Annotated in this window: 90 protein-coding genes and 1 pseudogene (1 of these 91 only partly in view); 39 read left to right on the plus strand and 52 right to left on the minus strand. The window is 48.1% G+C overall.

Features of this window, described 5'->3' with window-relative positions:
• From codB to EQP46_RS10885, 6 genes are all read right to left on the minus strand, one after another.
• Window positions 1-1074: the 5' portion of a cytosine permease gene (codB, locus tag EQP46_RS10860; protein ID WP_129493657.1), read on the minus strand. The gene continues 165 nt to the left of window position 1, outside the view; 1074 of the gene's 1239 nt are visible here — the first part of the coding sequence; it begins with the start codon at window positions 1072-1074; the stop codon falls past the left edge of the window.
• Window positions 1075-1522: 448 nt separating this feature from the next.
• The gene (locus EQP46_RS10865; protein WP_129493658.1) at window positions 1523-2056 is read right to left on the minus strand and encodes a DUF4136 domain-containing protein; all 534 of its coding nucleotides are present in this window, start codon (window positions 2054-2056) and stop codon (window positions 1523-1525) included.
• Between the two features lie 192 nt (window positions 2057-2248).
• On the minus strand, window positions 2249-2917 hold the full coding sequence (locus EQP46_RS10870) for a hypothetical protein (RefSeq protein ID WP_129493659.1): 669 nt from the start codon (window positions 2915-2917) through the stop codon (window positions 2249-2251).
• A 161-nt stretch (window positions 2918-3078) separates the two neighbouring features.
• Window positions 3079-3828, minus strand: a complete 750-nt coding sequence (locus tag EQP46_RS10875) for a LytR/AlgR family response regulator transcription factor (protein ID WP_129493660.1) — start codon at window positions 3826-3828, stop codon at window positions 3079-3081.
• Entirely contained in the window at window positions 3816-4733 is a 918-nt protein-coding gene (locus tag EQP46_RS10880) for a sensor histidine kinase (protein WP_240671706.1), read from the minus strand. The genes EQP46_RS10875 and EQP46_RS10880 overlap by 13 nt, the downstream gene beginning before the upstream one ends.
• Window positions 4734-5264: 531 nt before the next feature.
• Window positions 5265-7088 carry a GGDEF domain-containing protein gene (locus tag EQP46_RS10885; RefSeq protein WP_129493662.1) on the minus strand — a complete coding sequence of 608 codons (1824 nt, stop codon included), beginning with the start codon at window positions 7086-7088 and terminating at the stop codon, window positions 5265-5267.
• A 373-nt stretch (window positions 7089-7461) separates the two neighbouring features.
• On the opposite strand from EQP46_RS10885, the gene EQP46_RS10890 reads away from it, so the two are divergent.
• Window positions 7462-8097: a DUF3047 domain-containing protein gene (locus tag EQP46_RS10890; protein ID WP_240671707.1), complete on the plus strand. Its 636-nt coding sequence runs from the start codon at window positions 7462-7464 to the stop codon at window positions 8095-8097.
• 313 nt (window positions 8098-8410) lie between these two features.
• Window positions 8411-10003 (plus strand): ABC-F family ATPase, encoded by a 1593-nt coding sequence (locus EQP46_RS10895; protein ID WP_129493664.1) that lies wholly within the window; start codon window positions 8411-8413, stop codon window positions 10001-10003.
• A gap of 73 nt (window positions 10004-10076) precedes the next feature.
• Here the strand turns inward: EQP46_RS10895 and EQP46_RS10900 are convergent, their stop codons facing one another.
• Both EQP46_RS10900 and EQP46_RS10905 read right to left on the minus strand, forming a co-directional pair.
• On the minus strand, window positions 10077-11891 hold the full coding sequence (locus tag EQP46_RS10900; RefSeq protein ID WP_129493665.1) for a M3 family oligoendopeptidase: 1815 nt from the start codon (window positions 11889-11891) through the stop codon (window positions 10077-10079).
• A 192-nt stretch (window positions 11892-12083) separates the two neighbouring features.
• Window positions 12084-12320 (minus strand): DUF2986 domain-containing protein, encoded by a 237-nt coding sequence (locus tag EQP46_RS10905; protein ID WP_129493666.1) that lies wholly within the window; start codon window positions 12318-12320, stop codon window positions 12084-12086.
• Between the two features lie 349 nt (window positions 12321-12669).
• Here EQP46_RS10905 and EQP46_RS10910 point away from each other — a divergent pair, with 349 nt between their 5' ends.
• Together EQP46_RS10910 and EQP46_RS10915 are read left to right on the plus strand one after the other, a co-directional pair.
• Entirely contained in the window at window positions 12670-13191 is a 522-nt protein-coding gene (locus tag EQP46_RS10910) for a DUF3332 domain-containing protein (protein WP_129493667.1), read from the plus strand.
• Between the two features lie 272 nt (window positions 13192-13463).
• Complete coding sequence (locus EQP46_RS10915) at window positions 13464-13793, plus strand: DMT family transporter (protein WP_420841375.1); 330 nt, start codon at window positions 13464-13466, stop codon at window positions 13791-13793.
• Window positions 13794-13896: 103 nt separating this feature from the next.
• On the opposite strand, the gene EQP46_RS10920 is transcribed toward EQP46_RS10915, so the two are convergent.
• Both EQP46_RS10920 and EQP46_RS10925 read right to left on the minus strand, forming a co-directional pair.
• Window positions 13897-14844: a sensor domain-containing diguanylate cyclase gene (locus tag EQP46_RS10920; RefSeq protein WP_129493669.1), complete on the minus strand. Its 948-nt coding sequence runs from the start codon at window positions 14842-14844 to the stop codon at window positions 13897-13899.
• 103 nt (window positions 14845-14947) lie between these two features.
• Window positions 14948-16933, minus strand: a complete 1986-nt coding sequence (locus EQP46_RS10925) for a methyl-accepting chemotaxis protein (RefSeq protein ID WP_129493670.1) — start codon at window positions 16931-16933, stop codon at window positions 14948-14950.
• A 365-nt stretch (window positions 16934-17298) separates the two neighbouring features.
• Here EQP46_RS10925 and EQP46_RS10930 point away from each other — a divergent pair, with 365 nt between their 5' ends.
• The 3 genes from EQP46_RS10930 (at window position 17299) to EQP46_RS10940 (ending at window position 19039) form a co-directional block, all read left to right on the plus strand.
• Window positions 17299-17619: a hypothetical protein gene (locus tag EQP46_RS10930; RefSeq protein ID WP_129493671.1), complete on the plus strand. Its 321-nt coding sequence runs from the start codon at window positions 17299-17301 to the stop codon at window positions 17617-17619.
• Between the two features lie 191 nt (window positions 17620-17810).
• Window positions 17811-18638: an alpha/beta fold hydrolase gene (locus tag EQP46_RS10935; protein ID WP_240671708.1), complete on the plus strand. Its 828-nt coding sequence runs from the start codon at window positions 17811-17813 to the stop codon at window positions 18636-18638.
• A 134-nt stretch (window positions 18639-18772) separates the two neighbouring features.
• The gene (locus tag EQP46_RS10940) at window positions 18773-19039 is read left to right on the plus strand and encodes a hypothetical protein (protein WP_129493672.1); all 267 of its coding nucleotides are present in this window, start codon (window positions 18773-18775) and stop codon (window positions 19037-19039) included.
• An 87-nt stretch (window positions 19040-19126) separates the two neighbouring features.
• On the opposite strand, the gene EQP46_RS10945 is transcribed toward EQP46_RS10940, so the two are convergent.
• The 5 genes from EQP46_RS10945 to EQP46_RS10965 form a co-directional block, all read right to left on the minus strand.
• Window positions 19127-19873: a substrate-binding periplasmic protein gene (locus EQP46_RS10945; RefSeq protein ID WP_129493673.1), complete on the minus strand. Its 747-nt coding sequence runs from the start codon at window positions 19871-19873 to the stop codon at window positions 19127-19129.
• 191 nt (window positions 19874-20064) lie between these two features.
• Entirely contained in the window at window positions 20065-21039 is a 975-nt protein-coding gene (locus EQP46_RS10950; protein WP_206688287.1) for an endonuclease/exonuclease/phosphatase family protein, read from the minus strand.
• Between the two features lie 259 nt (window positions 21040-21298).
• Window positions 21299-22561 (minus strand): quaternary amine ABC transporter ATP-binding protein, encoded by a 1263-nt coding sequence (locus tag EQP46_RS10955; protein ID WP_129493675.1) that lies wholly within the window; start codon window positions 22559-22561, stop codon window positions 21299-21301.
• Window positions 22554-23453, minus strand: coding sequence for an ABC transporter permease (locus EQP46_RS10960; RefSeq protein ID WP_129493676.1), 900 nt, complete (start codon window positions 23451-23453; stop codon window positions 22554-22556). The genes EQP46_RS10955 and EQP46_RS10960 overlap by 8 nt, the downstream gene beginning before the upstream one ends.
• 122 nt (window positions 23454-23575) lie before the next feature.
• Window positions 23576-24568, minus strand: a complete 993-nt coding sequence (locus tag EQP46_RS10965) for an ABC transporter substrate-binding protein (protein ID WP_129493677.1) — start codon at window positions 24566-24568, stop codon at window positions 23576-23578.
• A gap of 424 nt (window positions 24569-24992) precedes the next feature.
• Here EQP46_RS10965 and EQP46_RS10975 point away from each other — a divergent pair, with 424 nt between their 5' ends.
• Together EQP46_RS10975 and EQP46_RS10980 are read left to right on the plus strand one after the other, a co-directional pair.
• Window positions 24993-25781 (plus strand): response regulator transcription factor, encoded by a 789-nt coding sequence (locus EQP46_RS10975; RefSeq protein ID WP_192545498.1) that lies wholly within the window; start codon window positions 24993-24995, stop codon window positions 25779-25781.
• 43 nt (window positions 25782-25824) lie between these two features.
• Window positions 25825-27582: a sensor histidine kinase gene (locus EQP46_RS10980; protein WP_129493679.1), complete on the plus strand. Its 1758-nt coding sequence runs from the start codon at window positions 25825-25827 to the stop codon at window positions 27580-27582.
• Window positions 27583-27599: 17 nt separating this feature from the next.
• On the opposite strand, the gene EQP46_RS10985 is transcribed toward EQP46_RS10980, so the two are convergent.
• The 7 genes from EQP46_RS10985 to EQP46_RS11015 form a co-directional block, all read right to left on the minus strand.
• The gene (locus EQP46_RS10985) at window positions 27600-28718 is read right to left on the minus strand and encodes an HlyD family secretion protein (RefSeq protein WP_129493680.1); all 1119 of its coding nucleotides are present in this window, start codon (window positions 28716-28718) and stop codon (window positions 27600-27602) included.
• A 321-nt stretch (window positions 28719-29039) separates the two neighbouring features.
• On the minus strand, window positions 29040-29804 hold the full coding sequence (locus tag EQP46_RS10990; RefSeq protein WP_129493681.1) for an enoyl-CoA hydratase-related protein: 765 nt from the start codon (window positions 29802-29804) through the stop codon (window positions 29040-29042).
• 47 nt (window positions 29805-29851) lie between these two features.
• Window positions 29852-31189 (minus strand): ferredoxin reductase domain-containing protein, encoded by a 1338-nt coding sequence (locus tag EQP46_RS10995; RefSeq protein WP_129493682.1) that lies wholly within the window; start codon window positions 31187-31189, stop codon window positions 29852-29854.
• Between the two features lie 14 nt (window positions 31190-31203).
• Complete coding sequence (locus EQP46_RS11000; protein WP_129493683.1) at window positions 31204-32865, minus strand: AMP-binding protein; 1662 nt, start codon at window positions 32863-32865, stop codon at window positions 31204-31206.
• A 317-nt stretch (window positions 32866-33182) separates the two neighbouring features.
• A complete protein-coding gene (gene nhaC / locus EQP46_RS11005; protein ID WP_129493684.1) occupies window positions 33183-34613 on the minus strand; it encodes a Na+/H+ antiporter NhaC in 1431 nt (476 codons plus the stop codon).
• Between the two features lie 773 nt (window positions 34614-35386).
• On the minus strand, window positions 35387-35818 hold the full coding sequence (locus tag EQP46_RS11010; protein ID WP_129493685.1) for a hypothetical protein: 432 nt from the start codon (window positions 35816-35818) through the stop codon (window positions 35387-35389).
• A 191-nt stretch (window positions 35819-36009) separates the two neighbouring features.
• On the minus strand, window positions 36010-36924 hold the full coding sequence (locus tag EQP46_RS11015; protein ID WP_129493686.1) for a LysR family transcriptional regulator: 915 nt from the start codon (window positions 36922-36924) through the stop codon (window positions 36010-36012).
• 239 nt (window positions 36925-37163) lie between these two features.
• Between EQP46_RS11015 and EQP46_RS11020 the strand changes: the two genes are divergently transcribed.
• Window positions 37164-37967 carry an SDR family NAD(P)-dependent oxidoreductase gene (locus EQP46_RS11020; RefSeq protein WP_129493687.1) on the plus strand — a complete coding sequence of 268 codons (804 nt, stop codon included), beginning with the start codon at window positions 37164-37166 and terminating at the stop codon, window positions 37965-37967.
• A gap of 104 nt (window positions 37968-38071) precedes the next feature.
• Here the strand turns inward: EQP46_RS11020 and EQP46_RS11025 are convergent, their stop codons facing one another.
• The 3 genes from EQP46_RS11025 to EQP46_RS11035 all read right to left on the minus strand — a co-directional run bounded on the left by EQP46_RS11025 (window position 38072) and on the right by EQP46_RS11035 (window position 41240).
• Complete coding sequence (locus tag EQP46_RS11025; protein WP_129493688.1) at window positions 38072-39820, minus strand: carbamoyltransferase family protein; 1749 nt, start codon at window positions 39818-39820, stop codon at window positions 38072-38074.
• Between the two features lie 271 nt (window positions 39821-40091).
• Window positions 40092-40442 carry a hypothetical protein gene (locus EQP46_RS11030; protein ID WP_102258913.1) on the minus strand — a complete coding sequence of 117 codons (351 nt, stop codon included), beginning with the start codon at window positions 40440-40442 and terminating at the stop codon, window positions 40092-40094.
• 75 nt (window positions 40443-40517) lie between these two features.
• A complete protein-coding gene (locus tag EQP46_RS11035; protein WP_129493689.1) occupies window positions 40518-41240 on the minus strand; it encodes a YebC/PmpR family DNA-binding transcriptional regulator in 723 nt (240 codons plus the stop codon).
• 858 nt (window positions 41241-42098) lie between these two features.
• Here EQP46_RS11035 and EQP46_RS11040 point away from each other — a divergent pair.
• The 6 genes from EQP46_RS11040 (at window position 42099) to EQP46_RS11065 (ending at window position 51295) form a co-directional block, all read left to right on the plus strand.
• Window positions 42099-43733, plus strand: coding sequence for an ABC transporter substrate-binding protein (locus EQP46_RS11040; RefSeq protein WP_129493690.1), 1635 nt, complete (start codon window positions 42099-42101; stop codon window positions 43731-43733).
• A 72-nt stretch (window positions 43734-43805) separates the two neighbouring features.
• Window positions 43806-44780 carry an ABC transporter permease gene (locus tag EQP46_RS11045; protein ID WP_026025142.1) on the plus strand — a complete coding sequence of 325 codons (975 nt, stop codon included), beginning with the start codon at window positions 43806-43808 and terminating at the stop codon, window positions 44778-44780.
• Between the two features lie 10 nt (window positions 44781-44790).
• A complete protein-coding gene (locus EQP46_RS11050) occupies window positions 44791-45798 on the plus strand; it encodes an ABC transporter permease (RefSeq protein WP_129493691.1) in 1008 nt (335 codons plus the stop codon).
• Window positions 45798-46784, plus strand: coding sequence for an ABC transporter ATP-binding protein (locus EQP46_RS11055; protein ID WP_129493692.1), 987 nt, complete (start codon window positions 45798-45800; stop codon window positions 46782-46784). The genes EQP46_RS11050 and EQP46_RS11055 overlap by 1 nt, the downstream gene beginning before the upstream one ends.
• An 18-nt stretch (window positions 46785-46802) precedes the next feature.
• Complete coding sequence (locus EQP46_RS11060; RefSeq protein WP_181955866.1) at window positions 46803-47792, plus strand: ABC transporter ATP-binding protein; 990 nt, start codon at window positions 46803-46805, stop codon at window positions 47790-47792.
• 47 nt (window positions 47793-47839) lie between these two features.
• On the plus strand, window positions 47840-51295 hold the full coding sequence (locus EQP46_RS11065; RefSeq protein WP_129493693.1) for a hypothetical protein: 3456 nt from the start codon (window positions 47840-47842) through the stop codon (window positions 51293-51295).
• Between the two features lie 82 nt (window positions 51296-51377).
• Here EQP46_RS11065 and EQP46_RS11070 read toward each other — a convergent pair whose 3' ends face one another.
• Both EQP46_RS11070 and EQP46_RS11075 read right to left on the minus strand, forming a co-directional pair.
• On the minus strand, window positions 51378-52418 hold the full coding sequence (locus EQP46_RS11070) for a LacI family DNA-binding transcriptional regulator (protein ID WP_129493694.1): 1041 nt from the start codon (window positions 52416-52418) through the stop codon (window positions 51378-51380).
• Between the two features lie 559 nt (window positions 52419-52977).
• Window positions 52978-53460, minus strand: a complete 483-nt coding sequence (locus EQP46_RS11075) for a 2-thiouracil desulfurase family protein (RefSeq protein WP_194956770.1) — start codon at window positions 53458-53460, stop codon at window positions 52978-52980.
• 250 nt (window positions 53461-53710) lie between these two features.
• On the opposite strand from EQP46_RS11075, the gene EQP46_RS11080 reads away from it, so the two are divergent.
• Entirely contained in the window at window positions 53711-54598 is an 888-nt protein-coding gene (locus EQP46_RS11080) for an alpha/beta fold hydrolase (protein ID WP_129493695.1), read from the plus strand.
• A gap of 111 nt (window positions 54599-54709) precedes the next feature.
• Here the strand turns inward: EQP46_RS11080 and speB are convergent, their stop codons facing one another.
• Window positions 54710-55630 carry an agmatinase gene (speB, locus tag EQP46_RS11085; RefSeq protein ID WP_129493696.1) on the minus strand — a complete coding sequence of 307 codons (921 nt, stop codon included), beginning with the start codon at window positions 55628-55630 and terminating at the stop codon, window positions 54710-54712.
• Between the two features lie 355 nt (window positions 55631-55985).
• Between speB and EQP46_RS11090 the strand changes: the two genes are divergently transcribed.
• Window positions 55986-57125, plus strand: a complete 1140-nt coding sequence (locus EQP46_RS11090; RefSeq protein WP_129493697.1) for a patatin-like phospholipase family protein — start codon at window positions 55986-55988, stop codon at window positions 57123-57125.
• Between the two features lie 62 nt (window positions 57126-57187).
• On the opposite strand, the gene EQP46_RS11095 is transcribed toward EQP46_RS11090, so the two are convergent.
• Both EQP46_RS11095 and EQP46_RS11100 read right to left on the minus strand, forming a co-directional pair.
• Window positions 57188-57763 carry an outer membrane protein gene (locus tag EQP46_RS11095; protein ID WP_129493698.1) on the minus strand — a complete coding sequence of 192 codons (576 nt, stop codon included), beginning with the start codon at window positions 57761-57763 and terminating at the stop codon, window positions 57188-57190.
• A gap of 233 nt (window positions 57764-57996) precedes the next feature.
• Window positions 57997-59631, minus strand: a complete 1635-nt coding sequence (locus tag EQP46_RS11100; RefSeq protein ID WP_192545493.1) for a methyl-accepting chemotaxis protein — start codon at window positions 59629-59631, stop codon at window positions 57997-57999.
• 215 nt (window positions 59632-59846) lie between these two features.
• Here EQP46_RS11100 and EQP46_RS11105 point away from each other — a divergent pair, with 215 nt between their 5' ends.
• The gene (locus EQP46_RS11105) at window positions 59847-60113 is read left to right on the plus strand and encodes a putative hemolysin (RefSeq protein WP_129493699.1); all 267 of its coding nucleotides are present in this window, start codon (window positions 59847-59849) and stop codon (window positions 60111-60113) included.
• Between the two features lie 209 nt (window positions 60114-60322).
• A complete protein-coding gene (locus tag EQP46_RS11110) occupies window positions 60323-60658 on the plus strand; it encodes a zinc ribbon domain-containing protein YjdM (RefSeq protein WP_017014763.1) in 336 nt (111 codons plus the stop codon).
• A 96-nt stretch (window positions 60659-60754) separates the two neighbouring features.
• Here the strand turns inward: EQP46_RS11110 and EQP46_RS11115 are convergent, their stop codons facing one another.
• On the minus strand, window positions 60755-61567 hold the full coding sequence (locus EQP46_RS11115; RefSeq protein ID WP_129493700.1) for a sulfite exporter TauE/SafE family protein: 813 nt from the start codon (window positions 61565-61567) through the stop codon (window positions 60755-60757).
• A 348-nt stretch (window positions 61568-61915) separates the two neighbouring features.
• On the opposite strand from EQP46_RS11115, the gene EQP46_RS11120 reads away from it, so the two are divergent.
• Complete coding sequence (locus tag EQP46_RS11120; RefSeq protein WP_129493701.1) at window positions 61916-62893, plus strand: DUF1852 domain-containing protein; 978 nt, start codon at window positions 61916-61918, stop codon at window positions 62891-62893.
• Between the two features lie 27 nt (window positions 62894-62920).
• Window positions 62921-63949: a methionine synthase gene (locus EQP46_RS11125; protein WP_192545499.1), complete on the plus strand. Its 1029-nt coding sequence runs from the start codon at window positions 62921-62923 to the stop codon at window positions 63947-63949.
• 325 nt (window positions 63950-64274) lie between these two features.
• Here EQP46_RS11125 and EQP46_RS11130 read toward each other — a convergent pair whose 3' ends face one another.
• From EQP46_RS11130 to EQP46_RS24305, 3 genes are all read right to left on the minus strand, one after another.
• On the minus strand, window positions 64275-64742 hold the full coding sequence (locus EQP46_RS11130) for a hypothetical protein (RefSeq protein WP_129493703.1): 468 nt from the start codon (window positions 64740-64742) through the stop codon (window positions 64275-64277).
• A 392-nt stretch (window positions 64743-65134) separates the two neighbouring features.
• Window positions 65135-65524: a hypothetical protein gene (locus EQP46_RS11135; protein WP_129493704.1), complete on the minus strand. Its 390-nt coding sequence runs from the start codon at window positions 65522-65524 to the stop codon at window positions 65135-65137.
• A 116-nt stretch (window positions 65525-65640) separates the two neighbouring features.
• On the minus strand, window positions 65641-66114 hold the full coding sequence (locus tag EQP46_RS24305; RefSeq protein WP_205685928.1) for a hypothetical protein: 474 nt from the start codon (window positions 66112-66114) through the stop codon (window positions 65641-65643).
• Window positions 66115-66443: 329 nt separating this feature from the next.
• Between EQP46_RS24305 and EQP46_RS11145 the strand changes: the two genes are divergently transcribed.
• Together EQP46_RS11145 and EQP46_RS11150 are read left to right on the plus strand one after the other, a co-directional pair.
• Entirely contained in the window at window positions 66444-67799 is a 1356-nt protein-coding gene (locus EQP46_RS11145; protein WP_129493706.1) for an ABC1 kinase family protein, read from the plus strand.
• A 159-nt stretch (window positions 67800-67958) separates the two neighbouring features.
• Window positions 67959-68600 carry a YdcF family protein gene (locus tag EQP46_RS11150; RefSeq protein WP_129493707.1) on the plus strand — a complete coding sequence of 214 codons (642 nt, stop codon included), beginning with the start codon at window positions 67959-67961 and terminating at the stop codon, window positions 68598-68600.
• A gap of 167 nt (window positions 68601-68767) precedes the next feature.
• Here the strand turns inward: EQP46_RS11150 and EQP46_RS11155 are convergent, their stop codons facing one another.
• Both EQP46_RS11155 and EQP46_RS11160 read right to left on the minus strand, forming a co-directional pair.
• Window positions 68768-69709, minus strand: a complete 942-nt coding sequence (locus tag EQP46_RS11155) for a 2OG-Fe(II) oxygenase family protein (protein ID WP_129493708.1) — start codon at window positions 69707-69709, stop codon at window positions 68768-68770.
• 297 nt (window positions 69710-70006) lie between these two features.
• Window positions 70007-70237: a hexameric tyrosine-coordinated heme protein gene (locus tag EQP46_RS11160; RefSeq protein WP_129493709.1), complete on the minus strand. Its 231-nt coding sequence runs from the start codon at window positions 70235-70237 to the stop codon at window positions 70007-70009.
• Window positions 70238-70360: 123 nt separating this feature from the next.
• Here EQP46_RS11160 and EQP46_RS11165 point away from each other — a divergent pair, with 123 nt between their 5' ends.
• Entirely contained in the window at window positions 70361-70783 is a 423-nt protein-coding gene (locus tag EQP46_RS11165) for a MarR family winged helix-turn-helix transcriptional regulator (RefSeq protein ID WP_129493710.1), read from the plus strand.
• A 25-nt stretch (window positions 70784-70808) separates the two neighbouring features.
• Here the strand turns inward: EQP46_RS11165 and EQP46_RS11170 are convergent, their stop codons facing one another.
• Window positions 70809-71084, minus strand: a complete 276-nt coding sequence (locus EQP46_RS11170) for a nitrogenase-stabilizing/protective protein NifW (RefSeq protein ID WP_129493711.1) — start codon at window positions 71082-71084, stop codon at window positions 70809-70811.
• A gap of 187 nt (window positions 71085-71271) precedes the next feature.
• On the minus strand, window positions 71272-74280 hold the full coding sequence (locus EQP46_RS24540) for a methyl-accepting chemotaxis protein (protein ID WP_129493712.1): 3009 nt from the start codon (window positions 74278-74280) through the stop codon (window positions 71272-71274).
• Between the two features lie 455 nt (window positions 74281-74735).
• On the opposite strand from EQP46_RS24540, the gene EQP46_RS11180 reads away from it, so the two are divergent.
• From EQP46_RS11180 to EQP46_RS11235, 12 genes are all read left to right on the plus strand, one after another.
• Window positions 74736-75572, plus strand: coding sequence for a DUF1266 domain-containing protein (locus EQP46_RS11180; RefSeq protein ID WP_129493713.1), 837 nt, complete (start codon window positions 74736-74738; stop codon window positions 75570-75572).
• The gene (locus EQP46_RS11185) at window positions 75569-78517 is read left to right on the plus strand and encodes a DnaJ domain-containing protein (RefSeq protein ID WP_129493714.1); all 2949 of its coding nucleotides are present in this window, start codon (window positions 75569-75571) and stop codon (window positions 78515-78517) included. Before EQP46_RS11180 ends, EQP46_RS11185 begins: the two co-directional genes overlap by 4 nt.
• A complete protein-coding gene (locus tag EQP46_RS11190; RefSeq protein ID WP_129493715.1) occupies window positions 78504-79130 on the plus strand; it encodes a LysE family translocator in 627 nt (208 codons plus the stop codon). The genes EQP46_RS11185 and EQP46_RS11190 overlap by 14 nt, the downstream gene beginning before the upstream one ends.
• Window positions 79131-79462: 332 nt before the next feature.
• Complete coding sequence (locus EQP46_RS11195; RefSeq protein WP_167482762.1) at window positions 79463-80578, plus strand: TRAP transporter substrate-binding protein; 1116 nt, start codon at window positions 79463-79465, stop codon at window positions 80576-80578.
• A gap of 125 nt (window positions 80579-80703) precedes the next feature.
• Complete coding sequence (locus EQP46_RS11200; protein ID WP_129493716.1) at window positions 80704-81384, plus strand: TRAP transporter small permease subunit; 681 nt, start codon at window positions 80704-80706, stop codon at window positions 81382-81384.
• Window positions 81374-82729 carry a TRAP transporter large permease gene (locus tag EQP46_RS11205; protein ID WP_129493717.1) on the plus strand — a complete coding sequence of 452 codons (1356 nt, stop codon included), beginning with the start codon at window positions 81374-81376 and terminating at the stop codon, window positions 82727-82729. The genes EQP46_RS11200 and EQP46_RS11205 overlap by 11 nt, the downstream gene beginning before the upstream one ends.
• A 173-nt stretch (window positions 82730-82902) precedes the next feature.
• On the plus strand, window positions 82903-84072 hold the full coding sequence (locus tag EQP46_RS11210; protein WP_129493718.1) for an iron-containing alcohol dehydrogenase: 1170 nt from the start codon (window positions 82903-82905) through the stop codon (window positions 84070-84072).
• Between the two features lie 122 nt (window positions 84073-84194).
• Window positions 84195-85691, plus strand: a complete 1497-nt coding sequence (locus tag EQP46_RS11215) for a CoA-acylating methylmalonate-semialdehyde dehydrogenase (protein WP_129493719.1) — start codon at window positions 84195-84197, stop codon at window positions 85689-85691.
• Between the two features lie 125 nt (window positions 85692-85816).
• Window positions 85817-86587: an IclR family transcriptional regulator gene (locus EQP46_RS11220; RefSeq protein WP_129493720.1), complete on the plus strand. Its 771-nt coding sequence runs from the start codon at window positions 85817-85819 to the stop codon at window positions 86585-86587.
• A gap of 368 nt (window positions 86588-86955) precedes the next feature.
• On the plus strand, window positions 86956-88005 hold the full coding sequence (locus tag EQP46_RS11225; protein ID WP_129493721.1) for a hypothetical protein: 1050 nt from the start codon (window positions 86956-86958) through the stop codon (window positions 88003-88005).
• A gap of 113 nt (window positions 88006-88118) precedes the next feature.
• Window positions 88119-89225: a hypothetical protein gene (locus tag EQP46_RS11230; RefSeq protein ID WP_129493722.1), complete on the plus strand. Its 1107-nt coding sequence runs from the start codon at window positions 88119-88121 to the stop codon at window positions 89223-89225.
• Between the two features lie 142 nt (window positions 89226-89367).
• A complete protein-coding gene (locus EQP46_RS11235; RefSeq protein WP_129493723.1) occupies window positions 89368-89793 on the plus strand; it encodes a hypothetical protein in 426 nt (141 codons plus the stop codon).
• A 61-nt stretch (window positions 89794-89854) separates the two neighbouring features.
• Here the strand turns inward: EQP46_RS11235 and EQP46_RS11240 are convergent, their stop codons facing one another.
• Together EQP46_RS11240 and EQP46_RS11245 are read right to left on the minus strand one after the other, a co-directional pair.
• The gene (locus tag EQP46_RS11240; RefSeq protein ID WP_129493724.1) at window positions 89855-90412 is read right to left on the minus strand and encodes a cytochrome b; all 558 of its coding nucleotides are present in this window, start codon (window positions 90410-90412) and stop codon (window positions 89855-89857) included.
• Between the two features lie 159 nt (window positions 90413-90571).
• Window positions 90572-92251: an Hsp70 family protein gene (locus EQP46_RS11245; protein WP_129493725.1), complete on the minus strand. Its 1680-nt coding sequence runs from the start codon at window positions 92249-92251 to the stop codon at window positions 90572-90574.
• A 416-nt stretch (window positions 92252-92667) separates the two neighbouring features.
• Here EQP46_RS11245 and EQP46_RS11250 point away from each other — a divergent pair, with 416 nt between their 5' ends.
• Complete coding sequence (locus EQP46_RS11250) at window positions 92668-94686, plus strand: EAL domain-containing protein (RefSeq protein ID WP_129493726.1); 2019 nt, start codon at window positions 92668-92670, stop codon at window positions 94684-94686.
• 67 nt (window positions 94687-94753) lie between these two features.
• On the opposite strand, the gene EQP46_RS11255 is transcribed toward EQP46_RS11250, so the two are convergent.
• The 11 genes from EQP46_RS11255 to EQP46_RS11305 all read right to left on the minus strand — a co-directional run bounded on the left by EQP46_RS11255 (window position 94754) and on the right by EQP46_RS11305 (window position 105325).
• The gene (locus EQP46_RS11255) at window positions 94754-95785 is read right to left on the minus strand and encodes a YeiH family protein (RefSeq protein ID WP_129493727.1); all 1032 of its coding nucleotides are present in this window, start codon (window positions 95783-95785) and stop codon (window positions 94754-94756) included.
• A 22-nt stretch (window positions 95786-95807) separates the two neighbouring features.
• Window positions 95808-96824, minus strand: a complete 1017-nt coding sequence (locus EQP46_RS11260; RefSeq protein ID WP_129493728.1) for an Ldh family oxidoreductase — start codon at window positions 96822-96824, stop codon at window positions 95808-95810.
• Window positions 96825-97112: 288 nt separating this feature from the next.
• Window positions 97113-98282: a UxaA family hydrolase gene (locus EQP46_RS11265; RefSeq protein ID WP_129493729.1), complete on the minus strand. Its 1170-nt coding sequence runs from the start codon at window positions 98280-98282 to the stop codon at window positions 97113-97115.
• A 3-nt stretch (window positions 98283-98285) separates the two neighbouring features.
• The gene (locus EQP46_RS11270; RefSeq protein ID WP_078753842.1) at window positions 98286-98573 is read right to left on the minus strand and encodes a UxaA family hydrolase; all 288 of its coding nucleotides are present in this window, start codon (window positions 98571-98573) and stop codon (window positions 98286-98288) included.
• A 42-nt stretch (window positions 98574-98615) separates the two neighbouring features.
• Entirely contained in the window at window positions 98616-99638 is a 1023-nt protein-coding gene (locus EQP46_RS11275) for an alcohol dehydrogenase catalytic domain-containing protein (protein WP_129493730.1), read from the minus strand.
• A gap of 70 nt (window positions 99639-99708) precedes the next feature.
• Complete coding sequence (locus EQP46_RS11280; protein WP_129493731.1) at window positions 99709-100485, minus strand: SDR family NAD(P)-dependent oxidoreductase; 777 nt, start codon at window positions 100483-100485, stop codon at window positions 99709-99711.
• Window positions 100486-100532: 47 nt separating this feature from the next.
• The gene (gene hisD / locus EQP46_RS11285) at window positions 100533-101837 is read right to left on the minus strand and encodes a histidinol dehydrogenase (RefSeq protein ID WP_129493732.1); all 1305 of its coding nucleotides are present in this window, start codon (window positions 101835-101837) and stop codon (window positions 100533-100535) included.
• Window positions 101838-101958: 121 nt separating this feature from the next.
• A complete protein-coding gene (locus EQP46_RS11290) occupies window positions 101959-103269 on the minus strand; it encodes a TRAP transporter large permease (protein ID WP_129493733.1) in 1311 nt (436 codons plus the stop codon).
• Window positions 103270-103278: 9 nt separating this feature from the next.
• Window positions 103279-103794 carry a TRAP transporter small permease gene (locus EQP46_RS11295; protein WP_129493734.1) on the minus strand — a complete coding sequence of 172 codons (516 nt, stop codon included), beginning with the start codon at window positions 103792-103794 and terminating at the stop codon, window positions 103279-103281.
• 79 nt (window positions 103795-103873) lie between these two features.
• The gene (locus EQP46_RS11300; protein WP_129493735.1) at window positions 103874-105028 is read right to left on the minus strand and encodes a TRAP transporter substrate-binding protein; all 1155 of its coding nucleotides are present in this window, start codon (window positions 105026-105028) and stop codon (window positions 103874-103876) included.
• Window positions 105029-105097: 69 nt separating this feature from the next.
• Window positions 105098-105325, minus strand: a complete 228-nt coding sequence (locus EQP46_RS11305) for a hypothetical protein (RefSeq protein WP_129493736.1) — start codon at window positions 105323-105325, stop codon at window positions 105098-105100.
• A 220-nt stretch (window positions 105326-105545) separates the two neighbouring features.
• Here EQP46_RS11305 and EQP46_RS11310 point away from each other — a divergent pair, with 220 nt between their 5' ends.
• A complete protein-coding gene (locus EQP46_RS11310; protein ID WP_129493737.1) occupies window positions 105546-106610 on the plus strand; it encodes a LacI family DNA-binding transcriptional regulator in 1065 nt (354 codons plus the stop codon).
• A gap of 118 nt (window positions 106611-106728) precedes the next feature.
• Here EQP46_RS11310 and EQP46_RS11315 read toward each other — a convergent pair.
• Window positions 106729-106996 (minus strand): annotated as a pseudogene (locus EQP46_RS11315) (hypothetical protein); the annotation flags it as partial.

The raw sequence follows: 106996 nt of genomic DNA on the forward strand, positions 1-106996 counted from the left end.
GAACTCTGCATTGGCAAAGTCTTTGTAGCGTTCACGATTCTTGATGAAATCGGCGATGATGATACCACCGATTGGCGGAATCGCTGCTGAAAGGAAGGTCAGCCAGCCCACGAAATTGTTGTACAACCACAGTGCGCAAAGCGTACCGATAATGCCATTGGCAACCGACAGGTATTTGCTTGGCAGCCCCGTGATGTTTGAGAAGCCAAGGCCAGAGGCATAAAGGGCATTGTCGTTCGTCGTCCAAATGTTCAATCCCAGGACGATAACTGCAGGAATCAACAATCCTTGCATCATCATTACTTCTGAAATATCGGCTTGGCCCGTTGCGGCGCCGCCCGCTGCGCCGAAGATAAACATCAAGCTGTTACCGATAAAAAAGGCAACCATAGTAACAACCACTGCGGTGCGTGGGCTTTTGCCGAAGCGTACAAAATCTGCGGTGAGTGTGCCTGCGGAAATGAATGAACCGACAACAAGCGCGAGTGCCGTGGAGAAGTTGATTGGGTTTTCAGGGGAAAGGGCTTGGAGTTGTTCAATACCGCCAACGCTGTCGATGGCTTCGAGAACAGAGTAACCACCGAGAAGGGCGATGGCTGGAACTGCGATGGCAGATAAAATCATGAGGGCGGCAATGCCGAAGTAAACTGTGGCTGTCATGGCCAGCCCTGCCACAGCGATAAGTATGTTGGTATCAATCCCTGTTGCTTTTTGAACGGGGAGGGCAAACATTGCGACGCCAACACCGAACCAGCCGACCTGTGTACCACCAAGTATGAGAGAAGGAAGCCAGGAGCCTTTAGCGCCGAAGGAGAAACGTGCGAGAAGGTGAGTAGAAAGACCAGAAGAAGCGCCGATGTAGCCAAGAATAGAAGTGTAAATACCGAGGAGAAGGTTGCCGAGAAGTACTGCGAGGAAGAAATCGTTGAATGAGAGGCCAGTGCCTAACGTTCCTCCTGTCCACATACTTGCTGAAAAGAAGGTTAAACCTAACATAACCATTGTCAGCGAAAGCACACCCTTGCGTGCTGCCATTGGAACTGGCCCTAAACTGTAGTTATTATCCGTCGCCATTTTCACACCTATATAACAAAAACAAAATCGCACATGGATCACGATGTGTGGGTAAACGGCGCGGTATTTTATAGGGCAAAAAGGGGATGTCAATCTAACTTGTCATTAAAGTCGCAATAATCAAATTTAATCAACCTAACCAACTGTAAATATGGGAAATTAAATTTCATTTTGAATAGTGGTTTTGGCGTGTTAGCGGGGGCGCAAACCGTTGCGTTCAAGCGATGAATGTTAATTTCCTTACCTGTTCAATTAATTGACGTGAAATTCTTATTATCAGTGGGTTCTCGTTAGGGCTTTCATCTCTAACGCGCCGTTTCAGGACATTTTTTGTGTTGCGGGCATTTTGCTGTGTGATTATTCATCACTGATGTGGGTAAAAGGCGAGGTTAAACAAACTTCGCCTTGAAGTGCGTAAAAGTGATGGTTAACGCTGGGTAGGATGAGGTTAAGCGCCAGGTTTAGGTGGGTACTGCTCAAACATATCGACAATCTGCTCTTGAATAAAGGTGCGGCGGTTTTCCGGTGTCATCGACTCTGTGAGCTTTCTTTTAGACGATGCTTTCCAAACTACTTCGTCGGTCTTTGTATTAATCATTTCTATGACCAACTGCCCGTAAGATCTTTCTTCGTAGCGAACGGGTGTGCTGGCCGCGACGCCCACGTGTCGGAAGCCATAGCCAAAGCTAAATGATGAGCCGTAAGCGACGTTTTCTGTTTTTGGCACGATGGCATATTGCACAGTGACATCCGCAGAGTCTGCTTCGGAAGAAGGTGTTAATCCTTTGGCGACAAGCTCTGTAGTGAGGGCCTTTTGAATGCGATTGTCATCTAACGAAATCGCGGATGTCGAAGACTGGCGCGCTAGCTCAAACGAAGAAATGGCATTGAAATTAAACTGTGAGCTGTAATCGGTATATACGCTGCTTGCGCATCCGGTGAGCACGACTGAAAACATCAAAAGAGTAAGCCTAGACAACATGAGAGATTCCTATAGGCCAAGGGTATGCCCGAGATAATATGAATGAAACCCAAACGACGAGACGACTATTGTGGCGCGTTTGAGCATATACGTGTGGCTTGGGAAAGTAATAACAATCCTCGAAAATATAGACCACAAAAGTATGCACAAAGTTGCGAAAAATTGAAAAATGAAACGGAGAAAATCGTGTGCTCAGCGCGTGATATGCCGCGTGATACGTAATGCTTCTATCGTCATTGGGTGGGTAGGGGCAAGTTGAAACATCTCCTGCGCCCACTGAGAGGCATCCGCAGTCTTGTTCATTTCCAAGGCGGCTTGCACTGCCCCAAAGTGGATCCATGCTCGTGGTTCAAAGGGGTAATATTGGAAGCTTTCTGATGACATGATGTCTTTCAGTAAGGCATACCCACGAGAAGACTGATGAAAGTAAGGTGGCATGTTGATAAAGGTCATCGCCGCCAACGACTGAATATAAATACCTTCATCTAGGCCATAGTAGGGCGTGGAATAGCTTCTTTTGGAGATCCGTGACAACGCCTTATTAAGGTTTTCAATCCCTTGTTGTGTGAAGTCTGTTCGATGCCACGGAAGCCAAGTGTCTCTCGCTTTTAACGCCATTGCGCTGCCGTAGTATGCGGTGAGTAAAGGATCGTCGGGATATTGGTGTAGCAAGCTTTCAACGGCTTTGAGGACTTGTTCACTCGCTTTACGATTACCCTCAACGGCAACCATGTAAGTGTCTTGCAGTGATTCCGTGAGGGGGTCTGCGTTCACTTTGGTGAACTGCAACGAATAGCCAATGATGCCAATAATCATAACGCTGGCGAGCAATGAGTAAAGTGATCGAGAAGCGCAAATCATTGGATTTTCCTTCTTGTAATCTCATTGGTTAATTCGATGGAGCCACTCTAATTGAATTTGCGGATTTGGACAGACCAGTGCGATAAAAAGTGAATAGGTGAGATAAAGAATCAGACTCATTGAGTGAATTGTTATTGAGCTCGATGAGGCTGATCCTTTTGCTACATTTGCTTAAACAAACTTTGTGCATTTCGGCTGACAGGGAGTCGTGTTGCGCCGGATGTTGTTTCAACAAACATCTTACCTGTGATGTCTCTTGAAACACGGGCGATGGTTGCAACACGCACGATGGCTGAACGGTGGATTTGCCAGAAAGTGTCATGACATAAACGCTGGTACAGCACCCGCAACGGTGTGCGAATAAGGTATTCCGAATCAGCTGTGACCACAGTGACGTACTTATCTTCCGCCTTGAACAACAATACATCATCAACGTGAATCAAGTGTATGTCTTCGCCCTTTGCAGCTTTCAACCATAACAACGGAGGCTCTTTGTGCTCATTGGTGCTTTCTAAGAGCTTGAGCAGTTCTTCTCGCTGATCGTGGTCTTTATGTTGACTGACTAATCGCTCACAGGTTTTTTGAAGTCGCCCTTCATCAATCGGCTTGACGAGGTAATCAATCGCGCCTTTTTCGAAGGCTTCAATGGCGTAGTTATCGTAAGCGGTAACGAAAACCACGTGGGGAAACGTCTCTAGATCGTTGATCGCGCTTGCAACCGCTAATCCATCGAGGCCGGGCATACGAATATCGAGAAACACCACATCCGGCTGCAGCTCTTTGATTTTTTCAACGGCTTGAAGACCATCGCTCACGCTTGCAATGACCTCGATATCACTCGTGACTTCGCCGAGCAGTTTACTTAAATGATGACGAAGCAGGGGCTCATCATCTGCTATTAAAGCGCGCATACCAAAGATATCCTTGTTGTAAAGCCGCCATCTTTATGAGGAATCAAATCAAGCTTTCCGTTTTGTCCGTAAAGCGCGGCGAGCCGCTCTCGCACGTTTTTCATGCTTAGGCCATGGCCCTTTGAGGCGTCGTTAAATCCAATACCGTTATCTGTCACTTCAATGATGAGCTGTTGGCCTTCTTGTTTGAAGTGCAACCGAATGAAACCGCCTTTTACCGAAGGCTCTATGCCATGTACCACTGCATTTTCGACGGCAGGTTGGATCAGGAATGGCGGGAACTTTGTTTGAGCGGTTATATTTTCATCAATCACTATTTCATATGACATACGTTCGGATAAGCGTATTTGCTGAATAGATAAATAACTGTCCAGCAATTTAACTTCGTCTCCGATGAAAATGGCATCTTGTCGCTGTTGTTTGAGACTGGCTCTTAATAAATCAGTGATCTTCTCAAGGAGTTTTTTTGCTTTGCTGGCATCACTGTCAATAAGTACTTGGATATTTGCGAGGGTATTAAATAAAAAATGGGGTTCCATCTGGCCTTGCAGGTTTCTGAGTTGGCTATTAATTAATGCCTTTTCCTGCTCAGCTTGTCGGAGTTGGATATCTTTGAGCTCAGACTCTGCTCGCCCCGCGCGTTCCCTCGCGAAGAAGAAGAACAGCATAAAGAGTGCAATACAGGCTGAGGCCAGTAAAACGGGAAGCAAGAGATCCAACTTCCACACGCCTCGACGAATATATATCCAAATCAACATGTTGGCAGCGCCAAAGACCAAACCAAACGAGATGGTGGCAACTATCTTTTTATTGTCTGACCAGTGAGGAAATGCATTGGAAAACGAGGTGTTAAAGAAGACGAAAGTCGCACCATACCCAAAAGAAATGGCGAGATGAAAAACCAATGCGCCTTCGAATATGTATTGTGTGCATAACGCAATGATAATGCAGACAATGGACGTTAGAGCGAGTTGTGTTTGATCGATATATCTTCGGAGATTCAACATTTTAAGCTACCTGAAAACGTAGCAGTGATAATAGATTTTATTTCTGCTAACTGAAATACCAACCTGGTTAAACTTGATGTGATAACCGTCGAGAATTAACACTATTGGTCGTGGCTTTTTATTATTGTGATGTCATTACGCACGTGCTTTAAACAATCCATGAGATAGACATGATTTTCATGTTTGGATGCGAAGCAAAAAAAAGAGGCGATATGTTTGCGTTGATCGCCTTTGATAAGGGTATTGGATGCTTGTTGGGTGTATTTCTTCTAAAAATGTGCGGAAACAATGGCCAACGCGAACGACTTTATCTAAAAATTGTCATTCTGCTAGCGGGGTGAGATAAATGGAATGTTTTGCGGATAAATGGCGAGTATTTGGGTTAAGCGAGAAACGGATTTTTCACGCCTAACCCATTACTGTGACCTCTTACTCAGAATTACTGGGTGCGAGATTTTTGCTTACCAAGGATGACCGCGTGACGTTCCCACCATACTTTTGAGCTTCCTCGCACATCGCCTCACTGAGCGACAACATATGGTGTGGGAAGACATTTTTTTCATCACCCTCCATAGACGAAACGCCAATGCTGATGGTCATCATGCCCGTCTGCGATTGACCAAAAGGAAGGGCTTCTTTCTTTAGCTGGTCATGCAATTTCTCACACACGATGAGCGCGTTGTCGCAGGTTGTATGTGGGAGAATAATGGCAAAACTTCCCTGACCACGATAGGCCAATAAATCAGAGGAGCGCTGACAACTTGTCGCGATCATTTTCCCCATTCTGGCAAGTTGCTTCTCAGCATTGCTTTCGCCATACACATTCATAAAGTTGTCATAGTTATCGAACGTTAACATGAGCAAGCTTAAGGCGGTTTGATAGCGTGTAGCGCGCTTCAGTTCTTTATCGAGCATGTTAGTGAAGTGCTTGGCATTACTTAGTCCCGTCAGGCTATCGACGGTGGTGGCGGCTTCCAATTTGTGCTCAACGATATCCAATGTTTCTTTGTTTACATCCAGTGCATGGCTCAACTCGGAGTTTTCATCACTGATATGGTGAATGGTGTCACTCTGTCGGCGCGTAAGCAGGAAGAACCCTAACACGGCGGAAATAAGCGCAAACACAGCGATAAGTGTCAGCAAAGCTTCGGTTTTATATTCCTGCCATATGGGCGTTTGTTGATTAATGATCCTTGCGTCATTGGGTAAATTCGATGCTGAAATACCGTGTTTTTCAGATACTTCAGCATCGATAAAGGGGGCATCAGGTGCGGGGCTAAATGGGATAGGTGACACCAGATTTCTCCCGTCCATCACTTGCTCTTCAAGCGCGATAACGGCGATTTGTGCTGCAGCTTTGCCTTGGCTGTACCCCGTCGCGAATTTGCCGCCCACAATGCCATGCCCTAAATGCGCATACCAGAAGCTATAGACAGGGTGAGAAGACATTGATGAGAGCGTTCGGGCTGTTTCTGCAGGGCTAAGGCTTGTGAAAGTCTCGCTATCAAAAAGGGTATCACTCAAAAGGAAGACCAACGTCTTTGACGGCATCTTGTCTAGCTCAGTCTGGATAGATGCTAACGGTGCATCGGCAAGAGTTTTAATGGTGTATTGACTGAGGTTGGGAATGACGTCGACTTTTATCGTGTTTAACAAACGCTGATTGTGGTGGGCGTGCGTCGAACCCACAAATAGGATCGCTTGCGTGTCAGGGTGTAATGACAGCGCAAACTCTACCGATGCCAAATAATCGGTGTATGACGAAATCCCTGTGATGTAGGGGTTCAGTGTCTGCTCTATGCGCGGAATATCGATGGTCGACGTGACAACAATCGTTTGGTTTTGGAAGAGTTCAGGTTGCAGCTTTTCTACAAACTGGATGGCTGGCGCATCCGATGCAATGACAACATCGATCAATTTCTCGTTTTGCTTTAACCGCAGGGTTTCAGCAACACGTTGAATCAGAATTTCTTGATCGTAGCGCTCGGTATCTAGATGAACCGTTGATACTTCAATCTGCATGCTGGTGGCCGCCAATGTTTCGCGCACCCCCTTTTCGATACCATCACTCCATGCATAGCCTTGATGATATGAATTGATGTACAGCACATGCTTCGAATCGGGAAGTAGTGATGAATTTGCGGACGCATTAAAAGCAGAGAAAACAACGGCGGTGAGGAGCAACCCTAGTGCGTTGTTAGCGCGGAAAAAGTGAGGACGACATTTCACCCACTTTTTAAACAATGTCTTCATAAACAACCTAGCTACTGTTTGTCTCTAATTGGAAGTAAGTGATCAGTTATTGAAACAAATCATTGTCTAAGTGTAGTTACAATGCGGGTGTTTAAGTTACGGAAAATGAGGCGTTTTCGCCGGAATTGTGGCAGGTAGCGAAATTTTAGATATGCATCGAAACGAAAAGCTGCTGTGAATTCAAGGTGCTTTGTTATCGCGACGGTGTGTTTATCCCTTGTGCAATCTCTTCACCTTGATGTTGACCGTGCGTTAAGCTTTTAAAGATAGGGATGACGTGAAGGGCATTGTGATGGCGAAACCAGGTTTTCAGCACCGAATACACCTCGGAAGGTTAACACGATGGCCTCGCGTTGGATTGGTGTTCGCCTGTATGTTGGTGTCGCCCACGTTGTTTGCTGCGCAATCATTCTCTATCGATTATTCCACGTTCTCTGAGTGGGGGCGGAAATCCTTCAAGGGTGAAACGCTCTATGCGCTCTTTCAGCAAGAACCGGACAGCGGCGCGCCGTATTACCTGCTGAATGCGAAAAGCGAAAAGTCGGCATCCGCCGTGATGATGGAGCAAGACATTGATATAGGCACAATGCCTTGGATGTCTTGGCGCTGGAAAGTCGCGCAGTTTCCGCAGGTGGATAACGAGAAATCTAAGCAGGGCGATGACTTTGCCATTCGTATTTCTGTGGTCGTTCAACCGGGCTTCACAGTCATGAGCAGTCAAACCATTGTGTACGTGTGGTCTCAACAGTCGCCAGAAGGGACGAGTTGGCCGAATCCCTACTCTCCTGACCACTTTATGATGCTGGCCGCCAGCAGCGGCACAGTGCGTGATACATGGCACTTTGCGCAACGCAATGTGCAGGAAGACTTTGCCCGTATTTATGGGGAAACTTATAACACGGTCAATGCTGTGGCGATAATGTCAGACAGTGACAATTCGCTGAGCCAAACCCGCGCAACCTTGTCACCCATTGTGTTTTCTGCCGAGCGCCAAGAAGAGCCTGAGTGAGAAGGCATGCCTATTTCAACGCGTGAGTTCAGCCTGTTGACGCGATAGAAACGTTGAGCGGACACTGATTCGCTTTCTCGCTTTCTCGCTTTCTCGCTTTCTCGCTTCTTCATTTGTCTTGCTTGAACCACGAGATATTGCGCGAAAAAACCTCGCTAAACGCCAAAAATAGGCGCTTGTGGTTCTGCATTTTCTTACTCGCTAGCATGGTGACAAAAAAGATATCGTGAACTCGATCCCGTGTTTGCTTGAAGTAAGAGGGGGAACTCTGTACTCTTTCGGCGATTTTTACTCACTGTTCAGGATAATCGCATTGATTAGTACAGCTAACATTACCCAGCAATTTGGCGCAAAACCTCTTTTCGAAAACATCTCGGTGAAGTTCGGCGAAGGAAACCGTTATGGCTTGATTGGCGCAAATGGTTGCGGCAAGTCGACGTTTATGAAGATCTTGAGCGGTGAGCTAGAGCCTTCACAGGGTAACGTTAGTGTTGATCCTAACGAACGTGTGGCAAAACTGAACCAGGATCAGTTCGCGTATGAAGAATTCACGGTTATCGACACCGTTATCATGGGCCATGCTGAGCTTTGGGCGGTAAAACAAGAGCGTGACCGCATTTATTCGCTGCCAGAAATGACAGAAGAAGACGGCATGCGCGTTGCTGACCTTGAAGTTGAATTCGCAGAGATGGACGGCTACACCGCAGAATCTCGCGCGGGTGAATTGCTGTTGTCGGTAGGCATTCCGCTAGAGCAACACTTTGGTTTGATGAGCAGCGTTGCGCCAGGTTGGAAACTACGTGTGCTATTGGCGCAGGTGCTGTTTGCAGACCCAGACATCATGCTTCTTGACGAACCAACGAACAACTTGGATATCGATACCATCCGTTGGTTGGAGCAGACGCTGAATGAGCGTAACTGTACCATGATCATCATCTCGCACGACCGTCACTTCCTAAACTCTGTGTGTACACACATGGCTGACTTGGATTACGGTGAACTTCGCGTTTACTTCGGTAACTACGACGAATACATGTCTGCAGCATCTCAAGCGCGTGAGCGTCTGCTGTCTGACAACGCGAAGAAAAAAGCACAGATTGCTGAACTGCAAACCTTCGTAGCGCGTTTCTCTGCAAACGCCTCTAAAGCGAAGCAAGCGACGTCTCGTGCGAAGCAAATGGACAAAATCAAGCTTGATGAAGTGAAAGCATCGAGCCGTCAAAACCCATTCATCCGCTTCGAGCAATCAAAAGAGTTGTTCCGTAACGCGTTGGAAGTTGAAAACCTCTCTCAAGGCTTCGATGACTTGCTGTTCTCTGGTCTGAACGGTATTTTCGAAGTGGGTGAGCGTGTTGCCATCATTGGTCAGAATGGTGTGGGTAAAACAACGCTACTTAACACGCTTGCTGGTCGCTTAGCGCCGAAATCGGGCGAGTTTAAGTGGTCTGAAAACGCAAACATTGGTTACTACGCGCAAGATCATGCTGAAGATTTCGCGGAAGACATGAACCTGTTTGAGTGGATGTCTCAGTGGAAAAACGAAGGTGATGACGAGCAAGTGGTGCGTGGTTACCTCGGTCGTCTATTGTTCTCACAAGATGACATTAAGAAGTCTGTTAAAGTGATTTCTGGTGGTGAACAAGGCCGCATGTTGCTTGGTAAGCTAATGATGCACAAGCCAAACATGTTGCTAATGGATGAACCAACCAACCACATGGACATGGAATCGATTGAATCTTTGAACACTGCGCTTGAACAGTACAAAGGTACTTTGTTCTTCGTTTCGCATGACCGTGTGTTTGTTGACTCTATCGCAACACGCATCATCGAAATCCGCGACGGTAAAATCACCGACTTCAAGGGCACTTACCAAGAGTTCCTGAGCTCTCGCGGTGTGGTTGAATAAGCCTCGCTTCGATTGCTGAGATAAAAAACACCCGCTTTCGCGGGTGTTTTTGTATGTGGCCTTGTATTTCGCGTTAGCGTTTTCGTCTGGCGAGCACTTCCTCGAATGCAGAAATACGTTTCTCCGCAATCGCGATGCTTTCCAGCCAAAATGCGCTGTCTTGAATGTCTACGCCCAAATGCTTTTTCGCCACGTCCTCGGCGGTCATTCTTCCCGTGTCTTTCAACAGGGCTTTGTAGTCTTCATAGAATGCACTCCCTTTGGCTTCACGACGCGCGTAAACGCCTGTGCTGAACAGATAGCCGAAAAGGTAGGGGTAATTGTAGAAACTGATTTCAGCGATGCTGAAGTGCAGTTTAGTGGCCCAGAAGAGGTCATTCGGTTCAGACATCGCATCGCCATACCAGGCTTTCCACGTATCTGCCATTAAGGTACGCAGTTGTGAAGGCGTCAATTCTCCCTCTTGGCGCTTTTCGTAGAATGCCCGCTCGAATTCAAAGCGCACGGGAATATTGAGCAGCAGTGCCACGGCGGTTTGCGCTTCTTCCCAAAGCATCAGCAGTGTGTCTTGCTCGCTTTTGGCTTCTTCAAGCAACGCATCTCTCACCACATTCTCGGCAAATATTGATGCGGTTTCAGCGAGCGTCATCGGGTATTGGGTTTCCACAAAAGGCATGTCTTTCATCACCCAATTGTGGAAGGCGTGGCCGAGTTCGTGCGCCAGCGTGAGCACGTCTGACATGCTGTTGCCCCATGTCATGAACACCAGCGGCGTGCGGGTTTTCGGAATTTTGGTGCAGTATGCGCCCATGCTTTTGTTGGGCTGTGCGGCAGCGTCAATCAGGTTCTCGCGCACCATCATGTCCACGAAATCTGCCATTTCCGGGTTTACCGCCGAAAAAGCGCGTCGAATAATGACGATGGCTTCTTCGAAGCTGTATGTCGCAGAAGGGGTGTTCTCTTCGCCGTTTTTGAGTGCTGGCATGGCAGCCAATTCATCCCACGGCATGAGTGTAGGCGTGCCAAAGAGGGTCGCCATGGCGTTTGCTGCACGTCTGCCGAGTGCTTGGCTTTGTTTCGCCACAAGCATCATGGTATCAAGGGTTTTCTGCTCGATACGGCTGCCTTCAAGGGCAGGAGCGAGGAAGTGCAACGGCTGGGTGTGGCTGCGCTTTTCGTATTCGGTGAGTCGGTTGCCCGCAATGGCGTTTAAGATCGCCGCGAAGGTGATTTCTTGCTGCCCCATGGCATGACGAATCGCGCGCCATGCTGGCTCTCTGCGTTCGCTGTCATTGCCATACAGCAGGCTAGCGGCCTGTGATAGTCCCATGACTTCTTCATCACCATTTGCCAACACTAAGGTCACTTTCAATGTGCCCGTGATGTCGTCGTACAAGCGTCCCCATGCATTTTTGCCATCGACTTGCATGGCTGACAGCAATTGTTCTTCAGGCACTGAAAGGCGGTATGTTTGCTGGTGGCGTAGACGTGAGAGACGAAACCCGTGGCGTTGGTAAGTGCCAGATTCATCGGCACCTGCGAGCACGGATTCGAAGAACGTATTATCGCTGGCAGCAAGTAGGCTCTCGAACGGACTAAAGGCTTGGCTTAACGATGAAAACAAAACATCGCATTTAATCACCAGTGCTTTGGCTTGTTCGTCAGTGGCATCGACGCTTGAAAGGCATGAGGCATAGTTGGCGACAGAGAGCAGCAGATTTGTTATTTGGTCATACAGCGACAGGGCGCGCTGACAATCTTCAATGGATGATGCAGGGTGATTTTTTAATGTGTTGAGGAGGTGTTGGCTTTGCGTGAGATCTGCGGTGATCGCTTGGTCTGAGAGACCTTGATATACAAATGAGAAGTCCCAACTTGGCGCAGTCATTTCCGTTCCCTTTATCTAGGCCCAAACAGCCTCTTAATGGGCAATCTATGTTGATGCCAGCATCTTGAGGGTGTTTGAGTATCAGTGCGTTTGTTTAACGCAGTGTAGCGGATTTCAAAGGGTAGGTCGTTACGAATGCGCCGTATTGGCAATCACTTTTAAAGCGTTTTATATCAGACAAGTAGTGAGTGATTAAGTGTTGCTTACTGCTTCTTCAACCGCAGTGTCTTGCTGAGCGTCGTTTACGTTTTCAACATAAACCGAAGCCACGTCAGTGTTTTCCGCGTTGATGCCTTGCTCTGCTTCCAATGCCATTTTTGCACGATCGGCTTTAGAAATGTATTTAGGCTTGTTGCTTGTCTTCAGCTTCGCGCTTTTCTTCTTTGCGCGGCTTTTTAGGATCTGATTTACTTTTTTCTTTCTGTTCATTGGGTCATTACCTCTTCGAAGGGAGAGGGATTCTAAGGAGAACCCGTGAGGAACTCAAGTGCGACAGCATTACTGTGGCTGAATGTGTCAAAAACAGCCAATTTTCTTTTCTTCTTTTGTGTTTCAAGTTTGACCAAGAAATGTAAATAACATGCGTTAATGAATGCTTGGTAGCGATTGTTATGTAAAGTGCTTATTAACAGCGCTCTAACAACGTTGAAAATACACCCAAATGGGTTTGTTAATGCGCTGTTTATTTTTGCGGTATGCCTATTTTTATTGGCCTCTTCCATACAAAAATTTTGTCTGTATACTTCGCGAACTTTTTTTACTAATGTTGTGTTAAATCATGAAAAAATTCGCGATTAAAGCTGTTGCTACAGCGATGTTAACTGTTTCTCTAACAGGTTGTATCGGTCAGATGGCAACATCAGGCATGGTGATGAAGTTGAACCTTACTGCCGTAGACAACCGCTATGCACGTGCCGGCCTTTATCTTCTGATGAGCCCAGTTTACGGTATTGCTGCAACGGCTGACTTGTTCATCTTCAACTCTATTGAATTCTGGACAGGTACTAACCCTATTTCTGGTAAATCTCCAGCAGTTGCAGACATGCCTGCAAATGCGATTTTCCGCATCAACCAGAAACTAGATAAAGATCTAACCACTGCGCCTATTAAAATCTCTTCTGCTGACGTTAAGCAGATCGATGACAAGACGCTAGAGATGGCAGTAAGCTACGCAGACGGCACTCAGCAGACGCTGCGCGGCGAAAAAGAAGACGAGATGGTAAACTTCTACCTAGACGGTGAATTTATCTCTGCGGTTTCTGTTGAAGAGCTGAACAACTACGCGGCTAATCGCGTATAATTCAGTGCAAGAAACATAACACCTATGCTGCGTTAAGCTGCTTGGGTTGAAGGCCCTGCCATCACTTGGTAGGGCTTTATTGTTTCTGCTGTTTTAAGGCGCGTATACCGTAACGTTCTGACATGACGTATCTATTTATCGACAGCGTTATATCGATAAATGCGTGATGATTGGGCGTTCACTGGGTGTAAGGGCAAGCGTGAAAATTTGAAAGGATGCACGAATCTTCTTGTCGAGAGGAAGAGGTTCTGATGATCAAACTAATTACTACATTGCCACCCTACGTTTCATTGTCGGTGGCGATTCTTTTCGAAATCATTGCCACATCTATGATGCCGAAAACCAATTCATTCACTCAGCCTGTGGTCACTGCCGCCGTGTTGATGTGTTATGGCATTTCTTTCTATTTGCTGTCGTTAACCGTAAAAGTGATGCCGTTGGGCATTGCCTATGCGATCTGGAGTGCGGCAGGGATTGTGCTTGTGTCGATGGTGGCATGGCTATGGCATGGACAACAACTTGATCTACCGGCAATGCTTGGCATGTCGATGATCATCGCCGGCGTGGTGATCATTAACCTTTTTTCTTCAGTTGTTCACTGAGTCTGCTGTTTTTCTCTAAACCTATAGCTTGTTCTTCGAGCCTGTTGTTTATTGAACCTATAGTGTGTTTTAGCGGCGTGGTGCCAATGTGGCATCACCACGCTTATTTTGACGCTAATACCTCTGAACGTGCCGCGTTGAGCAGGGTGTCGAGGTCATAATGCCCTTGGTCATCCACCCAAGATAATCCCACGCTGTACTCTACCTGATAGTTGAGGTTTCTCTCCTTGCCAGAGCGTTCCACGCGCTCTTTGAAACGTCGTAACGTATCATGCGTGCTTTCCAGTGACGTGTTAGTCATTAACACCACAAATTTGTCGCTGGCGAGTCTGCCGAGTACGTCAGAATTCCTAAACCCGAACTGTAACAACTCCCCAAAAAATGCCAGCGCACGATCGCCTTCTTTGTTGCCATGTTCTTGATTGATCGCGGCTACGCTTTTTAAATCGAAATAGGCGAGGCTGACAGGCAATTCCATTCGGTCACACATATTGAGGCTGTTTTGTGCCAACACGGTAAACCCAGCGTCATTGAGAAGGCCTGTGAGGTAATCTTGCGTGGACATTTCCATCGCGGCCAGTTCGTGCTCTACAAGATCCGCAATGTCTTTCAAGCTGCTGATGTCTTCAGCGGGAAAATCGCGAGGGGCACTGTCCCAAATGCTGATACTGCCGATAACGGTGCCATTGCTGTGTCGTAAAGGTACTGCCGCGTAGAAGCGCACATGATGCTCGCCGAGTACCCAAGGGTTGTTGGCAAATCTTGGGTCTTGGGTTGCATCGTTAACGATTACAGGGTCATTGGACAATATTGTGTGGGCGCAGAATGATACCTCGCGCGGGGTTTCTTCGGGGAATTGCCCGACATGGGATTTTACCCATTGGCGTTTTGAATCAATGAAGCTGATCATGGCTTCGTCGCAGGCATAGAGTTGTTGGGCAAGGCGTGTTAAGCGATCGAAGCGCTCTTCTGCGCCGGTATCCAAAACGTTGAGATGATGCAGCGCCTGAATGCGCTGCATTTCATTGGAAGGAAGAGAGGGCTTTTTCATGGGTCATCCAAAGTGTTCTATGCCTTCTAAAACTATAGAACACAATGAGATAACCCACGTTCAATCCCTTAACAATTTAAAGGAATACGTGTTTCTCCACGTGTTAGCTTGTGGTGTTTGGTGCGAGATCGTCCGGTGGTATTGATGCCGCTTCTTTACATCCCTCAGGCTTTGCATACATCGAAGTGAGCTGTTGACCTGAACTGTGGGTGAATCGGCGTACAAGGAGGTTGAGCTCTGCGGCGAGTAACTCAATGGTGTTCGCAGATTGGTTCGATTTTTTCGCGGCTTTCGATGTGGCGGCGGCCAAATCTGCAATCACCACGATGTTTCTGTCGACGCTCTCCGTAACCACGGTTTGCTCTTCCGATGCGGTTGCGATTTGCAAGTTCTGCCCCGCGATGTCTTCGATTTGATCTACCATCGCTATCATGACGTTCGCACCATCTTTAGCTTGTTTCACGCTGACGTCTGCCATCTCGCTGCTTTGGTTCATGACATCCACACTGTGTCGAATGCCTTGCTGAAGTTGTTCAATGATTTTGGTGATTTCGTCCGTCGATTCGTGGGTTTTCATGGCGAGTTCACGCACTTGGTCGGCGACAACAGCAAAGCCTCGACCTTGGTCGCCAGCGCGCGCAGCTTCGATGGCGGCATTGAGTGCCAAGAGGTTGGTTTGTTCGGTGATCGCGCGGATAACGTCGATCACAGAGCCTATCTCTTCGCTGTCGCTATTGAGTTGCTGCATGTTTTCGCTGGCGCTTCGCATGCTTTCTGACAGTTCATTGGCCTTGCGCGATGTTTGGCTGTTTACGTTGCGCCCCGTTTTTGCAGACGCTTGAAGGTCGGTGGCCACGGAGGCTGCACGAGCAACGCTTTGTGCGATGTCTTTGCTGGTGGCGGTCATTTCATTCATTGCCGTGGCGACGGTTTCTGATTCTTCACGCTGACGCTCTGCGTTTGTGGCGGTTTTCCCCGCCAGAACAAGGCTTCTGTTGGCATTAGATGAGAGTTGATAAGAAATGCTGGCGATCTTCTCCATGGTGTATTGGAGTTTTGAAATGAAGCGGTTGAAGTTGTTCGCCAATTGAGAAAGTTCATCATTGCCCGGCAATTGCATGCGGACATCCAGCGAGCTGTCGCCCTCTGAGATTTTCTTCATCAGATGATTCGCTGTCGACACCTTCATGGTGACATGGCGCGTGACCATGGTGAGTGCAAAACACACCAAAACCGCAAATAATCCACCCACGGTAGTCAGGCGCATGGTGACGGCGCTTTCTCTTTCTTTAATCGCGGACACCAGATCTTCACTGAGCCCTTTCATCTGCTTTTCCGTTTTCTGAACAGAAGCTCGTAAGCTGCCGTGAAGACCCTGTTGAGGAGAAAGGCCGATTTGCGCCATACCTAATGCAAGCTCATTAAACGTGTCTTGGTACTTACGCAGTGACGTTTCCATGATCAAACGCTGGCTGGCAGGCATATCACCGTTCGAAATCTGCGATTGAATGTTAGCGTACAACTCGTTGAACTTATTTACATAGCTGGCATCGAGTCGAAGCAGAAAATCTTTCTCAAAACGCCTTAACATCAGAAGCTGGTTGTAGAGGGCGTTATCCGCAATATCTTGAATTTCTATTTCTAATTGGTGGGAGGCACTCCGGACTAATCCTTGCAAGCCATTTTGATGATCGACTCCCACAGTGACGCGCTGATTCACCAACGCTTCAAAATCGAGTTGGTAGGTTCTGAGTGTTAACAGCATCTCGGCGATCGCTTGTTGCCCAGACATGTCGAGGTTGTTCATTTTGGTTCGCGCATTGGTGAGTGTGTCCCGAAGGTGTTGATACTCTGCGTCGAACCTGTCTTTGTACTTCAGATCATTTCGCGCCATAAAGTCTTTTTCATGGCGGCGCAGCATCAGCACTGAGGTTTGGCTTTTTAGTATGTCGACAGAGGTGGTGTCCAACACATTCAATTGCTTAAAAGAGAGGTAAAAGGTGAGCGCGAAGACCCCAACTGACACCACAATCATCACGACAATCCCATGAAGTTGCGCTTTTATAGTGTTTGGCAGTGCATTGAACATGTCGTCTCCTGTTTCGACGTTTGCACCTCGGTACTGCTGGGTGTGTAAGTGTTTTAAATATCGCTGTCTTAAATGTAGGACATTGACGCGCAACACTCGGGGTTTTATGACAAAAATATGTCAATCAAAATCCGCGTTGTGATCTGCATATGTTCTTCATGCGTGAGAGGCGCGAGCGTAAGCGATGGGGATGATTTGGTGCAATGTAGGGCGCTTTTGTTTGTTTGCTACGCTGATTTTATTCATGTTTTTTGAATGAATTGAACAAACATCTTGTCTGGAAGTTCAAGACGTTAGCTTCTATCTTTAAGGTAAGGACGAGCACATAGTTAACGTGTTGCTCGCTTTGTAATGGAGAATCAATAATGAAAAAGATCATCATTGCAGTGGGATTACTGGCAGCATCATCTTCAGTATTTGCAGGGAAAATGGGAAATGATCTCGATTTACGCGTTGTAAGCGTGACATCGGGAACCTGGGTTCAAGTGCTTCAAAATGGTGAGCCTGTTGAGGGAGCGACGGTGTCGTTATCAGGTACACTGGGTGAACACATTACGCCAGAAAATGGTCGAGTGTTTGTCATGGCAAATCAGCCGTCTTCACGCTCAGGCACATTGTCAGCTGTGATGGCAGACGGCAGGGAAATCAGCAAGCGTGTTGTACTTCCACGTGACCGCAAAGATTAATGCAGTCGCCCAATATAGAAACCTGCCCAACGGCAGGTTTTTTTATGCGCGTCGCGGTGCGACGTTGCCACTAAAAATCACTAATAAGACGAACGAAGTGCGCGTCTATCTGGTCTGATTAAGCAGGGATTCGTTATGTGCGCAGTGTGTCTCGACGACTGCGCCAAAAAGATAATGGAAAAGGGCATTACGTGAGAAAAAGGCTAGGAGTATCGCTCGGCATTGTGTTTGCAGGGCTAGTTGGATTAAGCGCAGTATCACTGACGGCGACAAGTTCCACCGTGGCCGAGTTGCATGCGATGAAAACCGATGAGGTTTCATTCCTCGAAGCAGGGGATGTTAACGCGGCCCAGCGCATTATTTTTATTCATGGCTCGCCGGGCAGCAAAGAAGGCTATGAGGACTACTTGAGTGATGCCGCATTGCAGCCGTATCATTTAATTGCGGTTGATCGCCCGGGTTTTGGTGCTTCTTCTCAGCCTGTACAAACGTCTCTTCAAGCGCAAGCAGAATCACTCATGCCCATATTGGCGCGCAGTGACAAACCCACCTTTTTGGTTGGGCATTCATTGGGCGGTCCCATCGCTCTGCAAGCCGCTTTGCTGTACCCCGATAAAATAGATGGTGTTCTGTTGGTCGCACCCGCGTTAGACCCTGCGCTTGAATCCCCCAAGTGGTACAACTATTTGGCCGATACCATTGTGGCAAATTGGATTTTGCCTAATGACATGTTGCTGTCGAACATTGAGATGATGGAGCTAGAAGGCGAACTCGAAAAATTAGCTGAACAAGAGTGGGGAGCGCTTTCTATTCCTGTTGTGCTGGTTCACGGTGAAGACGATGACATTGCAAACCCTGGCAATTCGCGGTTTGGAAAACGCAAACTGCCTAGTGCGACGTTAAAAATGATCGAAGATGAAGGGCATTTTGTCTTGTGGCAGAATGTGCCTTTGTTGGTAAATGAAATCAAAGCACTGTTGGCTACACCGTCACGTCACGATGATGGGAATGACGCCTGATAATGTAAATATCTGTAAAGTACCCTTGAAAAATGATCGAGGGAGGCGCATTTTAGTGATTCAGCGCATGTTATCTGCTAGAACGAGAAAGCATGAAAGGAAGCCAACACGATTTTAATCCACGGGGAATCGACATGAGACAAATCCTGATTAGTGTGGTTACGCTTATTCTAGGCTTCTTTACATTGGTGTTTGCTGCGGTACTCGGACTTTTTGTCTCTCTCAGCGCACTGATTGCAAAACCATTCATTATGAGAAAGTTGCGTAAAGTTCAAGCGCAACAAGCAGAGCAATACCAGCAACAATTTGAACAACCACATGATCGCGGTTTTGGCCCTCAGCCTCAGCACCGTGGTCAGGTGATTGATGGTGATTATCAAGACGTGACTGAAACACGTTAATCGCATCGAATTCTTTATGCGTACATTACGCGATAAGCAACGCCACGCAAATGCGTGGCGTTTTTGTTCGTTGACGATGTTCGTAGACTAGTTGGAGTGTGTTACTTCAAACGGGAAAAACTCCCATTCGTACTGTTCAAATAACGCGGCTATTTCACCGTTGTAAAGCAGCAACTCGAAGCGTTCGTCGTAAATGTCTCGGAGTGTTTCTCCGCGTTCGCTATCTGAAAACCCAGGGTAAAGCTTGAGATTGGTTAGAACCGCAACAGCAAAATCTCGACGATCGACTTTATTGTTACCTTCAAAGGCTTCTTCGATCTCGGAGTAAGCATCGATCAACATATCAATCCGCTCTGAATCGACCAGCGACAAACCTTGGCGCCGATTCTTCACTTCTTGAATCGCAAAGTTAAACTTCACAAGATATTCGTCGTAACCGTATCCCTTTACCCAGCCGATGGTTCGCCCTTGAAGGCTCTCTTCACCTTTCCATTCCTTGATCACTGAAGGCTTATAAGCTGCTGCAACTTGTTCGGCATCAAAATGCCAGCGTGGATAAAGAATGTTTTCTTGTTCATCAATATAAGAACCAAGAAAGATATCCATTTTTTGATTCTTAACCAGATAGGCGCTGCGAGAGTAGTTCGTGGTGAAGTAGCTGACTTTGTAACCTAGCGGTTCATAGACTTGGCGCATGATGTCCCAATACAAACCTGTGCCGTCTCTTTCTGTTGCATAGGCCCATGATTCGCTGACGATAATGATCTCTTTGTTTTCGAGTTCCTCAGCGTTCAACCAAGAAGCGGAAAGAAAGAACAAAAACATGCCCGTCATTAGGTGCGTTATTACCTTCAAAAGCCATGTGATGTTTCCATTTATTTTTTGATTTGTAGCTGAGAAACGCCAATGCGTAGTACTTGGCATCTTTCTATACGTCATCGAATTTGTCCCTAAATCATTTGGTCGCGCAGTACTTTAGTAATGGTTAAGGGGATATTCATCCCCGCTGCGTTGAATGGTCAGTGTTATTGACGAAGTGAAATGGTAACACTCACGATGGCATGATCGCTGCTGTAAGTATCCTGATCGAATTTGGGATTAATTAAGTGTTTATCTTCGCAATGAAAATCCCCCACTTCTGCGAGGCTGGCGGGGTCACTACTGTTGAATTCGTTAGAAAGCAGAATGTAATCAAGCACCGAGCCTTTCGCATGGAAGTAGTGTGTGCTTGGGCGTTCTAAACTCGTCTCTTCGATGTTCTTTACATACAGATCCCAGCTGTCGTGCATTTGATAGTGCGAGAGAGGGAGATCTGCCATGTCTTCAGTGATTGAGCGAAGCCCCGACATGTGAAAAGCGCTCAGTACTTCGCTGTTGATGTCATCGTTAAAATCGCCCATCACAATCGCGGGGTTATTGGTGTGAGAACGGCGCGTAAGGATAGATGCCATCAAGTGGCAGGCTTCCGAACCGCGTTGAATCGAGGAAGCCCAAGAGCCACTGATCTCGGTGCAAATGGAGTCGTGTAGCGTGCGTTCTGTGCCTTCCTTATTCTCTTCAATCATTGGGCGCTTGGATTTCAAATGCACAACGTACACGTCGGTTTGTCCCAATGAAGGTAACTCTAACGTTGCAAACAGCGGGAGACGGCTGTATTCGAAGTCTTCGTTCATTCCAAGCTTTGCTGATAGCGCGGGATCTGCGCGAAGGGGCAGGGCGCTGAGAATCGGGTAGCGAGATGCCAAGGTAACCACTGGGCTGCGGTACACATATTCATCAATGGGTTCAGGTTCATCAACCACTGAAAAGAAGCGATAACCAAGCGGCTCAAGCAGTGCTTTCAAAGCACTTGCACTGAACACTTCTTGGAATGCGATGATATCTGGCTGATAGCTACCGATGTAGCGATTCAACCAAGCACGTTTCTGATGCCATTGCTCTTCGGTGTAGATGTTGCTGAATTCATAAAATGCACCGGGCGGCTCGATAAAATTAAACAAATTTATCGTTGCGAGTTTTAAGCCAAAGGCACTGTGTGCAAAGGAACTTCTACTATTGGTTGCGAACACGTTTTTGTCTCGCGATTGAAAAGCGTGTTTATATTATAGCGAATTCTGCCTAATCAACCTGTCAGTAAGACGAAAAGAACGTGTGAAGATTGAGATGTGCGAGTGGGGCGGAGATCAAAGTGTGAATCATGTAACGCATTGAGTTAAAAGGCGCGCTTCTTGAGGGGGAATCAAGAAGCGCTCCTGAGCGTTAAGCGGAGGCTTTTACGTCACCGTCTTTTGGCGTGTCTTGACCTGTTTCGTCAGTTTCTGCCTGAGACTGTGATTGGTCGCTGAGCACTTCTGCTAAGTTAGCGCGAGAAAGCTCACCTTGAATTTCACCGTCTTCATCCAATACGGGTAACGGCAATTCATGTTCAAGGGTATCAGGAATAACCGCTTCCAGTAGTGCATCGGACTGAATACCGGGTACTGCTTCCAATACGGAGTCATCAATCGCTTCGCCGTGTTGTGATGAATCGACGGATTCAAGATGATCACGGCGTAACGCACCTTGATAGCCATCATCATTCACGTAGTAGGCGTGTTCTGCTTTCGCTTGACGCATCTGCGTGATGGCTTCGCCAATGGTGTCAGAGCTAATGCGGCAGCTCTGAGGCTTCATCACGGTATCAACGGTCAATGCGCGCGCACGGTTCACGTCTTTCACGAAGGCTTCTACATAGTCATCGGCTGGGTTAAGCAGAATGTCTACAGGGCGGCCTTGCTGAATGAGTTTACCGTCTCGTAAGATGGCAATACGATCGCCTAGGCGAAGTGCTTCATCCAAATCGTGGGTGATAAAGATGATGGTCTTGTGCAGCTTCTCTTGCAGGTCGATAAGCTGATCTTGCATTTCGCTTCGGATCAGTGGGTCGAGTGCAGAGAAAGCTTCATCCATTAAGAGGATTTCAGCATCAGTACACAAGGCGCGAGCAAGGCCAACACGTTGTTGCTGACCACCAGAAAGTTGAGACGGGTATTGTTGCTCGTAGCCGCCCAGTCCCACCGTTTCCAGCCAATCTGTGGCTTTCTTATCGCGATCCGCTTTAGCAATGCCTTGCACCTGCAACCCGTATGCAACGTTTTGAAGCACTGTGCGGTGCGGCATAAGGCCAAAACGCTGGAATACCATCGACATTTTGTGGCGACGGAAATCTTGAAGCTCTTTCTCATTAAGCTTCATGACATCTTCACCTTCCACGATGATTTGACCTTCAGTCGGCTCAATCAAGCGGTTGAAGTGGCGAATCAGCGTTGATTTGCCTGAACCTGACAAGCCCATGATCACGAAGATTTCGCCGCGCTGAATGTCCAAGTCAATTTGTTGAAGGCCGACGGTGTGACCAGTGTCGGCCAAGATGTCGTCTTTCGATTTACCCGCCACGACATCCGGCATCACCTTTTGCGGTGTTTTTCCGAAGATCTTGTAGAGGCCTTTAATTTGAATCAATGGTTTTTCGGTACTACTCATGGTGGCCTCCGCTTAGATGCTGCTGCGAACGTTTTGCATAACTTTGTGATACGCGGTCGAAGATGATCGCCAGCGCCACAATAGCGAGACCGTTAATCAGTCCAAGCGTAAAATACTGGTTCGTGATGGATTTCAATACCGGCTGGCCAAGGCCTTTCACACCGATCATTGATGCAATAACCACCATGGCGAGTGCCATCATAATTGTTTGGTTGATACCCGCCATAATGGTAGGCATAGCCAGTGGAAGCTGAACACCGAACAAGCGCTGTGAAGGGCTCGCACCGTATGCTGTCGCGGCTTCTAACACTTCTTTATCAACCAATCGAATACCGAGGTTTGTTAGTCGAATGACTGGCGGGATTGCGTAGATAACCACGGCAATAACACCAGGAATTTTACCAATACCCAACAACATTACGACTGGGATAAGGTAAACGAATGCTGGCATGGTTTGCATTACGTCAAGCAACGGCGTAACGAATGACTGAATGCGGTTTGAGCGTGCCATCGCGATGCCAATGGGGATGCCGAGTCCAATCGCGACCATGGTACACACAAGAATAATACTCATGGTCCGCATGGTGTCTTCCCACATGCCGAAATAGCCGATGGCACAGAACACAACGATAACGCTCACAGCGAGTTTCCATGAACGGCTAGCTAAATATGAAACGACGGCGAGAACGCCAATCATGATAAACCAAGGTGTCCCGAGGAGTAGCTTTTCAAACCAAATCAGAAAAGCGAGAAGGGGATCGAAGAAGGATTCGATGGTTTCGCCATAGTTTCGTGAAAATTCACGATAAGCACCATCGAGGGTTTTACGGATAGCGAGAAGGTCTGAACGCTCCATCTCTGGGAATTCCGTTAACCAATTATTGTCTGCCATAACAGTACAACGTCCTCTGTTGTTATAGTAATTGAAATTGCATGAATAACTGTGTTGCTGCTGCAATAGCGTAAATACAAAAGTAGGCTGACGTAGGTCAGCCTACCTCTTACAAAGAAAGTTTAAAGCGCGCTTTTTACTTTCTTCGCGACTTCAGGAGACACCCACTGTGACCAGATATCAGCGTGGTTGTTCAAGAAGTGCTCACCCGCAATCTCACCGTCTGCTTGGTTTTCTTCCATCCAAGCAAGCAGACTGTTCAAATCAGCGGTGGTAAATGAACGGTTAGCCAAGTAGTTAACCGCTTCAGGTGCACGTTGAGCAAAGCTCTCAGTGATAACGGTATCTACCGCTGAAGGCGGATACATGGTTGGTTTCGGGTCAAGACATTCTGCGTCAGTTGTACACGTTTTAAAGTGCTCTTCGTCAATGCCTGAACCAAAGTCTACTTTCACCATCTCATATTTGCCCAGTACGGCAGTCGGTGCCCAGTAGTAACCAAACCAACCTTCGCCACGCTCGTACGCTTTCGCTATCGAGCCAGAAAGACCTGCGCCTGAACCTGGATCAATCAGTTCAAACCCTTCTTCTTCTAGGCCAAGAGCGTTGAACAAGTTACCTGATGAAATTTGGCAGTTCCAACCCGCTGGACAGCCGTAGAATGCAGATTTTGATGGATCTTCAGGGTGCTTGAAGAGGTTTGCGTTTTTCTTAACGCCTTCAATGGTTGCAATACTTGGGTCTTTATCAACTAAGAACTTTGGTACCCAGAAACCTTCAACACCCCCTTCTGACAGTGTTTTACCTGCATAGCGCAAGCGACCTTCTTCTACACCTTTGTCCAATGCAGCCTTGAGTGAGTTACTCCAGAACTCAGGTGCAATATCAGGTTCACCCTTTTCAATCATGGATGTGCCGGTTGGCATGGTATCGCCAGGAACTAGCTCAGCATCACAGTCGTAACCGTTCGCGAGGATGAAAAGGTCGATGTTCGCGATAACGGTCGCGGAGTTCCAGTTCATGTCGGCAATGGTGACTTTGCCACACTCAGATGCGTAGCTCGCCATTGGCATCGCTGAAAGCAATAGGGCTGAAGTGGTCAATAGTTTTTTCATGGAGATCCCTCTCATTAGTGTCCCTTTGCCAAAGGGATTAAATACAACTCTAATCAATTGGCTTGGTAAGATCGCACTACGTATTTATCAACAATCTGGTTTAACGTGCTGATAAATATATAGGCAACAGACGTAATCATAACAAAGTAGACCGTCTCTTTCTGCACGCGTGTTACATTTTGAATAAAAATTGTTTCGTCCACTAAATGATATTTGCGAAATTCTTAGTGCTAACTGTGCAAGTAACCTAATGAATCTAATAAGAAATATAGAAGGTATGGCGACAGTTATGATTCTTTTTGGAGACAATATTTTTAAAAGTGAGAATTGAAGATTTAACTTCAAATACACTGACACAGGATGAAATTTTTCAGCATAACTTCGGTTTATTGGTGCGAGATCAATCGAATTTTGGGTGAAAATGATGGGCCATACTGTACTTGTTTTGGAAGATGACGCAGACATTGCACAGTTACTTTGCTTGCATTTGAAAGTGTTAGGACATGAAGTTCATCGAGGCGCTTCCTTAAAAGAGGGGTATCGAATTCTGAAAGAGCAGTCGATCGATGCCGTGGTTCTCGATCGCGGTTTAGAAGATGGTGATGGCATTTCTCTCTGTCACGAATTACGCCGACAGCAGAAAGGGCTTCCTATCCTGATGCTCACTGCCATGGATTCTGAATCTGACATGGTGGAAGGGTTTGAATCCGGTGCGGATGATTACATGGCGAAACCTTTTAGCGTGATTGAGTTTCAAGTCAGAACACGTGCATTACTGCGCCGCATCACGCATCAAGAATGGGATGAATCAGAACGACAACAAAAGCAAACGGCCGAAGAAAGCGCGGATAGCAAAGTGTTGTCGAGCAGTACGCATGCCGCTCACGATATCACCCCGCAACTCATGTTCGAACACCTAGAAATCTGCCCTGATACCCACAGCGTGCGATTGGATGGACAGCAAATCGATTTAACCCCCACCGAATTTTCTCTGCTCTGTTGCCTTGCGAAACGTCCAGAACGTGTATTTAGCAAAGACGAATTGCTGAGCCGTGTATGGAATACCGATTATGACGGCTATCGCCACACCGTTTGTTGTGCGGTGAACCGTCTGCGCGGCAAGTTAGAGCGTGACCCTGAGATGCCTAAGTACATTCATACCGTGTGGGGCGTCGGGTATAAATTCAGAGAAGCGATGACACACGCCAGTTAGTGTTTGTGTCGGGCGTTAGTGTTAGGCGTAAAGGAGAGGTTTGTTGACGTTTAAGAACCGTTTATTGTTTTTCACATTGATTTGGTTTGTTGGCAGTGCAGCCGTACTCACCAAATTGAGTGTGGATGTTTGGGAAGGAAACGAGCTTAAAACGCAGCAATCCTTACACCGCGATCTCGCTCGTCACATGCGTGATGACAACCCCTTGATGGTCGGGGATGACTACAGTCCTGCTGCTTTGTCTTCTATCTTTCATACCTTGATGCTACTCGGCCCTGATTTTGAGATCTACTTTCTTGATCCTGAGGGAAACATAACCACGTCAGGACCGCCTGTTGAGGAGGTTCGGCGACAGCAAGTGTCAGTTGAACCCATTAAAGCTTTTTTGGCTGAAAAGCCTCTCCCCATACTGGGACAAGATCCCATGACACATGATCAGGACATGGTTTTTTCCGCTGCTCAAATTTCCGAAAATGGTATTGTGATGGGATACCTCTACGTCGTGATTGGCAGTCAGCAGCGCAATGCAGCCACGCATCCTGATAACTTTATTCAATACGCGCCCATCGTTCTCGCGGCGCTTGTCGCCATTTCTCTTTTTGCTCTCGGTGTTTATCGCATGGTCTTTAAGCGCATCATCATTCCGGGAAGAAACATGGTGCGACAGATTGAAGATGCTGCCACGTCTGAATTTCGCATCACCCCTCCTTTGGCGCTGACGTCTTACGAACTGCAAGAGCTCGCAGAACAATGTCGTCGGATGATGAGCGTCATTCAGCAACAATTTATTCAGCTACGCATACAAGAAGCTCAGCGACGGGAGTATTTGCTGCAACTTAGTCATGATCTCAAAACCCCGCTTGCCAATATTTTGGGTTACATCGAAACCTGGCGTCTTCAGCACAAAGAAGGTCGCGGGATGATTGATACCGCTTATCACAATGCTCAGCGTCTTGATCGCTATTTAAAAGATCAATTGGCGGCTGCACGTTCGCCGACCGCTAAAATTGTTTTGGCCTACCGAGAGTTAGACGTTGAAGCATTGTTGAGCGAAGTAAAAACGCGGTTCGAGTTACCGTTGAAGCAAAAGAAAATAGATCTCGTGGTCACCAATACGCCTGATTTGTTTGTGGTTGCTGATGAGCAATTGATCAATCGTGTGTTTGATAACTTGATTGAAAATGCTATTCGGCACAGCCCACAACGTTCGAGCATCTATTTGGATGTGAGTAAAAAGAGCCAGAGTAAAATCGTGTTTACGTTCATCAATACGGTGGCCGAGAACGGTGACTCAGGTTCTTTGGGCATGGGCACCAAGATTGTTGAAGCGATTTTAAGCCTTCACCAAACTCACCTCGAGATTTGTGATGGCTCGGTCGAAGACGGCAGTGGAAATGGTGACGAACGTTATTGCGTGAATTTTGCGCTTTCATCGATTGCGCCGCCGTCTGCTCGGTCGCCGATGTTGTTGCCAAAGGTGATTGAAGACCTTGATGATGCCCCTGTTATTCAATCTGACTACCCAGCCATGTCGGCGGTGGCAAAAAGGGAGCTCGCCAGAGAAAAAGAAGACGATGTGAATGCCGAGTTGTCATCTCTTTTGGCAACATCGACAAACCCTGTGGCGAAAGACGCGTTGGATCAGGCCATTGATGAGTTGCCGCCGATGACGGCGTCAGTCTCTTCCTCGTTAACTGACAGCGATGCTCAGCCCGATAATGTCGACGTGGAGGCACTGGGAGAAAATGCAAAAACGGGCCGTGATTCCAACCTAGATGCGTTCAAGGGAATCAAGCCTTAGCGCCGGAAGCATAGACATCACCACACGTAGCTCAGCTTACTCCATGTCCACATCCATACGTCGAGTAAGGCTTCCCCTGTGCGGGTTCTTTTCGGGTAAAAACCGACGGTAGCTTGGCTGCCATATCGAAGACCCGCATCGGTTGGCAAGTCGAAAAAGCGAATATTGACGGGGTAGCGCTGCGCCTGCTGCAAGGTGCTTGAGGTGTTATTATGTTCAAAAGCATCACTGTCCCCATTATCGTTTCCCCAGCCGATAGACGTTATCTCACCGTGAAAAACTTTCCCTGGATACACATCAAAAACCATCTTTGCGATTGTGCCTTTTCTTAAATAGGTCAGAGAGTTTTCCTGCACCATGGCAGTCAGCCAAAAATGGTGGGTATCAATGTATGTCATCACAGGTTGTCCTGCGGCAACATAATCGCCAGCAGTCATGCGCATGTTGGTGATCACCCCATTATCAGGCGCAATGATCTTGGTATACGACAGGTTAAGGAGCGCATGATCCAAGGTATTCAACGCTGTTTTTAACTGAGGAGATCGTTGCGCTTTGTTGTCGAGCATGTTTTCCGCAACGTTAAGTGCGTCTATTGTTGTCGCTAGCGCCAACTTGGCTTCTTGTCGTGCTTTAAGGCTTTCTTGTAGCGTGGTGTTGTTAATCACTCCCATCCTTGCCAGCGTCATGTTGCGTTGAACATAGCGCTTTGCTTGTGCCAAACTCACCCTCGCATTCACTTCCTCAATTTTGGCATTTAATAGCGCGGTTGAATCTCCCCCCAATGATTGAGCAACCTGTTGGAGTGCAAGCTGTGCGGCTTCGACATCGAGTTGGAATGGGGCTGATTCAATACTAAAAAGCGGGTAGTTCCGTTTTACAGAAACATTGTCGATCACCGCAATGCTCGCTATGGTTCCTGATACTTGCGGCGCAATGTGGATCATTTGACCGTTGACGCTGCCATGTTGCGTAATGGGGGTGACGCGTGTCGCCCAGAGTGTATATAGCCAAATGCCAAAGGCGACGAGCAGGATGCAAAGGAGATAACGACGAGAGCGACTGGCCGTCTTCGGTGTATTCACTGTTTCGGTGTGGATCGCTTGTTCAGGCGCATCATGAATACGGCTTTCGCTCATGCTTGGGTCCTTGCATACGTTGAAATGGAGTGCGTCAGAGACAACCGTTCACTCGCTTATTATTGTTTTTTCTAAGCGTGTGATTGCACATGGGAATTAAGTCTATGGGGCGAGGCAGGTGCATGTTGTCCAACTTTAGACACTTTGCAGTGAACAGTTGTCACACCCTGTTTGCCCTTTGAGAATGTGGCATCGCGGAGAGGGATGTCACTGAGGGTTGGTAAACGTTAAGAAAGGACGCAAAGAAAAGGAAAGCCCTTTAGGCACACTTGTTTGCACCAAAAGGGCTTAGGATGAGCAAAGCTCGCGCGCGCGACTTAATCAGTTTCCCGTGAACTGAGGCGGGCGTTTTTCTATGAAGGCATGCATTCCTTCTTTTTGGTCTTCCGTGGCAAAGAGGCCATGGAACAACCGGCGCTCAGATCGCACGCCGTCTTCAATAGTGAGGCGCTCTGCATTGAGAACACATTCTTTTGCCAAAGCGACAGCAGGTTTGCTGTAACTGGCTATCGTTCTGGCTGCATGCATTGTTTCGTCCATCAATTGATCATCAGGCAGCACCCTAGAAACCAATCCTGCCCGCTCTGCTTCGACAGCATCCATCATGCGGCCCGTAAGAATCATGTCGATGGCTTTAGATTTCCCAACCAGTTTAGTGAGGCGTTGTGAACCCCCCATGCCGGGAATGACGCCGATGGTCAGCTCTGGTTGTCCAAAGAGCGCGGATTCCGTGGCGAAAATGGTGTCGCACATCATGGCGAGCTCACAGCCACCTCCCAGTGCATAACCTGACACGGCAGCGATGATGGGCGTGCGGGTGCGTCCTACTGCTTCCCATCCTGCAAAGTAATCGGTGGCGGCCATGTCTTGATACGTCATGTCGGCCATTTCGCTAATGTCAGCGCCTGCGGCAAAGATTTGGTTGCTTCCTGTTATCACAAAACAACCTACCTCTGGCTTCTCATCAAAGTGAGCAAGCGCACTGGTGAGCTCGCGCATCACTGCGCTGTTGAGTGCGTTTCTTTTTTCAGGGCGATTGATCGTGATGGTCACGACACCGCGATCAAACTCGGTATTGATAAACATGGTTACGTCCTTATTCATCGGTCAGTCAGTCGGAATGTTTGCTGGGGCTATGAGTCCCATATCGCACCAAAGGCGGGAACGCCGCGGCTTTCCATTCCATAGACCACTTGTTGAGTCAGCTTTTGATTTGAAATGCAGATCACTGCTTCCGCATCGAATTTTTCATAGGCGGAGTAGGCCAGCTGCACCATGTCGGGTTTGCCGTCTTTGTCGGTATCCCAAATGATGGCATCAGGTTGTGCTTCGAGAATTTGGTCGACCAAGGCATCGCCGTAGGTTTTGCGCGGGTCGCGTGTTGACCATACCAAGAGCATCGGCAGTTTTTGTGCGAACAAGTGGGGCAAACAAGGCCCAATGCCGCTGCCCGTTGCGATGTAAACCACGCGCTTAAACAAGACTTCAATGTTTGCAACGCCTGCGGTTGGAATGCCTTTCACCCAGAGGTGAGTAGGCTTGTCATCAATCAATTTGCCCGTCCAATCTCCGGCACGAGACACGGTGAGTCGGTAGCCTGTTTCTGTTGGAGACGGCACGTTTGCAAAGTGGTGCCATTCCATGAGTGGTGAACGGCTGATGGCCATCGACGAGCCTGCAAATGGCGTCACACCATAATCAAACTTGAGTAATGCAACGTGATTCGAGGGTGTTGATATCTCGACGGGAACGCGCTTGAGTCGCATCCATGGCAGTGCCACGCTGAATGTCATGACAAACAAAGCCCAGATCGAGGGTGTGTTGAGCACGATGTCAGTCATGCTCATGTCCGGGTATTGGCTTAGGGTGAGTGTCAACGTTTGTGCCCAAAACAGAAGCAGCAAAGACCAACCGGCGAAGCGATGAGACGCTTCAAACGCATTGTGGTATTTCTTACGAATGTTCGGTGTTGCCATGGTGATCATGACAATGAGCACAGCAACAATGACCAGTGTGATGCTCATGCTGGTGGTTGAAACACCGCCCAGATTTTGGCTGTAGTGGTAAAGCAAACTACCAGCATAGACGGCAAACCAAAGGCTGCCGTTGATGGCGCAACCGCTATGTAAGCCGCCGTGGTGATAGACCTTCCCTAAATGCCAACGAATAGAGAGCGGCCATGTGGTCGGTGCGCGAGTGGCGAGCCAAAAGAGCAGGTTTATCACGTATTGTTGACGGATGATCACGGCAACGAAGAAGTTGGCTATCACCATATTGCTCACGTATTGAAGCTGAATGCCTTCCTTAGCAAACCAATTCCCCGTGGTGACGCCATAGATTAAGGCGATGACATTAAGAATGGAAACCATTGCGACAAGGCGCATGTAATGTTCAAGCTTAGGGTTTTTCCACATACGCTTGAGCTTGTGTTGCTTCGCTGGAAGCTCCGTCTGCGAATAGGGTGCCATCATGGGTACTGCTCTCCTTAAACGTCTTCAGAGCTGGGTGTAGCTGTTTGTGATTGAGGGGTTAACGCTGTCTCTCGTAGCGATGCGTTGTAAAGATCCAGCAATTTCCTCTTGTCTACTTTTCCACGAGGCGTTAGCGGCAATTCGTCAAACGTCATGATTTTTGTTGGTACGCAGTAGTATGGTAAGTGCGCTGAAACCTGTTTTTTTGCAAGCGTTTCGTCGATGTCTATCGGGGCGACAAAGGCGGCAACATGCTCGTTTGAGACTTTCAAGGTCACGGCTTGGCGGCAAGAAGGTAGACGCTCAATTACAGTAGATATGGCATCGAGTTCGACGCGAAAGCCTTTGATTTTGACTTGGTCATCGGTTCGACCGTGGTGTTCGAGTTCGCCATCTTCCGTCCAACGGCCTAAATCGCGGGTGCGAAACATGACGTGGCCATCCCCTAGAAATGGGTCGGTACGGTAGCGTTGTTGGCTGAGTGTGACGTTGGCGAGGTAGCCTTTCGTCACACAAATACCGCCTGCCCACATTTCCCCAACGTCGCCAATAGCGCATGGCGTGAGGTGTTCATCAAGGATGTACACCGTGTTGTTGGGCGTTGGTGTGCCAATGGTCAAAGGTCTGCCGATTTCATAGCGTTTCATGGTGTTCACTATGGTGGTTTCGGTTGGGCCACAGCAGTTGTAAAAATCACAAAATTCAGCCCATGTTTCGGCGAGAGGCTGCGGACACGGCTCGCCTGCCACCGCAACCACTTTTGTGTCTGTGCAGGCGCTGGCGTTGATGCTTGCGAGCACTGATGGTGTTGCGATGATGACATCTGCATTGCTGGCAGTGTGCTGAATGACCTTATCTCGAATCATTAAGGTGGCGCCGTTACAGAGTGCGCCATAGATTTCCCAGGCAGACATGTCGAAGGAAATACTGAGAAGTTGAGCGACACGTAATCCCGGTTTAATCCCGAGATTTCCAGGGGCGGTGAGCACAATGTTACAGACGTTTTTATGGGTGACTTGCACGCCATTGGGTGTGCCGGTCGTTCCTGATGTGAACAGAATGAAACAGGTATCATTAGTGTTGGCGGGGCGACGGCCCGATGTTGGCAGCGCACGAAACTCGAAAGACTTCATCAATGTGTCTAACGCGATCATTCGAACATCGGGCAGTTCTGGCATATCAGATAGATGATCGGATAGCGTGAGCACAACCTTCATTCTTGATAAGTTGGCGATATGTGCGAGTTGCGTTTTTGGCACCACGCCCGCGTGTTGAGGCACATAATTCGCCCCAATTTTCAGACAGGCAAACATGCCGACCAGCATGGGTATCGAGCGTGTCAGGAATACCCCAATTGAATCGCCCGGCTTCACGCCTGCTTGTAGCAACACCGTCGCGAGTTTCTCTGCATTGTCATTCAAATCGCTATAGGAAATTGAACGGCCACTGTGCATGGCGGCAATCGCATGTGGCCGTGTGGTGGCATGGTATTCAAATGCCCGATGTAGGGTGCTAAATGCGGGGGAGTCTTGCGGGCCTCGGCCAAACAAGACAAATTTTCGACGATCTTCTGCACTGAGGTTTGAAAGCGGCGTCAGATTAAAAAGTCGTTCGTTTCCCAAATGTCGAGAGTCAGGTGCTGGAGGATGTAGCACTGAGTTCAATATGACCGTCACTGGAGTGTCTCCTATTCATTATTCACGAGGACAATTTTCCGGCTTCTCGGGTGTCATCGTTTTTTCCGCTTGGTGCTATCGGAAAATGTATAGGGCAACTCTCACAAAATTCTCACAAAGGGTTCTCAATATATTAGTGAACCATGAAATATCATTAATTATAAAAAGGTTATTAAGAAAGCCATCATATAATGTTAGACAGCCTGTGCTCTGGTCTGTATAGCTTTTTGGGGTGTGCATTAGGATCAAAAAAGCCACTGCGGACAGTGGCTTTGAATGCAAGAAAGTTCTCACAAAAACACTAATTAACCTGAATGTTAAAGGTCTCTTTCTACGCTGGCTTCTCTGGGTTCAGCCTCGTCAGTTCGCCAAATTGTCCACCCCATTACCCCGAAAATGATGGTGACAATAGGGGATAGCCAACAGAAGAAATTGAAGGGAAGGTAAGCCAAGGTGGCTACGCCTAGCGTGGCGGCTTGGTATGCGCCTCCTGAGTTCCAAGGAACGAGGTTGGCGGTTACCGTTGCTGAATCTTCCACCGCTCGTGAGAGGTTTTCAGGTGCAAGCCCTCGCTCTCGATACGCCTCCGCGTAACTGCGCGCACTCATCACGATGGCCATGTATTGGTCACACAAAATGACGTTTGCACCGATACCCGTCAGCACGGTTGAAATCACCAGTGAGCCGGTTGATTTCGCCGCAGCGAGCACTTTATCCGCAATGACACGAAGCTGGTTTGTTCGCTCCATCACGCCACCAAACATCATGGCGACGATGATCAAGCTGATGGTATACATCATTGAGTCCATGCCACCACGAGACAGCAAAGAATCGACATCTTCAATGCCTGTCGCTGACGCATAACCGCCGAAAGCAACATTTGCGATGGCGTTGTAATCTGCACCTTGCAAGCCGGCTGCGCAAATGGCACCCGCAATCACACCCAACGCGATACCGGGAATGGCGGGCATTTTTTTGTACGACACAAACAAGACAAGAAACAAAGGCAAGAATAAAACGGGGTTGATGAAGAAGTTGCTATCCAGCGTTGTTAAAATGGTATTGATACGATCGATATTACTTCCCGTTGCGCTGTATTGCAGGCCGAGAACGGTTTCAATGATCAGGGTAATCGTGATGCTCACCCCGGTGGTGTAGGACATGTGTTTGATGTGGGTAAACAGATCGGTTCCCGCCATTGCAGGCGCGAGGTTGGTGGTATCTGACAGCGGTGACATTTTGTCGCCAAAATACGCCCCTGACAAAACAGCACCTGCGACGAGTGGCAATGGAAAACCTAAGCCTCCGCCAACACCCATCAGCGCGACACCGATTGTCCCTGTTGTTCCCCAACTTGTGCCTGTGGCGAGCGACGTCACCGCACAGATGATCACACATGCGGGTAAGAATACCTCTGGTGCGAGGATTTGTAGCCCGTAGTAAATCAAGGTTGGAACGACACCCGCCAATATCCAAACACCAATCAGCGAGCCAACAATCATCAAGATGATCATCGCGGGCAAGGCGTTATAAATGCCGTTCACCATGCCGCCTTGAATGTCTTTCCAAGAGAAGCCACAGCGAAGGGCAATGACACTGGCGACAACCACGCCGAGCATCATGGGGATTTGAGGATCTAGCCCATACATGACGATGGAGATACTGATCCCCACCACCAATGAGAGCAGTGAAATAATGGCTTCCCAGAAATGGGGAGCACGAGCACCTTCAGGTATATCAGTCTTCATGTTACCTCCGATTTGTGTACATCTATGACTGAATGAATAAATAACGTTGTTGTGCTCAGCCTGTTTTCCTCTGGCATCACGAATGGCGTGAAGAACCAAGTGAATTTGCGACGCGATCAGGCGCGGCAAAGGGCTAAGCGATGTACTTGGGCAAAGCTATGGCACGGTGTCTTCGGAGGGTTCTACATCGTTTTATCGATGCACTGTCCAAGGTTGCGTTGAGGTAACCAAGGTAGGGGAGAACTAACCAAGCGAAACTGTTTCGGCGGGATCGTATCCATGACGAGCAACAGCACTTTTCACACATGCTTTTATGATTTTTATAAGAGCGGTTGTTCTCAATGAACAGGGAAACCATGAAAAACGCGTAGGCATTGTTGTCAGTGGTTTCACTTGAGGGTAACGGCTAGGTGTCAGAAAAAGTGTTGAAGAAACGAGACTGAGTGCGGATTAGAAATGGCTTTTCATCCACGCCAAGAAAAAAACTAAGAAAAACAGCGGAAGTGACGATATTTCAAACGCTTGATTGAAATTAATGCCATGTTTTTACCTTGATAGCTGAATCGATTCTTCACAATGTTGCCGGGTCTCTGTGCATGTTGAATATGGGAGTTTACGAGAGGGAGCATTTGAGAGGCGAGAGGCGAGAGGCGAGAGGCGAGATTAGAGATAAGAGGTGCGAGATAAGAGATAGGAGATAAGAGATAAGAGATAAGAGATAAGAGATAAGCAGGCGGCGTGCCTGCTTATGGTTGATGATGTGTTTTGAAACCTCAGTGCATCGTTTGATGATTCACGAAACGAATACTCTCGCAGATACGTTGAGCATCTTCAAAGCGGGTTTCCTCATCAAGGTATATGCCTAGCTGAATGTAGCTCGAGTGCGAAAACGCGAAGCAATACAGGGAAGCAACGCGGTAATCATTGGTTTCTTCGAGCAATCGGTAACGATAAAGCAACACATCATTTTGATCTGTTTTAGAGACATCAAAGGCGTCTTCGGCTTGTTCTTCTTCCATCCATGCGAGCGCTTCCTCACGCGTTTCTTCTGGCTCTATGCCCCACACTGAACACCAAATGGTCATGCCTTGCTGCCAAAGCACTAAGTCTTCATCTTCAATTCGGCATTTGAATTCAGAAGGTAATTCAACAGACCATTCTTCCGTTAGCTTGTAGTGACCTGATCGTTCAGGGTATTGATCCATAGTCTGTATGCTTATTTTTATGGGTGATCTGACGACTCGCGCCAGAAATTAATGCGGTGAGGGTAGCATTAATTTCAATAGGAGATAATGACTTACCGATTTTTATGCATGTTGGGGGCTGAAAGGTGTGCAAAAAAGCAGATGCTCTTAGGGTTCAACATCGTGAGAGCATCAGGTGCTGTTTGCGTTGTTTAGCGTGTTTTGTTTGAGTGCTCCAAGGCCCAGCAGGGAGTGTCAGCAAAACGGGCCGCGTAGTAATCAATGAAAGCACGTACCTTGGGCGCGAGCTGGCGTGAGCTTGGGTACAGCGCCCAAATAGCCGTGTCAGATACCAGCGAGTAATCACAGAGAATCTCGACCAGTTCTCCTTTCTGAAGGTGTTCAAACACACTCCATGTGGAGTTGATAGCAATGCCAATGCCATCAAGGCAAGCATCGCGCACCACATCACCGCTGTCGGTTCTCAGAACGCTCTGCGTTTTCACGCTCTCTCTTCCGTTGGGTCCATCAAACACCCATTGGTCTAATTGAGAGAGGTGAATACAAAGGTGATCTTTCAAGTCTTTTGGTGATGTCGGTTCGCCGTATTTTTCTAAGTAAGCAGGCGAGGCGCAGATAACGCGACGGTCCGTCGCCAGCTTTCTCGCGATCAATGAAGAGTCTTTCAGTTCTGCATTTCGTATCGCGATATCAAACCCACCTTCGATCAAATCGACAATGGAATCAGAGAAACGAAAATCCAATTTCACATCAGGGTATTCAGCCAAGAAGCCTTTCAATGCGGGCATCAGGTGCATACGACCAAAGGACGCGGGTGCGGTCACCCTGAGGATGCCGCGTGGCGAACTCGCCCCAACACCCACCGAGGAGTAAGCCGCCTCAACGCTGGCTAACACGTCTTCGGCATAAGGAAGAAACGCATCGCCTTCTTCAGTCAGCGAGACCTTTCGCGTGGTTCTATGTACCAAGCGCACACCCAAGCATGTTTCAAGCTTGCTAATGTAGGCACTCGAAACGGCAGGAGAGAGCTCAAGTTCGCGGCCAGCAACGCTAATATTATTGGTAGAGGCGAGGCGTACGAAGAGTTTTAAATGATCAATGTTCATGCTTTGCTATTCCATAGCGTGGGAATAATCAAAAAGTTGATTATCAATGAATTCTATAAAGTGAATCTTTTATTAGGGTGATTATCAATTTATGAATATTTAATATTATGTAACGCATAAATGTGGACGATGCAAACGGTAACTTTTGAGTCACCTTGATGGTTTTGTGTTGAACAGGTATGGCTGATGACGTCCAATCGGACGTTGCCTCTCAGGCTAAAATTAAGGGAAGAAAAGACATGACGAAGAACATTCTCATTACAGGCGCGACCGACGGAATTGGCTTGGAAACAGCGAAAACGCTTGCTGCACAGGGACACAACTTGCTTATTCATGGCCGCAATGCAGCCAAACTTAGCGACGTGGAAAAAACGCTATCCGCCATGAGTAATGTCGGCACTGTTGAGAGCTTTATTGCGGATCTCACTGATTTAAACGATGTGGCTGAAATGGCGAATGCAGTGAAGCGCCGCTACAGCAAACTTGATGTACTGCTTAACAACGCGGGTGTCTTCCGCATGGCGGATCCGATCACCAAAGACGATATGGACGCGCGCTTTGTTGTGAACACCATCTCCCCTTACTTACTGACGCAAGCGCTACTGCCGATCATGGGTGCAAGCAGCCGTATCGTGAACTTGTCTTCAGCAGCACAGGCGCCAGTCAACCTTGATGCGCTCCTCGGCAAGGTAAAACTCAGCGATGAGTTTGAAGCTTATGCGCAAAGTAAATTGGCGATCACCATGTGGACGCGTGCCCTTGCCAACCAATGGGGTGATAACGGCCCCATGATTGTAGCGGTTAACCCAGGCTCAATGCTTGCCAGTAAAATGGTGAAAGAAGGCTTTGGCGTGGCGGGCAACGACTTGAGCATTGGTGTCGATATTCTGGTTCGCGCAGCGCTAAGCGAAGAGTTTGCCGATGCGTCGGGCAAGTATTTTGATAATGATGCACGTCGATTCGCACAGCCGCATTCAGAAGGCTTGAATGACCAGAAATCGCTCGAAGTCATCAAGGCGGTTGAATCCGTTATCGGTGCATAGTTACGAACACGGTTTTCGCTTTTGCGTGAATCGCAGATTCAAAGAAACAGGCTAGGTGTATACCTAGCCTGTTTTGTTTTCGCGGGAATCTAATGCATGAGGTGCTAGCGGATTGTCTGCCCTTTGGTGAAGACATATTGCCCAATCACGAGCACTTCGATATCCGTTGTGAAGAAGGTCATTACCGCGTCGTTTAAGCTCGACACAATCGGTTTCCCCATCACGTTCAAACTTGTGTTAATGATCACCGGCACACCCGTAATGTTCTCGAACGCTTCAATCAGATGATAAACGTGCTTGTTACGTTCTTCGGTGACGGATTGTAATCGTCCCGTGTTGTCGGCATGGCACACCGCAGAAACCGCCTCGCGAATGAGTGGTTTGAAGGTCGCGACTTTTTCCATGTAGGGTGTGTCGTGGTAGTTTTCAAAATACTCATCCCCTTTGTCTGCAAGGACCATCGGGGCGAAAGGGCGGAAAGGTTCACGGAATTTCACCGCTGCGTTAATTTTGGTTTTCATCTCAATCGAGCGTGAATCCGCAAGAATCGAACGATGACCTAATGCCCGTGGGCCAAACTCAGCACGGCCTTGTACCCACGCCACCACTTTTCCTTCAGCCATCATGTGCGCGACGTTTTGATAAAGGTCTTGCCAATCGTATTTATGGACATTGCCCATGCCGCTTTTTTCGATGAAGTTTTCAACCTCTTCTTCTGAAATCTCGTCCCCGAGGTACGGCGTTTGAAGGTGGTTTTGGATCACTTTTTCTGGGTAGTCTTGCTTGACGGCAAGAAGGGCCGCACCCACAGAATTGCCATCATCCCCTGGTGCGCAGGGGACAAAAATATCCTTGAAAGGCGTTTTTTCGATAACGCGGCCATTGAACGAGGAGTTCAGGGCGCATCCACCCGTAATGACGATATTGTCCATGCCAGTGATGTCATGGACATGGGTAAGGATTTCCGTCATGAGTTCGTTGAAATGGTATTGAGCGGTGTAGGCCAGATCTGCCGCTTCTTTCGGGAATTGCGCATAGGGGCGGGTATGAGGGCGAAGCGCCGCCAGCGCAGCTGTTGAACCTTCAGGCAGGGAGAGGTAGCCGTCTTTCACTGCAATATGCTTACGCAAAAGCGCGAGTACAGGCTCATTGAGTTTCCCGTAAGGCGCCAACCCCATTACCTTCCATTCTTCCCCTGAGTCCTGTGCGAACCCACATAGGCGACACACGGTGACACCATAATAAACCCCAAGGCTGGCTGATAATTGGTTTAACTCGCCGAGGTAGGCCGGTTTTGGACATTTTTCGAGCTTGTTGTTTTTGTAGATGAAGATGGATTGCGCAGAATCTTCCCCGTAACCGTCCATGACAAGGCAAGCCGCTTCATCAAAAGGGCTCGAGTAACAGGCAAAGGCTGCGTGGCTAGAGTGATGATCAAACTGACGGGTATCAGTGGTGAGGTTGAGCGCCATGGCTGCGCGTTTTGCACCGCCGCCGCCCATTTGAATGTTTGGCAGGAACACGTCATTCATGTTGTGTGTTTGCACGCCTTTGAATATGCCTGCGACTTCTCTCACGATCCCATCGTAATCCGCCATGGCGATATTATTGATCTCGCTACCCATTTTCTGAGGTGTATCTTCCGGCCAAGATTTACAGATAGTCAGGTGCGTGGCATCGGGTGCGTATTGCTTGATCAATTTAGCCAGTTTATACGGCTGATCTGGGCATACGCTAAAGCCGTGTTTTGTCTGTGTGTCACGTTCAACCGCTTGTGCATAAAGCACCTTGCCATCGCTATTTACTAGCGCGATTGAGTTGTCATGTCCGGTGCAAGATATGCCTAAATACATAAATCCCTCTTAATCCTTCCCCCATCCTGTGGAGGTTATCGTCATCATTGGTGTCTGACTCGAATATACCGTCCAGATAAATGGACAAATACGTGGCGAGTTTTACTTCAATCGCAAATAGAACAAATAAAAGGGCAGGTTTTGACGGTAGTGGGATTTGGCTAGAAAAAGGGGGTGAAAAGCGCAGCGAATAGAGCATTAAAGAAAAAGCCAGAGCGGGTGCTCTGGCTTGGACATTCAGATCAGAATGTAAGGAAACGATTAGCGGGAATTAACGGCGCTTTGGTTTCTTGAATACACGGCCAGCGGCGGCGTATGTGTCGCGATCTGTGATTTCAAATTGGGTATAGAAGAACCACGCAACGAATACCATCACGTCTTCGCCCACATTCATCACGTGCTCGACGAATTCTTCTTCTTCACCGGCATCGTTTTGTTCAGTGAATACATGGTAAACACGGTTTTCACCTTCTACTTCTGCCAATGCAAATTGACCCGTCATAGCACTTGCTGCCGCCGCGACTTCTTCGTCTTCACACGCTTTAAGCACCTCGAGTGCTTCTGGCAGGCTGGTTTTTTCACTCAGGGCTTTTACCAGTGTTTCGAATTCTTGCTGTTCCATAATGGAATCCTATTGGTAAGGATATAAACGGAAAATGCCCGGTTGAACCGGGCATTTTCTAACGCAGAATGAAGATTACTCTTCGATTTCAGCGTTGTGGTATACGTTCTGAACGTCATCACAGTCGTTCAACATATCCAAGAACTTGTCGAATGCTGCAACATCGTCGCCAGCAACCGCTGTCATGGTTTGTGGAACAAACGTGATTTCTTCAACGTCTAGCGTGACCTCTGGCATAGACTCAGCCAGTGCGCTTTTCACTTTGAAGAATTCAGTGTGCGGTGCGAATACAGTGATCACGCCGTCTTCACATTCGATGTCAGTCACGTCTGCGTCTGCCATCATCAGGTTCTCAAGTACTGCTTCCTCGTCATCACCCTTGAACTGGAATACCGCTTGGTGATCGAACATGTGAGCAACAGTACCTGGGCCACCAATTTTAGAGTGGGTTTTCACGAAGCACTGACGTACTTCCATGTAGGTACGGTTGTTGTTGTCAGTAAGACAGTCAACAATCACAGAGCAGTTACCTGGGCCGAAACCTTCGTAGCGTGCAACTTCATAGTTCTCACCACCACCACCAGCTGCTTTCTCGATCGCTTTGTCGATAACGTGTGCTGGAACCTGATCTTTCTTCGCTTTTTCGATCATGCGCTTTAGAGACAGGTTGGTATCAGGGTCGCCACCGCCGTTCTTCGCGATAACGTAGATTTCTTTACCGTACTTAGAGTACAGCTTAACTTTGGCGCCTTGTGTTTTCGCCATTGAAGCTTTACGAACTTCGAAACTGCGTCCCATGGGGGGTCACTCTCTTTACTTGCTGTGATAATGCGGGCGATTTTATCAATCCCTGCTTTGGTTTTTCCAGCTTTAAACGCAATGTTCTGTGAACAAATGCCAAATAAACCTGCTTGAATGCACTTTTTTCACTCAGCTGAATGGAAATTGTTCAGACGAGAGAGGGGAGTTGTTACGGCTATTTACCTCTCTACACACATTCATTAACCCCGTTTGCTATTTTGTCACGCGCATCGTCAGGTGATTAATCCACCACTGCGTTGCAAGTCGATGTAACAGCACCACGTAATTCTCATGTTATCGAGGAAAAAGGTGGCGATTTACCGGGGTTTAAGGCCATGAATTCGCGTCAGCCTTTGGCATCATTTAACGGTTGATTCAAAAATGAGTCAGGCAAGTGTGAACGTATCGACTAACCCTAATAAGGCCTGAATTCATTCATCTAGCGGTGTTATGTTTGCCGATTCGCACGTATTTGGACAGTGAGCGCCAAGAAAGCGGATAATTTAGGCGTTATTTCTATCTTTATGATTATTAAGTAATAAAGCGCAATCCTTTTTTCCTGCGCTACACTTCAGTATGCATATGTGTCTCATAAATAATAATGCGTAGTGAATGGCAAGGAATAGTTGTGATCAATGTTACATAAACGTGAATATGCGGTTGTTGCCGCCTAGTACATTTCCCTAACATCAACCAAAAGAAAGCGCTTTCTTTTATGAGTTTTCCTGTTTCAAACGTTGGCGATGAGCGTGGTATTTCGACGAGAAGCGGTGAGAGAGCGAAGGGATGTGTGGCGCGAAGCCGATGTGAATCGAGCCGTGCCTCTCTGACTAACCGATAATTAAGGACGATTTCATGCTAAACAAAACCATTCTGGCATCGTGTATTTTTAGTGCCTTCATCGTATCTGGCGTTCATGCGGCAGACGTAAAACAAGGCGGCACGTTAACCGTCCCTGTTATCAATACTGGCTTTGTTGAAAACTTCAATCCTTACACAACGAAAGACCTCGTTAATGGTGTGATTTACGAACCGCTCGTCGTGTTTAACAACATGACAGGTGAAACACACTACCGCCTTGCAGAATCTGCAGAATATTCCGATGACCTCAGCACCTTAACGGTAAAAATGCGTGACGGCATGAAATGGTCTGACGGACAGCCACTCACTGCAGAAGACGTCGTGTTTAGCTTTGAATTGACGAAAACCAACCCAGCATTCGACCTGAAAGGCATTTGGTCAGGTGGTGTAATCAAATCGGTTGAAGCAACTGACGACAACGCGGTTGTGTTTACGCTCAACAAACCTGATTCGACCTTTATTTGGAATTTAGAGGCTTACCACATCTTGCCGAAGCATGTGTGGTCTTCGGTGGAAAATGCTACCACTTACACCAATCCAAATCCTGTGGGCAGTGGCCCAATGACCACGGTTAAGTTCCTCAAGCCTCAGCAGATGGAACTGTGTCGTAACCCGAATTACTACCTCGAAGGCAAACCGCATTTGGATTGTGTGAACTTCCGTTCGTACAACGATAACTCTCAGATTCAACCTGCACTGATCAAAGGTGAAATTGATTGGGGTTCAAACTTCATCGCGGATGTGGAATCCACGTTTGTTAAGCGTGATAAAGACAACCACTTCTATTGGTACCCAGCGAACGATGCTATTCACCTTTACATGAACACCAAAGAAGCACCGTTTGACAATTTGCAGGTGCGCCAAGCCCTGTCAATGGCGCTTGATCGCGAAGCCATTGTTGATATTGCAGCCTACGGCTACCCAACCGCGAACTTTAATCCGGGCGGCATTGGTGATTTGTACGCAAACCACATCAGTGACGATGTGTCTGCGAAATACGGTTACCTCACCGAGTTTAATCAAGATAAAGCCAATGAACTGTTAGACGCTGCGGGTCTGAAAGATCAAGACGGCGATGGCTTCCGTGACCTGCCAAATGGTGACCCGTTTGAGTTTAATATTCAGGTGGTTAACGGCTGGACGGATTGGATCCAAGTGGTTCAGATGGTCGGTGAGTACTACGAAGAAGTGGGCGTGAAAGCCAAAGTGAAAACAGTGGATTGGTCGGTGTACGACAAATCGCTGAAGCAGAGCAATTACAAAATGGCGATCAACTGGTCGCTGGTGGCTACCAACCCAATCCTGACGTATCAAGAGTACTTTGATACGGCGCGAATCGGCACGAGCTGGCACGCAGGTCACGGTGTGAACTCTCCTGACATTGATGCCCTGATTAACGCATTTGGTCAAGCCGGTGATGAAGCCGAGCAGAAAGAAATTCTCGATAAGCTGCAAGCATTTACTGCTGAGAACTTGCCGTTTATTCCTTTGTTCTCAAACCCAACGTGGTTCCAGTACAGCACCAAACGTATTGAAGGTTGGCCAACGGAGCAAGACCCGTATATCCAACCTGTCTGGTACGACGGTGGTAAGCGCGTGATCATCTTGAATAACCTGCACTTGAAATAGAACAAACAGCAGACGTATTCCAGGTAGAGACCTTGGTGCGCTTTTTGAGCGCACCGGTGAAGGAGCAAAGCGATGTCATTTTTATTTCGGCGGTTCATGTTTTATTTCACCGCCTTCTTCATTGCTATTACGTTCAACTTTATGTTGCCGCGTCTCATGCCTGGCGATCCGGTTGAAGCGTTGTTTGCTGCTGCACAAGGCCGAATGGACCCGTCTCAGATGGATGCAGTGCGTGAAATGTACGGCTTCCTTGATGGCAACATCTTTACGCAGTATTTGGCGTACATCAAAAGCGTGTTCACCTTGGATTTAGGACCATCGGTATTGATGTTCCCCGTGAGTGTGTCGGAAGTGATTTCAAATGCCTTGCCGTGGACCTTGTTCCTCGCGCTGGGTTCGCTGATTGTTGCGTTGATCATCGGTGTCAGCATTGGTGCGTATGCATCGTATCGCCGTACAGGGCTTTTTGGCCAAATCGCGCCGCCGTTGTTGGCGTTTATCAGTAACTTCCCGTACGTCGTGACTGCGTTGTTTTTGTTCTACTTTTTCGCATTGCAACTGGAATGGTTGCCGTTGGCGTATACCTACGACCCATCACTGGATCCGGGGTTTACGCTTGAATTTATCGGCAGTGTGTTGAAACACGCGATATTGCCGGTTGGCTCGATGGTGATTGTGGGCATCGCGACATGGGTATTTAACATGCGTAACGCCATGATCAACGTGCTGGGTGAAGATTATGTCACCATGGCGGAAGCCAAAGGGTTGAGCAGTGTGCGAGTGATGAGTCGCTATGCGGGCCGAAATGCCATATTGCCTGTTGCGACAGCCATCGCGATGGCCATTGGCTTTTCGTTTGCAGGCTCGATCATGACCGAGGTGGTGTTTAACTACCAAGGGCTGGGCAATGTGCTGCTTAAAGGCATTGTCGCGCGCGATTATCCGTTGATTCAGGCGATTCTCCTGATTCTGGTTACGGCGGTGCTGACCGCGAATTTCATCGCCGACATCTTGTATGTTTGGCTTGACCCACGCATTTCAAATTAAGGGGAGCAGCATGGATAAAACAGCCACAGAAACCCAAGATTTGAACGCGCCTAACCCTTCGCAGGGGCCGCGTATGCAGGCGCAAAAGCCAATGTCGGGGATGAAGAAATTCAAGCGTGTGCTCGGTTCGATATACGCATTTTTTTACGGCAACCCGCCGGCCATTATTGGCGGCTTGTTGCTGGCGATTGTTTTCTCAGGCGCGCTGTTTGCGTCTGCTATTGCACCGTACAAAGCGGAAAAGCGTGTGGCGCGTCCACACCAGCCGCCAAGTGCTGAACACATTATGGGCACCACGCGCAGTGGGCGAGATGTGTTTAGCCAAGTGTTGGTCGGTGCAAGAAAAACACTGTCTGTCTCAATTGCTGCTGGCCTTATTGCCATGACCATCGCCGTGCTCGTCGGTGTGTCTGCAGGCTACTTCGGTGGGCGCATTGATGAACGACTCAATTTTATGACCAATGTGTTTTTGGTATTCCCTCAACTCCCGTTGTTGATTGTTCTGGCCGCCTTTCTTGGGCAAGTGGGGTCCGTCGTCATCACGATATTGCTAGGCATTACGTCCTGGCCATGGGGAGCAAGGGTGATTCGCGCACAAACCATGGCCATTCGTAATAAAGAATTCATTCTTTCTGCGGAAGTCATGGGCGAATCGAAAATACGCATCATTTTGGTCGAGATTTTGCCCAACCTTGTTTCCATCGTATTTGGCGGTTTCTTGGGTACTGTCATTTATGCAATGGGCTCAGAGGCAGGGTTGGGCTTTTTAGGACTGGGTGACGCGACAGAAGTCAGTTGGGGTTCCATGTTGTACTGGGCTCAAACGTCGTCGGCACTCTACACAGGCGCGTGGTGGGAAATGTTAGTGCCAGCCATGGCGTTAGCCATCACGGGCGGGGCGTTCGCCATGATTAACATGTCGATAGACCAAGTCAGTAATCCGAAGCTGAAAACGGGGCCGCACATTAAGCTCTGGAGCAAGCTGAAGAAAGAAGTCGATAAGAAGAGGGGGCTGTGATGTCAGACATCATCGGAACGGCATCAAACGCCAAGCCGCCTTTGCTTGAGATTAATAATCTTTGTGTGGACTACGTTTCGCCGAACGGCATTGCCCGTGCGGTGAATAACGTTAGCGTGAGCATAGCGGAAGGGGAAACCCTCGGCCTTGCAGGTGAATCCGGTTGTGGAAAGAGCACGCTCGCGTTTGCAATTTCACGTCTTCACAAAGCACCGGCACTGATTTCAGAAGGGGAGATCCTCTACAAGGGTCAAGACATTCTGAAAATGAACGACAAGGCATTGCGCGCGTTTCGTTGGAACGAAGCGTCTGTCGTGTTTCAAAGTGCCATGAACTCGCTCAACCCCGTGATTACAATTGGTGAGCAGATCACTGACGTGATTCAAGCGCACAAAAAGGTGTCACTGAAAGAAGCGCTCGATAAAGGGGCTGAGCTTTTGCAGATTGTGGGCATTCACCCTGACCGTTTGACCGCGTTTCCGCACCAGTTAAGTGGTGGTATGCGTCAACGTGTGGTGATTGCCATAGCGCTCGCGCTTGAGCCGAAGCTGATCATCATGGATGAGCCAACCACGGCGCTTGATGTGGTCGTAGAACGTGAAATTTTGAATGAGCTGTATGAACTGAAAGCCAAGTTTGGCTTCTCGATTTTGTTCATCAGCCACGATTTGAGTTTGATGGGCGAGATTGCCGATCGCATCGGTGTGATGTACGCCGGCAACATCATTGAAATTGGCGATGCTGAGACGGTGTTTGAATCGCCGCAGCATCCGTATACGCAGGGGCTGCTTTCTTCTTTCCCGACCATTCATGGGCCGAAAGAGCGCCTGTATGGGATCCCGGGTAACCCTGTGAACCTGTTGAACATGCCGCAGGGGTGCAATTTCCAAGAGCGTTGTACGAAATGCTTCGAACCATGCACCCAGAATGAACCGTCGCTGAAAGCCATTGGGCCTCAGCACCACGTTTCCTGTCATTTAACGTAAGCGACGAGAAGAACAGCGATGGACGATAGCGCAGCGATGAACAAGAAAGAAACCATCCTTTCGATTAAAAATCTGGTGATGGATTTTGCCATCGGGCATTCCTCTAAAGGGAATGTGATGCGCGCTGTGAATGACGTTTCCTTTGATTTGAACAAAGGGGAAGCCCTCGCCATTGTGGGCGAATCAGGGTCGGGAAAAAGCACGGGTGCGCGCATTTTGACGCGTATCTACAAAGAAACAGCAGGTAAGATTTCGTTCAAGGGAAAACCGTTAGCAGACTATGTGTCTGAAAACGGAGCACTTGAATACGCACGTCAAGTTCAGATGATTTTTCAAGACCCGTTTGGGTCGCTGAACCCCGTGCATACCATTCATCACCATGTGGCTAGGCCATTGCTGATCCACAAACGTGCGACCAAACGTGATGTGTCGCAAAAGGTGCATGAATTGCTCGAGCTGGTGGGTTTATCGCCCGCGATTGAAACGGCTCAGAAGTATCCGCATGAATTGAGTGGCGGCCAGCGCCAGCGTGTTGCAATTGCACGCGCTATTGCTGTCGACCCTGAAGTCATTTTGGCGGATGAACCGATTTCAATGCTGGATGTCTCCGTACGTCTTGGCATTTTAAACCTGATGGCCGATCTGAAAGACAAACATGGGATCGCCTTCATGTATATCACTCATGACATCGCAACCGCTCGCTATTTTGCTGAGAAGACCGCAGTAATGTATGTCGGTCATATGGTTGAATGGGGTCATAGCGACAGTGTGACGCAAAACCCGCAGCACCCGTATTCTAAGCTTCTGCTATCAGCAGTGCCGGAAGTGGGGCGTCGAGGAAAGCGCGAACTCTCTGTCAAAAAGGGTGATATACCGCTATGGAAACCGAGCAGCGTAGGGTGCCCTTACGCGTCGCGTTGTCCAGTCGCAACAGAGGTGTGTACACAAGAAATGCCAGATGCCACGGAAGTGCAGGCTGGTCATTTTGCAAGGTGTCATCACCTCTAAATTTTTTAGCGTTAAAGAAAGCGCTTTCTTTTTAGGAACCGAGAAAAATGGAACAGAATGTTCAAATGGCTAACGCTCCTGTTAGCGGGCAATTTGTAGATTTTCAGGGCGATCGTTTTTATCGCATTGAAAATGTTGATCACATGCAGCCTTTTTTTATGAGCATCGTATCGGCGAATGATCATTGGTTGTTCGTTTCTTCCACAGGTAGCTTGTCAGCAGGACGGAGTAAACCAGAGAATGCTCTGTTTCCTTACCGTTCTGTGGATATGATCCACGAGAGCGCAGACAACACTGGGCCGCGAACCTTTATCCGTGTCGATCACCAAGGAACACGTGTGACATGGGAACCGTTCAACGTCCAACAAGATGGCCGTTTTGACCTGAATCGCCATCTTTACAAAAACATCACTGGCGACAAATTGGTGTTTGAGGAAGTTAACCATACCTTGGGACTTTCCTTCCAATACAGCTGGGAAACCGGCAACACGTTCGGCTTTGTGCGCCGCTGTGAAATCGCTAACCTCACGGGCGAGTCACGCAGTGTTGAGGTGCTTGATGGCCTTCAAAACATCCTGCCTTGTGATGCGCCAATGGCCGCATTGCAGACCCGCAGTGCCTTGGTAGACGCGTACAAATGGAATGAGCGAGTGGGTGAAACCGCGCTGGCGCTTTACACAATGTACGCCAAGTTGAGCGACCGTGCAGACCCTGCAGAATCACTGCAAGCGAACACCGTTTTCTGTGTGGATTCAGACCAATCCACCTTGCTTTTGAGCAGCCAACAACTTCCTGCGTTCCGTCGCGGCCTTGCGTTAGAGCCAGAAACGCTCACGCGTGGCGTACGTGGCGCTTACATGATCCATAAAACCATCACGCTCGATGCGAACAGCAGCAACGATTGGTTGTTCGTGTTAGACAGTGATAAGAATCACACGGATGTGGCCGTGCTGAGATCGAAACTCGCACGCGGTCGTATTCTGCTTGATCTGATCGAAGATGACATTCAAGCCAACCGTAAAGAATTGGTCGCGCTGATCGGCGCAGTAGACGGCTGGCAGTACTCTGCAAGTGAAACCACCAGTAACCACCATTACGCCAATGTGTTGTTTAACAGCATGCGCGGTGGTGTGTTTGAGAACGGTTATGCGTTGCGCCGTGATGACGTGCTTCGAACTGCCCGTGCAACCAACGGCAAAGTAGTGCTGCGTAACCAATCTTTCTACGATGCATTGCCTGAGCAATTCACTCATGCTGAATTGGTGAAACGTGCAGAGCAATCTGACGACATTCAGTTGGTGCGTTTGTGCCTTGAGTATTTGCCGTTGACCTTTGGTCGTCGTCATGGTGACCCAAGCCGCCCTTGGAACCACTACGAAATCAAAGTGAAGGACAAGCAAGACCAACCTTTGCTGTCTTACCAAGGTAACTGGCGCGACATCTTCCAGAACTGGGAAGCGTTGGCACTGAGTTATCCTGGCTATATTCGTGCATTCATCACCAAGTTTGTGAATGCGTCTACTGTCGATGGCTACAACCCTTACCGCATCACCAAAGACGGTGTGGATTGGGAAGTGCTTGAAGCGGATGATCCTTGGAGCAATATTGGCTACTGGGGTGATCATCAGATCATTTATTTGCTCAAGTTCCTTGAGTGGTCTAAGCGTTTCGACCCTGAGCAAATGTCAGAAGATCTGACGCGTGAAATCTTTAGCTATGCAAACGTCCCTTACCGCATTGGTGATGCGAACACCTTGTTCAGCACGCCAAAAGACACCGTCACGTTTGATCAAGCGCTTCACGACAGAACCGTATTGCTGAGTGAACAATTGGGCAGTGACGGCCGTTTGATGCTGGATTCAGACAAAGAAGTGTACCTGGTTAACCTATCAGAGAAGCTCCTTGTCCCTTTGCTTGCAAAACTGAGCAACTGGGTTGTTGATGGTGGTATTTGGTTGAACACGCAACGCCCTGAGTGGAACGATGCGAACAACGCCATTGTGGGTAACGGTCTGTCAGTCGTGACACTCTGTTACATGCGCCGTTACGTTGAGTTCTTGCAAGGTGTGTTTGCGAATGCGCCTGATACTATCCGCTTATCAACGGAAGTGGCACAGTGGCTTTCTGATACGGCAGATATCCTGCACAAAGCGTCAATGGAAGTGAAGAACAAGACAGTCACACGCCAGACGAAGCGCGTATTACTGAATGACTTGGTTGAAGCGGCTTGTCGTTACCGTCGTCTCGTTTACCGTGACAACGGTTTCTCAGGAAAAACGACCGTCAGCAAATCAGACATTGATGCGCTGTTAGATTCAAGCATGCGTCTTCTTGATCGCAGTGCATTGAACAACGAGCGTGAAGACGGTCTGTTTAACGCGTATAACGTTGTTCAGTACTCTTCTGAGAGCCTAACGTCACTTGACCTCTATCCAATGCTAGAAGGGCAGGTAGCGGCGCTGAGCTCGGGTGCATTGAGCAGTTCGCAAGCGGTGTCGTTGCTCGACAGCCTGTTTAAGAGCGAAATGTACCGTTCTGATCAGAAGTCGTTCATGCTTTACCCAGACCGCGAATTGACCTCTTTCATGGATAAAAACCTTATTCCTGCTGAGAAGGTTCAAGCTAATCCGCTGCTGTCTGAAATGTACACCGTGGGTGATACGCGCCTGATCAACGTCGATAACCGTAGCCATTTCCACTTCAATGCAAACTTTGAAAATGAGGGAGTGTTGAAGCGTGCGATTGAAGAGGTACGTGCAGACTACCCTCACATCACCGATGCGCTGTTCAACAATGTGTTGGAGATCTACGAAGAGGTGTTTAATCACCGTGAGTTCACGGGCCGTTCAGGCACCATGTTTGGTTACGAAGGCCTAGGTTGTATCTACTGGCACATGGTATCGAAACTCTTGTTAGCCGTTCAAGAAGTGTACTTCACGAGCTTGCAAGAAAACCCACATAGCCAAGATACAAAGAAACTGGCGGCTTACTACTACCGTGTGCGTGATGGCATCGGCTTTAACAAAGCCCCGCAAGAGTATGGTGCATTCCCTGTTGACCCGTATTCGCACACACCAAAAAATGCAGGCGCACAGCAGCCAGGCATGACGGGTCAGGTGAAAGAAGAAATTCTGACGCGTTTTGGTGAACTGGGTATTTTGGTGAGCGGTGGGGCGATCGAAATTGCACCGACTTTGCTGCTGAAAAACGAGTTCAGTGAAGCACCTGTTGGCTTCAATTATGTTGGGCTTGATGGCAAGCTGGTTGACCTAGAACTTAACAAGGGTGAGCTTGCGTTTACCTACTGTCAGGTACCGTTTGTCTATCGTATGTCTGACGCAGACGCAATGAGCATCGAACTGGTGTTGTCAACGGGTGATGTGATTATCATTCAAGGCAACCTATTGTCGGCCTCAATCAGTAAGCAGATTTTCGACCGTACTGGTGAGTTTGCTCGCATTGTGGTGAATGTACCGGAAAGCATGTTATATCAGCCTGAATAACCGTGACGGATACACAGGCAAATAAAAACAGCCGCTAAATAGCGGCTGTTTTTTTGTTTGCGCGTTGGTGGTGAGTGAGTCGCTATTCGGTAAAGCTCTCTTTCTTCACAACTTGAGCAACGCTTGTGATGTTTTTCACTGATTTCCGTTCAATCAGGTTCGGAGAAAGACGGTTTTCAACGCCCGTACTTTTCTTACCATTCAAGATGTTAAGTACGCCTTTCGCCGCTTCTTTCGCCATCTCTTTAATGGGGAAATTAACGGTAGACAGGCTAGGTGTCATGTATTGGCTGTAAGTGTGGTTATCGAAACCCACAATCGACATGTCTTCACCCACGCGATAACCGAACTCATGGCAAACACCATATGCCGCAAGCGCGATACTGTCATTCAAGCAGAAAATTGCTGTCATGCTCTTGTCTCGGTCGAGCAATCGGCGCACGGCTGTATCGTTACCGCCGTGGTCAAAACGACCCTCAACAACCAAGTTAGGATCGTATTCCACGCCGTATTCTTTTAATGCATTTCGGTAGCCTTGCAAACGATCTCGGCTATCAATTTTGCTTAACTGACCGGTGACACAACCGATACGGCGGTGACCATTCAACAGCAAATGCTCGGTGGCAAGGAAACCACCCAGTTCATTGTCAATACAAATACACTGATCGGCAATCTCAGGAATATAGCGGTTCATCAGCATGGTGGCAGGCGTAACTTCAATAATATCAAGGATATCGCCATCGCTTAGCATGTCAGAGGTAAGGACTAAACCGTCAATTTTCTTGGCATTTAAGAAGCGGATTGACTCTTGCTCTTCTTGATACTGCTCGTGACCACTGGTGATGATCAGGTGGTAGTTTTGTTGACGAACAACCTTTTCGACGTAATGCATCAAAGGGCCAAAGTAAGGGCCATCAAAGGTACCAACCAGCATGCCAATACTGTGTGAGCGATTCGAAGCAAGTGCCTGCGCAAACGCATTGGGTTGATAACCAAGCTTTTCGATGGCATCAAACACCTTCACGCGGTTTTTCTCCTTCACGGTCTCGTGACCATTTAAGGCCCGAGAAACCGTTGATTGGGAAACCTTCGCGAGCTCCGCAACTTCTTTAATGGTGATCAATGTGTTTTCCTTCATCTTTAGTCTAAACAACCCTAGGATTTACGCTATTTTCATCTGAAAGCGCTTTCATGGCCTTCTCTTTCACTACGCTGGTGGGCTGTTTAATTGTCCTTCGATTTCACAAAAAATATGGCGACGTTACTGTTCAACGTACGGTTTCGAATAAAGGCAAAACCCTTGCCAAGTTTTTCATGTTCTCACGTTTATGTCATCCAGCCATGTATGGAAGGGACAAACGAGAGAATTTCATCTATGCCCAATGATGGCGCGACTTACTGCAAATAGAAAGCATTTAGGGTCAGTCAAGTCGTGAAACGTGAGGCGGTTTGCCTATATCGCCTCGATATAACCATTTTAATATGCATGTAGTTTCTAACCTATTTCGTCATGACGTATCGTCCCAGAAAGGCGACTTTCTGAAATAAGCTGATTCGAGGCATTAAGGTGTGGGGCAATGAATCATAAATGAAACAGACTGACGCGTATTTTGTAAGGAAACAGCCAGCGCCTTTGACGCTGGCATGGGATGCAGCGGCGTTAGCCACAATATAAGGAGGGATTAGCGATTCACGAATTCAATGGCGTTTTCTAATTCGAACTGGCTAAAGACAGTAATGCCATTTTCCCTGAGTAATGCCGTTGTTACGCCATGCCCTGCGATTTTTTCACCCGCGAATTCACCGTTGTAAATTTTGCTGCTACCGCAAGAAGGGCTGGCGTCCGTCAACACTGCAGCACGAATGTTGTTTTGCTTGCACAAAGCCAGTGCGTTCTGCGCACCAACAACGAACGCGTCGGTGACATTCGCGCCCGTCTGGGTGATGACTTGAGCACGTTGTTCAATGACATCGATCCCCGCGCCTTGAACGATTTCTGCTGGCGTGCGAGGTGTAGAGAGGCCGCCGGACACTTCTGGGCAAATGGCAACGAATTCGACCAATTCGGACAACCGTTGAAATGAAAGAGAATCTAAACCGAGGTTGTTTCCGTCATAGCGAACATTTTGTCCAAGCAGACAAGCACTGATTAACACTTTTTCCATGAATAAGGTGTTTTAAAGGCAGATTGGGGTTGGGGGGATACTACCATCACTGGTTATTTCCGTCAGACAAAAACATCTTATTAATGATAATTTAGTTGAGACAAAGATGAGGAAAATCAAGGTCTACAGCGATTTATTGTTGCTTGCTAACGCAATTCCGGCTCAGTTTTGGGAATTTTTTTCGCTCAGAAAGTTGAGAAAACGTGAATTCGGTCAAATAATTTAAGACTCACACGGAGGGAACAAGTCTATGTCTCAAATGCTAGAGCAGTATCCAGTTATCAATGGCCGCGAAATTCATGTGAGGGCGTGGAACCCCGAAGGGGGCGAGACTGTCATCTGTTGGCACGGCTTGGCGCGTAACGGTATTGATTTCATGGCATTAGGCGAAGATTTGGCAGCCAAAGGCTACCGTGTTCTGGTGCCGGACACACTTGGAAGAGGCCTGTCTGAGTGGGCGCAAGACCCGATTAAAGAATACAACTACGCGAACTATACTGACTTGGCCGTGAAGTTGATGGATTTCTATTCCTGCGACCGTGCGCATTGGGTAGGCACGAGCATGGGTGGCATCATTGGGATGTTGCTTGCCTCGAATCCCACACACGAATCGCGTATCAGTTCATTGATATTGAACGATGTTGGCCCTGAAGTACCGGATGATGCCTTAAAACGTATCATCAGCTATGTGAAAACACCCATGACGTTTAAGCGTTACAGTGAGATCTACCAGTATCTGCAAACCCTTTATCATCCATTTGGTTCTCACACCGCGGAGCAATGGCAAACCATGATTGGCGCGTCTGTTCGTCGGTTAGACAATGGGGCGTATACCACACATTACGATCCAAGAATTTTGGATGCTTACTCAGAGAGTTCGCCATCAATGAACTTATGGCGTCAATTTGGAAAGCTCAAGCAACCGCTGATGCTTATGCATGGTCTGCATTCTGATGTGCTGACGAAGCCGATTGTGAAGCACATGAGGGAGGTTCAGCCTACCATGTCAGTCAATTACTACTTGGGCTGCGGACATGCGCCAAACTTGTTCTTTAAATCATACCGTCATGATGTCACGCACTTTATTGATACGCACCCCATCATCGATATGCAGGAAGAGCAACGCGATGCGAGTTAGTCGCGGCTTCTCACGATACCTAAAACATTTCCTATTGCTTTGCATCGTCTGTCGTTGTGCACTTACCACTAACAGACGACGCAATGCGTTCAGGGACTATTTTCCAAAAGCTCAGTGCTGACTCGATGCCCAAAGGTGTAAAAGCTCCGTTGCAATGGTTGCGCCGGCGAGCGCCGTGATTTCTGAGTTATCAAACGGCGGGCTGACCTCCACCACATCCATCCCCACAAGGTTGATGCCTAGTAACCCTCTCAAGATCCGAAGCGCTTTGTCTGAAGTGATTCCGCCGACCACAGGTGTGCCGGTTCCCGGCGCGTAAGCAGGGTCGAGGCAATCAATATCAAACGTAATGTAAACCGGCATGTCTCCCACAATCGCTTTGATATGAATTGCAATGTCATCGGGTGTCATGTCATTGGCGGCTTCTGCACAAATCACGTTAAAACCATGCCCGTCTTTTTCATAGTCAGTACGGATGCCGACTTGCACTGATTTGTTTGCATCAATCAGCCCTTCGCGCGGCGCATGGTAGAACATGGTGCCGTGATCATATCGGCTGCCTTGGCTGTACGTGTCGGTATGCGCGTCAAAGTGAATCAACGCCATCACACCGTGTTTATCGTGGTGCGCGCGAAGCAAGGGCAGGGTAATGAAATGGTCGCCGCCGAGTGAAAGCAAGGTTTTGCCCGATGCCAATATTTTGGTCGCAGCGCCAGCGGCTGTGTTGCAAAAGTCTTCGCTGTCGCCACAGGTAAAGATCAGGTCACCCGCATCAACAATGTTGCAACGTTCACGCAGATCAAACGGCCACGGATACCGATGGCCTTCCCACGCCAAATTGACAGATGCACGACGCACGGCATCTGGGCCTAATCGCGCGCCTGAACGGCCCGTTGTGGCCATGTCATAAGGCATGCCGAGCACAACAACATCTGCGTCTACTTGAGTGGGATCTTGCACCATGGGTAAGCGAAGAAATGAGTAGGCATTCGAGTAAAGGGAATCATCTTTTCGAGCGAATATATTTTCCATAGCAATGACTCTCACGTGTTTTCATTTCAGTGTTCGTGAAACAAAGATTTTAGCTGACATTTTTATCAATGATTTTTTCGAGAGTAAGAACTTGATGCAAACTCTCTTAGTCTGATGCGTTGAGGGGAGGGCTTCGATGATGGCTCGCTATCCGGCAACGGGGCGAAGTGCATTTTTATGCGGTTGAACGGTATCGTATGCAAGATGGACGCGAGTTTTGCAATGTTTAAACCGCCGACGTGATGGATGTTGGCTTTGTTTTGTTCTGACTGATTAAATTAACATAGATGCCTTAATTGTTGGTCTATATAGAAAGGATTATCTATTTCAGCTATCGAACATTGAGGGAGCAAGTATGGCAAGGTCACGGACAAAGAAAAAACCAAAAGTTTGTTTGGTGTTACAGGGTGGCGGCGCGCTGGGGGCGTATCATATCGGCGCGTACAAAGCGCTGGAAGAAGCGGGATTTACGCCTGACTGGTTTGCAGGCATTTCCATTGGAGCGCTGAATGCCGCAGTGCTCGCAGGTAATGCACCAGAACAACGCCTAGAAAAACTGGACGCTTTCTGGCAGCGAATTTCTCGCCCGGGCACTGATGCGCTGCTTCTGCCTTCCATGGCTGCGAGCTTCAACATGGCCAGTGTTTCCCAAGCGCTGACATTTGGCCAGCCTGATTTCTTTGTCCCACGTGCCATTAACCCTTGGGTGGCTTCACCGGGCGAGGCTGCGACAAGTTTCTACGACACAACACCGTTGTTTTCCACGCTCAACGAACTGGTGGATTTTGAACTCATCAACAGCAATAGCAGTGGTGTCCGCCTTACGGTTGGTGCAACGCGCGTAACGGACGGCGAATTGGTTTTCTTTGACAGCGAATCCGACACGTTTACCGCCGCACACCCGATTGCCAGTGGCTCGCTACCCCCAGGCTTCCCTGCGACACAGATTGGCAATGACCATTATTGGGACGGTGGCGTGGTATCCAACACGCCGTTAAATGGCATTCTGGACTTGGCGGAAGACGAAGATTTGTTGATTTTCATGGTCGACCTGTGGAATGCCAATGGCGAGTTACCGCAAACCATGAGCGAAGTGCTGTGGCGAGAGAAAGAAATACAGTATGCGAGCCGCACATGCGCGCACATTGAAGCGCTAATTGCTAAGAAAAACTTAGATCAATTGCTGGCTCATTCCCCAGCGGTTGTTGATAGCAAGCAAGTGCCAGACGTTACCAACCTAAAAGACGGCCCCAAGATCGATATTGTGCACATCACGTTTGAACCGCTTGCTGGGCATAACCCAATGAGCGATACCGAGTTCTCTCGACGTTCGATTCGTTTACGCAGCGATGCAGGCTATGAAGACATGAAGCAAGCGATAGACGCTTCCCCCTGGACGCAAGAAAATGAAGGACTGCCTGCTCATGTATACCGACGAGCTAAAGATGGAAGTTGGTTAAAGGCGAGCAAGAGTAAGTTGAAGAAAGTGTCTTAGAAAGAGAACGAAGAGCCCACCTAAAATGCTTCTGAGGTGGGCTTTTTAGATGCGTTGAAATATCAAAATCTGAATTTAACACCAAGGTTGAAGGTGTTGATATCAGCATCGATATCATCTGCAAATTCTACCTTCGCTGCTTTGTAGCCTGCAGTTACCATTACGTTTTGGGAAAAGCTGTAGCCTGCCTCAATCCCATAGGTATATCCAAATTCACTATCACTGATGCTAACAGTTGTACCATTTGATGTTCCTTCTGCATCATAGCTGTAAGAGCCGGCACCCAGAACACCTGATACAGAAAAACCCGAATCACTAAAGTAGTACGTGGGTTTAAAGCTAAGAACAATTGCAGAGAGGCTCGCTTCGACATCAACCCCACCTTCTGAAATCGAACCATCGCCAAAATCATTGATTGATGCTTCAAACCCGAAATCGATATCTTTACTGATCGGAAGAAGATAGCCCATGTTGATATTGAAACCGCCAGATCGATCGTAGGTTCGAGCTGTGCCGTCGTTAACGTCATATTCCGATGAGAGGAAATCAATACCAATGTATAGGTCGTTGTCATTTGCATATGCAGCTGAAGGTGCTGTAACTGCAAGTAATAAAAGCGCTTTCTTAATGAAACTCATGTTAGTTCCCTTTAACAGCCAATCTAAATGTCCTTGTGATGAGGCACGAAATCACTCATCAGTTAACACAACGATAACAAATGTTCTTGTCGGCCAGTGACTCTGATTTGAGAATGAAGAAAGCGCTTTCTTGTTTCGGATGAAATCGTACGATTGCAGATCGGTAGATGTATAAGCCGACGCTTAATGAAAAAAAGCCCCATAAAGGGGCTATTTCGTTGTGAGGCTTTGTTTTAAATCGTTTGCGAGATCTTAAATCGACTCACAGATTGGTTAAACTTACTGACCAAACCATTTACCTCTCGCGCTGAACCTTGCACGTCTGATGCGGAACGGTGGTTGTTTGATGCCATGTCGGCGATATGTTGGATACGATTAGCAAGCTCACGGTTTGCGCTGGATTGTTCATGCAAAGCGCCTGATACATCGTCGATGATGTGAATAAGATCCTGCGACATTTGGTGCATCTCGCGAACCCGTTGTTCTGCTTCATGGGTTTGCGACATGTTGCTGTTCACCACGGTCACGCTTTCTTCAATATGACCGACGGTGGTTTCGATGCCCGTTCGGAGCTCTTGAATCGTCGACGCAATTTGTTTCGTCGAATCTGATGTTCTTACAGCGAGGTTTCTGACTTCATCTGCAACGACAGCAAACCCGCGCCCTTGGTCACCCGCACGAGCGGCTTCAATGGCTGCGTTCAACGCCAGCAGGTTGGTTTGCTCTGCGACATCGTTTATCACGCTAATAATGCCTTCAATCTCTTTCGAGTGATGATCAAGCTCAGACACCGCAGAACTCGAACGCTGAGACTTTTCTGACATCTGATCCATGTTAGAAATCGTGGCGCGCATGGTGGAGGCACCTTGCTTCGCTTGCACACCACTTTCGTTAGACAGCGATTTCATTTTATCAGCATCGTGAGAAATGATGCTGATGCTCTCAGCAAACTGTTCAACCAAGGCTGCAATGCTGCCTGTATCTTGCGATTGCTGAGTAGAAGCACCGACGATGTGATCAGAGAGGTTTTCGAGCTTAGAAACTTCCTGATTAAGCTGATTCGCACCTTGTGATATGCCAAGTAACGTTTCTTCAAATGCATTCATGAGATTGTTAAACGCGCGACCTAAATCAGTGATTTCATTCTTGCCGTTCAAACGAGAGCGTACGGTTAAATCAAGATTCACCTCAGCCGTTTGTAACATGGTTTTCAGACGGTTTATTGGTGACGTAATGCTGTGGGCAATGGATGTTGATAGGCCAATGAGGATAAGTGCAATGAGGGCAACCAGAAGCAGCAAACGTTGTACGTCTTGATAAAAAGTTGCGTCCAAGTCATCGACATATAACCCGGTGTTTAACACCCAGCCCCACGGAGAGAAAGGCAGTGAATAGGCGATTTTAGGGTAGGGTGTTTCATCTGAACCTGTCTTCTTCCAGTGGTAAGCGACAAAACCACCGCCGTTTTTAGCCATCTCGACCTGTTCACGAATGATGTAAACACCATTGACGTCTTGAAGAGATTTGAGGTCCCTGCCGATAAGGCTGGCAGTGATAGGGTGGTGAACCATGGTTGAGTTCATATCATAAATCATGAAATAGCCGTTATCACCGTAGCGCATAGCATCTAAAGCGCTAATGGCGCGTTGCTTGGCTTCTTCCATTGATATGTCACCCGCTAACGCTTGCTGGTGGAGTTTTGTAACCAGGGTTTCGGCGGTCTCAACGAGCACTTGAATTTGGTTTTTTCTCTCATCCAACAGGTTCTCATGTTTGATCATGAGAGACACAATGGTGACTGAAATTAACGACAGTACCGATATCACAATGATCAGAGATAACCGTTGCCGTATTGAAAGGGCTCTCATAGGGTCCGTCCTCTATTCTTCGTTTAAATGATTCAAATAATGAATAAATACAGCATTGAGTCTAGCAACGAAGAATCACTTCGCTCGTTTTTTATACATATAGTTTGATAACGAGACGTGACAGTTGAATGAAATGCTTTTTGTTGGCAAAAATAGACAAAATGATTAGCGTGCTTACACCGATTATTGCTCTTACATTGTTATAGGAACGAAGAATGATGAATAACAAAATGACGGGCTTTCTTGCGATGTCTCTTGGTGCCTTATTGATTGGGTGTAGCGCGACCGAAGAAAGCACATCTACAGCGCCATCACTGAACATGGCTAACCCTGCTTCAGTGTATTGCGACAGTGTGGGCGGAACATCGAAAACGCGAAAAGATGAAGCGGGCAATGCGATGAGTATGTGCCAGCTGCCTGATGGGACGGTCGTTGAGGAATGGGCCTTGTACCGAGAAAATCACGGTGACAATGCCAAATAGGCTTGGTGAATGGATGTGAACGCATCGTAAGTTGTGTTGCTGTTTTTTGTGTTACGGGTTGCGTGATAGGGGTGGTTTGGTTAATGGGTGATGGTGATAGAAGCGTTTCCACTTAAAAAGTGTGCCTATATCACATTTGGCTATATGCGAGTGTCAGCCTTTGGTTTAGACTAGCGCGTCTTTACCCATTCCAACCGAGGTAATAAAACATGTCTTTACCAAATTGCCCACAGTGCAACTCAGAATACACTTACGAAGATGGCGCACTATACGTATGCCCAGAGTGTGGTCACGAGTGGTCTCAAGATGCATCTGCAGATGCTGACGACGTAAAAATCATCAAAGATTCGAACGGCAACGTTCTTCAAGATGGCGACACTGTAACGGTTATCAAAGACCTGAAAGTGAAAGGTTCTTCACTGGTTGTTAAAGTGGGTACCAAAGTGAAAAACATCCGCCTTGTGGATGGCGACCACGACATCGATTGTAAAATTGACGGCGTTGGTGCGATGAAACTGAAATCGGAATTCGTGAAGAAGGTGTAATTCACCTGTCTCGCATCATGTTGTCGCGTTGACGATATGAAAAGAACCGCGCCGTTGAGCGCGGTTTTTTTATGGGCAAGATTCTTGGAGCGTGTGTTAGCTCATCACCATGTTGACTGCCATGGCTAACAATAATACGGCAAAGACTTTTTTGATGGTTGGAACGGGCAGGTGATGTGTCGCTTTGGCTCCTAAAGGGGCAGTAAACCAAGATGTACAAACAATGCCGAATAAAGCGGGAAGATAGACAAAACCCAAAAAACCGTCCGCTAAAGCGAAGTGCGCACTTCCCGAACTGATGTAACCAACAGAGCCGAACAATGCGATCACAATGCCGCATGCCGAGGCGCACCCAATGGCCTTTTTCATATCCAGTGAGAAAAACGTTAATAGAGGAACCAAAAGCGCACCACCACCGATACCGATCATGGCAGACAAACCGCCCGTGATGGTCGTGAGTAAGGTTAACACGCCTTTATTGGGCATTTGACGATCAGTCGCGGCATCATTCTTACGGCTGCTGTAAAACATTTTCAATGCGATAAGCACAACGCTCACGGCAAACACTGTGCGCACCACATCCTCAGGCAGCAGTGCCGCCATAAATCCGCTGATCAACGCGCCAAGGGCAACACCTGTCATTATCCAGGGGGCTAAATCCCAAGGGACATTGCCGTTCTTATGGTGAGCGAGTGCAGAGGACGTTGACGTGAATAATATCGATGCCAGTGAGGTCGCGATCGCAACGATGACGACTTGCTCAGAAGGTAAAATCGCAAAATGAAGCAAGATGCCACTGAGAACAGGGACAATAACAAGGCCTCCGCCAATACCTAACAGCCCAGCTAAAAAACCGACACCACTGCCCAGCAGCGCGCAGTAGATAAACAACAATAGCAATTCACTCATTCAATTCACTTTTTAATATTTATGGGAGGTTAAAAATAAATACCGTTCAATCCGTATTTTGGATTGTGAATATAACCGACCGTTGGTGATGTTTTCAAATGAAATAGATCATGAATATTTCTCATGATGATAGTGAAGTAAAACCATTGTAAATCTGATTTTTAACCACGTATAAATTAAATTGTCTTTCGAGTTTAGATAAATATAACCGCGTTAAATAGTGGGTTATAAGCATGTTTATGATGGACGCTGAAAATTTTTCATTCCGAGCGTGAGTGCCGTGAAGAGCAGAACTCTCGGAAACAAGCAAATTTAAGCCGTTGGTTAAGAAAAGGGTGTCAGATTACGATGAATAAAGCATTTACATTTACGATTAAGAGCATTTGTCTCGATGAGAACTACCATCCTTCAGATAACACGCGAATCACCACCAATTTTGCTAACTTAGCAAGAGGGGAAAGCCGTCAAGAGAACTTACGTAACGCTTTGAAGATGATAAACAATAGCTTCAATGCCTTGGCGCATTGGGACAACCCTAGAGGTGATCGTTATTCTGTAGAGCTTGAAATTGTATCCGTTGACATGGGTATTGTGAGCCACGACCAAGCTTTTCCTTCAATAGAGGTATTGAAGACAAACATCGTCGATCATAAAACCAATGAACGCATTGAAGGCATCGTCGGAAATAATTTTTCTTCTTACGTTCGTGACTACGATTTCAGCGTATTGCTATTGGATCATAATAAAAATAAACAAGGGTTCAGTATTCCTGATAACTTTGGTGAATTACATGGAAAACTCTTTAAATATTTCTTGAGTTCCGATGAATACCAACAGCACTTTAGTAAGCCGCCTGTTATTTGCCTCAGCGTGTCGGATAATAAAACCTATTATCGCACTGAGAATCAGCATCCTGTCTTGGGTTTTGAATATCAGCCGAACGATTCATCGTTAACAGAGCAATATTTTAAAAAAATGGGTCTGCAAGTGCGCTATTTCATGCCGCCTAACAGCGTCGCGCCTTTGGCATTTTATTTTGTGGGTGATTTACTCAATGATTACACCAATCTTGAGCTTATCAGCACCATCAGCACGATGGGGACATTCCAAAAAATCTATCGACCTGAGATCTACAATGCCAATGCTGTTGCAGGAAAGTGCTATCAACCCAATTTGAAAAATTCAGACCATTCGCTCACTCAAATTGTTTATGACCGTGAAGAGCGAGGTCAGTTAGCGGTTGAACAAGGCAAGTTCGCAGAAGAGCACTTCATTAAGCCTTACCAATCGATTCTTGAGAATTGGTCAGCGCAATACGCGTTGTAAGTCACTCATTAGATAGCAGAATTTATGATGAAAAAATTATTACCTACCTCGACTGCAGGCAGCTTGCCTAAACCCTTATGGCTGGCACAACCCGAGACACTTTGGTCTCCTTGGAAATTGCAAGATGAGGAATTAGCGCAGGGCAAACATGATGCGTTACGTTTATCATTGCAAGATCAACAGCACGCAGGGGTTGATATTGTTAGCGATGGCGAACAAACACGCCAACACTTCGTCACAACGTTCATTGAGCACCTTAATGGCGTTGATTTTGAAAAACGCGAAACTGTTAAAATTCGTGATCGTTATGATGCAAGCGTACCCACTGTCGTCGGTGCTGTGAGTCGCCAGAAGCCGATTTTTGTCGAAGATGCTAAGTGCTTACGCAAACAAACCAAGCAACCGATAAAGTGGGCGCTACCTGGTCCTATGACCATGATCGACACACTTTATGATGCGCACTATAAAAGCCGTGAAAAACTCGCGTGGGAATTTGCCAAAATCCTCAACCAAGAAGCAAAAGAGTTAGAGGCAGCTGGCGTCGATATTATTCAATTTGATGAGCCAGCATTTAATGTCTTCTTTGACGAGGTCAATGATTGGGGGATAGCGACCTTAGAACGCGCCATTGAAGGGCTGAAATGCGAAACCGCCGTCCACATTTGTTATGGCTATGGCATCAAAGCCAACACAGATTGGAAAAAGACCTTGGGATCAGAGTGGCGACAATATGAAGCAATCTTCCCTAAGCTGCAGCAATCCAACATTGATATTATTTCTCTCGAGTGCCACAACTCTCGAGTGCCTATCGAGTTGCTTGAGCTTATTCGCGGTAAGAAAGTGATGGTAGGGGCGATTGATGTCGCGACGAACACCATTGAGACGCCAGAAGAAGTCGCGGAAACCTTGCGAAAAGCGCTCAAGTTTGTTGATGCAGAAAATCTTTATCCATGCACCAACTGCGGCATGGCGCCTTTATCTCATGATGTCGCGAACGCGAAGTTAAAGGCACTTAACGCAGGCGCAGAGATCATCCGCAAAGAACTGTCTATGTAGTGCGGCAGGGATGATGGGAATGGTTGGGCTTGGATCTTAGTGTTCAAGCTCATCGCCATATCACTTACTTGACGTAGCGTAGTGCAGCATCAAAAACAAAACGCTGCTTATTGTTTGTCTAAACCACTAACTGCTTTAGTTCTGGCGAAATAAAGAAATCTTCACTTTGTGATAAATCATTCAACGGAAGTCCAGCCTGATACATCCAAACTTAAGCCGATATCCTTTGGTTTGTGTCTGAGTAAAGATCTTAAATACATCGAAACCTTTTTTAATCTTTTTTCGATATAACAAGTGATTATGTGAAAATGTAAATACGATGGATTCAGATTTTATTGTCTTTAAGCCATCTATTAATATCATTGCAGATAGAACCAAACTCTTCGACAGGAAGTACTCTGGCAGACATGGGGATTTTTTCATTGTTGCAGACAATGACTACTCTTGTCCCGCCATCATTGTCAGTATCTATCACAGCCTTTTCAATCTGAATTAGGGGTATAACCCCCTTTTTATTAAAAAAAGGATACTGGATGTAGTAACTAAGGTTTTTCTCGATGCTATTAAACGTGAATTCACTGTTCAGCGACCAGACCCTGTAGAAAAATAGTATGGTCAGTACGATGACTGTGATCGCCAAAAACTGTTTTCCTTGGTTGTGTTCTGCAGAAAAAACCCATAAAAAGGCGTCTTTCGATAGTAATAGGAAAGCAAGAATCCCTAAAATGACATAAGTAGGCTTAGAACCCTGAGTCACGATAAGCCCACCATTTTCTGTGTGTTGAGTTCTCATGTTTGTTGCCTCAAATGTCGAAACTATTTAAAAGAAAGCCAAATAAAATAGACGGGAATGGATAGAAAAATAAGCACGATACAGACTTCATGATTTGAAGAACCCTCTGCCCACGCTATGGCTCTTTTTGACGAAGCGAAAAACCCGATACAAAGACAACACAACCCAACGAGAGCGAGCAACAGTAAAATGATGAGTCCGAACAATTCATCTGAACCCCAAGAAGTGAATACCAAGCTTGATATGGAAATAAAGGTTCCACCCATTGTCACAAGGTAACTTCGAGCAAAAATACTCTCATCGAGATTAGGAAGCCATTTATTGGCCTTCATTTTTCATCCTTTAGGTGCTGTGAGGCTGGCAGTTTCGCCACGTCTACATGTTTTGTCTTGTTAACGCTTCGTCTGAATACGATACAACCCTGCTTGGGCCCTTATTCGATTATCTTCAACTTGTGACGAACTCTCTATGTCAGAAAATAAAGCCTGAGCCGTGTCTAAATTTCCTGATGCTTCTGCTTCCATTGCTGTATTTAGTTTCTCGAACTCAGCGTCAAATGCGTCTTTGTCTTGATTGATAAGTTTCCATTGATCTGCAGTAAGTGAAGGCCGTAGTTTGCAGATAGCATCGTCAATTTCAAACATATTTGATAAAGCGTTACCTACTGCTTTTAACATCACCTCTTTGTTTAGACCTTCAACATTTTGATAAAGTTGTCCAGTAGAGCTAAGTGAGTTCGAAGCTAGTCGTATTAGGTGCAATATTTTTTCTGAGCTATCCATTTCTTTCCTTGGCGAGAGTGGGACGCGATAAATTATCAACATAACATTTTCATTCATTATGTTAATGACACTTTGATTAGCTTATGAAGCGGCAAAGCATCCCGTTTATGACCTCGTTAGGGCTGCGACTTACCCGCTAACGTTTTGATACTAGGGTTAACAAACCAAACAAACCATATAGAGAGTGCGTTCAACGTCAGAAGCATACTCAATATGAAGTTATTTTCATTTAAATGTGCGGCGCCAAAATCAATAAATAAAGAGGTTACACCTATGGGTGGGAAAAGAGTCACAACCGCTACTACTGCATTAGGTAAAACTAACTTAGCACTCATAATGCTGGGCACCTTGTATGATTGATTGCCTTTATGAAAATACTTGTGAAGATCATATGTTCTATCAATCCCGCTCATAACCGTAAAAATCAGACTCGGTATAACAAGAATGAACGAATAAAAACCAACGATCTGGGAAGTTTCGGTATTGAATGACCGACAAACACCTAAGACAAAGAAAATCACTACTAATGATACTGAGTACCAATAGCCAAGCTTCTCTCGAACATACTTGAAAAACTCTGCTCGCTTCATCTATATCCCAAACAGTATATTCAACCCTAAAGTGGGGAGATTAAACACACCATCTTGTCCAATAATAACGATGCAAAAAAATCAAAAATCACCCACGCATTCAATCCTAATGGGCTTTCATTGCCTGTATTTCAAATGTTGGTAGAAATACCCCAAAACAGCACACGTCGGTATTATGCCCCACCTCGGTAGGTGCTGAATGTATCAACAGTGGAAACCCGAACATCCTTTCTCGCTCAGCGCTTTTATAAAAATACTTCCATACTCAGTGAACGAATCTGATTGGTTATCGTATTGATGGAGTACAGATAACAACAAGGAAACGCATTGTGGCTGAGTTTGATGATGGTAAGAAAATCCCGAGTAATCGTTTGAGCCGTGTGGGTATGTTTGGTTCTGTCGTGACGAAAGTGGCAACGAACATGGCGGCGGAGGGGGCGAAACAGATGCTCTCAGGTAAGCGCCCAAAGGCGAAAGATCTCTTACTTACACCGAAGAACATCAGCAGCGTGACTGACCAACTCGCGCAGCTTCGCGGTGCAGCCATGAAAGTGGGGCAACTGTTGAGCATGGATGCGGGCGACGCACTGCCCAAGGAGCTGACGGACATTCTCGCCAAGCTTCGCTCCAACGCTTCGCCCATGCCAGCAAAGCAACTCGCGGATGTGCTTGCGCAAGAGTGGGGGGCAGATTGGCAAAAGCATTTCGTATCATTTAACTTCAAACCGATTGCTGCAGCATCTATCGGCCAAGTCCATTTTGCTTATGGCGACGATGGCGGCGAGTTGGCGGTGAAAGTGCAGTATCCGGGCATAAAACGAAGCATCAGCAGCGATGTCGATAACGTTGTGACCTTGCTTCGTCTTACTGGGTTAGTGCCAAAAGAAGTGGACTACAAAGAACTTCTCGAAGAGGCAAAGAAGCAACTGCACGATGAAGCGAACTACTGCTTGGAATCAGACATGTTGCAAGCGTTCGCTGCGCACCTCAAAAACGATGAACGTTATTTGGTGCCTCGAGCGGTTGAAGCATTAACGACGCCCTCTATTCTCACCATGTCCTATGAGCATGGCGAACCGATTGAGTCATTATCGGGCTTGCCTCAGGACGCGCGAGATACTTTGATTGAAAACTTGTTCCATTTACTTTTTCGAGAAGTGTTTGAGTTTCAACTCGTCCAGACTGACCCTAATTTTGCCAACTATTTGTACCAAGTGGACACAGGCAAAATCGTGCTGTTGGATTTCGGCGCGACACGTCAATATCCTGATTACATCAGTGAGGGATACCAAAAACTGCTTAGTGCCGCGATGGAAGATGACCGAGAGGCAATGTCGGATGCGCTGAAGCAAATAGGCTTTTTCAGCCAAACCATTTTGCCTGAACAACAAACGGCGGTGGTCAACCTTGTTGCAATTGCATGCGAGCCGCTGAAATACGATGGCGATTACGATTTTTGCATAAGCGACCTCGCCTTGCGTATTCGTGAATCAGGGATGGCGTTGAGTATGGAACAGGGGTATTGGCACACCCCGCCAGCAGATGCATTGTTTCTTCATCGAAAAATTGGTGGGTTGTATTTGCTTGCGGCGAGGTTGAATGCGCGCGTCAATATTCGTCGCTTGTTCACACCATTTATATTGTCAGTTGCATTGCGTGCGGGCGAACATAAAGCGGCAGGGTAACACCTCGTCGCTCCGCTGTTTTGTTCCTTGGTATATTTGTTCTACCTAACAACTAGAACGCGAATTACGGGTTAAACCTCAAAGTTTCATCGTCATACTTTTGAAATGGGTCCTTGGTAAGCGTAGAAAGAGTATTAACGCTTACCGATAGGATCTCTCATGCCACATCGCCTCTATCAACATCTCGAAACCCTTTGGAATTACCACCATCTCGGGCATACCCCAGAGCAATGTGACTGTATTTTTGTTCTTTGCAGCAATGATATTCGTGTGGCTGAATACGCTGCTGCGCTTTATCACCAAGGGCTTGCGCCGTATGTCATGGTTTCTGGCGGGAAAGGCCGCTTCACGGAAGGCCTATTTGAAAAATCGGAAGCAGAAACCTTCGCAGACATATTGCTCGATGAAGGTGTGCCTGCTTCAGCATTGATATTAGAAAAACAAGCGACCAACACTGGCGAGAACATCACACTTTCTCATGCGCTGATGAAAGAAAAAGGACTCAATTTTCAGCGTTTGTTGCTCGTGCAGAAGCCATTTATGGAACGCCGCGCTTTCGCCACATTTTTGAAGCAGTGGCCAGAGCCTGTGCAATCTGTGCTCGTGACATCACAAGCGGTTTCTTTGATTGATTACCCTAACGAAGACTTGCCTTTCGACATGGTCGTCGATGCCATGATTGCCGATTTCGAACGCATCCAAACGTACCCCGCTCAAGGCTTCCAAATAGAACAAGACATCCCGCAAGAAGTGCTTGATGCGTATGCCTTGGTCAAAGAGTTGCGGCCAACGTCTGAGTAGACGCAATGAAACGGCATGACGATACCAGTGAAAGCCCCTCGTCTTGCTTAAATTTGCACTTTTCTCCATCCAACAAAAAACCTCCAACTTCTATGCGGCCAGTTGGAGGTGTTGTTTTAACCGTTCATTATATTCACGTACTCATGCATTCACTTTGCGCTCAACGTTTAGAATGGCGCGAAGGCATCGCTGACCGTGACTGGCACCGTCCAACGATCATGTGCATCAATCGCAGGGACTTGTAGCCTTGGCGATGGAATGCTCATGCGATCGCCATACAACCAAAATACAAGGTTAGTACGTGTCCCACTAGTGATCGGATGGGCCGCGTGTGGAACACTGCCACGGTGAATCATCGCCACACCGGGCTCGAAGCGCACACGTTTCACATTGCGTGTTGCTGGGTCATACAAATCTAGCTCTGAGCCCGTGTATTCCTCACTCGGCAAGTTCAGGTTAACGTTCATTGTCGCGGCAGATGCATCAGTGTGTAAGCGCAGTGATGTGTCCATGCCAGGTTGATACTGAATCGAAAAACCGAACGTTTGTGTGTCAAAACCCATGACTTCAGGGAATAACAAACGCGCAATAGGGCGCATGTATTTCTCTAAGATCGCGTTATAGAATGCTTGAAAGTTTGGCGCTGCCAGATACCCTTCAGAGCGTTGGTCAAGCATTGCGCCGTGGCGATTAAGCGCGATGCCGTAAGGCGGACGAAGTGGGATGTTCGCATTCGCAACACGCGCCAGATAATCACGTAACTCCGCCAAACGTGCAGGGTCGAAGAATTGCGTTTGGTAGACGCCCGGCGACACTTCTTCCCACAAGTCTGCAACCGCCACTTCTGTTGTAGGGTCTTCCCATGCTTGTTCGATGGCGTTACGTAATTTTGCATCAAGTAACGTTTCATCAATGGTGAAAAGCTGGTCTTTTTCAGACGCCTCCCACTCTTTCCACGCATCGGTAAGTAGCATTCTGTTTTCATCCCAGAAGCGTTGCACCGACATATCGCGGTGCAGTATGGCTTCTCGAGAAGGCAAATCTAATGCACGAGCACGCTGCAATTGACTGCCTTGGGTGTGGTCTTTTACTAAAACTGTATTTGTCATCTTCCTTTCTCCGGCAATTTTTTAATCATTGTTTGTGCTAGTGATGTCGACGAGTGCACTTTATTACAGCTTTATTTATTGATAAACAGGGTGGATTTAGATTCAGAATTTAGCTTTTCTATATAATTGGGAGGCTAGAGGCTAGAGGCTAGAGGCTAGAGGCTAGAGGCTAGAGGCTAGAGGCTAGAGACTAGAGATTAGAGACAAAAGACTAGAGAGGAAGGAGTAATGCGAGGATGCGAGGGGATAAAAGAAAAAAGCGCACTGAGCAAAGAGGTTCAGTGCGACAAACTTGGTTTAGGCTTTCCAGTAGTTATTCGCAGCAGCAACGGTTTGAAAGTTGGTTGCAACCACCTGAGAAACCGCAATGAGACTGTCCGCACTCTCAGCATATTGAGGGCGTAACTTCTCTCTTACTTCATCTGAGGGTTGGGTGTACTTCACGCCCATTCTCGACATTTTAATCGCGAGTTGATAGCCCTCTTCAGGGGTGTCCGTGATCAATGTTGGTAGCCATGTATTGCTCATATTACCTCCTTTATTATGTTCGTTAACATACTGTTCGTCTACGAACTATATGTCAACGAAATGGAGTGACTTTATCGCGTGTTTGTCCATAATGAGACGGCAACGATTGATTGGGAGGTTTTTGTGGCGGTTGCAGATATTGATAAACAACTGTGTTTTGCGCTTTATTCAACGTCAAACAGAGTCACGAGTATGTATCGACAGCTATTGGAGCCCCTAGGGCTGACGTATACCCAATTTGTCGTCTTAATGGTGCTGTGGAAGGAAGATGCGTTGTCCATCAGCCAACTTGCACAGCGTGCAGCACTGAGCAAAGCGACAATGACGCCCTTGCTCAAACGGCTTGAACAAAAAGGGCTGATCCGTCGTGAAGCTTTACCCGACAATGATCGCCAAAAGTCCGTGGTTTTGACGCAAGAAGGACGTGAGCTTTCCCTCGACAGCGCAGACATTACGGACAAAGTGTTTTGCATGACGGGGCTAACGGCGGAAGAAGCCAATCTGATGATCACACTGTGCGCAAAGATTGGTGTAGAGGCGGAGTAATACTGAATACTGGCTGTGCTGAGTATCAGCGACGCTGACAGCTGGTGCAGCCTCTGCAAGCTTGGCGAGTGTGTTTATCTAATCGTGAGCGTTGAATATTGCAGTACGCATTTTTTAATGCGCGGCGTGCTGAAAACCAATCATCAGGTTTTTGCAGGATCAGATAGCCATTGAATTTCTTCATCAGCGGCACGCGGTATTCGTCGATGAAACGGCTGTCGTAGCCAATCTCGAAATGATCGAGCGCTTGTTCGATGCAAGTGAAGCTCGATAGCGTGTGTTGGATGTCTGTGGTGCTCATTGCGGGTCTTATGACGTTCTAGGCGCGAGGAATGGCAAGCAACGTACCATAGCAGCATGATCGCGGTTTTGATCTCCGAGCGCCTTCCTTGATTTACTTTTCGGCTTGCAGCCATGCGTGGTTGCAACGCGTATTTATCCGCATGCATTCAACCCATGCATTCATTGACGCAGATGTACCTGCCAAATCAGTAGTTAAAACGCCCGATCATGGTGTTTAGACTCTCCGCTTGTCCGTTAACTTGGTCCATGTTGTCGTTAATGCGATTGAGGATCTGCGCGCAATGATGAATGTTATCGCTCACCGCTTTGATGCTTGCCGAGACATCATTCACTTGATTGAACTGGGTGCGGATTGATTGGTTAACATTTTCAAAGTTCGCGCACACTTCATTGCTGGATGCCGTGATCTTCTTGAGCAAATCCCCAGACAAATTGACTTGCTCAGCCCCCCGCCTAATGCGCTCATCAGATTCATTGATCAACAGAGATATTTCCTTCGCTGCATTGGCACTCCGTTGCGCCAGTTCGCGCACTTCACTCGCGACCACAGAAAACCCTCGCCCTTGTTCGCCCGCACGAGCGGCTTCAACAGAGGCATTGAGCGCCAACAGGTTGGTTTGAAACGCAATGCCCTCAATCGTGCCAATGATCTGCTGCATCTTGTTGCTCGATTCAGTAATGGACACCATGGCATCCTCAATCTGCTTCACTAAGACTTCATTCTCTTTGGTGTGCGCCAACGCCGCTTGTGACACTGTCACTGATTCGTTGGCGTGGGCTAGGGTACCATTGATTGTGTTTTGCATGGTCCCCATCATCGAAGACACATCTTTCAAGCCTCTGACTTGCGCATCGAGTTGGGTGTTTAAGCCAGACACTTCGCCATAGGTTTCTTCTGAGCGTTCGTTCACTGTGGTTGCCGAGGTTTGAATTTCCTCCAGCATGCTTGCTAAGTGCAGCATGGTCTGGTTGATGCCCTCTTTTAGCTTGTCGTAATCCCCCGTGACATCCAACGTGAAAGATTCCGTTAAATTGCCGCGAGAGAGGTGGTTAAGCACTTCTCTGGTATGCGAAAGAATGGTTTCGAGGTTTTCAGCGGTGCGGTTAACATCAGTGGCAAGGTTGAGCAAGTCACCTTTGCTGTTGGTATCACAACGGGCGCTAAAGTTACCCACCGATACTTCGCGCATGACCGAAGAAATACTCGCGATAACCGCGTTGGTTGACGTACTCGCCGTGTTTACCGCGCACTTCATTTCATTGAGTTTACCGCTGGCTTCAACGTTAACGGTTTGACCAAATTGCCCTTCGCTCATGGCTGCCATCACACTACAAATGTTATTGATCACCGCTTCGCTGTTGACGATAGATTGGTTGATGGCCGCTTTCAATTCAGCTAATTCCCCGGACACATTCGCGGTAATGCGTGTGTTGTAATTGCCGACTTGCAGCGCCGTCATCACCTGTTTTGTGTCGGCAATAAAATCTGCAGTGCTTTGGGCGGAATCATTTACCTGATCTTTTAGTACTTCCAATTGCCCGTTAGCATTGGTGGTGACACGGTGCCTGAAATCCCCCTGTTTAATGTGAGACATTACATCACCAATGTCTTTCACCGTGGTTTCGAGTTCTTGCGCAGATTCATTGATGCTGGTTTTGATCACCTGCAAATCACCGGCGAGATCAGACGTGACGCGTTGCGAGAAATCTCCTTTGGCAAGGCTATCCATGGTGGATGAAATGTCGCGTACGGCGTCATCCAAAGAGCCAAGCATGGTGTTCAATGCATCGGCCGCTTGTCCTGTTTCGTCTTTGCTGTGCACTTGAGCGCGCTCCGAGAAACGCCAATGTTCACGCAATGAAAGAATGAAATGAGAGAGATCCTGAATCGGGCGCGAAATCAGGCGACCAAACGTCTTTGAGACAAACAAGACCGACGAAAGCAACACGATCACCACAATCAGATAAATCAGGCCAAGCGAGTAAATGGCAGAGAGCGCCTCCGTGGTTTTTTGTTCAACCACGATGAGCCATTCAGAATCACCGACCGGCACTTTTCGGTAAACAGAGAGCGTAGATTCGTTCGCATAGTTCTGGCCATGAAGCCCAGATTCAGATTCTATCTGGTCACTTGCAAACGCATCGTTAACCACCGCTGTATCGATGGTTTCATCCCTGCGGAAAGAAGACACGACTGTCAGCCCACCTTCATGGAAGGTATCGGAACGTAAGCGTTTGTCAGGCCCAACGAGGTAAGACTCGCCAGTGTCGCCCAAACCATAATTGCGGCTCATCACTTGTGTGATTTTTTCAATCGGCAGTTGAAGTATCAGTGCCGCCTTGGGCACACCGTTGATATAGATAGGGGTCGCAACAAAGCTTGCGGGTAAATCGTAAGAGGGAAGGTATTTTTGATAGTCCACAAACAAGGTTTCAATGGGCTTCCCTTGAATGATGCTTTCAGACAGTTGTCGGTAAGCCTGGCCCAAACCTGAATCTTTAAACGGCCCTGTTTTTAAGTTGGTAGCAAAATCAATTTCCTTAAAGACGGAATAGACAATGTCACCGGATGAGAGATCGACGATAAAGAGATCGTACAAATTGAAATCTTTCACGTACTGACGAAAATTAATGTGCACGCGGCGGTGCGCAAAATCGTAGTCCGTCGAGCCCGCTTTTCTTAACTGGTCTTTCTGTCCCAGAGGGTAGTGGTTTCCTGAAATATAGGCATGTTGCAAGCTTTTGGTTTTCGAACTGATGGTATCAACGAGCGCATCGGTGTCTATGGTATTGCCGCCCGTTTTTTCTAAGTGGGAGAGAAATTCATTCTTATAAAATGCTTTGAGCTTTGCTTCTGATTCAGCGCGGCTTGCTTCGTCTTCTACGTCAAAGGGATAGAGTTTAAAGGCATTGATGAGCGAGGGGGCCGCTGACATGGTGAGCGGGCTTTTAGCGATATTCAGTAAGATGGTTTCAGTGTTCTCAAAGTAGTTTTCTAAGGTGTCACTTTTCAGGTGTGCAATGGCTTTTAGCGATTCAATTTTCTGTTCTTCCAGCGAGGTGGAAGAACTGTAAAGCCCAATTAACGCCGTGATCACTGTGGGAATAAGGCCAATCAGGCTCAAAATAATGGTTATTTTTTTCACCAGCGCAAAATCTTCGAATTGGCGTTTCCAATCTTCCAGCACAGTCATATCCCTTATCGCGAATGATGTATGCCTATACACGCTGAATCCATTGTTTTCAGCGTGCTTAGGGGTAAATGCTCTTGAACAAGTGTAGAAAGAAATTTCTCTTTTAGCGCAACATGTTGAGTAGGGTGTGAAGGGCGTAAGACTATTGCGAATCAATGAGAATCGCCAAAATGCGCTGCCTAGCTTGATTAACTATGTGCATGGAATTTTTTCGCTAGGGGAATTCAGGCGTTTCACGATGAGGTCGCGTTGCTAAGAGACGGCCTGATGCAATTGCTTGAAGAGTGAGAACCATGGTGGAAAGTTGCCGAGAAGTGAGGACAAATCTGTAAATTTGCCAGACTAAACGTCATTCTATACACAAACACCCTCACGTTTTACTCAGTGAGACGTTTTACTCAGTGAGAAGTTGTTTGGGTATAGAGACATGCGCAACAAGGAGTTTGGCGACAACGATGACGGACCATCACACTTCACCGCAGCACGATACTTCCTCCGAACCTACCACCCCAAATGCTGGGGCGGCCAGCCTCTATCGCTTTGATAGTGCACTGCCGCATTGCCAATGGTGGCTTGCCATCACGTCACCGCAAATCAGCTATAACCGAGGCGCGCTGGATTATGACCTGCTCGAAATGCGCCGCGTCATTGAAGATGCCAATGCATGGGCAGCAGAGTTTGTGGACTCTTGGGGCATTCAAACACGTCGTGAATGGCATCAAATGATCTATCGGCTCGCCATGGGGGAAGTGCATGGCAACATGTGGGAATACGAGTTTAATCGTCGAGGCTTTGTGTCCGCAAAGCAGTGGCAAGACAGAATCACCAACAATGAAAATGAGGTCGCGCAAGGTGAAATGCGTTACCTCGATGTGGTGTATCGTCAGGTAGGGAATTCGGGCTTCCGTGCCTGGGATTACTGCCGAGGCTCTTTTCTCGTGCGCGCAGGGTATGCCGTCGGCAAAGTCACGGCGGAAGAATGCGCCTTCTTGCTCAACTACATCAGCCAGCAGATCCAGCGCCATTTTTCGAGCTGGGATCAATATCTGCAGAGCTTCATCTTCGGACGAAATTATTGGGAATACATCAATGATGAAGATGAGGATATCGACAACATTCCTTATTTGCTGAGCAACGGCTTCCATGTCGGGTTCAGTGTCTTCTTTGAATCGATAGAGAATGACCCAGATTCGCCCATACCTGCGCTCGCATGGGATACCCCATTGCCATTGATGGAGCCACCAGAATCCCTCACGGCGATTTTGAATGAAATCGCGGAGGATGAGAAATGAGCATGTGGGAAACCTTGGGTATTGAACCCACCAACGATGAATCCGCCATCAAAAAAGCGTATCGCATCAAGCTGCGTCAACATCACCCAGAAGACGACCCTGAAGGGTTTAAACGGGTTCGAGAAGCCTATGAAAAAGTCTTGGCGTTTTTGAAAGAAGGCGGCTCGGTGGATGATGGCGAGCAAGATGCTGCTGACGTCAACAGACCTGAACATGCGGGCACAGACAAAGAAAGTGATACCCGTGGGAAAGACACGCCACAGCAAGATGAAGAAGCACATCCGCTGGTCACCGAATGCCTTCAAATTTTCAATGATGCCTCCACACGTTTGGCGCCGAATGTGTGGGAGGCATGGGTTGAGAAATCGCAACTGTTGCCTATTGATGAGCAAGAAATCATTTCCAATGCGGTCGTGAATGTCGTCGCTGCTCGTCATTGGATACCGGGTGAAATTATCGACGTGCTCTGGAAAGGGTTGGGATGGAACCTTTTACTGACGGGAACGGAAAAACAAACTGAAATCGGTGAATACCTGGATGATTGGCGTCAACAAGCGCTTTGGATCCCGATGGAAGACATTGCCGATCTTTCCGATGCGGAACAACGCGCGACACTCAGTTTCCTGCGACCATTTAGTATCGCGTTTGGACGCGCCCAGACAGATGCCATGCACTATTTACTGCGTCAGCCTACCGTTACCAACATGATCCCCAAACCCGCTTTCATGGTGTCGCTGCTGCAAGCCTTTATCGCTTGTCGCGCTTACCCTGAATCTGTGACGGGGTTGATGCTCGATACCTTGGCAGATCAGTCGCTGGAAGACCTCGGTGTTGAGCAACTGCAAGTCGTGGCGGAGATTGCCCTAAAGCTGGGCAGGGCAGACGTTGTTCAAAAGGTGACGGAGCGATTCATTGCGTTAGAGGCATACGCTGACGCGGCGGAAACCCAGTATTTCAACACGCTTCGTCGAGACAGCTTGCTGGCGGTGTGCTTCGCCTATCTTCAGCAACAGTGGGCGCCACTCCCCTTGGTGTATTGGCGCACAGAACGACGTTTGTTCCCTGCACCCAAAGAAGAACATGACGCGCGCCTGTTTGATTGGGTGCACGGCCAATTGACGGGACGTGACATACCAACCATCAATCATCGGCTCGATTTCGCGGGAACAGAAGGGCTAAACGCGTTATTGATTCAGGCGTTTTGGGCCGCGCACTCAGGCAGCTATGCGTGGATGTCGTCTTTAAAAGCACAACTGCATGCTGCGTTAGCACAGAGGAAAGAGCGCGCCAGTGATGAAGATCGGGAAATCTTTGCACTTCACCTTACTGTTAAATGGATAGAGCAGGCGCTGTCGATGCAGCCGGGTTGCGATACGTTACGCCTTAAACTGGCGAAATATGAAACGGATGCCTTCCTCGACACCGAAGCGCTCACACTCGAAGAGGTCAGTTCCTTATCGAAAGAAGAGTGGCTTGAATGTGTTCGTCGCCATCCGCTCATTTCTGATGTGTGGTTTCGCCAATTGGAAGAAGCCGCGATTCTGGTGACAGATGAAATTCGTGAGCGTTCAGTGTATCCGGCTTATTCGGATTCCTTGTGCTTCTACCGTTCGGTGAACCCAGATTACGTGATGTCTTCGAGCTACGGTGGTGCACGTTTTGAAGGTGTGTTTGATTGGATGTTGTTCTTCTATTCCCACCTTGGAAGGCGGGGCGCAGATAAACGCCTGATCCTAGATGTCATTCAACCGCTGCCGGAACACCAACTGCAAGGCCCGCTTGCGCAGTTGTTGCCATTCGCTCAGTACGCGAATACCTATCTGCCAGACGCCCTTGAAGGGTTAGATGCATTTCCTGAACAGTTCGTTTTCCGAATGATTGTTGATAATCAAGTCGGGTTGTTGACGCGAACCTTTGAGCAAGGTGCGTTGATGACGATGGCGAAGGAGGGCGATATAGCCGCCATCATGGCTTTGTCTCGTCTTCTTAGGCAGGAGCATTTTGATGAAGCTGTGGTGTTCTGGAATCTGGTGGCTGCCGCCATTCATCGACGCCCTCATTTTGTCGCCGTTGTTGATTGGCAACAACAGCGTCTGATGGAGCTAAGAGAAGAGAAGAAACTCGACAAGGAATTCTATGAGTATTCTAACCCCGAGTTCCTGCACGCAATGCTCACCAATAACAGGGAATGGTTTACGTCACCTGCAGAGTTGGCGGAAAACTCGCCCTCGGATGAAGCAAAAATGTTTCATTACCCCATGTGCAACTTGCTGACACAACTTCACCTTGGATTAGATGATAAAGGCTATGATTTGTCGCCATTGAAAGCCCTTGTAGATTGTCGGAAAGGGCAGACTGCGCTTCAACAAGAGGTCACGGACATCGCTGTTACGCAGCTTGATGCCATGTACCAGCGCCATTTGGACAACGATTTAGTCGAGAAAGGGAGAGGCATTCCTATGTTTAGCCGTGGCAAACTGAAATGGCTAGTGTGCCTTTTCGCGTTTGCGTGGTTCATGGTTTTCTTCGCCACCTTGCAGAAGTTCGACTTCACCCCCGAGGAGAAAAACATAGAGATCGCCGTGGGCGTATTGATGGCGATGGTTTTTGCCATTCACACCTCGTTGGTTTGGCAAGTATCTCGACCCATGCTCTCGAATTCGAACAAAAAAAAGTACGCCATTTATGCGACATTGACTGTGTTGGCGGCAATGTTCGTGAAGTCCTCTTTTTTGGCGATGGTCAACCTTATCGCGCATTTCTTCTCTGCATCTGGCCTTTCTAAGCTGTATGTGAATGGCATGTGGGAGAAGAAAGTGGTCAAAAGGAAACGCGTTAATCTGCGTGCGGTTCTCGGCTTCAAAGATCCTAAAACCAAAACCCGCGATGCACCAACAACGATACTCACTGAAAATACCAAAGAGGATGATCATGGTCAGTCTTGAGTTTCTCATCACCTGCTTTGTTGTGGTGCTCATTCCCGGAACCGGAGTGTTGTATACCGTCGCATCAGGGCTAATGATGGGGTCAAGAGCCAGCTTAATGGCAGCAATAGGTTGTACGGTGGGCATTGTTCCTGCAATGCTTGCGAGTGTCATGGGGCTGGCTATCGTCATGCACACCAGTGCGTTAGCGTTTCAGTTTGTGAAATACGCGGGGGTGGCTTACCTCCTGTTTCTTGCATGGCAAATGTGGCGTTCAAGCAACGTATTGTCGTTTGATGAAAGCCAATCTGAAGCCAGTGAAAAGAGCATGTGGCGCGTGGCGGTAAGAGGGTGTTTGGTGAACATTTTGAATCCCAAATTGACCATTTTCTTCTTAGCCTTTCTTCCTCAGTTTGTGCCAGCAAGTGTGGCAAACCCTGGGCTGAATATGCTTGTGCTCGGCGCTATCTTTATGGCGATGACGTTTGTGGTGTTTTTAGCCTATGGGTTGTTGGCGACAAGCATTCGGCATCTGGTGATCCATTCAGAGAAAAAAATGGAATGGATGCAGAAAATTTTCGCCGGTAGCTTTGCTGGGTTAGGGCTGAAATTGGCCTTTACTGATCGCCAATAAGCCAAAATATGGTCCAGAAACGTTAAAGATCACATTCCCCTCAGTGCCGATTTCTGTCAAAGCCTCGCTATCCTGCGGGGCTTTTTTTCCTCTATTTTTATGTGGATTTTTCATCTAACCCCTTCTAAATCATCCCGTTAAATCGCTGTTACTTTGGGTTTACATTCTCCTCTTATTTATAAGTCACATGCATCAAATAATGATTCGATACGTATCATTATTGTTAAGCGTTTGCCAAACCATAAAAGCGCTTAAATAATAAAAAACGTCTCATTATGTAATTTTTATGGAAAGTAAGCCTCATGTCGAGGTCCTAAAGTAAGGGGAAAATGATGAGCTGTTGTATCCGTTTTACGCGTTCTATTCATGCAAAACGTCTTACCCAATTTGCCACCAAAGCAGTGGGTTCAATAACGCTTGGGGTCATGCTAGCAAGTGCAACGTCAACTGCGGCATTGGCTGCGGATGAAAAAATTCGCTGGAAAGTTCAAGCCGTATTCGGCACCCACCTTCCTGCACTTGGCGACCCTGTCACCCTCGTCGCTGAGCAAATCGAAAAAGCCACTGATGGTGATATCCGTTTCAAAATCTATGAGCCAGGAAAGCTGGTGCCGCCTTTTGGGATCACGGAAGCCATTAAGAATAAACAGATTGATGCAGGGTATACCTGGTTAGGTTATGACCAAGGAAAAATTCCTTCCGCTGCGCTCTTTGCTGCTGTTCCTTTCGGCATGGAACCTTGGGAGTACGCAACATGGTGGTATGAAGGCGAAGGCCAAGCGTTGGCAGAAGAACTCTACGGTAAACACGGTGTGCACCCCGTACTGTGTAGCGTGATTGGCCCTGAAACCGCAGGCTGGTTTACCAAAGAGATGAACGACGTGACCGATTTTAAAGGGCTCAAGATTCGCTTCGCCGGCATTGGCGGCAAAGTGCTTCAAAAAGCGGGGGCGTCGGTCACGGTGCTACCGGGGGGCGAAATCTTCCCTGCATTAGAAAAAGGCGCGATTGATGCCACTGAGTTTTCTATGCCTGCCATCGACCAATTAATGGGCTTCGATAAAATCGCGAAGAATAACTACTTCCCCGGTTGGCACCAAACCTTCACCGCATCTCATCTCGTGGTGAACAAAGACGTGTGGAATGGCTTGTCTGATTCCACCAAAGCCACCATCGACATGGCGTGTACCGCAGGGACATTCCGTGCCCTAACACGTGGTGAGTCTTTGCAAGGCAAGGTCATGGCGGGTTTCGAAGAGAAAGGTGTTACGGCACGAACGCTTAACGACGAACTGCTGCAAGATCTGAAAGGGCTGACCGATGAAGTGATGCTTGAAATCTCAGAAAACGATGCGGATTTCAAACGTATTTATGCGTCCCAACAAGATTTTATGAAGGAATACAAAGCGTGGAAAACCAAGGCGTACTTGCCACGTCACTTTAACTAATGCGCTTTGATTAACAAGCAGCGGCAGTTTGCACCACTTATAACACGGGTTTCTTCTCGCCAATTTGTTTGCCGAGTTAGTGGGAAGAAACCGATAAAAGGATTGCAACGCGTCTTGGGGGAAATATGCAGTCAGGAAATGGAATACCGTCCTTTGATGTTGGGCAAGCGCTACAAAAAGCGCCACCTGTGGATGACATGCCCACCACCGCCTTGTCGCGAGGGTTTGATCGTGTCGTGCGCTGGGTAGGGCATTGTATGTCGTGGGTGTGGGTCATCTTGATGCTGGTGATCATTTTGAATGTCACCATGCGTTACGCCTTGGGGGAAGGGCGTATTGAGTTTGAAGAATTGCAATGGCACCTGTACGCCTTGGGTTGGTTAGTCGGGCTTTCGTATTGTTACACCGCAGACAACCATGTGCGTGTCGATCTGTTCCGCGATCGTTTTTCACAGCGCGTGAAAGCGTGGATTGAATTGCTTGGTACTGTCTGCTTCCTTTTGCCTTTCATTGTATTAGTGCTGAATTACGGCGTGCCGTTTGTTGCCTATTCATGGGAACTCGGTGAAGTGTCTTCCGCGCCCGGCGGATTGCCTTATCGCTGGGTGATGAAAGGCATTCTGCTGTTCAGTTTCGCGCTGCTGGGTCTTGCCGTTATCGCACGCATGTCACGCGTTATCGCCTTTTTGTTCCTCACGCCGCCAGCGATAACCTTTGTTGAGCTAAACAGTAGTGACGCATCGGGCGTGGCAAATCAAGCTGACACCGCAGCGTCCGACAAGGAAGGAGGGCGCAATGGAAATTAATGAAATCCTCGTGCTCATGATGTTTGGGTCGTTCGTCCTTCTGCTGTTCACTGGCTTTCCCGTGGCATGGGTGCTTGGCGGTATTGCGTTGGCTTTTGTGCCTATCGCGATGCTGGCGGATGAATGGTTTGATGCCTTTATCGGCATCGACTGGAACTATGTGTCTATCGTCATTCCTCGAATATGGGATGTCATGACCAACTGGGTGCTGGTGGCTTTACCCATGTTTATTTTCATGGGGTTGATGCTCGATCGCTCGGGTGTGGCAGAAGATTTGATGGGCAACCTGGTCAAACTGTTTGGTCGCGTGCGCGGCGGTTTGGCGGTCACGGTAACGTTTGTGGGCATGCTTCTCGCCGCCTCAACAGGCATCATTGGCGCATCGGTTGTGTTGCTCGCTGTCCTCGGTATTCCGTTAATGATGCGCGATGGATACAGCAAAGAGCTGGCCTGTGGCACCGTCTGTTCAACAGGGACGTTGGGCATTCTGGTTCCCCCAAGCATCATGCTGGTGATGATGGGGGATCGCATCGGCGTGTCCGTCGGGGATCTGTTTCTCGGCGCGGTATTTCCGGGGTTGTTACTCGCCTCTTTGTATGTCGCCTACATCCTGATTCTGGGGTATTGCCGCTCGGATCTCGCCCCCGTGTCTGAATCCGCAGAGCACGTGACTTTACCGATAGTCTTCAAAGCACTCAAAGCGGCATTGCCGACGGCAGCGCTGATCATCTGTGTGTTGGGTTCTATCTTCATGGGCATCGCCACGCCGACAGAAGCATCGGGTGTCGGCGCGTTTGGGGCGACCTTGCTGGCGTTTAGCCGTGGGCGTTTAAACCTTTCCGTGTTCCGCGAAGTCGGGCGAGAAACCACCAAAACCACGGCATTTATTTTCGCATTGATCGTCGGTGCGACGGCGTTTTCGCTGGTGCTTCGTGGTTTGGGGGGCGATGAATTGATCGAGAAGGCTTTAACAGGGCTGCCGTTCAGCCCAACGGGCATTGTTATCTCGATTCTGATCGTGACTTTCTTACTGGGTTTTGTGCTGGATTGGATAGAACTCACGCTGATTATCTTGCCGCTGGTTGCGCCCGTGGTCAGCAGCCTAGGGTTCGATCTGGTGTGGTTTGCTGTGTTGTTTGCGGTGTGTTTACAAACTTCATTTCTGACGCCGCCTGTTGGCTTTGCACTTTTCTATCTCAAAGGGGTAGTCCCTGAGGGGATCAATATCACGCACATCTATCGGGGTGTTGTGCCTTTCATTGTTATTCAGCTCTTTGGTCTTGCCATTGTGTTTTGGGCGCCCGCTATCGTGACCTGGCTGCCTGCGTCGGTTTACGGCCCTTAATGTGGCGTGCTAGCCCGTTGGAATAACCCACGAACAGTGCTGAGCCGATCAAGGCTTAGTGCCTGAAAATACGCGTTTTACCTTACGTAGATTGCCATAAATACGACAAAACAGGCCGGGAGAGATCTGCGTGAAATATGGCGTTTGAATTAAAAAATCGATGAGGAGTCGCTATGTCTACATCCGTTTTATTACCTCAGTTTATAGAGATAGGGGAAGGCGCAAGCCAAAAGGTCTCGGATATTCTGACCGCGCTGGGTTGCCGAAATCCATTGATCATCACAGACAAAACCATGGTGTCGCTGGGTCAGGTAGCGCTGATTCAACAACGCCTTCGTGACAGTGGCATGGGGGAGGAGGTGTATGACGACACCATTCCTGAGCCAACGGATGCCTCCATTCTTGATGGCGTAAAAGTGCTGAGAAAAGGGAGCTATGACAGCTTGGTTGCGCTTGGCGGCGGTAGTGTTATCGACAGTGCAAAAGCCATGTCCGTGCTCGCCAAACGTGGTGATTCGATGCGTGATTTTAAGTTTCCGCGCATTGTATCTGAAGCGGGGTTGCCGTTGATCGCCATTCCCACCACCGCAGGGACGGGGTCTGAAACCACACGTTTTACGGTGATCACCGATGAGGTGAGTGACGAGAAAATGCTGTGCGTTGGCCCTGCGTTTATGCCGGTTGCTGCGCTGGTGGACGCTTCTCTCACTCTTAGCTTGCCTGCCCGTGCCACGGCAGATACAGGCATTGATGCCATGACGCATGCCATGGAAGCGTACGTCAGCAAAAAGGCCAACGCCTTCAGTGATTACAACGCCTTAGAAGCACTGCGTTTGATTGGCCCAAACCTGCGCACTGTGTGCAAAGAGCCGAAAAACCGACAGGCACGCGCAGACATGATGCTAGGCGCAACCCTTGCGGGCATTGCCTTTTCAAATGCTTCTGTCGCCTTGGTGCATGGCATGAGCCGACCTATCGGGGCTGCGTTTCACGTTCCGCATGGCCTTTCTAATGCCATGTTACTGCCCATCGTCACCGCGTATTCCATTCCTTCTGCAGCAGAGCGTTATGCCGAGTGCGCGCGCGCCATGGGCGTTGCCAGCGTGCAAGATTCAACCGCGAGTGCCAATCAAAAGCTGCTTGAAGAACTCGAAGCGATCAACCGTGAGTTGTCAGTGCCGGGGCCGAAAGCGTTTGGGATTGATGAGCAGCAGTTCTTCGATCTGATGGAAAACATGGCTGAGCAAGCCTTGGCGTCGGGTTCACCAGGAAATAACCCGCGCGTCCCCGAAAGCGAAGACATTGTTCACCTCTACAAGCAGCTTTGGGCAACCGCCTCTTAGGGAAATATTTAAGTGAAGACTCGCCATTTTGGGCGGTCTTCCGAGATGTGAGTGACGTGAGAAAACCAGAGAGAACCAATCAAAACCTATAGCGATAAATGGCATTTAAAAAGGAGTAGTTTATGGAAACCATTGGACATTTGATCAACGGTGAAATCCGCGCCGACAGCGAAAACACGCAAGCGATCTTTAACCCGTCCACGGGGTCGGTTGAAAAGCGCGTCGTGCTTGGCGGTGTCGCGAGTGTCGAAGATGCCGTTGCAGCAGCAAAAGCGGCGTACCCTGTATGGCGCGCCACCCCCCCGATTCGTCGTGCAAGGGTCATGCAAGAATTCAAGCGACTCCTTGAAGCGAATGCAGACACCATTTGTCGTCTGATTGGCGAAGAGCACGGCAAGATAAAACACGATGCAATGGGGGAATTGCAACGTGGAATCGAAAATGTCGAATACGCCTGCGGCGTGCCAGAACTGCTCAAAGGCGAACACAGCCGAAATGTGGGGCCTAACATCGATTCTTGGAGTGAGTTCCAGCCGCTTGGTGTGGTTGCAGGGATCACCCCATTTAACTTTCCCGTGATGGTACCGCTTTGGATGTATCCCTTAGCGATTGCCTGCGGCAACTGCTTTATTTTGAAACCCTCTGAACGCGTGCCGGGTTCTACCTTGTTCGTTGCACAATTGCTGCAAGAAGCGGGGTTGCCACCGGGTGTGTTCAATGTCGTGAATGGGGATCGGGACGTGGTTGATCAATTGATCGCCCACAAAGGAATAAGCGCAATCAGCTTTGTTGGCTCAACACCCGTAGCAGAAGCCATTTACACCAAAGCGAGTGCGCTCGGTAAGCGGTGCCAAGCGCTGGGTGGCGCGAAAAACCACGCCATTGTCATGCCCGATGCCGACATGGATAACGCCGTGAACCAGCTTCTCGGTGCCGCGTTTGGTTCATCAGGAGAGCGTTGTATGGCGCTGTCTGTGGCGGTGGCGGTGGGCGACGCTGCCGCAGACATGCTGGTGAGCAAGCTCTCAGCCGCGATGGAAGATCTGAAAGTGGGCGCGTTTGAAGATGAAAGCAATGACTTCGGGCCTGTCATCACCGAAGCGCACAAAGAGCGCATTCTCGGCTTGATTACCAGTGCCGAAGACGACGGTGCAGACGTGGTGGTTGATGGTCGTCAGCCCTATGTGGATGGGTATCCGTTTGGCTTCTTCGTTGGTGCGACACTGATAGACCGCGTAACCACGAACATGGAAAGCTATCGACAAGAGATCTTTGGCCCTGTGCTGCAAGTGGTGCGTGCGAACAGCATGGAGGAAGCTATGCAAATCATCAACGAACATGAGTACGGCAACGGCACCTGTATTTTCACCCGTGACGGTGAAGCAGCGCGTTATTTCTCTGATCACATTGAAGTGGGCATGGTTGGCATCAATGTGCCATTGCCAGTTCCCGTGGCGTATCACAGCTTCGGCGGGTGGAAACGTTCCTTCTTCGGTGACCTGAGTGCCTATGGCCCAGACGGTGTGCGCTTCTATACGCGCAGGAAAACCATCACCCAGCGTTGGCCTTCGATGAACGTGCGAGAAGGGGTCACGTTCTCGATGCCAACAATGAAATAGTAGATAGCTCGCACAAAACAGTAATTCGTTTCACTATTTGGGGTATCCGGAGCGCCTACGCGCTCCGGTTTACCGACCATTTAGCCTATAATGCGTGGATTGAAATTGGTCTCACAGGTCATAGGATGACGGAACAAAAAAGGGAAAAAGGATCATCGATTCTTCGTGTATTAGAAATCGTTGAAGCGGTTTCTCGTGCCGAGCGTCCACCCAGTCCCGCAGAACTCGCCATTGAGCTAGACATACCTAAGCCGAGCATTCACCGCTTACTCCAGCAGTTAGAACGCGATGGATTTTTGCAAACCAACATGCGCGGCCAACTTGTGCCCGGATCGCGTTTGCACGATGTTGCCATGGGCGTGCTTCATGGCACTCGCTTTAAAGCGAACCGCCAAGCCATTTTGCAGCACCTCTCCGATCACGTGGGTGAAACTTGTGGAATCTCCATTCCCAATGGGAAAGACATGATTTACTACGATCGCGTGCAAGCCAATTGGCCTCTTCAAATCAGTTTACCGGTTGGCAGTAATACCCCCGTGTGGTGCACCGCCAGTGGAAAGTTGTATCTCAGTTCTTTGCCGGTTCGTCGTCGCCAACGTTTGATCAATGACCTCAACCTCGCGCCGCTCACGAGAAACACCATCGTTGATCCCGCGAAGCTTGAGAAAGATCTAAAGCAGATAGAGAAAAACGGCTTAGGCGTCGATAACGAAGAGTTTGTGGATGGCATGGTTGCGGTCGCGGTACCCATTAAAAATTGCGATGGTGGCTTAGTGGCCTGTTTGTTCACGCACGCGCCTGTTATTCGTAAATCTCTCGATGACCTGCTGCAATGTGAACCTCAGCTCCGAGAAGCCGCGGCCAAGCTAGAAGACTTAATGAACCAAGGCATGTAGCCAAGCGCTATTGCTCAAACAAGCGCATGACGGGCCACCGCATGCGCTTTTGGTCTGTTTGTGGCTATCGGGGCGGGAATATATTTCACTCATTTTAAATGCCTTCCGTGTTAATAACTAAATGTGTTGATCGATATATTAATAGTGAGTGTCAACCTGTTATTTGTTACGAGATGAGTTTCATTGCGACAATTTACAAACTTGGTATTAAAGTGTCTCACAAATGGTAATAAATAATAACTAGTCAAGGCATTGCTAAATGGATGTCATTTTTTAATTATTAACGCGAGCAAGATCGATGTTAAGAAATTGTTGCAACTAATTATCTCTACTACGCTATTTAAACCCAATAAAGGAGGTGGTTTGAAATGCGTAAATTATTACCAATTTTGTCACTCGCGGCAGCGACCTTTTCATTCTCTACTTTTGCCGCGCTTGGCAATCATCCCGTGGTGCTTGTTCATGGTTTACAACCTGGGCAACTGGCCTCTCAACCCAATGCTGACGGCGTTAGTGCCGATGGAGAAGCATACTGGGAAGAGTTCTGGTTAACCCGTGCGGATGAACGAATTGATTGGCCTTCACAGGAACGGATTGCCGGTAAAATATCCAGTGATTATATTTGGCCTAAATTAAAACAACTCTCTCAAAATAATACTTGCGCGAACGGTTGTATATTTGTCACGCACTCAACAGGCGACTTGGTTACACGTTATATTTTAGATAACCAAGAAAACTGGCTTTTAAACGAAGGCTTACAGCCTTTAAATATTATCTCAACGTTTGATTTTGCTGGTGCAGGTGGCGGATCTGAATTAGCAGATATGGCTGTTAATGTTGCAGAAGGTGGCGGTGTTTTAAACGCAACGTTAAGGTTTGCCCTTTCTTTGTGGATGGGGGAAATACCAAACAGTGAAAATACCGGCGTATTAAACGACCTCAAAGTGTCTAATGCTCGTCAAATTGCGCCATTCCCTGATGCACGTGTACCTCGTGTACGTTTTGTGGGGGATGACAGCGAATACTTTGGTGTGACCTCGCCATTCTTACCAGGGCATGATGATGGCGTAGTCTCAGCTCATTCATCGTGTGGTGCGAGCACTGCTGGAGATTTCAACAGCTGTTCTCGTTCTGTGGCCTTTGATGGCAAGGTCGCCAACCAATCTCGCGGTGTGTCGAGCTTTATGCCGCAGCACTACCCAATGTTGATGGGCGACGGATACGGACACGGTGAACTGATTGGCAATAGCCACCAAGGCAAAGTGACCGCCGCCGATAATTCTGTTTCGCTTGGCAACGGACAAACCGTGTCGGTTAACACGTCAGACTCTTGGTCTTGGTGGAACTGGGCGACATTCCGTTACGTCGATGGCTCACAAAACGCCACTATGTCAGAGCTGGTTTCAGATCTGCTGTGAGTGTCTGTGATTAAATGACATCCGAGAACGGAGAGTAACGGCAGGAAGCAGAGGCTTCCTGTCTTTCCGCGCTTTTTACCCCTTTAGGTTTTTGCACATACAGGCGAGATGCGATGGATAGAAAAGTGTTGCCCGTGTTGGTTTGCGCATGCGTGCTGGCAGGCTTTACCACAGCAGTGTATTGGACAGACGACGCGCCAAATGTGGCAAAAGAGACGCCTGTCGATAATGTACCGGCAGCGGCATCTTCGCAAAGTGAGCCGCTTTTTTCTGCGGCAGTGCCAAAGAAGGTGGAAGCGCCGCGCATCGTGAAACCCACGCCTATGCCTGAAGAGGAAAAGAGGGTGGACATGCCTCAAGCCATAACGGCTCAACTTTCCCAGATCGCCCACACCTTCGAGCAAGAACTACATTATCCAAGCTATTCTCAGCCGATTGCTAATGCGAGTAGCCCATATCTCAGGCCCAATGCTTTCAGTGAAGTGGAAATGCCGATCCTCGGCGGTAACCATTCTGCCAGTATCGTGTTGGAGCAATATCGATTCTTCTATCCAGCCCCAGTGCCATTCAAAGTGCGCAGTTCGTTGCCCGTGCAATCGCTCCGTTACGAGGTGATTGATATCGACTCAAAAGAGGTGCTGGCAACGGGACAAAGCGACAGCAACCAAGCGCAAATTAAAGGCGAGAGTGATTGGCCACAACAAGTACGTTTAAAGGTGATGGCCTCGTTTTCAAGCAAAGGGCAATCCAGCGGCGGTGAAGAAATACTCACCACAGACTTTGGTTATCAAAATCCTGTAGCAAAAGTCGTCGGGCATCAACCCGCCTATGCCGATGGCGCAGATTGGGTGATCCCTGTGGATATTGATGCGACCGAGAAAGGGGTTTACCGATTACGCGCAAACCTGTTCAAAGAAGACGGCTCACCCGTTGCTGTGCTCACGCAGAAAACCCGTTTAGGGGAAGGGGATGGCGAGATCATTCTCAAGGTACATAAGTCGGTGTTGAACAGCGGCAAAGAAACCTACCAGCTTAAAAATATTCAGTTAGAGCGCATGTCTGGCAGACCTGGTGAAAAGGCGAGTTACGGCATGAGTGATTTACCGGTTCTGGATCTGGGCGAGCTAAATAACGATGCGCTATCCAGCGACCCTTATCAGCCTTCAGAACAAGAACGCCAGAAGCTTGAGTTTCTCAAGCAATTGGCGGGAGAAGCATAAGCTTCTCTAGTCTCTAGTCTCTAGTCTCTGCTTCTTCCTGCTCTTCCCCCATTGACCCGTCTAAAGGTGACGGGTTGATAATGCGTTCACACCTTGAGTGACGTTACTCAAGGTCTTGAACAACAGGAAGGAGCACATGCCCATGACACATTCACTTTCTCATGCAGATATCGCCTTCGTTGCAAGCGTCGAAGATGGCACCTTTCCCGTCGAGGATTTCAACCATCGTGCCCATGTGCGTTTGGCGTACGCTTATCTGGTTGATAACAATGCTGATATCTCGAACAGCTTGGTGAAAAATGCGTTGGTCAGCCTTTTGCGATTTAACAATATTGAACCTTACGCGAAATATCATGAAACGCTGACCAGAGCGTGGTTGCTGGCGGTGCATCATTTCATGCAACACACTGATCCCTGTGACAACGCAGATGCCTTTATTGATCAGAATCCACCGTTATTGGACAGTCAAATCATGATGACGCATTACACCAAGGCGCGTTTGTTTTCTGATGAAGCACGCCATGCTTTCCTCGAACCTGATCTCGACGCGATCCCTGACTATGTGTAGGGCGCGAAGGTGAAAGGAGTGGCTGTGTGAAAGGAATGGTCACGCGCGACGTCAGCTGTCGCTAAGCAGAATGCGCGCGCATTGTGTTTGGGTAATGGTGAAGCAGTGCGCCAATGACATGCAGCGCAAGCATGCTGATTAGCGTTACCGCCATGATGGTGTGCGCGTAGGAAGCCAGCCCTGCGAGATAAAAATCAGGCTCGCGACTCAGCCACAGCAGTGCATTTAAGTTGTCGGGTAAATGGTTGATGAGGTAGACACTGAAAAACGCGATGCCATAGGGCAGGGCGACCAAATACCCCGTGATGGGCAGGGTAAACATCAGCACATAAAACCCCATGTGGACAGCGCGTGATAGCCAGAAAACCCATGAAGGTACATCGTGCGATTTTCTCGGTGCGCCAGTCATCATTCGCATGGCAAGGCGCACGAGCACCAGTGGAATGATTAACAAACCCATGGATTCATGGCTTTCTCGAATGATCCATTTGTAGCTCACGGTATCTGGCAAATAGGGAACAAGAAATCCCGTTAACAGCATGAAAAAAAAGAGTGCTGCCATAACCCAATGGATGATGGTGGTGGCGCGTGAATAGCCAGACATCGTGAATGCATGCATTGCGTTGTGCACCTTATCAATCGAGAGTGTTTGAGTAGAAAAGAGACCGACGCGAACGATGAAAGATTGCAGCGTCTTGGAGGCGGTGCGACAAGGTAAGAAGAGAAAGAACAAGCGCGGCTCATCCTTTCTCTACCTGACGATGTTTTTTCTAGGCCGCTACTGAAAACCCAGGCTCTTTAACTGCGCATCCACATCGTTTCTCGCTTCACTGATAAGACGTTCATCTTGGCTGTCCAAGGCGCTTGTGAAGTGAAGGATCAGTTGTTCTACAAGGTAACGTTCTTCTGCGAGCTTTTCTTCATACAAACGATTGAGCTTTTCTGACAACGCAATGTTGGGGAGCTTTTCACGCGGGTGAACCTTCAATTTTGCCAAGCGTTCACGGCTCGCGGCTTTGTCGTCATCACTCATGCCGATAGGCGTACGATCGATGATTTTCTGCGTGGTTTGCTTGTTTGAAACCACGGTAACGTCCACTTCCAGCAAGCCATTAATGTCGTAGCTAAAGCGCACGTCGATGGCTTCGTCGCCCGCATGGTTTTCAGGTACTGCTACCTCAAACTCATTGATGAAGATGTTTTCACGCACCCAAAAACGCTCACCTTGGTAGACCGCGATGCGCACAGCATCTTGCTTGTCGCTGGTGGTATAAAAGCGCTCCACCCGCGATGTCGGAATCACAGTGTTGCGCTCAATGATTGGGCTGAACACACCGGATTGACCGTTGCGGCTTGATGCGATGCCCAAGCTAAAAGGCGACACATCCGTCAGCACGATTTCTTCTACGGCTTCATCACGTAAACGGCACGCTGCTTGTGTCGCAGCGCCCATCGCAACGACCAGGTCAGGGTCGAGCGTGATTTTTCCGAATCGGCCAATCAAACGCGTGGCAAGTTGTTGAACATGGCGTAAGCGGGTTGCACCTCCCACGAAAATCAGTTCATCAATGTCGCTAGGGCTGATGCGCGCATCGCTCAGTGCTTGGCGTAATGGCTGAGACAAACGCAGCAGGGAATCTTTCCAAATCTCATCAAGCTGATGTTGAGTGAGGGAAATTGTCCTCGCGAAAGGTTCAGGAAGCGAAATAACAAAATCTGCATCGTTGGATTTCTTTGCTTGCTCACAGGCATTGAAAACTTTGGCAATGTCAGCCAGCGTCAAATCACCGCCGTCAGACGTCACTTTTTCAATGACATGATCAGCCAGTTTTTGCGTGAAGTCTTCGCCGCCAAGACGGTTATCTCCCGCAGAGGCGCGTACATCCACAAAGCCATCTTGATGTTCCACCACGGTGACATCAAACGTACCGCCGCCCAAATCGAACACAAGGAAACGACGCTCATGGGATTCGTGAAGGCTATAAGCAAGGCACGCGGCCGTTGGTTCATTGATAAGGCGAACCGCAATCAAATCCGCGAGTTCAGCGGCAAGATGCACTTGTTTGCGCTGCTGGTCGCTGAAATAGGCGGGAACAGAAATCACTACTTCGCTGATGGTCTCACCGAGAAAGGCTTCCGCATCCGCTTTTAGCGAGCCAAGGATCAGTGAACAGAGCTCGGTTGGGGTGTAGCGGTTTTCACCCAGCTCGAAGGTTTTGTTGGTGCCCATGTAGCGTTTGAACGCCGCCACGGTTTCCGCTGGGCGCGTGATCAAGCGAGAATGCGCAGCATCACCCACCAACACCTGTCCATTGTCATCAATGCTCACGACGGAAGGGGTGAGGTATTTGCCTAACGCGTTAGGAATGAGCTCGGCTTCTCCTTGCCGCCAGACAGCAATGGCACTGTTCGTTGTGCCTAAATCAATGCCGATGGCCAGTGTGTCTTTTTTGGTCATCTTTTTACGTCCACTGTAAATCTTCTCAGTTCGAGAGAATATCAGTTGAGACTCACCGACGAAATGCCCTATTTCAAGACTTCAGATCCAGACAAAGAAATGCATGAAAGCAACACATTGCGTTGCCGCAGAAGGCCTGATTTTCAGTGAAACATGGAGGGATTCTCTCGTGCATTCTTTTGCGAAATAGGGCGCGATTTTTTAGAGATATAAATAGAAGTGTAAAATATAGCGACAGTTATGACTCTTATATGAATCATTTGTATTGATAATATTTTTCGCGCCTTTAAAAAAGTGATCTTATCGTCAACGCTCATTCTATTACTACGTAATTATTTTGATGGCTTGCTTCGCTGAATTCGACGTGTTTGGCGGTGGGATATTAACGTAAATTGGATTTCTTCAGGAACCCATAAATGGATGATGTTAGTAAAGTAAAAAGAGACATATTCTTTCTGTCTATCAAAGAATCGTTTATCAGTACGGTTCCCTATTTGGTACTTTCTTCAATCATCGTATTGATTAATCAGTTTTTTATTCTAACTGGGCTTAAGCTTTACATTGTTGATAGTGAATTATTAACGACCATCATGGTGTACATGACTGAGTTTTTTCCACTCATGTTAATGACATCAATTGCATATCATTTTTCAAAGCGTAACAACATCAACAATATATTTATCATTACGTTGTCGTTTTCGATATTCATTACTGTTGAGTCAATCATTCACTCTACCAGTGGACGTTGGTTACTTCACGATGCTGGGGTGTCGTTTTTTGTTCTTGTTATTCCGATCTTTTCTGTCGTGCTTTTTAACTTCATTCCGAAATTTGAAAGCAAAATGTCACTCTCCAATGCGCAATTGTCGAATGTGTTTTACCACCTGAAATCGTTCATCTTGATCTATTTCCTCTCTCTCGTCATGTACTTGGCATTGTTATGGATCATTGATGTATGTACGAGTCTCATCGACTTCCAACTGGATTTAGATCTCTTTACTCAGATGCTATTGAGAACGGGACTGTCTCAATTACTTTGGTTTGTCGGCTTGCACGGGCCGAATACGCTGTCGATCATTATTCCTAATGCTCACTTAGATGCGATATTTATCAATAACATATCCTACAAAGCTTTCTACGATATCTTTGTGGTATATGGTGGCTCGGGATCGGGGTTGTCATTGATTTTAGCGGCGTTTATCTATTCGAAAGACAAGCACATTTCGAAAGTCGCTAGGCTGTCTTTTCCTTTCGCTATTTTCAATATCAATGAAATCTTGATCTATGGTTTGCCTGTCGTTCTAAACCGCTATCTCTTCTTGCCGTTTATTCTTGTGCCCATCTTCAATGTGCTTATCGCTTATTTGTATGTCGACTTTTTCGGTATCACTGTCGCGACCAATGGTATCCCGTGGGTGACGCCTGTGTTCGTCAATGCATTCATGGCAACTGGCGGTGATTTAGGGGCAATACTGTTGCAATTTGTGTTGCTTCTTGCTGGTGTTTTTATCTATTCGCCTTTCGTAAAGAAATACTCACTGACGCAGTCTTCCTCAAATCATTTAGAACGGTTAAAGAACAACCTTGAAATGATCGAGCTGTTAGAGGCGAATGAAGGGGTGAAATCCAACCAAGCTGAGTCGAGAATAATAAAATCAAATCAAGAAGTTGAGAAAATAGTGAATTACATCAGTGCGAAGAAACTGATGGTTCACTACCAGCCCAAAGTGGATGTGGATAAACAGCGTTGTTCTTCGTTTGAAGCCCTACTGCGTATTAAGAGAGACGATGGAACGATATCTGGCCCTTTCTTTTTAGAGTCTCTCGAATTGGCTGGGCTCGCGAGCATTATCGACCTATGGGTCTGCCGAGAGGTACGCCGGCATTTTCATGTATGGCGGCTCAGTGCATTCTCGCCCAAAATCGCGGTCAATATTCATCCCGATACACTGATTGATAACAATGCGATTGGCCAGATCATCGAAGAGTTGAAAGGTATGAACGTGGAGTTTGAGATCATCGAGCGGGATTCAATCAAAGATCCAAGATCGCTCTCGAACATTCTAAGGCTGCATGACAATGGTTTTGGTATCTCCATTGATGACTTTGGCGTGGGATATTGCTCGTTTGAAGCCATCACATTCCTGCCAGTTGATACGGTTAAAATCGACAAATCTTTGATCGATGTAATTGATGGCGAGAAGGGGTTCTATATCTGCAAGAACATTTTGGAACTGTGCAATGACCTAGGTATGGACTGCGTTGCGGAAGGCGTTGAAACAGAAATTCAATACCTTAAATTGAAGCAGATGGGCTTTAAATACATTCAGGGGTATTACTTTGCTAAGGCCATGTCGTTCAAACAAATACAGGTTTTTGAACCAAAATTCCGCCGATATGACGTCTATGAAGAGGTCAAAGAAAGCCTCATTTAAACAGTGATATCGTTAAAAAAGAGGCGCTTCCTGAGCGCCTCTTTTTTGATTTTCATGTTTGTCGTGATTATCCAAACAGATAAATCCCCAACAATACCCATGCCGCGATTGCCACGGTTTCGATCACCACCATGAGGATAGGTTCATAGCCGATGGTGAAGAGCTTCTTGACCGAGGTTTTGATGCCCAATGCCGCTACCGCAGAGACTAAGCACCAAGACGACAAGCCGGACAAGGCGTCTGTGACCGCGATAGGCAAAATATGCGCGCTGTTAATCGCGACACAAATACAAAAGCCGACCACGAAGAAGGGCAGTAACGGAATGTCTGATTTGCCGCCTGTTTGCTCTGGGTGGCTGCGAAAATACAACGAAATGATAAGGATGACGGGAACAAGCAGAGCGACACGAAGCAGCTTGGTGATGGTGGCAAATTCACCGGCTTGTGGGGAGATGGAATACCCTGCGCCAACCACCTGTGCGACGTCATGGATCGTGCCGCCGATAAAGATACCTGCAAGGCGATCATCAAAACCCAGTACGTTAACGAAAATAGGATAAATCACCATGGCGATGGTACTGAATGCCGTGACCGCGATGACGGTAAACAGGGTATTTCGTTCACTGTATTGGTGCTTAGGAAGCACGGCTGAAATGGCGAGTGCAGCGGAAGCGCCACAAATGGCCACTGAACCGCCTGTTAACACGCCAAATTGAATACGTCGTCCCAGTATCTTGGCGACGAGCATGCCGATGCCGATTGTCAGTGCGATCCCGCATGCGACCCAGATGAGTATTTCCCACCCGAGTGATGTCATTTCTTCCATGGTAATGCGAAGGCCAAGTAATGCGACCCCAAAACGGAGCACTTTCTTGGCAGCAAACTCAACACCGGGCTGGCATTTAGCGTCGTTCGCGAGAAAGTGAAAGGCGATGCCCAATAAAAGGGCAAACAGCATTTGTGGTGCGCCATAGTGCGCAGCGAGAAACGTCGCGGCAGCCGCGACAGTCACGGAAAGGAGAAGGCCAGGGGCAAGGGCGCCAGTGTTCTGTCGCATTGATTGCCAGCTAGGAAGACGTTGTTGGAGTTGTGGCAGCATGAATAACGCTCCATGTTATTGGTTATTTTTGATTTTTATTGGCATGGGCTAAATCGGTTAGCTCATCCATCGTCGCGTTTGTAAGCTGCAAACCTTCTTTCAAAACACGTTCGCGTCGAACAATGCGTTTTTCGCCGGGGAGACGTACCCCTTGTTGTTCACACATCGCGATAAAGAGTTGTTCAAGGCGTTCAGCAAAATGTGGGCCAGATAGACTTGGGTCGATGGCAATCACCGAATGACCAATGGCCGGTGCGTCGCCGTCGGTTGAGAAAAACGACGACGCTTCAAACGCATAGTTTGCGCCCGTTAATGTTGCTGAAAGGATTTCAACCATGAGCGCCAAGGAAGCACCTTTTGCGTCACCAATCGGCAGCATTGAGCCTTTTACCGCTTCCTCTGGATCTGTTGTGGGCACACCTTTGTCGTTAATGGCCCAATCCTCTGGAATCAAATCGCCTTGTTTTCGCGCAAGCAGCACTTTTCCACGCGCAACTTTACTCAAGCTCATGTCTATCACGAGCGGCGGTGCATTTTCACGTGGTACAGAAAATGCGATGGGGTTGGTTCCAAAAACAGGCTTGTAGCCACCCCAAGGGGCGATAGCTTGCGGGCTATTGGAAAAGATCAGGGCAATGCAGCCTTGATTAGCGATGCGCTCTGCATGAAACCCTGCTTGGCCGAAATGATGAGAGCGGTACACAGTGGCGAGCGCAATACCTTGTGCTTTTGCCATTGCGGGTAACAGACTCACCAATTTATCCATGGCCGGAAAAGCGAACCCTAACTCGGCATTGATGTGGCACACGCTGGGTTTAGGAATGTCGATTCTGGGTGTGGCATCCCCAACAATTTTTCCGCATTTCACCTGATCGATGTAGGCAGCAAGGCGCGACAAACCATGGGCAGGTTGGCCATCTATTTCTGCTTGGATCAGGGCGTTGGCGACGGAGGAGGCGTTTACGTGAGAAACACCGTGTTGCTCAAGAGATGAAATTACGAGGTTTTTGGCGTGGCTTGGGTCAACCGTTATCGTCATGACTACATCCTTTGTCCTGTCGCTATTGCGGTGTTCGTGCTTGGGTATATGGGGTTGTCACGCTGAGTCTGGCGCTCTGAGAAAAGCCTGCGCTCAACGCGGAGAAAGAGACGCCGAGTTTCCTCGGCGTAAATCTTGTTCCAAGACCTCTCGGCGAACGCTTGATGCGTCTGGCGACAAGCATCGCCGATAGGCTTGGACCCCCTGTTTCTATACGCTTCAGTCGCGTCGAGTAACTGCAGCACTTGGCGCTGCTTAGGCGGATAGAAACAGTGTTGGTTCTAGTGTTTATGCACTGCGGTATAGCTTAGTCAGTACGAATTCACGGTGACCAAGAGATTCCGCTGCCGTGTAACGGCCGTTTGCTGTGCGAAGTGTCATGTCGATCAGCGCATCACCCGCTGAATCCATGTTCAATTCGCGAGCAAGAATGCCCGATACGTCGACATCGATGTGCTCGCCCATGGTACGCACGGTACGCGGGTTAGCCGTGATCTTGATAACAGGCACAATCGGGTTACCGATAACGTTACCTTGACCCGTAGGGAAGAGGTGAACGGCGAAGCCTGCTGCGGCTTGCAACGTCACACACTCTGCCGCGGCAGAAGAGGTGTCCATGAAGTACAGACCTGGACCTGCTGCTGGGCGCTCAGCTGGCGTCAACACGTCAACAAACTGCGTGTGCTTACCAATTTTCTGGTAGTTACCAAACGCTTTCTCTTCGATGGTGGTCAAGCCGCCCAAGATGTTGCCTTTGGTAGGCTGGCTGTCAGACAAGTCAGAGGTTTTATGTGGTTCGATAACCTCGTCCATGTAGGCTTGCCATGTGTTCAAGAACTTCTCACCAATCTCTGGAGAAACAGCGCGTGTTGCACAGATTTGCTCTGCACCTGTTAGCTCTGATGTTTCACCAAAACACAGTGTTGCGCCTTGTGCTGACAGCTTGTCACAGAGGTTACCCACGGTTGGGTTAGCAGCTAGGCCAGATGTGGTATCAGACTCACCACACTTCATTGAAATCCATAGCTCGCTCACATCGCACTCTTCACGTGTGATTTCACTGGCTGCTTGTACGTACTCTTTTGCAACGCGAGAGGCCGATGCAATGGTGTTGATGTCGCCGTTTTGCTCGATAGCAAAACCTTGAACAGGCTTACCTGATGCAGCGATACCTTCAACAACGCGCGCTGTCCACTCAGGTTCAATACCGATAACAACCACAGACGCCACGTTCGGGTTACAACCCGTACCAATCAAGGTGCGGAAGTGAAGCTCGAGATCTTCACCAAACTGAAGGCGACCGTATGGGTGAGGAATAGCCAGTGTGCCTTTAATGTTGTTAGCAACGGCTTCACATGCCGCGTTCGACAAGTCATCCAATGGCAAAATGATCACATGGTTACGTACACCAACACGGCCATTCTCGCGGCGATATCCCATAAATTTATAGTTGCTCATGGCTTACCACCTCTTCGTTTTAACGTTTTGAACGTGAACATGTCCGCCTTTGGCGATGTCCGCGATTGCTTTACCGATGTCGTTGTCGTATTTCAGGATGGTGTCGCCATCCTTAATATCGTTGAGTGCAACCTTGTGGCCCAGTGGGATTGCATCAAGTGCAAGAACTTCGATGGTTGAATCCGTGTCCATCACCCATCCAACAAGCGTTTGGCCAGCTTCTAAGCCCTCAACCACAATCACGCCGACGGAGTCGGTCGAATCGTGGACGAGAAAATCTGGTTTTTGCATTTTCATCTCCTTTTGAATAAAACGATCTTTCTTTTCTTGGGTTTACTTTTCGGGCCGCAGCACGACTTTGGCAGCGGCTATACGTCCGTTAAGTAAGTCGTCAAAAGCAACCGCTCCGTCACTGAGCGGGCGCTCTTGAATCCAGTCCAGCGCGCCTAACGCGCCGTTATGCATGGCTTCCACGGTGGCGTGGAAATCTTGCATGGTGTAGGTGTAGCTTCCTGTGAAGGTCACTTCTTGTAGCGTGAATTTGCGTACATCGAGGCCTTCAATGCTGTCTTGCAAGCCCACATGAACAATCACACCGCCAGGTTTGACGGCGTCTGATGCGCCCATACGGGTATGTTTATTGCCCACGCAATCCACCACTAGATCGATGCTGTTACTGGCAACGAGCGGGTGAGAAAGCGGGTCGAATACGGTGCAAACGCTGGTGGCTTTTACGGTTTCACGGCGCAGTTCATTGGTCTCAGCAAGGAAAATCTGACGACAACCTTGTGCGTACAATGAAAGTGCTGCCGCAAGACCAACGGCACCGCCGCCGTAAACCAACGCTTTGCTTTCCACCAAAGGTCGGTTCGTTAAATTTGCGCCTTTAGTGACGGCATGCCAGCCCGTTGCAATGGGCTCAGCCAGTGATGCGGTTGCCATTGACATGCCTGCAGGCACGGGGACCAAATTGCGTTTTGGAATCGCTACGTATTCGGCAAATGCCCCTTGTCGTGGTGGCATGGAAATGATCTCTCGACTGCCACATTGGTTTTCAAACCCTGTACGGCAGTAGCTGCAATGACCGCAGCTCACCAGCGGGTTGATCACCACGGCTTGACCATCGAGGTCGCGATTGCCTGTGTTGTCCGCACCGCGAACAATGCCTGCGCCTTCGTGACCTAAAATCAGTGGGGCAGGGCGACGAGAGTCATGACCGAGGTAAGCATGAAGATCCGAACCACAAATGCCGACGGCGTCGATTTGCACTAAGACTTCGCCATCTCGAAGCACTGGCATTTCAGCATCTTCGATATAGGTCAGTGATCGTTCTCCGGTATACACCAGTGCTTTCATCGTGCTTTCCTTTTGGGTCTCTATTCGTTGTGTCTAACTCAATGTCTTTGCGTGATGGGGGCCAACCGCGTTATTTCGCGGTATAACCGCCATCAAGCGAGATCATTTGGCCTGTGATGTAATTCGAGGCGCGTGACGCCAAGAACACCGTCAGGCCATCAAAGTCTTCCAATTCACCATTGCGTCCAACTGCTGTCATCTTTGCGTGATGTTGCGCGAGGGCATCATCTGTGAATACGCGTTCTGTCAGCGGTGTTTGGAAAAAGCCTGGCGCGATTGCGTTGGTGGTGACACCTTGGCTTGACCATGCTTCTGCCATGGCGCGGGTTAACTGCGCCACACCGCCTTTTGATGCGCCGTAAGGAATCGAGTTAGCAAAGGCGCGGTACGATTGCAGCGAACCAATGTTGATGATTTTTCCGCGTCCTTTTTCCAGCATGCCTGGTAAACAAGCTTTGCCGAGGAAGAAGGGCACAGAGAGGTTGAGGTTGATGGTTTTGTCCCAACTCTCTATGGAAATATCTTCTGCGGGTTCGCGCAAATTCACGCCTGCTGCGTTAACCAAAATGTCCGGCGCACCGAAGTGAGACGAGGCATTTGCGATGACATCAGGCAACATTTCACGTCGTGTTAAATCCGCGACGACCACTGCAGAATCCCCACCAGACCCAGCGATTAACGCTGCGGTTTGCGACAAGGTTTCTACATGGCGACCTGCCAGTAGGACGTTTGCACCTGCTTGGGATAGGGCAAACGCCATGCGTTGTCCAATGCCTGAGCCTGCGCCCGTCACGAGTGCAACGTGTCCTGTTAGGTCAAAGAGGCGGTTTAACGTGTTGCCTGTCATTTCATCTTCCTTTTGGCTACAACGGTTGTTGGCGATTGTGTATTGGCTTATTCAGGTTTCAGGTTGAATTGCTCGTCTGGGAAATACTTCGCCAGACGTGCATCACCGGTTTTCGCATGTCCTTCCATGCCCTCAAGGCGTGAAATGCGCGCGGTGACCTGAGCAACGTCTTTACTCGCTTCAATTGATGAGCGCTGGTACGTCACCACTTTGATGAATTTGCCGACACTCAGACCACCGGTGTATTTCGCCGCTCCTTTGGTTGGCAAAATGTGGTTCGGGCCAGAGGTTTTATCGCCAAACGCCACGTTGGTTTCTTCACCGAGGAAGAGTGAACCGTAGTTACGAAGGTTCTGGAGCCACCAATCAAGGTCTTCGGCATGGACTTCCAAGTGCTCAGAGGCATAGTCGTCACTGACTTTTACTGCTTCTTCACGCGTGTCATAAATGATCACTTCGCCGTAATCACGCCATGCGGCTTCAGCAGATTTGCTGTTCAGTTCTGGTAGCTCAGCAATCAATTCAGGCAAACGCTTCATGACGGTTTCTGCGAGCTCTTCAGAATCAGTAAGCAACCATGCAGGGGTGTTAGGGCCATGCTCGGCTTGACCAAGAAGGTCGACGGCCACAAGTTCTGGATCCGCATCTTTATCTGCAATCACCATCACTTCAGAAGGACCGGCAAACATGTCGATACCTACGCGGCCATACAGTTGGCGTTTTGCTTCGGCAACGAACTGGTTACCTGGGCCAACAAGAATGTCTGCTGGGTGACCTGTGAACTGACCGAACGCCATGGCTGCAATGCCTTGCACGCCGCCGAGGTTCAAAATGGTGTCAGCGCCGCACAGTTTTAAGGTGTACAAAATCGCTGGGTGCATACCGCCTTCGCGGCCCGGAGGTGAACACGCAATCACATGATCAACACCCGCTACTTTTGCTGTAGTGACAGACATGATGGCGGATGCAATGTGTGAGTAACGGCCACCTGGTACGTAACAACCTGCGGCTTGCATCGGGATTAAACGCTGACCTGCAAATAAGCCCGGCGAGAGTTCGGTTTCGAATTCGCTCATGCTTGCAAGCTGTGCTTTTGCAAAGTCACGCACACGCTCATAGGCAAAGTGGATATCTTTTTTCAGCTGCTCAGGCACTTTGTCAGCCGCTGCGTCGATCTCCGCTTGAGAGACCACGATGTCACCGTGCCAGTTGTCGAACTTTTGCGTATAAGCGATGCAGGTTTCTTCCCCGCCAAGTTCGATTTCCTTCAGCATGTTAGAAACGATTTCACGTACATCGTCTTCACCTGTTGCTGCAGTTTTTTCAGCTTTTTTCAGATACTTAACAGCCATGTTGATTGATTCTCCGTTAAATTTTGGGCGCAACTCTCCTGACCGGCTTTTTCGGGAAAAGCCGGAGAGGCATTGGGTTGTAGAGTTAAACCTGTGTTAAGAGCCGTTCTGTCGCGTTGGGTTAATCCAGCGCCCAGAGTGATAGTTCAGGGATAAATGCCAACATTAATACGACAGTCAGCATCGATATTACGTAAGGGCCGGATCGTGCCGCTATTTTCAGGACTGAGGTCCCTGTTAATCCGGATACAACAAAGAGGTTCAAACCAAGTGGAGGCGTAATGAAACCCACACCCAGAGATGTCACCATCATGATGCAGAACTGAATGTCTGCCATGCCTATCTCACGCGCCAGCGGCAGCAGGATAGGGGACAGAATCAGAATGTTCGGCGTCGTTTCCATAAAACAGCCAGCCAGAATCAAGATGCCAATCATGATGAGTGTCAGGGCAACGTGACTGTCCGTAATGGAGGTCATGCTTTCAACAAATGCCTGCGGTACGTCTAGCGCAGCCAATGTCTGAGCGAGCGGAAGGCTGAGCGCGATGATAGGCAAAATAACGCCATTCACTTTTGCTGAGCTTTCTAACATCTTTGGAAAATCACTTACCTTCAAGGTGCCTTGGAACAAGCCGATGATGATGGTAGTGACAACAGCAATCGCTGCCGCTTCCGTTGGGGTAAAGATACCTGAGTAGATACCACCCAAGATAACGAATGGCACCATCAACGCATAGCGTGCATCAATGACCACGGAGATCCAGCGCTTGAACGAGAAACCTTGTCCTGCGTTTTCGTAACCATGAATGCGGTTCATCACGACGTTGGTCAGCATGATGGCGCCCATGACCATCAACCCAGGTACGGCAGCCGCAAGGAACAATGTGGATGCGGATATACCCAACACTAAGCCAATGATGATGTAAGCGATTGATGGCGGGATCAGGATGCCTGTACAGGCCCCTGCAGCAACCAATGCGCATGCATAAGGTTTTGGATACCCTTGTTTCACCAGTCTGTCGATGGTCATTCGACCTACAGCAGCCGCACCCGCAGCATCAGAGCCTGAGATACAAGCGAAGAAACCACAACCGAGAACCGTCGCGCTACCAAAGCCTGCTCGCGCACCGCCTACACTGGCTTCTGCAACGTCGAGCAATTTGTTTGAAAGGCCAGTTCGTACTAGCACGTCACCTGTCAGGATGAAAAGAGGGACAGCAATCAGTGCGAATGCATCTATGCCATCGAAAAGCGATTCACCGAACAAAGATAACGGTAAAACTTCTGTAATGTAGAGCAAGGCGATTGAGCCTAAGCCGAGGGAAACCCAGACGGGAACGGCGAAGCCAATCAGTACCAGCATGCCAATCACGGGGCCGTAAAATTCCCAGCCGAGGTCGACAAACGCTTCTGTTTGATAGTAATTCAGCATGACCTTCTCCTAATCGAACAACTTGTTGCCTTCGAACACGGGGGTGCCGTGTATCAGGCTGCGTGTATCGCGACGGATCGATTGAGCCAGTCGGAACAACATCAAGGAGAATCCCAGCGGCACTGCCGCCATAAACCACGCTTGGCTGATGCCTAAGCCGTGAGTCACTGAGCCGAATTTTAGCGATATTTCAATCGGGTGAATTGACCAATAGAAGGCGAATAGCGCGACGATGGTGGTCATTAAGTCACCGAAGAGGTAGACCAATGCTTTGCCGCGTTGCGGCAAGTAGTGGAGCAACACATCTATACGTATATGTGCACGTTCTTTTACTGCGGCTGATGCGCCTATCCATGCAAGATAGATGAAGGCATAGCGTGCAACTTCCTCCCCCCAAATCGAGGAGTAGCTGAAGACAAAGCGTCTGAGTACTTCCATTGCGATGGTGATAACGATGGTGCTGTAGAAAAAGAGCAGCAACCAGCGTTCACCATTTTCATCGATGTTCTTTAGTAATGCTTTCATAGCTTGCGTCCACGTGCGTTGTAAATATCGAGAGAGCGGCCTCTTGAGAATCGCCCCAAGAGGCCAAGTTACTCAGGTATTACACGTCGTGAACATAGAAACGGCTGTTACCGTTTGCAGCATCAAGCAGCTTGTTGAAGGTGTCTTTTGAACCTGCAAGTTGCAGTTTGAACTCGTCCCACTCTGGACGCTGATGACCAGCTTTGTCGATCCATTGGCGCATTTCGTCAGAATTTGGTGCGTAGAATTCAACGCCTGCGTCGCCCAGTTCTGCCATGGCATATGCACGGGCAGCAGGCACTTTCGCAAGGTTCTGAATAGAGGTCACTTCACTCGCGAACTCGATACCTTCCTGAATGTCTTTCGGCAGGCTATTGAACCACTCAAGGTTACAAGAGAACACTTGTGAATCTGGCACTGCGCGGTTGAAGGTGACCGATGAAAGCACGTCTTTAAAGCCGAACACGTTCAATGCTTCTACCGATGGGTCGAGCGCATCTGCAACGCCTTGTTTAATGGCTGATGGTGTTTCACCCCATGCCACTGGCGTTGGGTTTGCACCAAGCAGGCGGTACATTTGTTGAAGGATTTTCGAACCCGGTACGCGGAATTTCACGCCTTCAAGTTGATCTGGTGTTTTGATTGGGCCTTCAAGACCTCGGCGCACGGCAACAACACGTGGATCGATAACCACATACCACAGCGGTTTGAAGCCTTTCGCTTCAACGCGAGGGTGGATTTCTTCTTCCCATGCTTTTGACGTGACAAGGTTGATGAATTTTTGGTTTTCACCACACCAGTAAGGAATGTTGATCAAATCAACGGCTGGCGCAAAAGGAGCAAAGTTTGAAAGAGAGTGCTGCGCTGCCTGAATGGTGCCGGCTTGAACTTTCTGAGCCAGTGCGCCACCTGCACCAAGTTGACCACCGGGTGCGAGTCTCACATAAACCTGACCGCGGGTCATGTTCTGGATATTTTCTTTGAAATCAAGTTGCATGATTGGGTAACTACGGGAGGCACCAATGATGTACGCCGTGGCGATCGTCATGGTGTATTTCGCTCTTTTCTGTCGTTCTCTCTCTTCATTTACTGCAGCTTGCGCATGTGTCGAGGTCAACAAGGCTCCTGAAGCGCCTGCGACAACAGCGGCCGTGAAACCTGCTTTTTTAGCGATTTCTAGAAAACGGCGACGCTCTGCATTCTGTGGGGAGTCATCCTTATGGTGAACAGACATAAATGTACTTCCTTCCTGCGTTTTATTTACCCAATCAACGTCGAATACGTCGGCGAACGTTGGGTGCTCTTATTCTGCCGAATGCTCGCTTGCGTCCTTTTCAGCAAGTAGCATTGCGACAACGAAAGTTAATGATGCAAGGATGAGCAAGATAAACTCACCAACATCATTAACACGAATAATGGATGTATCCCCTGAGACAAGTTGGATCTTGGTGTAGACAACGTTAATCACGTAAAGAGAAAAAAACACAGCAGGTAAGATGTACCTTTTCTTAACATTTAGTTGATTGCTCATACTTGAAGCCTCACCAGTATTTAGACGGTGTGAAGACACCTTTGTTTTTATGTTTCGCTCTCATTGTAAATGGCTTGTTAAATGAAAGCGCTTACATTTCTAACCTTAGAGGAGGGTGTTTATCCCTGTCAAGTTTTTGGCGCTGTATTTTTAACACCGAGCTATAATAGAATTAACGGCAGGTTAGCTGCCCAGAAAAGAGTCAAATAAAATCAATACCATGACTAGAGAACCCACCGGAAAACGTAAGCGCTTACAAAAAAAGCCGACAGACGCACCCACTGCCGAAGATGTAGCCCAAGCTGCAGGCGTGTCTACGGCCACGGTTTCGCGGTATCTTTCTAACCCGAATTCGGTAAGTGAAAAGCGCGGGTTGCTTATTCGTTCTGCCATTGAATCATTGGGTTACATTCCTCACGGCGCCGCCCAAGCGCTGGCATCTCAACGTTCAAAAACCATTGGTGTGATAGTCCCAACTCTTGATAACGCCATCTTTGCGGAAGGGATCCAAGCCTTTCAGCGTCGCTTACAAGAAAAGGGGTACACCTTGTTCATCGCCAGTTCGGATTATTCGTTGGATGAAGAACTGGCGGAAGTGGAAAGATTGGTCAGTCGCGGGGTTGAAGGGATCATGCTAGTGGGGGCGGAACATCATCCCCATGTGTTTGATATTCTTGAGAAGAAACAGCTGCCGTATTTGTATACGTGGTCGTTCGATCCGTCTTTACCGCACCCTTGCATTGGCTTTGATAACTACCGTGCTTCCGCACGTTTAACCCAATATTTGTTGGATTTGGGCCATGAAAACTTCGCCTTAATTCCGGGTATTACGCGTACCAACGACCGTACCCGCGATAGGCTGGCTGGCTGCATTGATACCTTGATGAAAAACGGGATACATGTCCCAGATTCTCACATCATTGAGTGCCGATATGATTTGGCTGAAAGCCGACAAGCATTGAAAAAATTGATGGAGTTAACACCTTTGCCGACAGCGATTGTCTGCGGTAATGATGTTTTGGCCTATGGCGCGTTACTCGAAAGCCAAATTCATGGCATTCAAATACCCCAACAATTGTCGATTGTGGGATTTGATGACCTGGCAATGTCGTCACATATTCAACCTTCACTCACTACCATGCAGGTTCCTTCAAAAGAGATGGGGGCAAAAGCTGCAGACTATTTGGTCTCTAAGCTTGATGGAGACGTGGTGACAGACACGATTGAATTGGAAGCGAAACTGGTGGTGAGAGAAACCACGGCAACGCCGCCAGAACGCAGATAGACATCGATTAACTGACTCGCGTAAAAAAGCAGGGCAATATGAACCCTGCTTTTTTTGTTTTTGTGTTATTCGCTTTCGCTTCTCTGTGCGTTATAAGCGTGAAAACCCTGTTCGCCGCTTACCACACCCAGCTCGATTCCGTATTAGGAATGCGTTTCTGAACAGGGCTTGTGCCATCGTAATACCACACTTCCGCAAGCACATAGTATTGCGAATCCGACGAGACATAATCCAAGGTGGCTTCACCGTCTTCTACTGGCGCAGAGGTAATGCGGCTGTTGTAGTTAGCCGTGAAGGTGCCGTCGTCATTCTCCATGAATTCACCATAGAGAGAAATGTACGCAGGAGACACCGAGTAGCCGCGAATGTCGACTTCGAAGTTCTGC

This window comes from Enterovibrio baiacu, from assembly GCF_004120195.1.
In the GTDB taxonomy this organism is placed as follows: Bacteria; Pseudomonadota; Gammaproteobacteria; order Enterobacterales; family Vibrionaceae; genus Enterovibrio; species Enterovibrio baiacui.

Excerpts from the sequence above, each read along its gene's own strand:
- EQP46_RS11270 (WP_078753842.1), bottom strand. The coding sequence starts at position 98,573 with ATGCAAAAACCAGATTTTCTCGTCCACGATTCGACCGACTCCGTCGGC.
- EQP46_RS10910 (WP_129493667.1), top strand. The coding sequence starts at position 12,670 with ATGAAAAAATTCGCGATTAAAGCTGTTGCTACAGCGATGTTAACTGTT.
- EQP46_RS10875 (WP_129493660.1), bottom strand. The coding sequence starts at position 3,828 with ATGCGCGCTTTAATAGCAGATGATGAGCCCCTGCTTCGTCATCATTTA.
- hisD (WP_129493732.1), bottom strand. The coding sequence starts at position 101,837 with ATGGCTGTTAAGTATCTGAAAAAAGCTGAAAAAACTGCAGCAACAGGT.
- EQP46_RS11035 (WP_129493689.1), bottom strand. The coding sequence starts at position 41,240 with ATGGGACGCAGTTTCGAAGTTCGTAAAGCTTCAATGGCGAAAACACAA.
- EQP46_RS10985 (WP_129493680.1), bottom strand. The coding sequence starts at position 28,718 with ATGAGCGAAAGCCGTATTCATGATGCGCCTGAACAAGCGATCCACACC.
- EQP46_RS11185 (WP_129493714.1), top strand. The coding sequence starts at position 75,569 with ATGAGCATGTGGGAAACCTTGGGTATTGAACCCACCAACGATGAATCC.
- EQP46_RS11150 (WP_129493707.1), top strand. The coding sequence starts at position 67,959 with ATGCCACATCGCCTCTATCAACATCTCGAAACCCTTTGGAATTACCAC.
- EQP46_RS11040 (WP_129493690.1), top strand. The coding sequence starts at position 42,099 with ATGCTAAACAAAACCATTCTGGCATCGTGTATTTTTAGTGCCTTCATC.
- EQP46_RS11245 (WP_129493725.1), bottom strand. The coding sequence starts at position 92,251 with ATGACCAAAAAAGACACACTGGCCATCGGCATTGATTTAGGCACAACG.
- EQP46_RS10865 (WP_129493658.1), bottom strand. The coding sequence starts at position 2,056 with ATGTTGTCTAGGCTTACTCTTTTGATGTTTTCAGTCGTGCTCACCGGA.
- nhaC (WP_129493684.1), bottom strand. The coding sequence starts at position 34,613 with ATGAAGACTGATATACCTGAAGGTGCTCGTGCTCCCCATTTCTGGGAA.
- EQP46_RS10945 (WP_129493673.1), bottom strand. The coding sequence starts at position 19,873 with ATGACGGGCATGTTTTTGTTCTTTCTTTCCGCTTCTTGGTTGAACGCT.
- EQP46_RS11020 (WP_129493687.1), top strand. The coding sequence starts at position 37,164 with ATGACGAAGAACATTCTCATTACAGGCGCGACCGACGGAATTGGCTTG.
- EQP46_RS11220 (WP_129493720.1), top strand. The coding sequence starts at position 85,817 with ATGACGGAACAAAAAAGGGAAAAAGGATCATCGATTCTTCGTGTATTA.
- EQP46_RS11115 (WP_129493700.1), bottom strand. The coding sequence starts at position 61,567 with ATGAGTGAATTGCTATTGTTGTTTATCTACTGCGCGCTGCTGGGCAGT.
- EQP46_RS10975 (WP_192545498.1), top strand. The coding sequence starts at position 24,993 with ATGGGCCATACTGTACTTGTTTTGGAAGATGACGCAGACATTGCACAG.
- EQP46_RS11200 (WP_129493716.1), top strand. The coding sequence starts at position 80,704 with ATGCAGTCAGGAAATGGAATACCGTCCTTTGATGTTGGGCAAGCGCTA.
- EQP46_RS11290 (WP_129493733.1), bottom strand. The coding sequence starts at position 103,269 with ATGCTGAATTACTATCAAACAGAAGCGTTTGTCGACCTCGGCTGGGAA.
- EQP46_RS11265 (WP_129493729.1), bottom strand. The coding sequence starts at position 98,282 with ATGAGCAACTATAAATTTATGGGATATCGCCGCGAGAATGGCCGTGTT.
- EQP46_RS11075 (WP_194956770.1), bottom strand. The coding sequence starts at position 53,460 with ATGGAAAAAGTGTTAATCAGTGCTTGTCTGCTTGGACAAAATGTTCGC.
- EQP46_RS10870 (WP_129493659.1), bottom strand. The coding sequence starts at position 2,917 with ATGATTTGCGCTTCTCGATCACTTTACTCATTGCTCGCCAGCGTTATG.
- EQP46_RS10905 (WP_129493666.1), bottom strand. The coding sequence starts at position 12,320 with ATGAACAGAAAGAAAAAAGTAAATCAGATCCTAAAAAGCCGCGCAAAG.
- EQP46_RS10890 (WP_240671707.1), top strand. The coding sequence starts at position 7,462 with ATGTTGGTGTCGCCCACGTTGTTTGCTGCGCAATCATTCTCTATCGAT.
- EQP46_RS11135 (WP_129493704.1), bottom strand. The coding sequence starts at position 65,524 with ATGGATAGCTCAGAAAAAATATTGCACCTAATACGACTAGCTTCGAAC.
- EQP46_RS10925 (WP_129493670.1), bottom strand. The coding sequence starts at position 16,933 with ATGTTCAATGCACTGCCAAACACTATAAAAGCGCAACTTCATGGGATT.
- EQP46_RS11090 (WP_129493697.1), top strand. The coding sequence starts at position 55,986 with ATGGCAAGGTCACGGACAAAGAAAAAACCAAAAGTTTGTTTGGTGTTA.
- EQP46_RS11305 (WP_129493736.1), bottom strand. The coding sequence starts at position 105,325 with ATGAGCAATCAACTAAATGTTAAGAAAAGGTACATCTTACCTGCTGTG.
- EQP46_RS11310 (WP_129493737.1), top strand. The coding sequence starts at position 105,546 with ATGACTAGAGAACCCACCGGAAAACGTAAGCGCTTACAAAAAAAGCCG.
- EQP46_RS11045 (WP_026025142.1), top strand. The coding sequence starts at position 43,806 with ATGTCATTTTTATTTCGGCGGTTCATGTTTTATTTCACCGCCTTCTTC.
- EQP46_RS10955 (WP_129493675.1), bottom strand. The coding sequence starts at position 22,561 with ATGAGTAGTACCGAAAAACCATTGATTCAAATTAAAGGCCTCTACAAG.
- EQP46_RS11060 (WP_181955866.1), top strand. The coding sequence starts at position 46,803 with ATGGACGATAGCGCAGCGATGAACAAGAAAGAAACCATCCTTTCGATT.
- EQP46_RS10885 (WP_129493662.1), bottom strand. The coding sequence starts at position 7,088 with ATGAAGACATTGTTTAAAAAGTGGGTGAAATGTCGTCCTCACTTTTTC.
- EQP46_RS11025 (WP_129493688.1), bottom strand. The coding sequence starts at position 39,820 with ATGTATTTAGGCATATCTTGCACCGGACATGACAACTCAATCGCGCTA.
- EQP46_RS11300 (WP_129493735.1), bottom strand. The coding sequence starts at position 105,028 with ATGTCTGTTCACCATAAGGATGACTCCCCACAGAATGCAGAGCGTCGC.
- EQP46_RS11160 (WP_129493709.1), bottom strand. The coding sequence starts at position 70,237 with ATGAGCAATACATGGCTACCAACATTGATCACGGACACCCCTGAAGAG.
- EQP46_RS11095 (WP_129493698.1), bottom strand. The coding sequence starts at position 57,763 with ATGAGTTTCATTAAGAAAGCGCTTTTATTACTTGCAGTTACAGCACCT.
- EQP46_RS11010 (WP_129493685.1), bottom strand. The coding sequence starts at position 35,818 with ATGGATCAATACCCTGAACGATCAGGTCACTACAAGCTAACGGAAGAA.
- EQP46_RS11205 (WP_129493717.1), top strand. The coding sequence starts at position 81,374 with ATGGAAATTAATGAAATCCTCGTGCTCATGATGTTTGGGTCGTTCGTC.
- EQP46_RS11240 (WP_129493724.1), bottom strand. The coding sequence starts at position 90,412 with ATGCATGCATTCACGATGTCTGGCTATTCACGCGCCACCACCATCATC.
- EQP46_RS11055 (WP_129493692.1), top strand. The coding sequence starts at position 45,798 with ATGTCAGACATCATCGGAACGGCATCAAACGCCAAGCCGCCTTTGCTT.
- EQP46_RS10940 (WP_129493672.1), top strand. The coding sequence starts at position 18,773 with ATGAGACAAATCCTGATTAGTGTGGTTACGCTTATTCTAGGCTTCTTT.
- EQP46_RS11295 (WP_129493734.1), bottom strand. The coding sequence starts at position 103,794 with ATGAAAGCATTACTAAAGAACATCGATGAAAATGGTGAACGCTGGTTG.
- EQP46_RS11130 (WP_129493703.1), bottom strand. The coding sequence starts at position 64,742 with ATGAGAACTCAACACACAGAAAATGGTGGGCTTATCGTGACTCAGGGT.
- EQP46_RS11195 (WP_167482762.1), top strand. The coding sequence starts at position 79,463 with ATGAGCTGTTGTATCCGTTTTACGCGTTCTATTCATGCAAAACGTCTT.
- EQP46_RS11110 (WP_017014763.1), top strand. The coding sequence starts at position 60,323 with ATGTCTTTACCAAATTGCCCACAGTGCAACTCAGAATACACTTACGAA.
- EQP46_RS11230 (WP_129493722.1), top strand. The coding sequence starts at position 88,119 with ATGGATAGAAAAGTGTTGCCCGTGTTGGTTTGCGCATGCGTGCTGGCA.
- EQP46_RS11225 (WP_129493721.1), top strand. The coding sequence starts at position 86,956 with ATGCGTAAATTATTACCAATTTTGTCACTCGCGGCAGCGACCTTTTCA.
- EQP46_RS11120 (WP_129493701.1), top strand. The coding sequence starts at position 61,916 with ATGAATAAAGCATTTACATTTACGATTAAGAGCATTTGTCTCGATGAG.
- EQP46_RS10960 (WP_129493676.1), bottom strand. The coding sequence starts at position 23,453 with ATGGCAGACAATAATTGGTTAACGGAATTCCCAGAGATGGAGCGTTCA.
- EQP46_RS11250 (WP_129493726.1), top strand. The coding sequence starts at position 92,668 with ATGGATGATGTTAGTAAAGTAAAAAGAGACATATTCTTTCTGTCTATC.
- EQP46_RS10990 (WP_129493681.1), bottom strand. The coding sequence starts at position 29,804 with ATGTTTATCAATACCGAGTTTGATCGCGGTGTCGTGACCATCACGATC.
- EQP46_RS11065 (WP_129493693.1), top strand. The coding sequence starts at position 47,840 with ATGGAACAGAATGTTCAAATGGCTAACGCTCCTGTTAGCGGGCAATTT.
- EQP46_RS11105 (WP_129493699.1), top strand. The coding sequence starts at position 59,847 with ATGATGAATAACAAAATGACGGGCTTTCTTGCGATGTCTCTTGGTGCC.
- EQP46_RS11100 (WP_192545493.1), bottom strand. The coding sequence starts at position 59,631 with ATGAGAGCCCTTTCAATACGGCAACGGTTATCTCTGATCATTGTGATA.
- EQP46_RS11215 (WP_129493719.1), top strand. The coding sequence starts at position 84,195 with ATGGAAACCATTGGACATTTGATCAACGGTGAAATCCGCGCCGACAGC.
- EQP46_RS11050 (WP_129493691.1), top strand. The coding sequence starts at position 44,791 with ATGGATAAAACAGCCACAGAAACCCAAGATTTGAACGCGCCTAACCCT.
- EQP46_RS11155 (WP_129493708.1), bottom strand. The coding sequence starts at position 69,709 with ATGACAAATACAGTTTTAGTAAAAGACCACACCCAAGGCAGTCAATTG.
- EQP46_RS10930 (WP_129493671.1), top strand. The coding sequence starts at position 17,299 with ATGAAAAAGATCATCATTGCAGTGGGATTACTGGCAGCATCATCTTCA.
- EQP46_RS11235 (WP_129493723.1), top strand. The coding sequence starts at position 89,368 with ATGACACATTCACTTTCTCATGCAGATATCGCCTTCGTTGCAAGCGTC.
- EQP46_RS11260 (WP_129493728.1), bottom strand. The coding sequence starts at position 96,824 with ATGACGATAACGGTTGACCCAAGCCACGCCAAAAACCTCGTAATTTCA.
- EQP46_RS11080 (WP_129493695.1), top strand. The coding sequence starts at position 53,711 with ATGTCTCAAATGCTAGAGCAGTATCCAGTTATCAATGGCCGCGAAATT.
- EQP46_RS11180 (WP_129493713.1), top strand. The coding sequence starts at position 74,736 with ATGACGGACCATCACACTTCACCGCAGCACGATACTTCCTCCGAACCT.
- EQP46_RS24540 (WP_129493712.1), bottom strand. The coding sequence starts at position 74,280 with ATGACTGTGCTGGAAGATTGGAAACGCCAATTCGAAGATTTTGCGCTG.
- EQP46_RS11255 (WP_129493727.1), bottom strand. The coding sequence starts at position 95,785 with ATGCTGCCACAACTCCAACAACGTCTTCCTAGCTGGCAATCAATGCGA.
- EQP46_RS10920 (WP_129493669.1), bottom strand. The coding sequence starts at position 14,844 with ATGAAAAAGCCCTCTCTTCCTTCCAATGAAATGCAGCGCATTCAGGCG.
- EQP46_RS11015 (WP_129493686.1), bottom strand. The coding sequence starts at position 36,924 with ATGAACATTGATCATTTAAAACTCTTCGTACGCCTCGCCTCTACCAAT.
- EQP46_RS10965 (WP_129493677.1), bottom strand. The coding sequence starts at position 24,568 with ATGAAAAAACTATTGACCACTTCAGCCCTATTGCTTTCAGCGATGCCA.
- EQP46_RS24305 (WP_205685928.1), bottom strand. The coding sequence starts at position 66,114 with ATGAAGCGAGCAGAGTTTTTCAAGTATGTTCGAGAGAAGCTTGGCTAT.
- EQP46_RS10995 (WP_129493682.1), bottom strand. The coding sequence starts at position 31,189 with ATGATGGCACCCTATTCGCAGACGGAGCTTCCAGCGAAGCAACACAAG.
- EQP46_RS10900 (WP_129493665.1), bottom strand. The coding sequence starts at position 11,891 with ATGACTGCGCCAAGTTGGGACTTCTCATTTGTATATCAAGGTCTCTCA.
- EQP46_RS11275 (WP_129493730.1), bottom strand. The coding sequence starts at position 99,638 with ATGAAAGCACTGGTGTATACCGGAGAACGATCACTGACCTATATCGAA.
- EQP46_RS11210 (WP_129493718.1), top strand. The coding sequence starts at position 82,903 with ATGTCTACATCCGTTTTATTACCTCAGTTTATAGAGATAGGGGAAGGC.
- speB (WP_129493696.1), bottom strand. The coding sequence starts at position 55,630 with ATGGAAAATATATTCGCTCGAAAAGATGATTCCCTTTACTCGAATGCC.
- EQP46_RS11030 (WP_102258913.1), bottom strand. The coding sequence starts at position 40,442 with ATGGAACAGCAAGAATTCGAAACACTGGTAAAAGCCCTGAGTGAAAAA.
- EQP46_RS11190 (WP_129493715.1), top strand. The coding sequence starts at position 78,504 with ATGGTCAGTCTTGAGTTTCTCATCACCTGCTTTGTTGTGGTGCTCATT.
- EQP46_RS11280 (WP_129493731.1), bottom strand. The coding sequence starts at position 100,485 with ATGACAGGCAACACGTTAAACCGCCTCTTTGACCTAACAGGACACGTT.
- EQP46_RS11125 (WP_192545499.1), top strand. The coding sequence starts at position 62,921 with ATGAAAAAATTATTACCTACCTCGACTGCAGGCAGCTTGCCTAAACCC.
- EQP46_RS11170 (WP_129493711.1), bottom strand. The coding sequence starts at position 71,084 with ATGAGCACCACAGACATCCAACACACGCTATCGAGCTTCACTTGCATC.